The following is a 106,030-nucleotide window of genomic DNA, read 5'->3' as shown; positions in this document are numbered from 1 at the left end:
TACAGCTTCTTCAGCCTCTACAGCTTCTTCAGCCTCTACAGCTTCTTCAGCCTCTACAGCTTCTTCAGCCTCTACAGCTTCTTCAGACTCTACAGCTTCTACAGCTTCTTCAGCCTCTACAGCTTCTTCAGCCTCTACAGCTTCTTCAGCCTCTACAGCTTCTTCAGACTCTACTGCTGCAGGAACACTCTCCATACCTGACAAATCAACGATTTCATCTTCGCCTGACTCATCATTGGATTCATCGGCATGAACTGTGGATGGCCCCTCTTGATCCAAAGAGGCTTCATCATCAGCCCATTCAAAACGAGGCTTAGGCTCCCCTTGACCATGGGTGCTCGGTTTAGGCGTGGCACGCAAGGGTTGTAACCCCTGCTGATCATCTTCTGCTTCATCTAGAATTTCTTCCAGAGAAGCTAGAATTTCCTCCATTGATGGACCTTTTTTTTCAGACACCACGCCACCCTTTCATCCCAACTTGAACGCAACAGTCACCTAGAAGCAACCTGTTCAAAAACCGAAAAACCACGACAATAAAGCTCTAAGCCAGTGCATCCAAAACCTTCTGAGCGTGCTCTTTTACCCGAACTTTTTTATAGACTTCCGTTACGACACCTTTGGCATCGACAACAAAGGTACTGCGTACAATACCCATGTAGGTTTTTCCGTAGTTTTTCTTCTCTTGCCAAACCCCAAAACCTTCACACGCCTTGAGCTCAACATCAGCTAAAAGGGTAAAGGCCAACTCATGCTTGGTGATAAAGTTGGTATGTGATTTGACGGAATCTTTTGAAATACCGACAACGGTATAGCCTTTGGCACCAAATTCCTCTTGTAAACTCTGGAAATCTTTGGCCTCAGTCGTACAACCGGGGGTGTTGTCCTTGGGGTAGAAATAGATAATCGCCCCTTTGCTACCCAGTAGATCCAACATCGATTTTTCTTCACCGGTTTGATCGGGAAGGCTCAAGTTAGGGATGCTCTGTCCAACTTCCAACACCATTCATTCTCCATTATGGAAACAGATACCACGGCTTACCTTGCCTAGACTTGCAAAGGGTAACGCAAGTGACTATGCGTTTTAAGCAAAAAGCTCGCGTTCAAACCAATTTATGTACGCTCTACCAGCCCAACTGTAGACGCAAAGAGTCCAAAACCACCGCAACTAAGTTGCCTTCCTCGACCTCATCTTTGGCAACAACAGGCTGACGCATGACCTCTTCTTTACCAAGCTTCACAATCAAAGCCCCAAGCTCTTGACCTTGTCTAACCGGAGCAATAAGGGGTTCGCTATAGACAATACCAGCTTCCAAAGCACCACGTTGACGTTTGGGCACCGTAATACGGACTGGATCATAGATAACGCCATCCACTTCCTTCTTAACACCTTTCCAGACCCGCATGGTGCGCACAGTGGCACCGGCTTCAAACAGGTTTACAGTTTCAAAAGCTCGGTTCCCATAATGTAAGAGCCGCATAGACTCTTCTTCCCGAATACTGGTACTGCGGGTTCCCATCACGACAGAACAGAGGCGTTGTCCATCTTTTTCACGAATCGAAATCAAACAGTAACCGGCTGCACGTGTATGGCCAGTTTTAAGACCCGTTATATATTTATCTTTCCACAACAAACGGTTGCGGTTGACTTGGCGAATACCGTTAAAGGTGTACTCTTTTTGTTGGACGTAATGACCGTACTCAGGAAAATGCTTGAGTAAGGCTGAAGCCAAAACAAAAAAGTCACGCGCACTGGCATAATGACCTTCAGCAGGCAGTCCCGAAGCATTTTTAAACTGGCTACCTTCCATCCCTAAGGCTGCCGCCTTGGCGTTCATCATATCTGCAAAGCCTTTTTCAGACCCGCCCAGATACTCCGCAACCACCACACACGCATCATTACCACTTTGAACAGCAATACCCCGAATAAGGTCTTCAACCCTTACACTATCACCAACCTTTACAAAGGTTTTTGAGCCTCCCATCTTCCAGGCAGCACGGCTAACTGGCATGGGGGTTTCCAACGTAATTTCCCCTTTTTGCAACGCTTCATAAAGCAAATAGAGGGTCATAACTTTGGTAAGTGAAGCAGGAGGCAGCGGCATATCACTGTTTTGATCAAACAGGATCGCCCCACTATCGATATCCCCCATGATGGCAGCTTTGGCCCGAACACGGAAAGGCTGCCCTTCAGCCCAAGCCTCACTTCCCGTTAAGGCAAAGACCAATAGAACCAACAGCAGGGTACGAAACAACTTAAAAGACATGGTTTTCATCCATTCCATCTGATGAAAGGGTTGTATATTTGGTGACACCATAAACACGAATTAAGGCTCAACGATTCGACTACTTTTAAATCCTAAGGCCACCAGTTTTTCCAACATCTCTTGCAGTTTGGCATTGGCAGTCACAGGACCCAACCTGACACGATACAACGGAGGCTGCCGATTGGGAACCGGTTGTATTTCTGTTGGCCCAAGATGGTGGATACGCTTAAGCACCCGCTGCGCATTGCCCTGGTTAGAGAAAGCCCCAACCTGAACCAAGACCTGCTTGGGAGCCACCGCAGCTAGCCGAGGGCCTGCCTCCGGCCGACTTGCCAGGCCCGACTCAGTCGGTATCACAGGCAAATTAACCTCTAAAGATTTGGCTGGCTTCAGACTTGGCTGATGCAGCATATCCTCTGGACCATGGTGCATCTTTGGCTCAGCGGTCAGAGATTGAACCCTAACCTTTGTCGTACCCTGCACAGCAAACCCCAAACGCTTGGCAGCCTCATAAGAAAGATCGATGATACGGTTGCCAACAAAAGGCCCACGATCATTAATGCGTACCACCACCTTTTTACCATTTTGCAGGTTGGTGACTCGGGCAATGGTTGGGAGAGGGAGCGTTTTATGCGCCGCAGTCATGGTATGCATATCATAAATCTCACCATTGGCCGTCAGCTTGCCGTGAAACTTTGAACCATACCAAGAGGCCACACCCTCTTTATCATACCCCTTGGCTGTGGCCACAGGATGATAGGTAATCCCCTCGATACTATAGGGGTTACCAACCTTGACATGTGGTGTCGGTCCAGGCTTAGGCGGCTTAATAGGCTCTAACTCTGGCTCAGGCGGTGCAACACTACACCCAGCCAAGGCCAACAGAACAAGCGCCGAAATTATCTGCTTTAACATACCCTCTCGCTCTCTACCCTTTATCACTGGGTAAATCCTTCTGCCAGCTCTCCCACCACTTTGGCAAAGCGGGTAGAGCGGTTCCAATCCAAGATGACACGAAAGTTATTAAAAACGCCGTAATAACGCAGACCTTGCTTCTCTTCAAGCGCGATCAATGCCATAGTCCGGTTGGGTTCAGGCTCCACACCACGGGTACGAACCCCAAGTCTTTTCCACTCTGACCAAGGTTTCATGGCCTTGACCTTTTTGGATTTGATGGCGCTTAAGTCACTAACCCCATACACGGGCATGGTATAAGGCCCACCGACCTCCCACCCATGTTTACCAAGATAGTTGGCAATGGAGTGCGTGGCATCCACGGCATTATCAAAAATTTGAATTTTACCGTTCTGGTCACCATCCACAGCAAACCGGCGCATAGAGCTGGGTATCATTTGCACGTGCCCCATCGCCCCTGCATAGGAGCCATGTAGAGCATGAGGGTCCCACCCCTGTTCCCGGCATAGAATTAAAAAGTGACGCAACTCCGATCGAAAAAACTGAGCTCGGCGGGGGTAGTCCGCAGCCAAAGTAAACAGGGTACGCAAGACAGGGTGTTTACCTTGATAACTACCGAACCGGCTCTCCATCCCCCACAGCGCCACAATAAATGCTGGATCAACACCATAACGTGCCCCTGCTGACTCAAGGGTTGTACGGTATTTTTTCCAGTGTGCCCGCCCCTTTTTATAGAGCCAGGGGCTGGTTATGTGATCCCGATAGGCATGAAAAGGCTTGGATTCAGCCTGATGGTTCATCGCTCGGATGACTCTAGGGTATTTTTGTAACCCCTGAAACAGCTGCCTGAGCCAGGGTGCATCCAACCCATCTTTGCCAACCCACTGGGCCATCCATGCATAGCGTTTTAGCGGATCATCCATCGCCATGGCAGAGGGTATGAGGGATGGCAACAGCATGGCTGTCGCGGCCGCACCCAACAGCATCTCTCTTCGCTTCAAATTAGAAGACATCGCCCCCCCAAATTGGTAGCACAATTGGCATTCCTATCATCATGCAGGGTGGCAAGCCAGGATTCAACGGCTGGCGAAGCCCTATCCCCTCCTTTTTTTGGATCTATTTGCCTCACCTACAGCAAGCCCTTATACTTAGGAACCAGTTGTTCTTCGCAAGGTCATAATCTGTCATGAATAATCCAAATACGCCGCTGGCCAATTTTCAACACAGAATTCGCCACCTACTTCCCCATTATCAACGTCACAAACGTGCTTTTAAGGTGGGGTTTGCCCTCTTGATCGCCACCAATGCCAGTGCCGCAGTCATTCCCTACTTATTAAAACTGGGGACAGACGCCCTGCAAAATGGTCATCAGCAGGATGATGTGAAAACCTATGCCGCGATACTGGCGGTTATGGCGGTCATTACGGCATTAATGCGCATTTGGGCCCGGACCCACATTTTTCGTATTGGCCGACAGGTCGAACGGGACATGCGCAGCCAATACCATAAACAACTACAAACGTTAGAAGCCCCACTCTATGACCACGCCCGCACCGGAGATTTGGTCTCCCGTGGTACCGGGGACATTACAGCTCTGCGCATGTTTATGGGGCCAGGTTTTTTACAGTTAACCAATGCCACATTGGTCTACATATTGGTTCTGCCTGCCATGCTTTGGCTGAACCCTTGGTTGACATTAATGGCACTGCTCCCCCTTCCCATTGTCGTCACCATGGCTCGGCAGCTCACCAAACGACTTTACCGTTTCAGCCGGGTTGTGGCTGACCGCTTTGGGGGTTTAACCGCTTTTGTTCAGGAGTCTGTTGCCGGTATTGGCGTGATCCGAGCCTATGCTCGGGAAGAGGCGTGGAACAGCCGTTTTCATCGTGAAACAGAAACCCTCTATCGAGCCCACCGAGACCACGCTAAGCTACAAGGTATGTTTCAACCCCTTATGCTTTTTAGCGGTGGTTTAGGGGCCTGGATCATCTTAGCGGTTGGGGGGCCAGGGGTTATAGAAGGGCAACTGACCATTGGTGACTTTGTCGCTTTTACCGGCTACCTGACCTTAATGGTTCAACCCACCGTGGCTTTAGGGTGGATACTGACGGTCATGCAGCGGGGCCTGGCGGCCATTGACCGCATTAGTGAAGTGTTGGATGTCGTACCAAGTGATAAAGAACAGCCGCCTAATCATCTACACCCCACACCACAAACGCCCTATGCCATTGAGATTAACCACCTTAATTTCAGTTATCAGAAAGATCAACGCATTGCGCCCAGAAAAAAAGGCGCTGCGGTTAATGAGGAGATTGTTCCGCCCCCCCCTGCACCACCGATTCAAATTTTGCATGATATTGACCTTAAAGTGCCGCACGGTCATTTTATCGGTTTGGCGGGACGTATTGGCAGTGGAAAATCCACCTTATTACGCTGTTTAAGCCGCAGCTACCCCATCCCCCAAAACAAACTTTTTCTGGATGGGGTGGATCTGGCTACTGTGCCCGAAAATCAGCTCCGCCAACATCTCTCCATGACCCCTCAAGAGAGCCTGCTTTTTTCCCGGCCACTGGTTGAAAACCTCTTATATGGTCAACCGGATGGTGATGAAGAGAGTGCCTGGGATGCCGCTCGGGATGCTGCGTTTGACCAAGAGGTTGAAGGTATGCCAGAGGGTATGGCAACCCTTATTGGCGAACGGGGCATTACGCTTTCTGGTGGGCAACGTCAACGAGCAGCCTTAGCCAGAGCGTTGGTGGTTAACCCAAGAATTTTACTTCTAGATGATATCTTTAGCTCTGTGGATGCCCGTACAGAAGCGCATATTCTTAGTGCGCTCTTAGACCGTGAGCAGCGCGCAACCATGGTGATGGTCTGTCATCGTGTCGCTGCCTTGCACCGTGCTGATACCATCTACCTGCTTGATCAAGGTCGCATTATCGAACAGGGGGACCATCAAACCCTCATGCAAGAGAGTGCGCTTTATCAGGCTCTGCATATGGAGATGGAGCGTCAGGAACAGCTGGAAGAATTTCAAGGTCAGAAGGTGCCATCATGAGTCCTGCCGCCATTGAACATGTGACCGAAGAGACCCGCTACGGTGCGTTTTTGGATCTTAATCTTCTTCGTCGTTTTTTTCTCTATGCCAAACCCCACACACGCTGGGTGCTGCTCGCGCTCTCCATTTTGCCCATTCATACCCTGATCCAACTTGGCCAGCCCCTACTTTTAAAAATAGCGGTGGATGAGCATTTAATGCCTGGCCAGTTAGAGGGGTTTGATTGGATCTTGGTCAGTTTGGCCGCCTTGCTGATCCTCCAAGCTGCCGCGGGGTATAGCATGTCGGTGGTGAACGCCATGCTGGGGCAACGTGTGGTACGTGATCTGCGCCGAGATCTGTTTGGTCACCTGATCCATCTGGATGCCAGCTACTTTAATAACCATGCCTCAGGACGTACCACCAACCGCATCACCAATGATGTGGAAGCGGTCAGTCAAATGGTCTCTGCGGGATTGATCCACCTGATTGGTGACATTGTTCTCCTGGCGGGCATTGTCATCAGCATGGCGCTATTGGCCCCCTCCCTCTCCATGGCCTTGGTGGTTGCTTTGCCATTAATTGTGGGTGGCACTGTGTTGGCCGCCAAAAAAAGTCGCTTGGCACAGCGAGAAAATCGTTTGATGTTGGCACGTATGGCCAGCCGCTTTACTGAGGAGATTGAAGGACACCAAGAGGTCCGGCTTTTTCATCGGCAAGCCCGCAACCATGAAGAGTTTAAACAGCAGAACGATACCTATTACCGGAGCTCCCTGATCAGTAATAATTGGGAAGCCTTTCAGTTCAGCTTTATTGACGCACTCTCCACCGTGGTCATAGCTGCGCTTTTTTGGTTTGGAGCTTCGCTGGTTGATGGTGATGCGGTGACCATTGGGACCTTAGTCGCGTTTATCGACTATGTGCGTCGTGTTTTTCAGCCTGTTCGGGATCTGTCAGGCAAGTTTACGACCATGCAAGCGGCGATGACCGCCTTAGAACGTATTTTTGGCCTGCTGGATAGTGACCCAGAGATCACCGATAAACGGGCAAGCCAAGGAGTTACTTTGCCCCAGCACCCCAAACTAGAGATCTCAGGTGTTCACTTTGCCTATGGTGAAACACCGATTCTTAAAAATCTCTCTTTGACTGTCAATGCTGGAGAGCAGGTTGCTGTCGTTGGGCCAACAGGGGCAGGTAAAAGTACCCTGATCAAACTCCTAAACCGTACCCATGAACCGCAACAAGGGACCATCCGACTAGGGGAGGAAGATCTATACCGCCTACCCATGAGCACCCTACGCCGTACCGTGGGCGTTGTCCCCCAAGAGACCTTTCTCTTTACCGGAACCATTGCAGAGAACATTCACCTTCAGGACCCTTCCATCAGCCGTTCTGAAGTCGAGGATGCCGCACAACGAACCGGTGCCATGGGCTTTATTGGTGAATTACCGGATGGACTGGATACCGTACTAACCGAACGGGGGGGAAATTTATCCAGCGGGCAAAGGCAGCTTTTGGGCATAACCCGTGCCTTTGTCTTTAACCCATCCCTCTTGATCCTGGATGAAGCGACCAGCTCGGTTGACACCATCAGTGAGCGGATGATTCAAACCGCGCTAAAAGAGCTGATGGTGGGGCGTACCGCCATTGTTATTGCCCACCGGCTTAATACCATCATGGGCGCCGACCGTGTGATCGTCATGCGTGCTGGGGAGATTATTCAGGGCGGTAGCCACCAGGAGCTGGTGGCACAAGAAGGTCTATACCGCAAACTGTGTGAACTGCAGTTTGGGTTGGAGGGTGATGGGGCTGCTCTACCTCAGACCTCTTAAGAAGATCAGGCTAACCTTGCCCGCAAAGCATCAAGAATCGGCCCATATGCTTCTACCAGTTGCTGGTAAAAATCCAAAGCCTGCTCTTGGTCTTCTGCGCGAATGGCTTTATGCATGGTCAAGGCTAAACCAGCCAAGCTTGGGAACAGAACATTCACCATACTCCCTTTAAGAACGTGGGAGAGCTCTCTTGCCTGAGTAAAGTGCGCATGTTCGATGGCGTCGTGCAGGGGGTCGAGTAGTTCAGGAACCTGTTCCAAGATGACCTCAGCCACCTCATCGTAGCTTTCCGGTGGTAACCCCATTTGAGCCATGGCCCCTTCAACATCATCCCGATGAATGGCTGTGTCGCTTTGTAAAGGATCCGTAGCAATAGGGTCCTGCTCGGTTGCTGAAGCCACAAACCCCTCTCCCCATGTGTGGTTGGGTAAATGCTTCTGCAATTTTTCCAACATGGTCTGTAGCACCACAGGTTTGTGCAGAACATCATCCAGCTCAGACTTATCACAGGTACTTTGAGCTTGATCTTGAGCTTCAGCCGTTAAGGCAATGACGGGTACACGCCCCTTGCCTGATTGCTGTTCAGCAGCCCGAATACGGCGGGTTGCTTCCCCACCATCCACACCAGGCATGCGACAATCCATAAAAATCAGGTCATAAGGTTTTTGAACCGCTTTAGCAACCCCTTGCTCCCCCCCATCTGCCGTATCAATCTGCACCCCTTCACCGCAGATATTAGACAACAGGCCACGGGCAACCTTCAAATTTGAAGGCTGATCATCCACAATCAGAATATGCACAGAGCGAGGCATCACGTTACCTGTGTTCGTAGGGTATTAAAGTAGCCAAAACAGCACGGGGACCGTCACAAAACAGAATCCCATCCTATAAATATAAGACAGAGCCTGTTTGCGGGTCCACCGCTAACGTACGCTATGGGGCATAAACCCTACCCTTAAGGAACATTAAGGCAAAGTGGGCGATAGAATTTTGATCAAACGTTGAATTTCCGATTCTGTGAGCACAGTGTCCATTGAGAGCACCTTTATAGGCTCGTCATAGCCACTCTGATCATGATTATCCGTAAACCCTTTACCGCTGTTATGGGCAGGCGCACACTCAGCACCTTGCATCGGTGGAAGGTTTGGTTTTAGATCCATGGTTAAACTCCGTACGCAAAACAGGCCATGTCAGGTGGATCTGTCTTCTTTTTGAGACGGTTTAGTCACCGACAAAGCTTGCTATCGCACGGGCCTTTTTGCTCTCCGAACCAGAGCCCGCTCTGGTAGCCCCGTGCATAGGTTAAATAGCAAAGCATGGGCCAGAGCAAAGCATCATGGACATTCGTGTTCTGTTTTTTTATAAACCATTGATCTAAAATCTAAATACGACAATCTTGTGGTATTTAAGGAGTCAGCATCACGATGGGTTTTTGGCACCCTACCCCCTATATGCGTCAACGCTGGTTACGCTTTAAACAGCACCGTCGAGGATATTGGTCCCTGTGGATCTTTTTGATCCTCTTCTCGCTATCCCTGGGTGCTGAACTGATCTCCAATGACAAACCGTTGCTGGTCTATTATCAGGGGCAGTACTACTCCCCCGTTTTTGTCAGCTATGCTGAAACCACCTTTGGCGGTGACTTTGAGTCAGAAGCCGACTACAAAGACCCTTTTATTCTGGAAAAACTGACCACTGGGGATAACTGGGTTCTTTTTCCATTAAATCCACATAGCTACCAATCCATTAATCTAGAATTAAGCCATCCAGCCCCATCACCACCGGATGCCGTTAACTTACTGGGAACCGACGATCGTGCCAGGGATGTCTTGGCCCGTTTAATTTATGGCTTTAGAATATCCGTACTGTTTGCCTTGGCTTTGACGGTCGTGGGGGTCATTTTCGGTATTATTGCGGGTGCCATACAGGGCTATTTTGTCGGAAAAGTGGACCTTATTGCCCAACGGTTTATTGAAGTTTGGGGGGGCATGCCTGAGCTCTACTTGCTCATTATCTTTGCCAGTATTTTTGACCCAAGCATCCTGTTATTGCTCTTTTTACTCTCTTTATTCGGCTGGATTAGTCTATCGGATTATGTGCGTGCCGAGTTCCTGCGTGGACGCACCATGACCTATGTTAAAGCGGCCCGTGCCATGGGGGCAAAAAACCGAACCATTATGTTTCGGCATCTGCTACCCAATGCCATGACACCGGTCATCACCTTTTTACCTTTCCGTATTACCGCGGCCATTCTCTCTTTAACCAGTTTGGATTTTTTAGGGTTAGGGGTTCCACCCTCCACCCCCAGCCTTGGGGAGCTACTGCGCCAAGGCAAAGCCAATATTGAAGCATGGTGGTTATCTTTAACGACTTTTTTGGTCTTAGTTGTCATGCTTATGTTGCTTAACTTTGTCGGTGAGGCGTTGCGGGACGCCATGGATCCCCGTAAGGAGTAATGACCATGGAACAGCAAAGCCCTCTCTTGGATGTTAAAGCGCTGGAGATACACTTTCCCAACCACGGTTCCACTGCGGTTAAAGGGGTGGATTTTCATGTCAACCGCGGTGAAGTCGTCGCCCTTGTTGGGGAGTCTGGTAGTGGCAAAACCTTATCGGCGCTCTCCACCTTAGGCTTGTTACCCCCTGGTGCCCAACGCCGTGTCCAAGGTATTCATTTTGATGGTGACCTACTGACAAACTGGACTGAAAAAGAGCTGCGGACCATCCGTGGTCAACATATCGGCATGGTTTTTCAAGAGCCCATGACCTCGCTAAACCCTGTGCAAACAGTGGGCACCCAGCTTACAGAACCTTTACGTGTGCACAGTAAACTTAGCGGTAAGCAGCAACAGACACGGGCCTTGGAGCTACTGGACCTGTGTGGCCTGCCGGAACCTCAACGTATTATGGCTGGCTATCCACATCAACTATCAGGGGGGCAGCGGCAACGGGTCATGATCGCCATGGCTTTAATGTGTGATCCCAAACTGTTGGTGGCAGATGAACCCACCACAGCACTGGATGTGACCATTCAAGCACAAATACTGGATCTACTTAGGCAGCTACAAAAAGATCTGGGCATGGCACTGTTAATGATCTCGCACGACCTACCCATGGTTGAGCGTATGGCAAACCGTATTTACGTTATGCGCTATGGTGAAGTGGTCGAACAGGGTGAGACTGAGCAGATATTCAACTACCCTAAGCACCCTTATACCCGTATGCTTATTGATAGCTTACCCAGCCAAGAGGCCCCAGCTCTACCCACCCCTCGACAAGATCCCCTCTATGAAGCCAAGCAGGTTTATTGCCATTTTCCCATTAAGAGAGGACTCTTTAAACGTACGGTAGGGCATGTAAAAGCGGTGGATGGCATTCAACTCTGCTTACGTCCGGGTGAGACCATTGGCGTGGTTGGCGAGTCTGGTAGTGGTAAAACCACCTTGGGAGAGACTCTGCTACGGCTCAACCGAGGGGGGGGAGAGTTGATTTTTGATCAACATCCCTTGAATGACCGTAAACTGGGGGCGTTTAGACGGCGTGTACAGGTGGTCTTTCAGGACCCCTACTCTTCCTTATCCCCCCGGATGACCATTGGGGAGATTCTGATCGAAGGCTTGGCGCTGCATGCCCCTGATATGGATATAGATGAGCAGAGCCGGCAAGCAGAAATAGCGCTGGAAGAAGTTGGGCTGGAAGCCGCCGTGATGAGCCGCTACCCCCATCAGTTCTCAGGGGGACAACGACAGCGTATTGCCATTGCCCGTGCCATGGTGTTAAAGCCTGAAGTATTGATCTTAGATGAACCGACCAGTGCGCTGGATTTATCCGTACAAGCTCAGGTGCTGGATCTACTGATCAAGCTCCAACAAGATCACCAACTGGCCTATCTGTTCATCTCGCATGATCTACGGGTGGTGCGTATGATTGCCCATGAGGTGATGGTCATGCATCAAGGGATTTGTGTGGAGCGTGGGGAGACCGAATCTCTGTTCAACCACCCCCAACACGCCTATACCAAGGAACTGCTTCGTGCTGCTCTTGAGATGACACGTGGGGAAACGGCAGCCTAATCTTCCCCTATTTCCTATCCTGAACCTATTCCGACGTACTGCGATAATCGTCTCATGGGATCTTCTATGGCCAATCTTGAGCAAAAAGTACGTAGCTGGGCCTCACTGGGTCTGTTGGAGGATCAACAGGTTGAACAAATCCTCCGCCATGAACAGACCCTACACAGCCAAACCACCCACCCGATCATTCAGGGATTTATGGGGTTGGGGGCACTGGCTATCGGTATTGGTTTGATCTCGCTGGTGGCGGCGAATTGGTGGCAAATTTCCGACAGCATAAAACTGGGAGGAGACTTTCTTCTTCTTGTCGTTCTGGCTGTATCCATCTTTTTTACACGGAACCGCACAGGGTTGCTTTATGAGACCCTACTGATTCTTTTTTCACTGGCCTGTATGGCCAGCATTGGTCTGATTGCGCAAATTTTTCATAGTCACGGCAAACTGGAACACAGCATTCTTTTTTGGGGAGCCATCACTTTAGGGGTCACTCTGCTTGCTAACCGGGGGTTACTGGCAGGGGTGTGGGTAACCTTAGTCACGGGTGCCGCCACCTATACCTTCGTGGAGAGCCATACCCTATTTCAAACATGGACAGGCACCCAGCACGTGCTCTTTTTTTGGATTCTTATCACCGCTGTTTGTGCACTTTTTACACACCTGCTTAAACCTTGGTATCCAGCACGTTTTATCCGAGAAGCTTTTCAATTCTGGTTGGTGTTCAGCTGGATGACAGGCATTATTTATGTGGACATGGTCTCGACCATAGGTGATACCACCCTTTCCAGCTATCAGACCCCACTTATATATGGCGCCATAGCCCTGCTTCCCAGCCTACTGCTTATGCTGGTTCAGAAAGATCTAACCGGGCTGCGCAAAGGTTTATTAGTGGCGATGGGGCTGGGTTATTTGGTGGCCTACCCCTTAACCCAAATATGGATTCCTTGGGCCCCTTTAGGGGGGATCTTTTCTTTATGTATGGGAAGCCTAGCTGCACTTTATACCGGGCTTCATCATCAATGGCGGGTGGTGTTTAACTTACTGCTCCTGCTCATTGGTTTACGGCTTATCCTCATCTACTTCGTTGCCTTTGGTGGTCTGGCCTATACGGGATTTGGGTTGATTTTGGGGGGTGTCATCTTAATGCTGCTTCTCATGGCTTGGCGGCGCTGGAGTACACAATTGCACCATTGGATTGGGGGCCTGGAAGCATGAGGTACCCTAAGTTTTGGACCATTCTGGCTGTGTCACTGCCCATCCTTGCCTTATCTGGGTTGGTCGGTGTGAAAAGCCATATCCTGCAAAATGGTCAGACCATCATTCTGCCCATTACCGGGCTTGATCCAAGAGACCTGCTTTCTGGCCACTATTTAACCTATCAGGTCCACTATGGTGTCCAAGGTCTCTGCTCTGATCAACCCCAGGTAAACGCACCTTCGCCTCTTACCCAAAAAACCCACCGCAGCCCTCATGGATCAGGCCCGACATCAGCTTTTCTCTGCCTTGACCCTAAACAGTTTTTTTACAACAAACCGGCTAAGAAAACCTGCCAAACGGTTCTTGCTGGCAGGTGCCATAATGGTCAGTTTACAGCTGGGATTGAGAAATTTTATATTCCTCAAAAATTTGCCCCGCTGTTAGAGCGTGCCGTGCAAAATCAACAGGGTCAAGTTTCGATCAAAGTGACTGCGGATGGCAAGGCCCAGGTCGATAATCTGTTTATCCAAAAACAACCCTGGAAGAGCTATCTAAACAGACACCATCCAACCCAGAAAAACCCTTAAATCAAAGCGCATCCTGTTGAAACAGCAAGCTGATCACTTGATCGGGCGATAGATTGTTTTGGTCAGCAACCTGTTCTAGAGTTTGGGTATCACCGCTTACTTGAACACCGGATTTTTCCAGTTTGCTCATGGCACTTTCACCCAACAGAGGGGTTAAGGAGGATAGAGCGGCTTTTTCAACATGGTGAAAAAGAGCCACATGGGCAGGCGCACCGGAACGCAGGGCTGACTGTGCAACCAAACCACCCGCCACCACCAGGGAGAACACCATGACGCCCCGTGCAACGGGTTGCGTAAAATAGCGTTTAAACCCAGACCAGTGTGTTAAAACGTGAAAGATTGTCGCAACAGCCATCCCCAAGCCGATCCACTCATGGGCCATACGGGTCACACCGGCCAGATGAAAAAACATTAAAACACCTGTTATGGTCACAAAGAGCCCTGCCCCGATCAGGACAGGTGTGGACCAACGGCGTGAATTCCAAAAAGACATCTCTATACCCCTTTATCTCGTGTGAATTTAAAGCTGTGCCGCAGCTTGATTGAGGGGTTTAACGCCGAGAGTGATTTAAATCCTTCGTGTCGACTTGAATTAACGAAACCATCAACCAGGCCATTGGTGCTGATGTTGAATTTGTTTTACACTGGCCGCACCATTCACCATGCCGTTTAGGATCGTTAATGAAATCCATTACCCAACGTATTGCGCAACACTTACAGGTTCGTGAAAATCAGGTTATTGCCGCAATCGACCTACTGGATGAAGGATCAACCGTTCCTTTTATTGCCCGCTACCGTAAAGAGGTGACTGGTGGTTTAAGCGATGTTCACCTGCGGGATCTGCAAGCTCTGCTTACACAGTTACGAGAGCTTGAAAGCAGACGTGAGGTGATCTTAAAGGCTGTTGAGGAACAGGGAAAATTAACACCTGAACTCAAAAAATCTCTGCTAGACGCCCCGACAAAGACAGCACTGGAAGATCTCTACCTTCCCTACCGTCCCAAGCGACGAACCAAAGCACAGATTGCCCGCGAAGCGGGGTTAGAACCGCTCGCCATGGCATTACTGAAAAACCCCAACCAAAACCCTAAACAGTTGGCCGTTGACTACCTAAACCCGACCTTGGAAATCCATGATACAGAGGCCGCATTAGCGGGTGCTCAGCAGATATTAATGGAGCATTTTACCGAAGATGCCGCCTTAGTAGGCTATGCCCGAGAGAGCACATGGAACCATGGAATTATCCATGCCAAAGTGGTCAAAGGTAAAGAGCTGGACGGGGAGAAATTTGCAGACTATTTTGAGTTTGAACAAAGGGTGAACACACTTCCATCTCACCGCACCCTCGCCATGCTCCGCGGTAAAGAAGCCGGTATTTTGCGCTTAAGCCTTACCCATAAAGAGGATGCAGAAGCCAAAAAAGGGGCCATGCCTTTTGGGGCTTTACTGATCATCCGTCATTTTAAACTGGAAAATCGCCAACGAGCAGCGGATAGCTGGTTACAAAGCAGTGCCGGTGAGGCATGGAAAAAGAAACTCAAACCCCACCTAGATACTGATTTAATGAAACGTCTAACGGAACAGGCCCAAACAGAGGCCGTTCGGGTTTTTTCCGCCAACTTAAAAGACCTTCTTCTCTCTGCCCCTGCAGGCATGAAACCCGTCATGGGTTTAGACCCTGGCCTGCGTACAGGCGTTAAGGTTGCCGTTGTGGATCACACAGGGCAGGTCAAGCAAACCGCTACCATCTTCCCTCACCAACCTCGCAATGATTGGAACGGTGCCCTGCAAACCCTGGCCAAGCTGGCCAAAAGCCATGGTGTGGAGCTGATTGCCATCGGTAACGGCACAGCTTCACGTGAGACCGATAAACTGGTAACAGCGCTTAAAAAACTTAGCCCTGAACATAAGCTGACTGGCGTAGTGGTTAGTGAAGCAGGTGCCTCGGTCTATTCCGCTTCGGCCTATGCCTCACAAGAGTTACCGGATATGGATGTCTCATTACGCGGCGCGGTCTCCATTGCCCGTCGCTTGCAGGACCCCTTAGCTGAGCTGGTTAAAATTGATCCTAAATCCATTGGTGTGGGCCAATATCAACATGATGTCGATGCCAAACAGCTCGATTTTGCCTTGGATGGGGTGGTTGAAGATGCCGTCAACCGTGTGGGAGTCGATGTAAATACGGCATCAGCCCCTCTTTTACAACGGGTCTCTGGGCTCAACGCTACTTTGGCTCAAAATATTGTATCGTTTCGCGATACAAACGGACCTTTTAAGAATCGGAAAAAACTCAACAAGGTTCCGCGCTTTGGGGCCAAGACCTTTGAGTTAGCAGCAGGCTTTTTACGCATCCAAAATGGGGATACCCCTCTGGACGGCTCTGCAGTTCACCCAGAGGCCTACCCCCTGGTCGAACGTATTGTTCAGCGCACCCAAACGACCCTGCCCCAGTTAATGGGCCACCCAGAAAACTTAAAAAGCTTAAATATCCAAGATTTTGTAGATCATAAATTTGGGGAACCAACCATTCAAGACATTCTTAAAGAGCTGGAAAAACCAGGCCGTGATCCACGTCCTTCGTTTAAAACAGCAGCCTTTCAAGAGGGTATTGAAGATATTAAAGATCTAAAACAAGGTATGGTCTTGGAGGGAGTGGTCAGTAATGTCACCAACTTTGGGGCATTTGTGGATATTGGTGTTCATCAGGATGGGTTGGTACACATTTCTGCCATGGCCAACCACTTTGTCAAAGACCCCCATGAAGTCACCCAAGCTGGGGCTGTCGTGCAAGTTCGCGTGATGGAGGTTGATGTTCAACGACGCCGCATCGCCCTGAGCATGCGGCTGGATGATCAACCCAATACGCCGCAAACCCAACCAACAACGTCAGAAGCCAAGCCGCACCATAAAAAGCCAAAAAAAGCGGCACACCGTACCGCTAAAAGCCAACCTGCAGCCACAGACAGCGCCATGGCTGCCGCATTTGCCAAACTCAATAAAGGACGATAGGTACCCCGTATGGACATTCCTTACGACCAGATCAGTCCCGAAGCTCTACAAGGGCTTATTGAAGCTTTTGTGACCTTAGAAGGTACCGAGTATGGGGAGCATGACGTGCCTTTGGATAAAAAAGTGGAACAGGTACACCAGCAACTTCGCAAGGGGGATGTGGTGATCCGTTTTGATGAAGAGCAGCAAACCTGTGGACTTTTTTTAAAGGCGTAAGGGCGCTCATTCATTTCTACTAATTAGGATAGATTTAGCGCTTCACGTGACGGTGTTGGGCCCCTTAAACGGGTCCCCCAACACCGCGGGTTTCTCAACCCTTTATTTACCGTAATAGTCTTTTGTGCCCCGTGCATCCATGGCCGTACTGATCCGTGTTAGGGCATGGACATAAGCTGCGGTACGGAAGGAGAGGCCCCGTTCTTGAACAATGGACCATATATTTTCAGTCTCTTTAACCATTCGCACTTCCAGCTTACTGTTGACCTCTTCTTCACTCCAATACAGACCATTACGGTTTTGCACCCACTCGAAATAACTCACCGTAACCCCCCCTGCATTGGTAAGAATATCTGGAATAACCGCAACTTTCCGCTGTTCTAAGATCTCATCACCGGCAAAATCAATCGGACCATTGGCCACCTCAAAAATCACTCTGGCTTGAATATTGGCGGCGTTGTCCGCTGTTATTTGATTTTCCAGCGCGGCTGGGACCAGCACATCCACATCCAGCTCCAACAGTTCCGCATTGGTCACACTTTGATGTTCATGGATCTCACAGACAGAGCCCTGGCAATAGACCGCTTGCAGTTTACGAGCATGTTCTTTCTGCTGCTTAACACTGGGAATATCCAACCCTTCAGGTGCATAAATTCCACCTTGGGAATCACTCACCGCCACCACCCGATACCCTGCTTCATGGAGCAACAGAGCTAAAATAGAACCTGCATTACCAAACCCCTGCACGGCAATGGTAACCTGGGAAGGATCGGTATACCCCAGCTTAGGCAGCAAGGTCTGCATGGTAAAAAAAGCCCCGCGACTGGTCGCTTCATTGCGCCCTTGGCTCCCTCCCATGGCCAAAGGCTTACCGGTAATGACCGCTGGTTGTACTTTACGGGTAATAATATTGTACTGATCCAGCATCCACCCCATCACCATAGCGTTGGTATAGACATCCGGCGCCGGCACATCGATATCCGGGCCGATAAAATCTGCCATAGCATTAATATATCCCCGAGATAGCCGCTCCAACTCCATTTTGGAGAGCTCTTTCGGATTAACCGCCACCCCCCCTTTACCACCACCATAGGGAAGATCCAGAACGGCGCATTTAAAGGTCATCCAAAAAGCCAAGGATTGAACTTCATCCAAGGTCACATTGGGGTGAAAACGAATGCCCCCTTTGGTCGGGCCCCGCGTATCATCAAAGTGCACACGAAAGCCTTGAAAAACCTTTAGCTCACCACTATCCATACGGACAGGAATACGAGCAACCAAACTGGATTTTGGCATAGAGAGACGCTGCTGGGCATCATCAGATATCGTAATGTATTCCAGCGCCTTATTAAGTTGCTTCTCCGCATCATCCAGCAGTGTTTTAGACATGGTCAGGCCTCTCTATGGTTTTGAATAAATCGTTTTATTAAAAAAACAGACCAACCATAGGTGGCACACCCCTGCGGGAAGATCCATAAAAAAACGGATGGGCTAATGCCCATCCGTTTATATTCTTCTTTGATAACAGGTGCATTTTTACATGCCACTAACCTGACGTACCATCCCCATATTTCCATAGGTCTGCAGGGCACTGATAGGGCGTCCCAGTCGACCTTTAGGCTCCAGCGCCACCACGTTATCAGAGAGCTCATCAATAATGGCCTGGACATCTTCACGAGTTAAACGACGATCTCGATGCAGCTTAGTGCTACGGGTCACCAAAGGCTCAATGAATTTGATCCGGCGCATGGCTGTGGTTTCATTCACACCAAACCAGCTGCCAATGAGTTGATAGGTCACACGAGCACGGAAATAGAGCATTAAGGCCAAAACATGGTTTTCTAAGTCTGGCAGGCAGTAAGGGCGCCCGGATACTTTTTTCCGGTTCATACTACGGTCCCAGCTTGGACGTAGAGTTTCAATTTCAAGCTGCATCTCTTCGACGGTTAACCCCAAGAGCCGTTCAAAGAGCTGGGGGTTACGCTTGAGAATTTGATAATTAAAGACGGTAGAAGGGCGCACTGCATACATGTTTTATCTCCCAGTTTCGTCGCCCATATTTTAAGACTTGGGGGGGCGTCGATGTGTATCGCTAACTCAGAAATTTCTGAGGAAATCCCGTGTTTCATTAGGGATATACAGGGCAGAAACCGGGCCAAATTATCACATTTTCTAACATTCTAACTTTTCCATATACTTAAACTCATGATCCTGCATATCACAGAACATATGGACCCCTGTTAGGAGTTGAGCAACTTTTCTTTCCTGCATTATTATATATATATTTTACATAGCCTTAATGCTGTTTCGTATGCTAATCACTATGCGTTTTCTTACACCCCTTTAAAGGTCCCAACATTTCATATTTTTAAGTCGCCTACCTGCTCAGACTTCAACCTGCTGTCTGGGTCAATTTTGATCATTAAATGATGATTTATCTTTGAAGAAAGGGAAATCTCTTGATGGGGTGTAACGAGCCCGTTATCATCTATAGGTATGAAGATGAAAATATGTAGAAATACGCTTTATCCAGCAAAACGCTCCGCAGGTGGCTGCCCATGACTGGCGATCGTATGCACCAGACTTATGCGCCCATGTTCTCCGAACAATCGGAGCCACGATTGCACCCATTTTTCCAAAAAGCACTAAAACACGGGTATCACGCTCCCACCAATTTTGCGATTGGATGGGCGTTTGGTATGCACACTTTTAGCCTTTTTGTTACCAAAGACAGTAAGCCAAGTCGTTCATGCTTTACCTTAACCCCTAGGCTGTCTGAAATGTGGCACGTGTTAGAAAAAACCCGCAGACCTATGTGCAACTGCGGGGCAAACGGTGGCAACGGCATGTTCCGTTACCACACCAGAACCCATCTTTTTTAGTGTCGATCCCCTTCAAACAGGATCGATAACACTTGTAACCGGGAGGTTCCCATGTTTGAAGATCAGTTGCAGGCTGTTAACGAGTTAATTTCAAGCAATAGCGAGTTCAAAGCCCTGCACGACAGACATCATGAGCTGGACGAAAAAATCTCTGAGCTGTCTTCCGGCCCCATTGATGACTTCACCCTGGAAAAGATGAAAAAAGAAAAATTGATGTTGAAGGATCAAATGGCCTCGCTGCTGGCTGAGCACACCCAATAATTGGTCCCATAAAAAAGGGAGCGCCATGCGCTCCCTTTTTTTCCTCAATCACTGGAACTTGCCCCCCACTATAAAGGGTCAAATTTCTTGTATCCATAAAAACAAACTATCGGTTTATTGATTTTTTTCATCATAAACCGTATGTTTTTCCTGTTTTTCTGGGAAATGATTTCAAATTCCCCTATGTTGGATTGTACAAAATAAAAAAATAACATAACCATCAAAATTGGTATTGGTCAGGAGGAAGATCCCATGTCCAAAGGTAACGCTTCCCTTTTTAATCCAGAAACCTGGGTCGAAAGTTCGGTTCTGCCTGAGCTGGCAAAATCCGACCACACTCTGGCCAAGAATTTTTTGGTGCAAGTACTGGATGACCTTTTGGCCAATCAGTCACTTAACCGTGCAGCATGGTGCGATGTCACAGCCATGGGTCATCTATTTGGGCTGTTTCAAGCCCATTTACTGGCTAAATCAGATGCCGTCAAACTTCACGTTAGCCAACAACAACTCCACGACAGTGATCTGGAAGATGTCGTTTCTGTTCAAGAAGGCACCCGGATTTTCATCCATCTTCACGATACCCCGTTTATTCTCGATACCGTCCGAAACTATCTAAAACAGAGCAAGCTGACCATCTACGCCCAGGCGCACACAACGGTACACGTTAAACGTAACCGTGCGGGAGAACCCTCTGCTCTAACAGCGCGGGACAGCCGTGGGTTCCGTCGTGAGATGGTGATCCTTATTTTAACGGAAATGGTTGATGATGAGCATCTGGCCAAAATTCAGGAAGAGCTGCAGGCTGTTCTGACCTCCGTCAAGCGTTCTGTCGATGATTTTGAACAGATGCAAAAACAGGTATTGGAGCAAGCGCAACATCTGGATGCCGATCAGTTAACAGAAGAGGCTGGCTTCTTCCGTTGGATGGCCGATGAGAACTTTGTCTTCATGGGCACCCGTTCGATCATTGCCACAGCTGATAAATTAAAAATTGATCAATCGATCCCTTCTCAAGGGGTCTTACGTGGGCGGGACTCTAAAGATCTTTTAGATCGCATTATGCCCGGTATGCGGGAGGAGATTGAACAGATCCTCAACTTACTGGTGGAGCGTCATGGTCAAGACAAGACCCCCAAACTGGCCGTTGAGTATTGTGAACACGGAAAATCGATTATCTATGCCTCGGAAGGTGTCGACTTTGTTGTTCTACTCCGCCCCCCCTGCAAAGACCAACCAGACCCTGTGCTTACCCTTATTTTAGGCCGTTTCTCACGAACAGGCTTGGCCAGTCGAGCCTCCGGTATCCCCATCTTATCCAAACGTCTTGAAGAGACACTGGCACTATCAGGGTATTCAGAGGGCAGCTATTTACACCATGAGTTCCGCAGTCTTTTTGACCGTATGCCCCTGCGTGAGCTGTTCTACTCCAATAGCGAAGTGATCACCGACCAGATCAAACAGGTTCTGGTCATGGAAGGGGATAACGATGTGCGGGTTTTGGCTCGACTGGGCCACTATGGAAACTATGTCTCCGTACTCACAGCCATGGCCCGTAGTCGCTACCATCCCCGTTTGGAAAAACAGATTGCTGCACTCTACTCCAAGCAGTTGGATTTCCCCATCTCATCAGTAAACAGTACCGCCAGCGGTTCGGTACATACCGTGGTCTGTTATGCCAACCATGAACCGGGTAAGCCTTTTGGGTTTAACCGCACCGCCATTGAAGCCCAAGTACGCCGCTTGGTCATGACATGGGAAGACCACCTGCGTGAAGAGCTCTTGGCAGACTATGCCCCGCGGATGGCTTTTCAACGGTATAACCGTTACAGCAGTGCCTTTACCGTACTCTACAAGGAAGCCACACCGCCCAGTCAGGCGGTTATGGATATTGAAATGCTCGATAAGCTGGTGGAAGGCGCTCCCTTTACCAGCCGCGTTGCCCACTACCCTAGCGGTCAGGTATTTATCAAACTCTACGCCCGCACACCGGCTATGCTGACCCGCATTGTGCAGACCTTTGATAATTTTGGGATCAGCTGCCTTCATGAATTTTCTTCCGCTGCAACACTGGAAGATGGCAGCAGCCTGACCATTCAACGTTTTGAAGTCGGCGGTAGCAGCGCCCAGCTCAATAGCCTTCTTAACCGGGCTGATCTGTTCTGTGAAGCGCTGGATGCGGTTCAGGATGATGCGATCCTGGATGATAAATTAAACAAACTTGCTTTGATTCAGGGTTTTCACCCTAAAGAAGTGATGTTGATGGTGGCACTGCGTCAGTATCTCTTACAGATACGCCCTGAGCTTTCGACCAAAAAGCTCAATCGCGTGCTACTTGAGCACCACGCCTTAGCCAAGAACATTCTCGCTCTGTTTATTGCACGCTTTGACCCGCTACTGGAGCGGGGACGTAAAAAACGCATCAAGGAAGTCCTGGACGGCTTGGAAGAAGGATTGCAAAAAGTTAGTAATCTTCAAGATGATCAGGTTCTGCGCGCCCTTGCCAATGTGGTTGAGAGTATTTTACGTACCAACTTCTACCAAGTTGGTGGCAGTAACGGCATCTCTTTGAAGATAGACTGTTCTGCCATTGACCAGATGCCTTCACCACGCCCTTGGCGAGAGATTTTTGTACTCAGCCCCCATATGGAAGGGGTGCATCTGCGTGGTGGTCGGGTGGCTCGTGGGGGGTTACGCTTCTCGGACCGACTGGAAGATTTCCGCACTGAAATCCTTGGGTTAATGAAAACCCAGATGGTCAAAAACAGTATTATTGTCCCCATTGGCGCTAAAGGTGGGTTTATTGTTCCCCGTATTGGTGAAATTGCCCCTAATAAGCGCAAGGGCTGGGTTGAAGAGCAGTACAAGAGCTTTATCCGTGGCCTGTTGGATATTACAGATAACCGCGTGGATGGTACCATTGTACATCCAGATGACGTCATTCGTTATGATGAGGCTGACCCCTACTTGGTGGTGGCCGCTGACAAAGGAACCGCAACCTTCTCCGACATCGCCAATGGTGTTGCAGAGGATGAGTATGGTTCCTGGCTGGGCGATGCTTTTGCATCCGGTGGATCCTATGGATATGACCATAAAAAAGTAGGCATTACCGCACGGGGTGCATGGGAGTGTATCCGTCTGCACTTTGCTGAACAGGGACATGATATTGATCACGACCCCTTCACCGTTGTCGGCATTGGTGACATGAGTGGTGATGTGTTTGGTAACGGGTTGTTGGCGACCCGCCAGATCAAACTGGTCGGTGCGTTCAACCATATGCATATCTTCCTGGACCCTGATCCAGATACCGAAAGCAGCTATGAAGAGCGAGACCGGCTGTTTAAGATGGGGCGCTCCACCTGGGAAGATTACAATCAGACTCTGATCTCTGAAGGCGGTGGGGTCTTTAACCGCTCGGCAAAAGCGATCACCCTAAATAAAACCCTGAAAACACTGCTGGACACCAAGGCGGAATCTCTGTCTGGTGAGCAGGTCATCCAGAAGCTGCTCACCTCTCGTGTGGATCTTGTTTATAACGGTGGTATCGGCACCTATGTGAAGGCCCGTTCAGAGACCCACATTGATGTCTCTGATAAAGCCAATGATACCGTGCGGGTGGATGCCCACCAGATGCGGTGCCGTATTATTGGTGAAGGGGGCAACTTGGGGGCCACCCAGAAAGCACGCCTTGAGTTTGCCATGGCCAAGGGTCGGGTCAATACCGATGCTGTGGATAACTCTGGCGGTGTGGACATGAGCGACCATGAGGTGAACCTAAAAATCCTCTTCGCGCACCTGGAGCAAATTGGTGAACTCCCCTCCCGTCAGGCTCGCAACGACCTTCTAGCCCACCTCACAGAGATTGTTGCAGAACAGGTATTGGAAGATAACCGCCTGCAACATATGGCCATTAGCCGTGATGAACTGCTCAGTAGCCGCACGCCAGAAGTGTATCTAGAAGGACTGGATATTTTGGAGGCGGTGGCTGGGCTTAATTTTGAAGAGGAAGATGTACCAGTACGTGAAGTGTTGACAGAGCACATGGAAAACCAGCCCATGCCCAGACCCCTGCTGGCCATTATGCTCGGTTATACCAAGCTGTTTGCCTATAGTGAACTGTTAAAAAGTGATGTCGTTGATCTGTTCTTCTTCGAACGCTATTTGGTGGATTACTTCCCACACCAGGTCGCCAGAGACTATGGCCAGGAACTGACCAAACACTTCCTTAAACGTGAAGTTGTTGCCACCAGCATCACCAACCGGGTGGTCAACCAGACAGGTGTTGGTCCTTTATTGGCAACCTACAACAAGGTTCGCCGTGCGCGCACAGATGTTCCACCACTGCCCATTTTGTTCAAAGCTTACGTTATTGCTGAGAATATGGTCGATGCCCCAGCCTTCCGTGCTCAAGTTCATGGGCTTGATAACAAGGTCTCCGCCGCGGTCAAGTATCAGGTCTTGGCAGATATGGAGGCTGTTCTGCTCCATTTGGCAGCCTGGATGCTTACCCATCTTTCCAGTGACCGCATTACCGTTGATGTGATCAACCTCTACGGAAAGGTAATTGGCGCCTTCCAAGAGCGGTTGTGGGACTCCCTGCCCGATCTACTTTCACCAGACCGTGTGAATGAGCATGGTAAACGCCGTAAACAGCTGGTTAAGATGGGGCTTTCTGAAGAGCTGGCAACAGATACAGTGCTTCTACCTTATATGAAAGATGCCATGACGATCTTACATATTAAGGAGGCCCTGCATGTACCCTTTGAACCGGTTGGGCATCTCTATATTCGCGTGGATGACTACTTTGGGATCTCGTGGATTGAGGAGAATTTACAGCAGATCCGCCACCGAGATATCTGGGGCCGCATGAACTTGGAAAATGTGCGTAAAGAGCTGTGGGAAACCCGCACCCGACTGGTGAAAAAAATCATCTCCTTCAAACGTCAGAACGAATCGGTTGGAGATGCCTTCCAGAGCTATATTAACGAGGTAACTGGGGCCAAAGATGAGTATATGGCGCTCTATTCTGAGTTAAAAGCACAGACCAAGCATGATCTTCTCCCCCTATCTGTTCTGGTCCGTAAGCTCAGAGAGCTACTGCTGCATGAACAAGTAGAAGAGTATTAAGAGAACAAGGCTGGGGGTCGGTGTGCACACAACTGGCCCCCAGCAGTTATCTATCCAGCGTGACACTTCCAAACCCCATTAAAAAGCCAGCTGCTGAACCCTCAACCGTGCTTTCCTGGGTATGAGCCCCATCACCATCTGTAACTATGGGGTGGGTTTGACCACCTGCCACAGAATATCCATCTCTTTAATCACATTCACATGACGCTCAGCCTCTTGCTGAATTTCTTGCGAGGTCATCTCTCCGGCACGTAATTTGGCATCCCATTCTGGGCTGTAATAATAAACCACCCGTTTGATCTCAAAATCCACATCCAGTATATGTGCAAGAGGGGTATTACCAAACCCTTGGGCAAGCCATGAATCGATCTGTTTTTTAGAGAAAAGAGCCAGCCCTTCAGGCAGTATCGGCCTAACATGAGTAGGATCCCCAAGATAATCCTTGTGCCAAGGGTGCGGCACACGAATCTCAATTTGCGCACCGTCACGACATACCCGGTAGAGCTCCTGAATAATACGAAAGAAGGTCTGACTCTCCCGCCCCAAATGTTCCATAACATGGGACAGAGAAACAGCATCAGCACAACTCTCCGGCCACGGCCAGGGGAAGGTTTCTAAATCATGACGAAGATCGGGAGATCCGTACAGATCGACATTGATATAACCGGGGAGCTTTCGTGCCCCACACCCCAGGTTTAGTTTGATTGGCTGATCCATCTCTACACACCCTTATTCGTGCTACACATGCAGCGGTTTATCTGTGGCCGCCAATAATGCTTCATGCAGAGCCTCCCCAAAGGATGGGTGTGGCATAACCATCTGGTGAAGAAGCTTCAAACCATCTTCAGCCATCATAGCTGTCATGGCAGGAAGAAGATGTTCAGCCCCTGCGCCACCAACCACATGGGCCCCTAAGAGTTGATGACTCTCAGCATCGGTCACCAATTTAATGAGACCATCCGTCTGCCCTTGTGCTTTAGCGCGCCCACTGGCCATAAATGGAAACTGACCACACTTAACCTGATGACCTGCTTGCTTGGCCTGTTGTTCGGTCAACCCCACCATTGCCAACTCCGGGTCGGTATAAACCACAGCAGGCATCGGCCCCATGGGGGATAAGGGCTGGCCAGCCAAAAACTCAGCAACGCGCACACCTTCTGCAGTTGCCCGGTGGGCCAACTGCGGGCCGGGAATCAGATCACCCACGGCATAGAGACCCGGCAAGGAGGTGGCATAATTCTCATCCACAGACAACCGCCCCCCCTCTTGTTTAACCGCTAAGGCCTCAATACCGGCCACACGGGGTTCTGCTTGACGTCCAACCGCAACTAAAACGCGGTCACCATCCAACATCAAGGTCTCCCCTTTCGCATTTTCACAGGTCACCGCGGCACGATCTCCACCGCGAACCACCTTTATCACGTTATGATTCACCAAAAACTCAATACCATGCTGCCGCAAACCTCGTTTGGCGGTACGGGCGATGGTGGCATCCCACCCTGGAAGAATCTCCTTCTGCGCTTCAATGACCGTAACCTGCGCCCCAAGCCTTACCCAAATAGAGGCTAACTCCAACCCTACAGCGCCCGAGCCAATGACAATTAAATGCTCAGGGACACGGGTTAAGGCAATGGCCTGTTGAGATGTAATAACCACCTCACCATCAACGGGCATGGCGGATGGTACCACCGGTCTACCCCCTGTTGCCAAAAGTACCGATGTGGCTTTTAGCTGTTGCGATAGCCCCTCTTGAGTCAGGGTAACTTCTCCCGCCCCTGTGAGGGTTGCTGTGCCCTGCTGATAGTGGACCCCATATTTTTTAAAGAGACTCAAAATGCCTTTGCGCAAATGCTCAACAACCGCCTCTTTGCGCCCTTGCATGCGGGCAAGGTTGACACGCATCTCCCCAACTTCAATACCATGTTGATCCGCTTGATCACGAATTTGAGTGTATAAGTGGGTTGAAGCCAACAAAGCTTTAGTTGGTATACACCCAGCGTTTAGGCATGTTCCACCTGGATGTGGTGCTTTTTCTACACATAAGACAGAGAGCCCCAGTTGTGCCGCACGAATGGCAGCAGGATATCCACCCGGACCAGCCCCAATCACAATCAGATCCCATTGCTCAGACACACGCTTTCTCCCCGATTAAATCCAGACCTCTGTCGATCAACAGGCGGGCAATCCTTTAAAGCCATGGACGACATATTGACCCCATTATCCCCATCATGCAGTATGAAAGGTAGGGAACATGATTTTAAAACCTATTTTTCACTTTTTTCGAAAAACTGACTAAAGATTTTCGTACAACAACCGATACTATTCGATGAAGGACACTCTTTTACGCAGATTATTCGTTGCAAACTTTCTGTGTTCTGCGTACATTCATGGAAGAAGTAACCCTTAATACCGATGAAAAGGTGTCATCATGAGCGTTCAAGGCACAGGACAGATCCTGGATAACGCCGTCAATCGTGGCGAACAAAAGATTACAGATGCTTCAAAAGAGGCCTCTGCTGAGGTTCAGGGTGAGCGTATTCGCTCAACAGGTCAGCAGGAAGGACAACGGGTTGCTCAAGAAGCCCAATCAGACTCAGGGTCCTACCGACTGACCATCTCGGAACAGGGACGTGCTATGCAAAAAGGGGAGATGTTACACCCCACTCCACGCATGCTCCGCTGAACACTTTTGCCACACAAGCTGTTTCAACGGTTGCTGCATACAGATCGCCACACCAATTTGGGGTGGCGATCTCTTGTATTTAAGGGGTTGAATGTAGGGGCAACCTATGAAATAACAACGGGGTAACTTAGCATAGCTTTGAGGCCTGCATAGACAGACCTGACAGGTATTTAGCCACGCATTGATCACCTATTTTTATGTGCCTTAACATATCCATAGAGCCATGGCACACCATATGGGTATAAATCAAACGATCGTACCTGAAAGCGCCCCAGCCCTTCACTATGCTGACGTGTTTAGAAAATAATGATCTGAAAGGCCATCCTTTCATTGACTGGAATTGACGTATGCGACGTTTTGGGATTTTTTCTTCCAAGCTGAAAACACCCTATCTTTGGGCTTTTTTTCTCGTAGGTGTGTTCTGTATAGGTACTCTACAACCACTGCAAGCCTCCATGCGCTTGGAACCATCGCACTTAGCGGAAATTCTGGAACAAGCGCGAACAGATGTGGCCAACCAACGCCTCTCCACGCCGGTTGGGAACAACGCCCTTTATAAAATCCGTCGCATCCTTGCCCATCAGTCGGATCATCCAGAAGCCTTAGAGCTACTGCGTCAAGCGGCTCACATCTATGTTGATCTCTCTACAGCCCTGATTAATCAAGGCAATCCTGATGGTGCCGTCAATTATGCTTTTCTGGCACTTTCTCTATTTCCAGAAGATGCCAAAGTACGCCAGCTTGAGCGAGATTTATCCCCCTCCTACCGAGAGATGGTCAAACAGTTTCGAAGCAGTTGGATCGCAGAAACACTCTCCAATGGGGACATCAACCTGACGGAAGACCGTTTGACCCGTCCCGCTGAGCGAAATGCACTCTACCGTTACCGTCAGGTGCTGGAAATTGAGCCTGAAAACAGCCGTGCTTTAAAAGGCATGAGACGGGTTGCAGACCGTTTACAGCTTTTAAGCCAAGAGCCCGGCTTGAACAAACAAACCGCTCGCTCTTTAGCCGAAAAAGCGCAATGGATTGAACAAAACCATGCTGCGTTACCTCAATCTGCTCACCCTAAATTGAGGAGCAAAGAGGTTGCGCCACGACCACGTCAGGAAGCCCCACAACCAGCTGAGGCCGTGTCAGTAAAAAAACCAGCACCCAATAAAACCCAACCTTTAAAGCGCACGACTGACCAAGCACCGGCCCAAGAGGCGAAAGCTGTGGTCAACAACACCACAGCAACCACGCCTCAATCAGCCAAACCAATCAAGGTCGACCCTTTAAAGAAAGAGCAGATCTCTAAACTTTTACAAAAAGCGGAAAAGTCCATGCAACGGGAACGTATGACCGTTCCTTACCATTTAAGCGCGCTTTTCCATTTTCGTCAGACCCTGGAACTTGATAAAGATAACCGTCAAGCTAAAGAGGGCATGCAGCGAATTGTTTTACATCTCATAAAACTGGCCAAACAGAGCCCGGATAAACACACGGCTGAGATCTATATACGCCGCGCGCACAGTATTTTGCCTCAACATCCCGCAGTGGTGCAGGCCTTATTCCCAACAAAAGCCAAACCTAAAGATGTTGTAAGCGAGCCTGTTAAACAGCCAGAACCAGTGGTCGACCCTCCGCAAAAAGCCAATAACTGGGTACCCAAACTGCTGAACGAAGCCGAAAGATATTTGGCCAATGATCGCCTAACCCGGCCTAAAGGTAAAAATGCGTTGTTTCGTTTTAGGCAGGTATTGGAGGTTGAGCCGAACAACCTTGTGGCACAAACCGGGATTAAACGTGTTGCAGCCCGTTTACTCAAACTGGCCGAGCAAGAGGTCCTGACCACCCCCAAACGGGCTTTAAAGTACCTGCGTAAAGCTCATCTGTTGGATGGTGGCAACTCGGATATTATCGATTTTTACAACCGGATCTCTCAACTCCCGGAGCTGGCGGGCTCCCCGCCCCTGGCAGGTATGGCATCACCGGTTGCTGCACAGAAACAGATCCCCATAAAAGCAGAACCTCTGGATGAAATGGGGCTGTTCCTTAATAAAGGTCGTGACGCGCTGTTTAATGACCGCTTAACCATGCCCCCCCGTAGAAATGCACAATTTTACTTTGCGCGCATCCTACAACTGGACCCAACCAACCCAGATGCTGTAGATGGCTTAAGGGGTGTATCAGACCGCTTGGTTGAACTGGCACAACGCGCAGGCACCAGCATGGTTAAAAAACGTATGATGCTCGAAAAATCACGGGCCATATTAAGTATGATTGGGGATAGTGAAGTCACACCGATCACTACCACTACGCCCCCCCCACCCCCCGAGCAAACAGCTCAAACCGCAGCGCCCAACACACCGGCCACGCCCGTAATCGCGCCCAGTCAAACAAGTGCACCTGTGCAAAAGCTGGAAAGCTGGACGGAAGAAAAAACAGGGATGCGCTTTATTCACCTTCCCGCAGGCTGTTTTAATATGGGTAGCGATCAAGGTGAGGATGATGAAAAACCCATTCACCGAGCCTGTATTGAGAGTTTCTGGATGGGCCAGTTTGAAGTCACCCACAAACAGTGGCGTATTATTATGGGGGTTAGCAGCAACCCTTCCAAAAAAGCCATCAGTGGGGATCACCCCGTCAATGACATATCCTGGATCGAAACCGGCGAGTTTATTGAAAGACTAAACCTCGTTTCAGGCCACACTTTCCGCCTGCCGACCGAAGCAGAGTGGGAGTATGCATGCCGAAGTGGTGGTAAAGATGAAATTTGGTCTGGCAGCAACATGCCACACCAGGTTGCTTGGATTAATCTTCCCGGTGAACAGCTATCCACGACACAACCTGTGGGACGGAAGACACCCAACGGCTTTGGCCTTTTTGATATGTCAGGTAATGTTTATGAATGGGCTGAAGATTGGTACAACACCAACTTCTACGCCAACGCCCCTGAGCGCAACCCCATCAACCGTAAAGAAGCCAGACACCGTATTCTGCGTGGTGGCGCTTGGATTACCAAAGCTAAGCAGTCCCGCTGTACAGACCGTGAATGGCTAGATCCCAATGGGCGTTTTGATGTAACGGGCTTCCGTCTGGTCTGGGTCCAATAGAGTAATTACTCAGGTTTGGGGAACCGTTAGCATGAATCGGCAATCATAGGGTATACAACATCACTAACAGAATAGGGCTCGGCAACCTTCTGACTGGTCAACAGAAAGAGGGAAGAACACCTATCTGATTGGATTAAAGATCATGAAATTAAATCATCTCCTGATGATCTTAGCAGCCATATTTGTCATCTCCCCTCTCCTACATAGTGTTGAGGGCAACGGCATACTGCACCTGCTGTTTATGGGGTTTCTTTTCTGGGTTGGGTGGCAGCTGATAAAAAACAACCCTTTCACCCCCAAACAAGGTGACGATGACCCTAACAACCCCTTCCGTTTTGGAGCTGACGAGCAGGATGCCCGTCAGGATCAAGAGGAACCGACGCCACATTTGCAACGTCATGCCGAGCCTGAAAAACCACACCAGGATCTCTTTGATGATGAAGCTGCCCATGACGAACCTGAGACAGAAGATGTCCGCAGCCGTGTGCTCGCTCAGCTACAGATGGATAAGCTTAAAGGTCAGCAATCCACCATCTGGCATGTAACCCCTAACTTTGTCAGTAAAATGGGGCAACAGGTGGGGCGTTTTAAAGAGACCCCCATTCCCGAATGGATTGAAACCTCGGATGGTAAAATGGCTGAATTTACCGGCATTACCGATATCCGCTTACCCAAAGAGTGTGCATGCCTAGAGCTTATCGATCGTAAAGAGCTTATTATTCCTCCTGGCTTGGTCTACACCGTCACGTAACCACCTTCAGTTTCTCTTTCCTAGCCAATCGAACAAAAGTACCCCACGGGGTGCTGCGTGCTAGAGGCTTGAGATCAAATAGGCTATGATGGGGTTTTTTCATGACCTTACGATCTGAGACCAATTTGCGCACCTTATGAGCACCCCAAAACATACCCCCATGATTGCCCAGTACCTTAAGATCAAGGCCGCCTACTCGGAGACCTTACTGTTCTTTCGTATGGGTGATTTTTATGAGCTATTCTTTGAGGATGCCAAACAAGCTGCGGAAGCGCTCAATATTGCCTTAACCACCCGAGGCAAATCAGCGGGTGACCCTATTCCCATGGCAGGGATACCTGTGCATGCACTGGATAACTATCTGCACAAATTAGTCACATCTGGTTTTAAAGTGGCCATTTGTGAACAGATGGAACCCCCGGGAAAGAATAAGGGACCTGTGCGGCGTGAGGTTGTCCGTACCGTTACGCCGGGCACCTTAACAGAAGAGAACCTTCTAAGCGCGTGCGAGAACAACTATCTGGTCAGCTATCAACCTGCGTCCAAAAAACAGCCCCACGCCCTCGCGGCTCTCGATCTATCCACCGGTGAGTTTTTTACCCTTACGTTGGAGAATCACGATCATGTCGCCGCAGAGATTTCCCGTCTGGAACCCGCAGAGTTATTAATCCCAGATACGTTGGACGATATTGAAGGGCTCAAAAGCTGGCAAAAATGCCTAACACGTCGGGGTAGCTGGTCTTACGATGCTCACGAGGGTAGCCGAGTTCTGCTTGAACATTTTTCAGTTAAAAATCTAGAGAGTTTTGGGGTTGAGGATAGCCCAGCTTGCCAAGCAGCATGCGGTGCACTCATTCACTACTGCCGAGAAACTCAAAAAGAGGCCCTACCTCACATCACCGGACTTGCCCGCCTGCATCAGCAGGAAGGGATGGTGCTGGATGAAACCTGCCGGCGCAACCTGGAACTCAATTTCAGCCTTAAGGATGGCAGCCGCAAGATCAGTCTACTTGGCATTATGGATCGTTGTGTCACCTCTATGGGGAGTCGGCTGCTGGCACAGTGGATCAACCGCCCCTTGCAGTCGGTAGCGGCCATTGCGACTCGACAGGAGAGTGTCTCCTGGCTACGGGAGAATCTGGCAACCTACCAATCTATGCGTGATCAGCTTAGGCAGGTTCACGATCTGGAGCGTTTTTTAAGTCGGATTGCCCTTCGCCGTGCTGGCCCCAGAGATCTTGGTGGGCTTCGCCAAACCTTACATCGCCTGCCTGAACTGTACGATGCACTGACCCCTGCTCAAGGGCAAACGCTGGCGGTCCCTAGCCTATTAAGGGTACTGGCCGATCACTTCACTGGCCATGAGACCTTAGCCAAACAGTTGGCAGAGCAACTGGCAGAGGAGCTGCCCTTACAGCTTAAGGACGGCAATGTCATCCGCCCTGGCTATGATGAGGAGCTGGATAAACTCCGCAGCTTGGGCAAAGATGGTAAAGGCTTTTTAGCGCAACTTGAGGCTGATGAACGGGAAAAGACAGGAATCCCCAGCCTAAAAGTCAAATATCATCGGAGTTTTGGTTATACCCTAGAGGTCACCAAAACCCACTTGGATAAAGTGCCTGAACGCTACATACAGCGTCAAACCATGACCAACGCAGTGCGTTATGTCACAGAAGATCTAAAAACCTACGAAGAGCAGGTACTGACTGCTGAAGAGAAGATGCTTCAGCGCGAGCAGAGCCTGTTTGAAGCCATTGCAGAGCAGGTTGCTGGCCATGCAGAGGCTCTGCAAGCCACGGCTAAGGCAGTCGCGACACTGGATGTCCTGGTAAACTTTGCTCACCTGGCCGAACAGAATAATTACTGCCGACCGTTGGTTCAGGAAGGCACCATCATTGAGATCAACCAGGGCCGCCACCCAGTGGTTGAGCAGTTTTCGGAAGAGCCCTTTGTTCCCAATGATATCCGCTTGGATACTAAACAGCGTACAGGCCTGATCACAGGCCCCAACATGGCCGGTAAATCAACCATTATGCGCCAAGTTGCGCTGATTGTTTTAATGGCCCATACCGGTGCATGTGTCCCGGCAGAATCCGCCAAGATAAGCCGTGTCGATCGTATCTTTACCCGCGTTGGTGCCTCCGATGATCTGGCTGGTGGACGCTCGACCTTTATGGTGGAGATGACCGAAACGGCCCATATTTTACACCATGCCACCGATGCTTCTTTGGTTATTTTGGATGAAATTGGGCGAGGGACCTCGACCTATGATGGACTATCCATCGCGTGGGCTGTTGCCGAACATATTCATGTACGCTGTAAAGCCAAAACCCTGTTTGCCACCCATTACCATGAACTGACAGCATTAGAGTCCCAACTGGATGGGGTGTTTAATTTGACGGTTGAAGTAAAGGAGTGGCAGGATCAAATTCTGTTCCTGCACACCATCACCCGGGGTGCCGCAGACCGTAGTTATGGCATCCATGTCGCGCAATTGGCAGGACTGCCCAAATCGGTTACCCGGCGTGCACGGGAAGTCCTGGCTGATCTTGAGGAAAATGCGGTACAACATCCCGGTCACCCTGGCCAACCGGATCAGGAAGAACCGGTGTTTCAACCGTATCAACTTACGCTTTTTGGGGATCCTCCGCCCTCTCCTGCTCTCAAAGAGCTGAAGGGGATTGATCCCGATGAACTGACGCCCAAAGAGGCGTTAGAGGCACTCTACAGGCTTAAGGAGTTACTCTGAATCATGTTTACTCTGAGGTTTGTTAAATGGTTTTTAACAGTCATCCCCCTCTTTTTATTGGTGGGATGCTCCAGCACTCCGGCACCTCCTGTCGTCGTGGAGCAAGTGACCTCTCCGCCACCCAACCGTGTCGTTTTAAACTGGCGTACAAGAGAAGATGCCAACCGCAACCGCGCGGCACATGTTCAGGTATGGCTTCATCAGTCCCAACCTCAAGGGCAACAATGGCAAACCTTTTGGCAAAAGGCTATTGACCAACGCCTACCCGAGCAGGCTGCCACCGTAGCCAACCAGGTTGTCCGCTATCATTTAACCAGCATGCTTAACCAGGATGGTTCTCTTCTGACAATGGTATTGCGTCAAGCTGGTAAGGATAAAACCGTTTGGGTGGGTAACATGCCTGCTACCCCCCACAATGGCACCCAAGTAACGACCCAAGCCTTGGGTTGGATTGAGCGTTTTCTGACTGAGCAAGAACACCCAGTCACCCATTTTACATGGCAAGACACGCCGTTAAGCCAAGGGGTTGAGGTTATTCAGGCCTCGCTCAACCCCAGCACCTCAGGCATGGGTACACCACGCAATTTAGAAGAAAAAGCCGATGCCGAAATGGGTAAACGGACCCATCGCCATAAAGATCCTGATTCACATAAAGCAATCCCGTCTGAAACAAAACGGCAGCCTGCTACTAAGCCGAGTGTTATCACTGAGCAAACGGCAACGTCACAACGTGTTGAAAAACGCCGTTATGCCATTCAAGTGGAGTCTGACCGTAGCCCTTCCCTCGCTGAAAACAGCCGTGTTGCCCTGGAAAATCTAGGGTTACCAGCTTATGTTACCCCCACGAAGAGTGGCGATTGGTACCTTGTGCGGGTCGGCCCTTTTTTTGAAACACCTAAAGCACAAGCCGCATACGACACACTAAAACGTCATAAGATGTGGCAGAAAAAAAGCCTATACCCCGTGATTAATGGCCGCACGCGCTTTGAACCCAAAGCCGACGCCCTGTGGCACTAACCAAAGGGAAATCTTATGCCTATCTATCCTTTTGAAGGACGTTGGCCAAAAATTGACCCAACCGCTTTTGTTCACCCTGATGCCGTCATCATTGGTGATGTTGAGATTGGTCCTGAGAGCTCCATTTGGCCAGGCGTGGTTGTACGGGGGGATGTTAACTATATCCGTATCGGCGCCCGAACCAATGTGCAAGATGGAAGTGTCTTACATGTAACCCGCCCTAAACCCCACAAACCTGAGGGACTACCCCTGATACTTGGGGATGATATTACCATTGGGCACCGGGTGACCCTTCATGCATGCACCTTAAATAATGGGTGCATGGTGGGGATGGATGCCACGGTCATGGATGGTGCCACCATAGAAAGTGGAGCCATGGTCGCAGCGGGAACCATGGTGACCCCTGGAAAACAGGTTCAAACAGGGGACTTATGGATGGGCAGTCCGGCCAAACGGTTACGTGAGCTACGAGATAGTGAGGGGGAAGAGATAACCTCAACCACCACGAACTATGTCAGGTTGGGCCAACAGTACCGTAAAGAGCTGGCGGAGCTGGATAAGAAATAGTGTTAGAGTCCCCACTGATGGGGACTTTTTTTATTTGGGGGGAGAATTGCCATGATTGATGGGTTTGCCTTATTTAGCCTTATTTTGTTGGCTGTTATTATTCTATTGATTTTTATGGGGGTTAAAACCGTACCCCAGGGCAACCAATACACCGTTGAACGCTTTGGTAAATTCACCAAAACCTTACGTCCAGGTCTCAACCTGATCATTCCTTTTATTGATATGGTTACGTATAAGATCAATATGCGTGAACAGGTTTTGGATATTGAGGCGCAAAGCGTCATCTCCAGCGATAATGCCGTGGTACAAGCAGATGGTGTGGTCTTTTATCAAATTGTGGATGCCGCCCGCTCCAGTTATGAGGTCAATGACCTTAAGCTGGCCATGCGTAACCTCTGCATGACCAACATCCGATCTGTACTGGGTGCGATGTCCCTTGATCAAATGCTCTCTAACCGGGAAGAGATCAATGGCAAGCTGTTAGGGGTTATTGATCAGGCTACTGACCCTTGGGGAGTAAAGGTGACCCGTGTGGAGATTAAGGATCTTGATCCACCACTGGATTTGGTGGAAGCCATGAGCCTGCAGATGAAGGCCGAACGAACCAAACGAGCCCAAATTTTAGAAGCTGAAGGTACCCGCCAAGCAGAGATTTTAAAGGCTGAAGGGGAAAAACAGGGGGCTATTTTAAAAGCAGAAGGTGCCCGTGAGGCTGCGTTTCGTGAAGCAGAAGCCCGGGAACGCTTGGCAGAGGCTGAAGCCAACGCCACAAAAATGGTCTCCGAAGCCGTTAGAAATGGTGATGTTCAGGCGCTCAACTACTTTGTGGCAACCAAATATACAGATGCCCTTCAAAGCATCGCCAGCTCTGAGAATGATAAAGTGATCATGTTACCCCTGGAAGCTTCCTCCCTTCTGGGTTCATTAGGTGGGATTGCAGAGCTGGCCAAATCGGTCAAAGGGGATTAAGCATGAGTCTCATTGCAGATATCGCCCCCCACTGGGCTTGGATGATTGTAGGGCTGGTACTCATTGGCTTGGAGCTCTTTGTCTGGAGTACCTTTTTATTGTGGATGGGCATCTCTGCTTTTTTGGTGGGTAGCCTTGTTTACTTTATTCCGGAGTTTCCCTGGCAATGGTCTGTACTGCTCTATGGGATCCTCTCACTGATCTCCACCTATGTTGGCCGCAAGCTGTTTAAACCAGCAGAAGCAGGGGACCACAATGGCCTGAATGAACGGGGTCATCGTATGCTTGGTCAGGTTTACCTGGTCGAAGAGGCCATCACCCATGGACGGGGAAAAGTACGTATTGGTGATAGTTTATGGCTGGCCCAAGGTCCTGATTGTGAGGTCGGTACCCCCGTAAAAGTCATGGATGTACAAAGCACAACATTAATGGTCGAACGGGCTGAATAGAGCCGTGCATTTTATAGTTGGGAGGGTACCCGCCCCTCCCAAATTCCCTACCTAAAACCACGTTTAGGCACCACATATTCCATAATTGGGCAGAATGTTCTGTAACAGATGAAAGCGATGGGCTTTCATCGCATCGTGAAAAAGCTTCCAGTTACTGGTCAAAAAGCCATCAGGATAATCGTAAGATGGCTTGGTGGTATCCCCCCCTACCCCCAAAATGTCATATTTCCAGCCTCCAGGGTTCTCACCGATCACATATACAGGGCGCTCTCCCTTCATCTCGCCTGATACTTCTCCGGCCTCAATACTCTCTAGCCACTTTTCATGGCGAACGTCCCCATCAATATCCTGAAACGACTTAAAATTGTGCCGCATGTTTGCCAATATCGAGTCTGCAATACCATTTATCTGCGCTTCAGGTAGCCCTCTAAAGCGCTGCATGGCTTTACACATGTGATCCGCCGCCTCACAGAAATCTTGCGTATTATCCCGATCAATCACCTCATCCCGTCCATTAATATAGCGCCATTTTAGAAACGGCATATCTGGATAGAACCCTGCCTGGCCATGCCCCAATGTGGGCACCGCACTCAATATCACTTTTTCTTTTAACTCCTTAATGGGGCCACTAAAGACATCTGTTTCAAACTCATCCAGGTCTTTTACATCATTAATGTCATCTAAAATACCCGCGAAGCCTTGGTGTGCCCAGGTATCCGCATAAACATGCATGGTAATGCCTAACCAATGCAGTCGATAAGAGAGATCACCCTGCTGTTTAATAAGGTTATCCACCATATCCTGAGCGATATAACTGTTTGGTCGACAGACAATTTTTTGCAAAAAACTCATCTCTTGAGCATCACCAGCCTTTAGCCCTTGGTTCCCAGGTAAAAAATGAAAGGGCAACCAGACCTTACAATTTTTAGCGTCATCCATGTTGTTAAAGTCTAGCATTTCATGGGCAGAAACCTCCTGCATATACACCGCTTGGTTAGTAAATGTGATCGCCTCATCATGGGTGGCGTTGTCCACATATTGAGCCGCATAGGCGATGATGGATGCATCCTCTGCTGCAAAGCCAGCCAAACGGGCACACACATAGGTAACTGCGTGGTGAAAATCCTTTTGCATAGAACACCTCTCTCATTTGAGATTTTGCATAAAATAACAACATGCCTATGCTAAAGGTGCGCTTAATTATTTATGTTTTCAATATAAAACGTCTTTGTGCTTCATATACTCTTTAGGAATTTCTATGGGTTATTTTCCATCGTGTTCTGCGAGGATTGTCATCACATCACCGGCATACAGTTCCATTTTATGGGTACCAATACCTGGCATTTCATGGAGCTGACTGGAGGTTCGAGGACGGTTTTCCACGATGGCTTCTAAGGTAGCGTTACCAAAAATAATGTACGGGGGAACCCCCTGACTACAGGCAATCTCTTTTCGCCAAGCGACCAGAGCATCCCACAGTTGCTGATCACCATGGCTGGTAAAGGCGGTTTCATAGCGGCGTTTAAATACTTTTTTCGGCTTACGGGTTTTTGCTCGAAAGCGGATATCAAGCTCGCCACGTAAGACCGGACGGCAGGACTGCGCCAACTTAAGCGTCCGATACTCCCCTTCTACCCGAAGATATCCTTTAAATATAAGCTGCTTATAAATATCCATCCACTCTTTTTTTGAGTGCTTCTTACCGATACCAAAGGTACTGATACGGTGGTGGCCATTGCGTTCAATGCGCTCATCGTCATCCCCCACCAGGATCTGACTTAAATAGCTCATGGCAAAATCCTGCCCGGTACGAAACACACAAGAGAGCGCCATCTGTGCGGCCTCTTTACCATCCCAGGTTTTGGCAGGTTCTAAGCAGCTATCGCAGTTACCACACGGCTCTTCTCTTTGCTCACCAAAATAGTTAAGCAGCGCTTTGCGTCGACACTCTGTGGTTTCACAAAAGGCCAATAGACTATCGAGCTTCTGACGTTCAATCTCTTTAAATTCTAGTCCAGCGTCAGATTGATCCATAAACCAATGGAGCTTAGCGACATCTTCATAGCCAAACACCAAAAAAGCATTGGAAGGCAAGCCATCACGCCCGGCCCGCCCTGTCTCTTGATAGTAAGATTCAATGCTTTTAGGTAGATCTAAATGGGCGACAAAACGCACATCGGGTTTATCAATCCCCATACCAAAAGCAATGGTGGCACAGATGATCAACCCCTCTTCTTGTAAAAAACGCTGCTGATTACGCTCTCGTTCTCCATGAAGCAGCCCAGCATGGTACGGCAGTGCAGGAAACCCCTCTTGACTTAGCCACGCGGCAACCTCTTCGGTACGCTTACGGGACATGCAGTAGATAATACCGCTATCCCCTTTATGCTCCTGCTCTAAAAAACGTTTAATCTGCTGCTTGCCATTATCTTTAGGCAAAATCCGGTAACGAATATTTGGACGGTCAAAACTGGCCACAAACTGCTGGGCATTTTCCAATTGCAGGCGGTGAACCATCTCCTCCCGGGTTCGTTGATCGGCTGTTGCCGTTAAAGCAATGCGAGGTACTGATGGAAAACGTTCAGCTAAGGCAGAAAGGCCAAGGTAGTGGGGTCTAAAATCATGTCCCCATTGAGAAACACAGTGGGCTTCATCAATGGCAAATAGGGCAACGGGCATTTTCTCCAGCATTGCCAATGTACCCGGAAGCAACAACCGCTCCGGGGCCATATAGAGCATATCTAATTCGCCATGATGAATTTGCCGAAAAATCTCTGATGCTTCAGGTGCTTCAACCGTGGAGTTTAGGTAGGCCGCCTTTACACCCACCAACTTTAACGCCTCAACCTGATCCTGCATTAAGGCAATAAGTGGCGAAATAACGATACCAATGCCCTGTCTGAGCATCGCCGGAATTTGAAAAGTTAGTGATTTGCCCCCCCCAGTTGGCATGAGCACCAGGGCATCTTGACCGGCTATAACCTGTTCAATGACCTCACGTTGGAAACCACGAAACGCGGGATAACCAAAGGTTTCCTGAAGAATAATCAGCGCAGGGTCTGAACTGGTTGCATGGGGGGACATGGAGGGATAATCGCCTGGCTAGTCGGTCTAAGTTCCTTCTAAACGACCGAACAACGACACTCAGCATCCTGCCGAGAAACTCAAACACCACCCAGTCAAAAAAACGCAGGGCGGGGATGATTCAAAATGGGGAAAATCATACGCCGCGGGTGTGTTGCAACAGTATTGGGGGATGAATCACCCCTCCCATCCACAACACCCTACCGCTTGAACACACAAAGTCGGGCCTGTTGTTGCTAAAACCACAGTCGCAACATCAATGCTCAAAAGCATCCAGCTTAAAGCAGCTATGAGCCCTAGCCTTGAGACACCGAGGAAGGGAAACCTCACACACGGGGCAAAACAGGTGATCTACCCGTAGAGCCTTATAAAGGCCAACGGTTGTTCTCAAACCGACATAAAAACTGAACCATAAAAGCCACGCCCGGTTAACGGGCCCTAACCATCAACCTCATCACCCAGATAATAGAGCAAACAAGGCCCTGCGTTTAAACACGCAGGGCCTCATTATTATTGGGTCCAGCGATGATCTTACTTCTCTGCGACCACCAAACAGCTTACATCGGCAACTTCACGGAACAGGCCCAAGACCGAAGCGAGCAAACGAAGACGGTTTTCACGGACGGCCTGGTCTTTGTCCATAACCATCACGTCATCAAAGAAGGAATCAATCACACTTCGTAAAGAGGCCAAAGCCGTCAAAGCATCGGCATAACGACCTGCTCGGCTATGATCCCGAACCGTTCCTGCCACATCAGCCACAGCGTGAGCTAAACCTTGCTCGGCAGACTCTTTAAGGACAGTACCATCCACAGCAACGGTGAGGTCAACACTGTCCTCTTCCAACTTGGAAAGGATATTAGCCATACGTTTATTGGCCGCCACCAGCGCTTCATAGGCGGCATCCTGCTTGAAGCTGACCAGAGCATTGACCCGATTAACGGCATCCCACAAATCATCCAGGTTTAAAGCCTGCACCGCTTCAATCAGATCATAGTCAATGCCTTCTGATTTCAAATGTGCTTGCAGACGCCCATAGAAGAAATCAAGCACAGCATCCACCGTCTGAGATTCACCAATCTCTAGACCAATTTCCCCATACTGGCGGTAGGCTTCTTCACACAGCTTACGCAACGGCAAGCGCAAACCATTTTCCTGAAGGATCAAGCGTATGACACCCAGCGCTGCGCGCCGAAGGCCAAAAGGATCTTTGGTTCCCGTCGGGGTAATCCCCATACCAAAGCAGCCCACCAGTGTGTCCAATTTGTCGGATAGCGAGACAATGCGCCCACACAGACTTTCTGGTAGATCATCCCCAGCACCCGCAGGCATATAGTGCTCTCGAATCGCCAGCGCGGCAACTTCATCGGTGTCCGATTCACGGGGTAGGTAGTACCCTCCCATAATGCCCTGGAGCTCTGGGAACTCGCCAACCATGCCCGTGACCAGATCACATTTACTATAGAGACCGGCTTTTTCAGCAATGGCTGCTTTCTCAGGTGCCACATAGGCTGAGATGGCACTGCATAGATGGGCCATACGCTGAGATTTTTGGAACAATGATCCCAACTTAGCCTGCCAAACAACCTTCTCCAGGCTAGGCAAACGGTCGGTTAAACGTGTTTTACGATCTTCAGCCCAATAGAAGGCAGCATCTTCCAAACGTGCTTTCAAAACCCGTTGGTAACCTTTAACCAGAACGGTTTGATCTGGCGTTACCATATTGGAGATGGCCACAAAGTTGGGTTTTAGCTGGCCGTTGGCATCCACCACAGGAAAATATTTTTGGTGGTAGCGCATGGAGGTTGTTAATACCTCTGGTGGAATTTCCAGGTAGGATTCATCATAGCTACCCAAAACCGCCACAGGCCACTCGGTCAATGAAGCATTTTCAGAAACCAGAGCTTCGTCAGGGGCCACAACCCCATCCACACTCGCGGCTTGCTCGGCCATACCCGTACGGATAGCAGCCATGCGATCTTCCAGTTTAAGCATCACTTTGCCATCAGCCATCGCCTGCTGATAACTGGCAAAGTCTTGAACAGCAACAGAACCTTGCCCCATAAAGCGGTGGCCGGTCACCTCGGTGGTATAGCGAACATTATCTGCCAACTCCACCTCAATTTGCTGCCCACCCAGTAGGGCTGTAATGGTCTGTACAGGGCGAACAAAACGGGTCTCACCATCGCTCCAACGCATGGTCTTTGGCCAGGGCAACCCTTTGAAGACAGTGTGCAAAACACCCGGCAGAACATCTGCGGCTGTTTGGCCAGGCTGCTTAATGGTATAGGCCAGATATTCACCTTTAGGGGTCTCAATTCGCCCTAACTGGTCAACATCAACCCCACACCCACGGGCAAAACCTTGCGCAGCCTTGGTGGGGTTGCCTTCCGCATCAAACGCGGCTTTTACAGCGGGTCCCCGCCGTTCTTCTTCAAGATCTGCCGTTTTGTCATCCAGATCTTGAATAACCACCACCAGACGACGCGGCGTACCCTCACTCTGTATGCGATCAAAACCAAGCCCAGCCTCTTTCAAGGCTGCACTGGTTAACTCTTTGATGGCTTTAATTGCCCCAGGCAACATGCGTGCAGGGATCTCCTCGGTACCGATTTCCCACATAAACTCTGCCATGATCAGCCCTCCTGCCCCTTCAACAGCGGGAAGCCAAGCTTCTCACGCTGTAATACATATGCCTCAGCCACATTTTTTGCCAAATTCCGCACCCGCCCAATATAACGGGCACGCTCTGTCACACTAATAGCCCCACGAGCATCCAGCAGATTGAAGTAGTGGGAACTTTTAATCACATGATCATAAGCGGGGACCGGTAATTCAGCCTGGGCCAGACGCAGCGCTTCCTGCTCATGCGTGGTGAACAGAGTAAACAGCATCTGTGTATCAGCTTCAGAGAAGTTATAGGTGCTGTAATCTACCTCATTCTGCTGGTAGACATCGCCATAGCTTAACTGACCGTTGTAGTCCAGATCATAGACATTCTCAACGCCCTGAATATACATACAGAGACGCTCCAGCCCGTAGGTCAGCTCTCCAGAAACCGGCTTAAGGTCAATGCCCCCTACTTGCTGGAAGTAGGTAAACTGGGTCACTTCCATCCCATCCAACCACACTTCCCAACCCAATCCCCATGCCCCCAGGGTGGGAGACTCCCAATCATCTTCAACAAAGCGAATGTCATGCTTGTTGGCATCAATCCCAATTTGCGTCAGAGAGTCTAAATAGAGCTGCTGGATCTCAGGTGGAGAGGGTTTAAGAATGACCTGAAACTGGAAATAGTGCTGGAGACGGTTGGGGTTTTCCCCATAACGACCATCTGTCGGACGCCGAGAAGGCTGCACATAGGCTGTTTTCCACGGCTCAGGGCCCAACACCCTCAAGAAGGTAGCGGGGTGGAACGTACCGGCACCCATCTCCATATCATAGGGCTGGTGCAAGACACAGCCTTTATTGGCCCAGTAGTTCTGTAATGAGAGGATGAGGTCCTGGAAAGTCACGGACGCCTCCGATGGCAGTGAATTCTATAGCGTCTTCCACGCTGGGATGAAACATGGAAAGGTACCATATTGCCTGAGTTTCAAAAAGGTGAAATAGAGATCAATACCGCTTTGTAAGCACGGATAGCCCCAAAAAAACGATCGATACTTTATCTTGCGTGGTTCAGGCTCTTATTTGCGGAAATCGATAGATGCAAACACCAGGCAGCAGGTAAATAAACGTACACATTCAAGACACACGACGCCCCCTTATCCAGAGTGTGACCGCCGCCAACGCCCCCACTGTACCGCCAGGATGGATAACATCAGCAGCCCCGACCAAAACCATAATTCCCACGCCCCCCAACGGCGATAAAAGCTCCCCCCTTTAGGCGCATGGTTTACCGTGTGTATGGCCATAGCAGGTTGGTTTGAGGGTAAGGTTCCAACGGTACGTCCATAGGCATCAAAAGAGGCACTGATACCTGTATTGGCCACCCGCACCAAGGGAAGACGGTTTTCAATGGCCCTTAGACGTGCCATCTGTAAATGCTGAGTCTTGGCAGAGTGACCAAACCAGGCATCATTGGTGGCATTAATCAGCAGCTCGACCCCCTGGTTGGCCAGCTGCCGAACCTCTGCTGGAAAAATCACTTCATAGCAGACCAAAGGCCCCAACACCCCTAAAGAGGTCGGAATGGCTTGGGGACCAACCCCCATGGAAAAGTCCTCTTTACCCGCCGTCAGTTTAGCGATGCTATCGGGCAACCACCCGCGTAACGGTACATATTCTCCAAAGGGTACAAGATGGTGCTTATGGTAGGTCTTTATCCAGTCACCTTTTTGGTTAAACAGAGCCAAAGCGTTGTAATAGCGATAACGGTGACTCTTGCCCTTCACCGCATGGGGAACCCCAAACAACAAGGGCACCTCTAGGGTGCGGAGCACATTGGCCATACGATCCCAACGTGCAGGGTAGGATTGTAAAAAATAGGCCAGCGCAGTCTCAGGCCACACCACCAGATCCACAGCTTGACCAGCCGCTTCCATGGTTAAATCTAGATAGCGCTCCAGATGCTCCTCATGCCGCGCCTTATCCCACTTATTCAGTTGAGGTACGCCTCCCTGAACTAAGGCAATGCGGTACTGTTTTTCATCAGCCGATATTTGGAGTTGAGCCTCCCCATAAAGGTGCCCCGCCGTAAGCACCACGCTCATAACAACCAACCAGCGGGTGCGTAGACGTGCACTAAGGGTAGGATCAAACACCACCCGGATAACACCCGCCATCAACAGCGCCAAAAATGAGAGCAGGTAGATGCCCCCCAGATCCGCTACTTGAATGAGGCTTGCCCAGTTCATCCAGATCATACCGCTCTGGTTCCAGGGAAATCCGGTAAATAGATAACCCCGCAGCCACTCAGCACACACCCACAGTGTTGCCACCACAATGGGCAGCATAACCGCCCTTGGACGCAACCAAGCCAAGGCACCAGCCACCAACATGGGATAAATGGCAACAACCGCAGCCAACCCCACCACCCCAAGTACACCGGCGATCCAGGGTGCACCACTGTTGGTGGAGAGCGACTCAATCAGCCAAGTAAAGCTTAAGGAAAAGTGGAACAGACCAAACAGATAGCCCAGCCATAAAGCCCGTTTCACCGTGCAACGGTGCAAGACAGCCAACCACAAGGCAAACCCTGCCATTGAGGCCCAAAACCAACCTTGTGGTTGAAAACCTAGACGGGACAAACCGGCCGCCCCGATGACCAACAAGGCATCTGGATGTAAAAACAGCGCCTGCAGTTTTGCTGCAAGACGCTGTATCCATAAATCTTTTTTAGGGTCAAGCATAGGGATTGGCAAGACCTAACTGGGCTAAAATGGTCACTTCCCGTGCTTCCTGTTGATCGGCTTCAGCATCAGAACGTTCATGATCATAACCGATCAGATGTAACGTTCCATGAACCAACAGGTGCGCCAGATGTTGGGCAAATGCTTTATCCTGCTCTTCAGCTTCACGGGCAACCGTTTCGTAAGCCAAAATAAGATCCCCCAACGCACGAGGCTCCCCCTCCATCAAAGGAAAAGGCTCTTCCTCATCCTCTTCCATGGCAAAAGAGAGAATATTGGTGGGCTTATCCTTCCCCCGATATTCAGCGTTTAAGGCTTGCACTTCGGCATCGTCCGTGAGCAGGACACTCACCTCCAGATCATCCATCTGCCAGCCATAGGCAGGGGAATCCGCCAAGAGAGACTCGGCCTCCAGGGTGGCCTCAACCACCTGCTGGATCCGTTCATCCAGACTTGGCCATGCTGGATGCGGCGACTGCACCAAGACTTGGCACATTAGCGGCCCCCTCTCTGGGTGGTTTGCGTATTTCAGGGTAAGCAATACGACGATGGTAAAAGCCTAAGGTCAACACCCTTAAGAAGGCCTCTTCAATCACAGCCAGTTCACGCATGGTCAACTTACAATCATCCAACTGACCATCACGAATTTTATTATTAATAATACGCCGGACCATGGCTTGGATCTGAGCTGGCGCAGGATCCTTCAAAGAACGGGTGGCCGCTTCGACCGAATCGGCCAACATCAGAATACCCGCCTCTCGGGTTTGAGGTATGGGCCCAGGGTAGCGGTAATCGGCATCATCCACCGTTTCACCACGCTTGGCAGCCTCATTCAAGGCTTTGTTGTAGAAGAACTGCAACAAAGAGGTTCCTTGATGGGTACGAATGGCCTCCTCAATGGGCTCACCCAGCTTAAACTGACGGGCCATGGCAATGCCGGCCTTAACGTGAGACATAATAATTTTGGCCGACATGCTTGGAGAGAGCTGATCATGCCGGTTGGCTCCGGACTGGTTCTCAACAAAATAGGCTGGCTTGGCCATTTTACCGATATCATGATAGAGGGCCATAACCCGAGCCAACAGCGGATTGGCACCAATTTTCTCAGCGGCTTCCTCCGCAAGGTTCCCCATCATAACGGAGTGATGATAGGTACCCGGAGAACGCATGGAGAGTTCTCTGAGCAAGGGGTGATCCCCCGCAGCCAACTCCATAAGGCGAGAATCGGTGGTGATGTTGAATAGAGACTCCATCAACGGGATCAACGCCAAAGCGAACAACCCGGAGAGCAGGCCACTGACCAACGCCATGACCATATAAACAGTCCAGTCTACCGAGGGTGCATTCCCCATAAGTAGCTCAACAGCAGGTACCACCAAAATTTGAGCAATCCCAACGGCTAAGCCGCTGCGTAACACATCAAAACGTTGGCGGCAGGTTCTTAATGACAAGCCCCCGACCAGAGAACCAATCATGTAATAGACAAAGAGTGGCAAACCACCACCTGCCAACTGTGAGGTCAGGAAAGAGAGCACCGTACCAACAACCATGGTACCACCGGGTAGAGAGACCCGAGCCCCAATGATCAAGGAGGCCAAAGCAGAGCCCATCGCGACAGGCGGCAGATAAAACACACTCTGGGCAGGCCACTGGAACACCCCAGCCATGCCTTTACCCAATGCAAAGGTAAAGGCGCTAAGCGACGCGCTGACCACCAGCAAGGTTCCCAAAATTTCCAAGGTCAAACGATCTCTTGGAAAAGCTGCTGCTGTACGCAGTAGAAACAGACGACCGATGTAGAGGAACAGAGCCACCGTCATGCACAGCCCTGCAATACGAATCCACTTCACCTCATTCAGGTCCCCTTTATTAAGGGCCGTGAGCTTTAGCTGGGTATTTTCACTAACAACTTCCCCTTCCCGAACCACCATCTGACCTCGGCGTACCCGTAAAAAGACCTGGTCAACATCCTCTTCAGCTTGCAGTTGACGCTGTCGGGTTTCCGCACTGTTGTAGGTTAAATTGGGGCGCAGGTACTCTTGAATCTGCTCCACAATCCACATGCGTAAAGCGGGGTCCAGATCAGAAAGATGGCGGGTTGAACTGTCCCGAATGAGCACAGCCAGCTGTTCCAGGGTCACAACCCGGTCTGGAATGGTCAGTCGGAACTCTTTGGGGTTTTCCAGCGGGTGTAAGGTAATGGGTTTACGCTGTACACGCGTTTGGGTCGACGCATCCGCAACCACCCAGTGATGGGTGTGGGATTTCAGCCAAGTCTGTATGCGGGCTTGGAGATGCTCAAACCCAGGGTTTAAACCTTTAGGCTGAGCAAACAGAGCCATGGGGGAAGTTTTGGTTGCTTGTACCAAAGCATGGGCGGCACGCTCACCTTCATCCACCTGATCCGGCGTCTCAATTGTCGGGGGTAGCGGCGGCTTGTCCGCCTGGGTACGTGCCACCAGCAGGGCCTGTGTCAAACCACTAATTCTGAGAAGCTCTTGCAGGATGGGTGTGGGCAAGGTATAGCGCTCAGCCCATTGATACTCAAGCTCTTTTTGGTTAGGCAAGGCACCAGAACGTGCCAGTTCGTGCATGGCACCATGCAGCTCTACCAGACGATCTGTAATGCCACCACTCAGGCTGAGCACCATGTTGGCATCCCAGTCAAAAACCGGGGGTACCGCTGAGACCGCCTTTAAACGACGCTGTTCGGTTGCTGAGCGATCTTCAACCAAGATATCCCGTTCAGCTTTGATATTACGGGTGGCGACCTCCCCAACCTCTAACACATGGGGCATATGCCACGCGTTGGGAGAGTAGATGGTTGCCAAAAGCCCTACCAAAAGCGCAAAGCCCCCCCAACTCCAGGCCCAACTCTCCCGTAGACCGATTAAAGCCCGTTTATAGAAGGGTTTTTGCTCCTTCTGTTCTGGGCGCAGACTCAAAGAGATACTCAGCCGATCATCAACTGCCTGATCCTGAGGACTAGGTTTGTGTGTATCTTCAGCCATAAGGCTCAATATGTCCCTGCTCCCAACCGCGATCTTATGAGATCTCGTGTGGGAATCGGTAGCCGTTTTAGCAAGTACTTATGTACTGCCATGGAAAGGGGCGCATAACTCACTGTTTACTCCCATTCCCCACCTTGGGCAAGCGAATTCTTAAATTGCAGCCCTCACCTTACCTTATTCAACAGGTCGTGGTGCGTGCTCATCATAAGCCCGCACAATACGTTCAACCAGTTCATTCCTTACTACATCTCGGGCGGTAAAGCGTGCAAAATGAACCCCTTCCACACCTTTAACTACCTTCAAAGCCTGCACCAACCCTGAACTCTGCCCGCGGGGTAAATCAATTTGGGTAATATCCCCTGCCACCACCATACGGGCACTTTCGCCCAGGCGGGTTAAAAACATTTTCATCTGCTCATTCGTCGTGTTCTGCGCTTCATCCAAAATAATAAAGGCTTCACTGAGTGTTCGCCCCCGCATGTACGCCAGTGGGGCAATTTCCAACTCACCACCCGCAATCATTTTTTCAACTTTTTCTGATCCGATCATGGCATACAGCGCATCGTAGAGAGGTCGCAGATAAGGATCAATTTTGGCTTGCAGATCACCCGGTAAAAAACCCAGGTTCTCGCCAGCCTCTACCGCGGGGCGGGTCAGGATAATGCGTTTAACCAACTGCTCTTGCCAAGCTTCAACCGCAGCAGCCACAGCCAAAAAGGTTTTACCCGTTCCTGCAGGGCCCACGGCAAAGGTCATATCATGCGCCCGCATGGCATCCACATAACGCGCTTGGCGGTTGGTCCGGGGGTAGATGCTGACACGAGGCGTTTTAATGGCACGATCACCATCATACAATGGCTCAATATGCTCATCTTCCAAGACAGCACGAATGCCATCTTCCACCCGTGTCATATCAACCTCTTCACCAGCCAACAGTTTTTCATAAAGCGCCTTAAGCAAGCCAACAGCCTGCTTTAAAGAGCGTTTACGCCCTTTAAGCAGCAGCTCATTGCCCCTGGGCAGGATGGTAATTTCCAACCTCTGCTCAATAAGCCGAAGGTGTGTATCGCCATCCCCAAACAGAGCCATAGCATGCTCATTATCAGGAAAAGAGAGATGATCCACATGGGTGGTTTTGGACATGAACACCTCGTACTAGGCTTAAACCAAAGGAAAACAGAGCTACACCAACCGCCCTTTTAGACTGTTGGGCAGACCCTCTTCAATCTCAACATCAACAAACTGGCCGATCAACTCGGTGGAGCCCGGAAAATTAACCTTACGCAACGTACCGGAACGACCAGAGAGAACACCATCGCCCTTTTTGGCCAGACCTTCGACCAACACCGATTCAACTTCACCAATACGCGCCTGATTACGCTTAAGCTGCTGCGCATTCAGGAGACTTTGCAGACGCTCCAGGCGATGACTCTTTTCGGCTTCCTCAATTTGATCCGGCAAATCCGCCGCAGGTGTACCCGGACGGGAGGAGTATTTAAACGAGTAGGCATGATCAAAACCCAGGCGGGTGATCAGATCCAGCGTGGCTTGAAAATCCTCTTCTGTTTCACCGGGAAAACCGACAATAAAATCAGAAGCCAACGCGACATCTGGGCGAACAGCACGGATTTTATCGACCCATGCACAGTACTCTTCAACGTTATGACCACGATCCATGGCCTCTAAGATCGCATCTGAGCCACTTTGAATCGGCAAATGTAGATAAGGGGCCAATTCATCAATCTCACCAAACACCTCAACCAGATCGTCATTCATGTCCACCGGATGTGAGGTCACAAAACGGATACGCTCGATCCCCTCAACTTCAGCCACCCGGCGAATTAACAAGGCCAAGTCATGCTCAACCCCGTCACGGTCAGAGCCCGCATAGGCATTGACATTTTGCCCCAACAACATGACCTCTCGCACCCCCTGACGGGCCAGAGATTCGGTCTCTTCAAGAATAGCCTCTACAGGGCGGCTCCACTCCCGTCCTCGGGTATAGGGCACCACACAGAAGGCACAAAACTTGTCGCACCCCTCCTGCACTGTTACCTGCCCCATCACACCTTCAGAACGTACCTCAGGAAGATTATCAAACTTATCGACTGAGGGAATATCGTCGGCAATAACCCGTGTCTCCCCATCCAGAGCGCGCTGCATCATCTGGGGGAGTTTATGATAATTCTGCGGCCCAAAAATCATGCGAACATAAGGAGCCCGGCTAAAGATGGTTCGACCTTCCGCCTGCCCCACACAGCCCCCAACAGCCAGGATGGTACCCTTTTCGGCCAATGGCCGTAAACGTCCCAGCTCAGAGAAGAGCTTATCCTCTGCCTTCTCCCGGATATGGCAGGTGTTTAGAATGATTAAATCCGCTTTTTCAGGATCATCCGTACTTTTAAAGGCATGACTTTCAGCCAGCAAATCCGCCATACGGCCAGAGTCATAGCTGTTCATTTGACAGCCAAAGGTTTTAATGTAGAGATGCTTCAACAGTTGTCCTCAGTTTTTCCAAAGAAGGCCTAAGCCTTTATTCTAATGCCGTTTAAGCGCCTCACGCAGAGGCTGCATAACCACGGAGGGTACAAAAGGGGTCACATCCCCCCCCATAATGGCCACCTCTTTGACCATACTGGAAGAGAGGAAGGTATTCACATCATCGGCCATTAATAAAACCGTTTCGATGTCTGGAGCCAATTTACGATTCATCGTGCCCATTTGAAACTCATAATCAAAATCCGTCACCACACGCAAGCCCCGTACGATCGCACAAGCCCCGACTTCACGCGCTGAGCGTACCAATAGACCATCCATAGGCAACACCGACACATTAGGGAACTCTTGCAGCGTCTGTTCAAGCAGAGAGACCCGCTCACTGACATCAAACATGGGACGTTTACGAATATTAACAGCTACACCAACAACCAACTGGTCAAACAACTTACTGGCCCGTCGGATAATATCAACATGCCCCAGGGTAACCGGATCAAATGTACCTGGATAAATGGCTGTACGAGACTGGCTCATCAGATTGCCTTCAATCACTAAATGTTAGCTACCCAGAAAGGTGAGCATAGATTGGCCATAGCGGCGTTGTTGCCGGATATGCCAAGGGCCCTGATCCAACTTAATTTCGGCTTCAGGCTCATGTTCAGCGATAATTAACAATCTGTCATGGTCCAGAATACCCCAGTGGCTCAACACGCCCAAGGTGCGTGAAACCAAATCTTTACCATAAGGTGGGTCCATAAAGATCATATCGGGACGCCACGCTGCTTGAAAGCGTTTCTGTACTTTTTTATCCAACGTCTCAAAACTACTGGCCCGATCTGCCTCCCCCCTATGGAGAAAGGTTTGATGATCGGCGCTAACCTTTTGGATATTACGGCGGATCAAATCCACCGAGGCAGGTGCTTTTTCGACCAACACCGCAGACTCTGCCCCCCGTGATAACGCCTCAAGAGCCATGACCCCACTACCGGCATAGAGATCCAACCAGTGACAGCCCACCACATCCTGCTGAAGAATGTTAAAGAGCGCTTCGCGGGCCATCACAGCTGTAGGACGTACTTTACGATCTTTGGGGGTTTCCAAAGACCGTCCACGCCACTGTCCACCTGTCAGTTTTAACATCCTGCTTTCCGATCATCATGCATGAAAGCCTCCTGCAGGTTTAGACACAAGAAAAGGCTGTATTACGCCAAAAAAAACGCGCCGAAGATACCATCCTTCAGCGCGTTTTCCAATCATGAAGCGTTCGTTCTCTCTGTTACAGTTCCTCATTTTCCACAAAGGTGTGCATATCTTTAGCATCAGAGATGGAGATGGCGTTGCCAGAACAGACACGTACACACTCCTGATCCAAGCTGCAGTGATCAACCTTATCACGGTTAATGCTCACACTCCGGGTATGGCTTACGGGGGCCTCCCAAATACCATAAGGGCATATATTGACACAGTTTCCACATGCCACGCACCTTGCAGCATCCAGCGTAATAATGCCTTTACCAGCCACAGACTCTTCCGTGATTTGCGCAACACCCTCTTCAAAATTACGGGTATCGTGAACAAGCTCTACACGGATGGAACTTGATGTACTGTGGTTAACCAGCTGGCCACCACCTCTTACCACAACAATCTTTTCCCCCACCTGTAGCATACTGTTTTCACGCATCCACTGCACCACCTCAACTTCAATATCTTCCCGCTCTTCAATGGTGTAGTTAAACAGTCGGGGTGTAATACCCCAATAGAGACTCATCCGACGCACGCCCCCCATGGTCCGGGCTGCCCCTAAGACAGGGATATCAGGGCGGAAGCGTGCCAAAGCCAGTGCCGAACTACCCGTCACCGTCATGGCAATGATCCATCGTGCCTCAACTTGCTCAGCAACCCGAGCAGCCGCCATCATCGATGCACTGTTAATACTGTGAGACTCCGCCTCAATCCGCGCACCCCGGGGGTTCCGTTCAGCCTCTTCAACAATCCGACCCATGGTATTGATGGCATTGACAGGATCACTACCCACCGAGGTCTCACCCGATAACATCACCGCATCGGTACCATCCCAAATGGCATTGGCTACATCAGAAGCCTCTGCGCGTGTTGGGGAGGGGTTTTGGATCATGGACTCCAGCATTTGTGTGGCTGTAATCACTGGCTTGCCTTTAACCCGGCATTTGTGAATGATCTGCCGTTGCACAGAGGGGACCCGGTGGTTACCAATTTCCACCGCCATATCTCCACGGGCAATCATAATACCGTCTACAACCTCAATAATTTCATCGATGTTACGGATCGCTTCTGGCCGTTCTATTTTGGCAATAATCGGCTTATAGATCTTGCGCCGATGGAGCATATATTTAACGTTTAAAATACACTTGGCACTGCGCACAAAGGACAAAGCGATATAGTCGACATCATGCTTAACACCAAAGAAGAGATCTTGTTGATCTTTGGTGGTTAAACTTGGTGCTGAAACGCTGGCATCTGGAAGGTTAATGCCTTTATTGGATTTCAGCAGACCGCCATGCTCGACATTAACGATCAAAGCCCCCTCTTCCGTACCCACAGCACGTGCTTGTAGGTAGCCATCATCAAACAACACCCGACAGCCTGGCACGGCATCCTTGGCCAAGCCTGCATAGGTACACGGAATAACACCATCATACTCAACGCTTGGTGGCTCGCTACCTTCGGGAATAATGGCCCACTGCTGCCCTTTTTCCAATTTCAGGGGTTCATCCAACTTACCCACACGAATTTTTGGACCTTGGAGGTCACATAGCAGAGCCACTTCACGACCTACAAGACGGGAGGCCTCCCGTACATTTTTGATCAATTGCAAATGGGCCTTGTGATCACCATGGCTCATATTTAAACGGGCCATATCCAGACCAGACTCAATCAAACGTGAGATCTGCTCTACCTCAGAACAGGCCGGGCCCAGGGTTGCTACAATTTTTGCGCGACGTGCCACAGTGACCGCCTCCCTTAATTCGCTTCATAATGATCGATCAGATACCTGATCTAGTTTAGCCAGCATGCCACCTTAACCGCCTTGTGTGAAAGAGATTTAGCAATCAAGTAACAATCCGTCTTCATGCCGCGTAAAAAAAAGCTCAAACAGCCTACACCTTAAGACTTTCACCAGGCGGCAGGTATTCATTTATCGGATACATAAACCACCTTATATCAGTTTTTTTTCAACAAACTCGCTTCATTCACGCTACGCACTTGTATGCACCCCTACCCGTCCCGTAAAGTACATGGTTGGGTATCTTTTAAGAGTTAATGATTTAAGGGTGGCGTCTCCATGCTGCATTTTGCGCGTCTGTTCTCCGTCTTGCTGTTATTGGGCCTTTTTTCCACAGCCCAAGCCGCTATAACGTTGGAACAGCTTTATGAAAAAGGCTATGCCTATCAAAAAGGCCGTGGGGTGGATAGAGACCCCCTTACTGCCCGAGACTATTATATGGATGCCGCTAAGCAAGGGCATTGGAAGTCTCAATATGCCCTTGGATGGATGTACTTAAAAGGGGATGGCATTACCCAAGACAGCGCCAAAGCCAAACAGTGGCTTAGCCTTGCCGCCAAACAGGGGGATGGTCGCGCCCAATATGCTTTGGGACAACTCCTTATTATGGCCCCAGAACCATTAGGGGATCGTACCAAGGGGCAAGCTTGGATAAGACGGGCTGCGAAAACGGGCCACGCCCAAGCCCAGTTCCGACTGGGTATGATGTATCTACAGGGTGATGGTGTCGATGTGGATAGTGCCCTAGCCTGGAAATGGCTCAGTAAAGCTGAGCAAAGTGGCATGCATAAAGCCACTAAACTGCTTAGCAACTTTAACCGTTTTACCATTGCTCGAGCCAAAGGCCAGCTTAAACGCAGAAATCAAACCAGCGTACCGGTTGAACAACAGATCAAGGCACCAACAGCCAACCCGGTCACAACCCCGCTACAAGAACAGAAAACCACACAGAACATCACCTATATGGTTACACCTGGCCCAGGTGGAGACAGCACCCGCAGTGTACGCTTAATATATGATGCGACCACGGGAGAGCCCCTGACCATCTATGCACGCCCCAAAGCCAGTGACCAAGGCCCCATCATTCCCTGGAACCGCCGTTTATCCCATCTACAACGTTCCTATGATACGGTCTTGGAAGATCCCGCAGCCGACCCCCGGCCAGCACAGAACATACGCCGTATTCACCAATCTCTTCTGTATAGCAATGATGAAAAAGCGACCATAGAAGCGGTTGAGCTGGCTATTTTAACCCTGGAAAGTGGGGGTGTTTTTGATCCAGGTTGGTTGGCAACACTGACCCCAGAAATGCGGCCAGATCTAGAACGGGTCGATATTGACCACGCGCTTCGTGAACTGACGGAGCTGGAAAGCCCAGCAGCCCATTATGTCTACGGCATGCGGCTTCTTGCACGGCATGAACAACAGCAGGCAATCTACCATCTTGAGCAGTCTGCTGAACTGGGTTTTGTGCATGCGCAACATGCACTTTTTGAATTTTACTCCAACCCAGCGCCCAATCAAGGGGATCCCCAACAAGCCCGTTACTGGGGAGAGCAATCAGCCAGTCTTGGTTTGGTTAAAACCCAAATTATGCTCGGCTTCTCCCTGTTAAGCGGCTCTCAACTGACACAAGATACTGAAGCTGGTTTACATTGGCTGCATCAAGCGACCAAGCCTTTCCAAAAAACAACGGTATGGAGCTGGACACTAAACCCAGCTGGGCATACGTTTTTAGAGTCAGAGCCTCTTTTAAAACAAACCATTAATTGGCTCCGCAAAAACCGCTATGGAAAAGTCAAAGCCGCCAATTTGCTTTTGGCACAGTTCATCAACCGTGCCTATACCAAAAACCTGGAAGATACCCTGTCTGAAATTGTAGATCAGGCTGCTGGTCAACCGGGCATCATAACCTCCCGCTTTACCTTTGTGCGCAAACTGGATGATTTTATCAATGCCGTCTGGCGTGCCCACCATGATGATCCTGTGGCAAAGAATGAGGCGATGCGCCTTTATAAACAGGTCACCACCTACGCTTTCCCTGAAGCCTTTCTTGCCGAGCTGCTCGATAATGCCATTAACGATGAGAGTGAAGCCCAGACCCGTTTGGCCTTTATGCACCTCATGGGATTAGGGGTTGAGCTCAACCGCCCCAAAGCCACCTATTGGTTTTATCGTTCCGCACGTCAGGGTCATACTGTGGAACACGCCACAGCTCAGGCTTACCTCTCCTTCCTGGCGCTACAGCAGACAAAAAATGAGGCTCAATGGTTTCGTGCCCTACAGTGGATGAACCGTGCCAAGGATTGGGACTATATCGCAGCGATACAGCACCTGGCCCGTTTTGGTTTTGGTAAGCAAGTGCGTGCCCTGAAGCTTCCAACCCCATCCCGCAAAGAGCTTTCAGGACCCTTTACCAACCGAACCCAAACCTTCCGCGCAGGACTTTTGCACCTTCCGCCCTTCAATCTTAATCAAGACCCTTTGAAGGGGGTTAATCTGATCCAACTGGCGGCTTCGGCCCAAGAGCCTGCTGCCCTCTTTTTTCTTGGGCAACTCCATCTTGAAGGTGCTCATGTTCCTCAGAATTTAGAAAAAGCCACAGAGTTACAACTTCAAGCCGTCGAGTTGGGTTACAGTGCTGCCCCAATTTCCTATACAGGCCTCTCCATTGAACTCTTAGGGAGTCCATTGTAATGCGGTTTTCTTTTCTAAAAAAACGCCCTCTTCCCCTGGTATTGGTTCTGTTATCTCTTTGGCTGCCCCCGTTGCCTCTGGAAGGCCAGGAGCTCTCTGCTAAAGATCTTTACCGTAAGGGTTATCACTATTTCTATGGGCGTGGTGGCGTTGAAAAAGATCGTATTAAAGCGTTTCAATACTATCAACACGCCGGTAACCTTGGCCATACAACCGCCCAGTATGCGACGGGTTGGATGTTAATGACCGGTCGTGGGGTCGCAAAAAACCATACAGAAGCTCTTGGTTGGCTTGAAAAAGCCGCCAGCGTAGGGGACAAAAAAGCGCAATATTTTATGGGGGTTTTACTGCTACAAGGTGAGGGGGTCACCCCTAATCCCCAACAGGCCATCCACTGGATAACCCAAGCGGCCCAACAGGACTACCCCGCAGCCCAGCGGCGACTTGGAAAAATGTACCAAGAGGGTACCCACCTACCTATGGATGAGCAAACAGGCCGCGCTTGGCTGAAGAAAGCCGCCAAGCAAGGGGATATGGCTGCCAAAAAACTGCTCCATAAAGTCAGGGTAGCCACCTACCAGCCCAAACCGTCACCCGCTCAAAAAACAGAAGCGGTTAAAGCCAAGGTTCAACAACCTACTCAGCCTGTTCAAGTTGAGAAACAGCCCCAAGTGGCACCCGTTCAACACGCGGATAAAGCGGCACCTGCTCAAGTTACTCAACAGAAAGCGCCTCCCGCTAAAACAGCTAAACCGAGCTTGAATTTTGCAGAGCAACGCTACTCTGGCTTACCGGTTAAGCCTGCAGTCACCGCAGCAGTTAAAGCGCCCACGCCCCTCTCTGAAGAGGTTGTACAAAAACCTGTGGAGATGCCAACTTCAAAGGCCGCGGCGATAAACCCGGCTGAACAGGTAAAGGCCTCACCAAAGGCCGTAACCCGCGCCCCCATAGAACAGAAGCGCCAAAGCCCCTTAACCGCTTTTAAGGCACCCCAAGCCCTCCCCCTCCAACCCCCTCTGTTGGAAAACATCTCTCCCAGCTGGCTCCAACGGCGTCAGATGCTGCGCTATAAATACCGCCAGTGGATACCTGAAGAGACCGAGTACCCGGCCTCCTTCCACTACTTTTTGGCCGCAAAACAGTTTTTGGCCAGGGCCAACCAGCAAGCCGCACTATTGAACGATGCCGTTGCACTGACCCTACTCTATACCGAACAGGGCGGGCACCAGCCGGCAGACTGGCTCTTCACCCTGCCCCCCAGATTATTCAATGCCGAAAAAACAGAGCAGGTTTTGAATGAGCTGCAGATGCGCGCAGAAGAGGGTAGCCCAGCAGCCAACTACTTTTTAGGTATGCGCAAACTTCATCATGAAGGGGATTTAACACAAGGGGTTACCCGTATTAAGCAGAGTGCGGAAAGTGGTTTTCCGCTGGCACAACACCGTATGTTCTTATTGCATTTACAAGGACCTGACCAGTTCCGTGATATGGAAAAAGCGACCAAATGGGGCGAACAGGCATCTGCCCGCAACCTGTTGGTTACCCAAGCCCGGTTGGGCTTGGAACAGTTAACAGGCAACTGGTTACCCAAAGATATTCCCGCCGGACTTCAGCAGTTAATGCGGGTTGCTCAACATGAAGACCAACGGGCCATCCAAGCACTTAAACAGGCCTTAACCCAGAAAAATTTTGATCATCCTGATGCACCAGCATTGTTACGTAACACGCTGCAATGGTTACGCAGTTACCCCCAACATCAAGGCCGTCAGTCCGACTTGGTAATGCAACTGTTTCTGCAAGGTCAACCTCCTATGACGTTGACCCAACGCATGACACAAGCGATGCAATCAAGCGGGGAGGATCGGACAACACCCAACATTCGGGTCAGTGATGCCTTTTTTGAGGGGGTCAGTGATGTTCTGGACCTTCTGTGGCGTCGCCACTATGGAGATCAGCAGGCTCAACACCCTTTGCTGACGAAACTGGCGTCCCTAAAAAACACCATTCTTCCGCCCGAGCAACATCAAACCCTGCAAGAGGCAGCGCACAACAACATCGCCCTTGCCCAGCAGCGGTTAGCTTATCTCTACTTAACAGGGTTAGGGGTCAACCAAGATCTATTGAAGGCCAGATATTGGCTCTTTCGCCATGCCCGCAGCGGCCAGGAACGTGAGCACGCACGTAGCCAAGGACTGTTAGCTCTATTACTGGATGCTCACCATGGCCTACGCACCCCCTTGGCAACAGCTTGGATGACCCGTGCCCAGAAATGGAATTTTTTGGCGCTGCTGGACGCTGTTGTCATGCACCAACCAGAAGGGTCTTCTTTCTCTCCTCAAGAAGAGGGAGAGGTGTCCGACCAAACCTTCCTCATGGGGATTAAAACACTCTATAACCTGAAAAAAGGCCAAGAACCCAAACAGGCCATTCAGTTGATTCATCAAGCGGCTCAACACGGGTATGGCCCAGCACAATACACCATGGGCTTACTCTATTTGGACGGTTTGGGGGTTAAACGCTCACCTGCCAAGGCCACCATTTGGCATCAAAAAGCGCTGGCTCAGGGTTATATCAAAACCCCTCTCAATTTGGCGGCATACTTCCGCCAACTGCAAACCCATTAAAAAAAAGGGCTCCCAAAGAGGAGCCCTTTTTTATGCATAACCTAATTGAATCACCTATTCAAAGTCAGGATAGACCTCATACCCGCCCTCTTGAACCAACAGGTCACGTTTGGCCAGTTTAAGATCCTCTTCGACCATCTCTTCGACCAACTCTTGGAAGGTGATCCGAGGCTTCCACCCCAGCTCATTTTTCGCCCGTGTGGGATCACCCAGCAGAGTTTCGACCTCTGTTGGACGGAAGTAACGTGGATCAACCCGTACAATGGTTTGACCACTGACTTCATCAATCCCCACTTCATCAATCCCCTCACCTTCCCAGCGAATCGACATATCCAACTCTTTACCAACCGCCTCAACAAAAGCCCGTACAGAGTACTGTTCCCCCGTCGCGATCACATAATCTTCTGGCTTTTCCTGCTGCAGCATCAGCCATTGCATCTCTACATAATCTTTGGCATGGCCCCAGTCACGCTTGGCATTCATATTACCCAGGTAGAGGCAGTCCTGCATTTTCAGCTTAATACGGCTCATGGCCCGGGTGATCTTGCGGGTTACGAACGTCCCACCACGCTTGGGGGATTCATGATTAAACAGAATACCGTTGCACCCATAAATACCATAAGCTTCCCGGTAGTTAATGGTAATCCAGTAGGCATACAGTTTAGCCACAGCATAAGGTGAGCGGGGATAAAAAGGCGTGCTCTCTTTTTGTGGGATCTCTTGCACCTTACCAAACAGCTCTGAAGTAGAGGCTTGATAAAAGCGGGTCTTCTTTTCCAACCCCAACACACGGATCGCTTCTAGAATACGCAACGTACCCAGGGCATCCACGTTGGCCGTATATTCAGGGGTGTCAAACGAAACCGCCACATGGCTCTGTGCTGCCAAGTTGTAGATCTCGTCTGGCTGCACGGATTGGATAATACGAATAAGGTTTGTGGAGTCTGACAAGTCCCCATAATGCAGGACAAAATCCCGTGTTTCTACATGGGGATCCTGATAGATGTGATCAACCCGTTCGGTATTATACAGAGAAGAGCGGCGTTTGATCCCATGCACTTCATACCCTTTTTGCAAGAGAAATTCAGCCAGATAGGCCCCATCCTGCCCAGTTACTCCGGTGATTAACGCACGTTTTTTCAAAACTGAATACTCCTACCTGCATGCTTTTCCAAGCACTTTAAATGGATCACAAATGTATGCTTAGCCGATGATGACCATACCGCTAGAAAAGATCAATGGCTGGTCTGTGCTTTGGCGCGCTTCCTTTTTTAAACATCAAGCGGGCTTTTCTCACCTCTACCCCCGTGGTGACACCATACTTAGGTTTATAGACCAATCTATTTCGTATAGAAATAACAGTCTGATCACCCGATAGCGTTGGTGGTCTGAGTGATGAAAATGTGCAACAATAATACCAACCAAACCGTCACAACCCGCACAACCAACACCATTTTGGCTTTCTGACCACACCACCGGTGAGCACATTTTGGATATTCTCTGTATAGCAATCGCACTGCTGTTGGATAAAGGACTGCAAGAACCACCTCGGTTTCATCCGTTAGTGGGTTTTGGTCATTTGGCCCAACACCTTGAGCAGGCCTTAAACAAGAACAATAAAAGATGGCTTAAAGGCACCCTTGCCACCCTTTTATTAATCCTACCCCTGCCTCTATTCTTTACGGCCCTGCCGAGCATGCCGGCCTGGGCCACTTTGCTCTATACAGCCCCCCTACTCTATTTAACCATTGGCTACCAAAGCCTTAAAGATCACGCCAATGCCATTAAAAACCCGTTAACAGCTGGAGATTTACCTGCAGCCCGACATGCTGTGGGTCGTATTGTGAGCCGACAAACTGAGAAGATGGATGAACCTCAAGTGGCCAGAGCCACCATTGAATCCATTTTCGAAAATGGTAATGATGCCCTGTTTGCGACACTGTTTTGGTTCAGCATCTTAGGGTTGCCTGGTGCACTACTGTTCCGGTTGGTCAACACGTTAGATGCCATGTGGGGGTACCGAACGGTACGTTATGAATGGTTTGGTAAAACCGCCGCTCGGCTGGATGATTTCATGGGCTATGTACCAGCCCGGCTCACAGCACTCTGTTATATGCTGGCTGGCCATACGCGACCAGCTTGGCAGGCCATAACAACCCAAGCCAAGCATTGGAATGGTGTAAACCCAGGTGTTGTTATGGCGGCAGGTGCAGGTGCCATCGGCGTAATCTTAGGCGGTACAGCACAGTACCATGGCCATACCAAAGAGCGACCACAGTTGGGTTTTGGGCAATCCGCCAGCGGCAAGGCCATTGATGAAGCACAACATCTTGTTCAAAAAGCACTCTGGATTTGGTTAACCTTTTCCGTACTGTTGGATCTACTGTTCTCTAATGTTGGAAGCAACCCCTACATGTTTTTCTTATTCTACGAGGGGTGAGAAGCAATTTACCTAGAATGAGTCGTTGTGTTAACATGCGCTTGAAATGAATTTCACCCTTTTTATGGCACGCTTAGAGCCGATTATGCATAGAACTGAAGTAGACCTTGCAAGCATGGGCTCTTTCAACGCTGTAGACAGTTATTGGTCTCCATTAAGCGAACCCACTGGATCGTGGCACGCATGAAGCTTCTTTTAACAGGTGCAGGTGGCTTTATTGGCTCAAAGTTGGCCATTTACTTGGCTCAGCAAGGGTTTGATGTTCATGCTATTAGCCGTCGCCCTCTTCATTTTTCTGCGGCCATTACATGGCACCAACAAGATCTCAGCACACCCATCAAGCTTCAGAACGTCCCAAAATTTGATGCCATCATTCATACGGCAGCGCGCTCACCTGCCCCCAGCGTGAACGATGATGATTTTCAACGGGATAATGTTGTTGCCACTGAGAACTTACGCCAATACGCGCTGGAAAATGGGGTCGCGCACTTTATTTTCCTCTCATCTGTCTCGGTCTATGGACATATCAGCCAACCCCGTGTTGATGCACAAACACCGATACAGGATGCCTCACCCTACGGTCGATCCAAACGCCAAGGGGAGGTTCTTCTTGAGCAGTGCCAGGATCACATGCACAGCTCTATCCTGCGGTTACCCGGTGTCTTAGGCCCCCAAGCGGTCACCCCCTGGCTCTGCAATGTTTATGGGCGTGTCCTGCAGAACATGACCATTCCGATCCATAACGCCGATGCAGCCTTTAATAACACGGTACATCTGGACGCTCTCAGTGAACTTATTCGGCAGCTGCTGCTTGACCCCACCCACGGGGTTGAAATTCTCCCCTTTGCCGCCAGTGAGCCATGTTCCATACGCGAAACTGTACAATTTTTAATTGATCAAACCGGCAGTCATGCCACCATAACCGTTGGTCCTTCCAATAGCCAACCGTTCACCATTGATCCTGAAGTAACCATTCAAAGAAGCGGTGTCCAGCCACTGACTGTACGAGAAACCCTCTCTCGCTATTTGGCCAACCCAGGAGAAGGGGATTGGCAGCAGGCGATCCACGCGTTTCATAAACATGGCTGTTAGGAGTTTGCTGTGCGTTTTCTGATCACAGGCAACATGGGTTACATCGGCCCTGTTCTTATCTCGCACCTCCGTCAAGCTTACCCCGGTGCCCAATTGATTGGGCTGGATCGAGGGTACTTTGCGCATGCTCTGACCACCCCTTTTGCCCTACCGGAGATTCAACTGGACCAGCAGTGGTATGGGGATGTTCGTAACTGCAGCCACACCATGTTCCAAGGTATTGACGGGGTTATTCATCTCGCCGCAATCTCTAACGACCCTATGGGCAAGGCCTTTGAGCAGGTCACGGATCTTATTAACCGTGCAGGCACCCTGCGTATTGCCCGTTTGGCACGGGAGGCCGGGGTTAAACACTTTGTCTTTGCTTCCAGCTGCAGCATGTATGGCGCTTCGGATCAGGATCTCCGGGATGAAACATCATCACTGGACCCCTTAACCGCCTATGCTCGTTCCAAAGTCGCTTCTGAACAAGATTTACAAACCCTGGCCAGTGATGACTTTTGTGTCACCGCCCTGCGCTTTGGAACCGCTTGTGGCTGGAGTGATCGTTTGCGTCTGGACCTGGTGCTAAATGATTTTGTGGCAACCGCACACACCACAGGACGTATTGAGATCCTCAGCGATGGCACACCATGGCGCCCCTTGATACATGTAGAAGATATGTCCAGAGCCATGGCCTGGGCCTTACAACGTGAAACTGAGATGGGGCCCTTTGTGGCGGTCAATGTTGGTCGAGACGATTGGAACCACCAGGTCAAAGATTTGGCCAAAGCCGTTGCAGATGTGCTCCCTGGGACCGATGTAGAGATCAACACCCAAGCCGCGCCGGATAAACGCTCCTACCGAGTAAGTTTTGCCAAATATCGGCAACTGGCCCCCGATCATCAGCCCCAGGTCCATCTTGAACAGGCCATTGAGGGCTTAAAAGCGGGGTTGGATCAGATGAGTTTTGATCAGAAAAACTTCCGTGACGGCCCTTTTATGCGTTTGAACATGTTGAGAAACCATCAACAAACAGGCCGTTTGGATGCCCAACTTAACTGGAGCGAGCGCTAATGCTTCGCCAGCAGTGCCGGGTTTGTGGGGCCGATCTCAACCATACTATGATCGATCTGGGCAACATGCCCCCTGCCAATGACCTCTTGGAGAAGGTTGATCAAGCCGAACAGGACTATCCCCTTAAAGTTATGGTGTGCCAACACTGCCTGATGGCACAGTCCGTTTATGAGCCACCAGCAGACAGCCTGTTTCGGAATGATTATGTCTATTTTTCATCTTATTCGGATAGCTGGGTGGCCCACGCCAAAACCTATGCAGAGCAGATCATTGCGCAACAAGGGTTAACCCCTGATCACCAAGTTGTTGAAGTGGCCAGTAACGATGGCTACCTGCTCCGTCACTTTAAAGAGGCTGGGATCAAGGTATTAGGTGTTGAACCATGCGATAGCGTGGCGAACGCGGCCGAAGAGCTGGGGATACCCTGCCGCCGGGATTTTTTTGGGTTATCTCTGGCCCAGACGTTACAACAGGCGGGCTACGGTGCAGATCTGTTGGTAGGGAACAATGTTCTAGCCCATGTGCCCGATATCAACGACTTTGTTTCAGGCTTGGCACACCTGCTTAATCCAGATGGCCTGTTGACCATGGAGTTTCCCCACCTCCTGAACCTTATGCAGCAGGTACAGTTTGATACCATCTATCATGAACACTACGCCTACCTCTCATTAGCTGCCGTCGAGTATCTTTTTGCCACACATGGTTTGACCCTATTTCATGTAGAAGAGCTCTCCACACACGGTGGATCTTTACGTGTGTTTGCCAAAAAACGTCAAACCCGTATCAAACCAGAACCGTCGGTTCACAAACTGTTGAGCAAAGAGCGCCAAGCTGGCCTGTTTGATCCAGAGTGGTATGCCACCTTGGGAGAAAAAGCCACCCAAGCCAAAGAGAGTCTAATCCGTTTTTTGGCGATGGCGCATGCCCAAGGTAAAAGTGTGGTTGGCTATGGTGCTGCGGCCAAAGGCAACACACTGCTTAACTACTGCGGCATATACGGAGTACACCTCTCCTACGTGGTAGACCGCAACCCCCACAAACAGAACCGCTGGCTACCCGGATCACGTATTCCCGTAAAAGATCCGGAAGAAATACGCCGTACCAAGCCCGACTATCTACTTATTCTGCCATGGAATTTAAAAGATGAGATCATGCAGCAGATGAGATATATCGAGGAATGGGGAGGCGAATTTGTTATCCCCATCCCCCACACACAGGTGGTTTCACCTAACCATGAACTTTGAACCGTTAGCCCTAGAGGGGGCGTATCGCATCCCCCTTAAACGCCTGGAAGATTCACGGGGTTACTTTGCCCGCAGTTACTGTGAGGCACACTTTAAAGAAGCTGGGCTTAACACCCACTGGCCCCAAAGCAACCTCTCCTTGAATCACCACCGTGGCACCCTAAGGGGCATGCACTTTCAACACCCCCCCCATGGGGAGATCAAACTGGTCAGCTGCCTACAAGGGAGCCTGTTTGATGTACTGGTTGATTTACGCCCAAATGCCCCCAGTTATGGACAGTGGCTCGGTATAACCCTGGAAGCCAGCAACCCCTGCACGCTCTACATACCAAATGGCGTTGCCCATGGCTTTCAGACCCTGGAGGATGATACCTTGGTGCACTATCAGATGGGCAGTAACTATCATCCCCAGGCTCAAGCTGGTTTTTTGTGGAATGATCCCAAAGTGGGCATTCAATGGCCTCACCCTGACATCGCCATTCTCTCCGCCAAGGATGCTGAATTGCCTATGTTGGCCCAGGCCCTGTGACCATAAATTAGATAGGTAAGACGCCATGCAGTTGGTGATTCTATGCGGTGGTCTGGGTACCAGACTACGAGAAGAGACTGAATTTCGCCCCAAGCCCATGGTCCCCATTGGGGGGCGGCCGATCCTGTGGCATATCATGAAATATTATGCGCATTTTGGCATTAAGCATTTCATCTTAGCGCTGGGCTACAAAGGGGATATCATCAAAGATTATTTTCTCCATTATGACTTGATGAACAGCAATGTGACCGTTGCGTTGGGCAAACCAGGCCACTACCACGTGCATGACCAACATCATGATGAACGGGACTGGACGGTAACACTGGTGCATACGGGAGATAGCGCACGCAAGGGTGCCCGTTTAAAACGGGTGGAGCGCTTTGTAGAAGGGGATCAATTTATGGTGACCTATGGTGACGGTCTCTCCAATGTGGATCTGCATGCGCTTCAAAAATTTCATAACAGCCATGGCAAAATGGCTACAGTAACTGGCGTTAACCCCATAGCCCGCTTTGGGAAATTAGAGATCGAACCTGATAATCGAGTCTCTGCCTTCTTTGAAAAACCACAAGGTGAAGGGGATTTGGTCAATGGTGGTTTTTTTGTCTTCAACCGTGATTTTTTTAAGCATCTGCAGGATGAAGAAAACTGTGACCTGGAATATGGCCCTCTAGAAGCGTTGGCAAGCCAAGAAGAGCTCATGGTACACCGTCATCACGGCTTCTGGGCATGCATGGACACCCTCCGTGACAACGATTATCTAAATGGCTTGTGGGACCGTAATGAAGCCCCATGGCGCTGTTGGTAATTACCGGTTCTCATACCGCTGGCGAATCATCCGCTCCACCCGCTTAGCCATTTCACTGTAGCGGGCAGAGTCAGCAACTTTTGTTGGTTCAACCGTGGGCACCTGCCCAAACAGCTGGGCCATTTGCGCTTCGGTTTGGTAGAACAGGCAACCCTGCTCTTGCTCTGGACGCTCTGCAACCGACCCTGCATCATATACAATAGGAATGGCCCCACAGGCCGAGAGCTCAGCCAAACGCTGTGAGCGTATGGCACCATTTAATGCAGACAAGGCATAGCGAGCCTCATTGTAGACCTCAGCCAGTGCCTCTCCATGAGGTAACTCCCCTTTAAAGAAAGGGGCAACTTCCGGGTGCATATCCCAATCCCGCCCATAGACTTCCACCTCATACCCGGCAGCCTGAGCATGCTGGCAAAACCAAGCCACACTCATATCCCGTACGACATAGTTGGGGATTTTATTTAGAGCGGCCAATAGATCTAGATTATCGCGTTCCTTATAGCTCATACAGAAATCATGATCCAACGGCAAACCTGCCTTAAACCTCTCTACACAGGCTTCAATCATGGGCGTATATTCAGGTTCATCAACCACCGACCTGGCATAAGATGATCCGATAAATATGGCCTTTTTACGTGTTTCCAGCGGCTTCTCACAGTAGAACGCGCTTTCATCAAAGCAAAAATCTTGGCGCTGTATATTAGGCGCTTGAAGCTTCTCTAGTAGCCCATCCATCTGAGGATAAGGGGAGAGATTAATATCATTCTCCCGCCACTCAACTTGTTCATTGTTATCAAAAATGGGCATACGATCCTGCCACCAAATGATATTGACACTATCATCATGCATATGGCTACTTTGGAGCTGGTTAATATAGATGGAAGCGTGCGGGTTAAATTCTTGATATATTGGAACATATGGCGGATAACAAATGGAGTGAACATCATAAGCATCTTGCTCATGATACAGTTGCACAACATGCCCGAGATCCTGAAGCGCCTTAGCCAGATTTTTTGAACTGTACTGCATCACCTCGGTATAAATTGATGTGCGCATAAAAATACGCAACGGCTGGTTGGCATCATAGGCTGGCACCTGCTCTTTGGCGTATTGACAAAGCGCGGTAAGGATCTGTTTACGTGCAACATACCCGCTGGTAATAAAATGCCCAATATTAAGGGCTTGCAACAACTGCCCACGGTCACTGTAGTCAAACCAAACATGATCAGGTTGTGCTACCCGCCCATTTTGATAGAAGTCCACATTCTCTGTAATCTCTTTAGAGAGCAAGATCAAATTGGGGGGATCATCCGGCTGAGGTTGGCCATAGGCATAGCAGATTCTAGGCATACTGGCTGAGCGGCTAAGCTCCACCATTTCATGCTTTTCTGCCGCATCTCTTGCAGCCTGCTCCGTCAGAAAAAACCGCCCGGAAAAGCGGGATAAGTCAATCGTCTGACCCGTTAGCTGGCCATACGTTTGATGACACGCCCGCATCATAACCTTATAATTTAAGCGCTCAAAGATAAGCCCCATAAGGCCAACCACTTTGACATAGAGCGCCTCTTCAACCTCTTCAACCAATGATGATAAAAGCTTAAGTGCCAGATTTTCCTGCTGCATATTGGAAAGCACCAAAGCCGTTTGATAGCGCGTATATACGCTATCTTCCCCCAATGAACGCAAATGGCTTAGGGCTTTTAGGGCCTGTGGATAGGCTTTTTGGTTGATCGAAGACTCGGTGTAATCCTGCCAAGCCTGTACATTATTGGGCTCCAGCTTGACCAAGGAGTCAAAAAATACGGTGGCGCGATCCCACATAGCTAAAGCTGCAGCACTTTTCCCAACGACCTCTAAAACATTCGGAATATGCCCATAATCTTGATAGAGCTGTTCCATAAGTACCCGAGCTTCATCCAGCCTAGCAGCCTGAACATGCATGGAAAGCTGAGTGAGCAGTTCCATAAGCTGTTGTTTGACCCCTTCGGATACACCGGACATGATAACCTCTAATGGTTTGAGCTAAGAAAATTCCACCTTTTCTTCCAAGCAAAAGATACGCCACCGCCCAAAAAAAGGGGGGCTAAAGAGCCCCCCTTTGCTTCCAACAGATCCGGATAATTGAACAGGTTTAATAACGGATCAACTTCACCTCTTGCACGTTGGGCGTATCATGTAGGGTTTGGATAAGATCTTGTGAGACATCCGAATCCACATTGATGAAGGCAATGGCGCGCCCCCCCTCTTTTTCACGTCCCAGATGGAAGCTGGATATGTTAACCCCAGCATCCCCTAAGCAGGTACCAACTCGGCCGATCAAACCTGGGGCATCATCATTAGCAATGAAAAGAAGCTGACCATCAGGCTGAGCTTCAATAGGAATTTCATCCATTGAGATCAGGCGGGGCTCACTCCCATTAAACAACGTACCCGTCACACAGCGACTACGGCGCTCCGTGGTGACCACCACCCGGATCAGTGAGGTAAAAGCACCGGTACCACTGGCGCTGGACTCCACAATCTGAATTCCCCGCTGTTCAGCTACTAGGTTGGCATTCACCATGTTCACCACCCCATCCATCATTGGGGTGAGAAAACTCTTTAACAGTGCGGTGGTAATGGGTGCACGCTTGAGCTTAGAGACCTCGCCTTGGTAGATGACCTCCACCTTAAGCACCCCGGTCTCAACAATTTGCCCAAGGGTCGTCCCCAATTTTTCAACCAGGGTGAGATAGGGGCGTAACGTAGGTAGCTCCGCTTCAGATACCGAAGGAATGTTCAGGGCATTTTTAACAACCCCACCCACTAAATAGTCACTGATCTGCTCAGCCACCTGAATGGCCACACGGGTTTGAGCTTCCTTGGTAGAACCCCCTAAATGCGGGGTCGCGACCACATTATCCAGTTCAAACAGTTTATGCTCACGGGCAGGCTCATTGGCATAAACATCCAAACCCGCCGCATAAACTTTGCCTGATTTCAGTCCATCATACAGCGCATCTTCATTATAGATGCCACCACGGGCACAGTTAACGAGAATGACCCCATCTTTCATCTGTGCAATCACATCTGCATTGACCATATTGCGGGTGTGATCATTCAACGGGGTATGAACGGTTAGCAGATCGACCCTGGGCCATAAATCTTCGGGGGTCTCGACAAGCTCCAAGCCTAAAGAGATGGCCCGATCTTTATTAATAAAAGGATCATAGGCCAGTACTTTCATATCCAACCCGGCCAAACGTTGGGCCACCAAACGCCCGACATTACCCAAACCAACGACACCTGCGGTTTTACCGGACAACTCCCGACCCATAAAACGGCTTTTTTCCCACTTGCCCGCCTTGGTAGAAGCTGTAGCGGCCGGAATATGCCGGGCTGCTGCCATGGCTAAAGTCACACCAAGCTCAGCCGTGGTGATAGCATTTCCAAAAGGGGTGTTCATCACGATGATGCCCTTTTGGGATGCCGAAGGAATATCCACATTATCCACACCAATGCCCGCACGCCCCACGACCTTCAGCTTGGTGGCGGCTTGAATAGCTTCTGGCGGTAAGCGGGTGGCAGAACGAATGGCGATACCATCATATTGATCGATACAGGTCAGCAGCTCTTCGGGGCTCATGCCCACCTTAACATCTACCTCCAGACCACGGGCACGAAAGACCTCTTCTGCCATGGGTGACATTTTATCGGCGATCAACACTTTGGCCATCTGCACTTCCCCTAAATCGATTGATTTCCACTCCAAAAAACAACAAAGGGGGAGACCTCTGCAGCGTCTCCCCCCTTAAAAAAAGCTATGCACCTGTACGAACGAGCATGGGCTTAACCGTTACGCTTGGCAAAGTCAGCCATAAAGCCAACCAAAGCCTCAACACCCTCCATGGGCATGGCGTTATAGATAGAAGCACGCATGCCACCCACTGAACGGTGCCCTTTTAGCGTCACCAACCCAGCCTCTTTGGCTTCACTGAGGAAAGTTGCGTTCAGTCCATCATCCGCCAGTGTAAAGGGCACATTCATGCGTGATCGGCTGGCAACATCGGTTGGGCAGTTATAAAAGGCGATATCATCAATCGCACTGTAGAGCATTTCAGCCTTGGCCACATTGTTCTGCTCAACCCCCTTAACCCCACCTTGGGCTTTGACCCATTTAAGTACCAAGCCCAAAATATAAATGGCATAGGTAGGTGGAGTATTAAGCATGGACTCTTTTTCAGCTTGCGCTTTGTAGTCAAGCATCAAAGGCAACCCGCTGTTACGGCCCAGCAGATCATCCCGTACAATCACCAACGTCACCCCAGAAGGGCCTAGATTCTTTTGAGCACCGGCATAGATAATGCCGTACTTAGAGACATCCAGCGAACGAGAGAGAATGTTGGAGGACATATCCCCAATCAGCGGTATATCTCCGACATCTGGGGTCCAGTGGTATTCGGTTCCATAGATGGTATTGTTGTTGGTGATATGCAAATAGGCCGCATCTGAAATATCTTCCCAATCACTTTGTTTGGGAATGAAATTAAAGTTGGTGGCCTCACTGCTGGCAACAACAGCGACATTATCACACTGTTTTTTCGCTTCAGAGATCGCTTTTTTAGACCATGCACCTGTATGAACATACGCAGCTTTTTGGCTGCGGTCTGTTAATAAGTTCATAGGGATGGTCGTAAACTGACCCGTTGCACCACCTTGCTGAAAGAGCACCTTATAGCCCTCAGGCACCCCCATCAGCTCACGGACCAGAGCCTCCGCTTCTTCAATAATGGCCATGTAGGCCGGAGAGCGATGGCTCATTTCCATGACCGACATACCGGTCCCCTGGTAGTCTACCATCTCGGCCTGGGCCTGCTCCAACACCGACAACGGTAAGACGGCGGGGCCAGCACTAAAATTAAAGACTCGAGACATGATTTGCTCCTTTAAACCAGGAAATGTAAAAGATCACCTTACGGGGTTTACGACTTGGATTTCAAGGCACCTTTAACGGCCGAAACCAGCTCTTTGCGCATCCGGCCCATCGTCGGGTTGGTTTTGGCATCAAATGGTATAGGGCGACAGTAACGCATGGTGTGGATCCCCACCCGCGCGGTAAACACGCCACCTAACAAGCCTTGACCAGCACGTGCGGCAAAAACCGATGCTAAAGAGTCACCCATGGCATCACTGGCACCATCCACCATCAACTCAGAGGTACCAGCCCCGACCAACCCTTGGGCAACATAGCTCATCAACGACATGGTGCCCCCAAAGCCTGGACGAAAACCATAACACTGGGCCACTTCACGCATCATTTTGGTATTACGCCAAATAAAGATCGCAGCATCCAAAATAGCAATGGGGCTAATGGCCGTCATTAAGGAAGAGGTAGCGGCATGGCGTACCACAATGCTGCAAGCCTGACTATCCAGTGCTGACATCGCCTCATGTGAGTAGGCGGTAAGCATTTCACCATCAGTCAAACAGGTTGTACTGGTCTCCTGATACCGTACCAAGCCATAACGCATTTCAGGGCGGTTGGCGTAGAGGCGGGAGATTTTATCCAGCAGAGGTTGGGCTTCACCCGAGCTACTACGCTGCATGAGATCCAAGGATTTTTCCCGATAACGGGTTACATCCTTTTGCTTGGCATAGAGCCGCCATTCACGAAAAGCCCACCAGCTAACAGAGGTGACCATCAACCCAGCCAGGATGGAGAAAAACACCCCCAGAACCATAGAGTATTGGTACTGTTCATCAAGGAACAACACCGCATTTTCCACCATCAATGCCGCAAAAAAGAGTAATAAGGCCAAGGCAAAACTGCGCCAGGAGAGTAAGCCCCCACGTGGTGCCCGAACTGCAGCGGCATACTGCATCATCTTTTTGGTGATCTCGACAGGTTTGGTCGCAGCTTCGCGCATGCGTTCTGGCAAGGTATCATCCCAACTCCCCTGCACCACATTTTGCACCACGTTGGAGTGCCAACTGCTCTCTTCCTGCGGGGTTGTCTGAGGTTCAGCAGGTTGCGCTGCGTGGGCAGGCATGGACGCTTCCGTTTTGACCGTATTGGTCTCCGGTGTTGTTTGCGCCATTGAAGGGCTCTGCACAGCAGACGTGTCTTGTTTTAGAGCTTCCGCTTCCTGCTCGGATAACTCCACCATCACGGGTCTTGCCCAGGTATCTGTAGCCATTATGAGAACTTGTCCCCCACAAGGAATTGCAGTGTTTGATCCAACCGCATATGGGGCAAAACGCCCCCTTGTACACCACCAAGGCGTGGCGGTTCAAACGCCATAAACTGGAATCGATCCCCGGGCCAATCATCTGCCGTAGGGATGGAGGTGGGTACGGCACCAGGATAAAGAAGCACGTCCCGTGCCTGATCTTTTAGCCGACCTTGAACAAAGGCCAACTGACATCCCTCATGTTCCCGCATCACCGTACGTGTACAGACAACGGATGAGAGGGCGATGGTTTTAATATCGACACCAAGAAAAGCGGCTTCATTGGCTGGTCTTGCCACCATTTTACCAATCAAACGGGCCAGGTTTTCATGCTGATCTGCAGCGACTTGATCCACTTTGGTCGCCGCAAAAAGCAATTTATCAATGCTGGGGTTTAACATACGCCCCAGAGGACCGGACCTTCCATATTGAAAGGTATCTAAAATGGATAACAGGGCCTGTTGCATATCTGAAAAACGGGAAGGACCCCGACTTAGCGCCTCTAGCAGGTCAACCAGCACGATTTGCCGGTCAAAACGGGCGAAATGTTCCTGCTGAAAGCCCACCACCATATGGACTTTATACGCTTCATAATGGGCTTCCATCGCCTGCCACAAGGCTGTTCCCTGAAATTTCGCAGGCAAAGGGCAAAAGAGCATCCAAGGCGCATCGCGCCATTTACCAGGAACCAGAAAGCCACCGGGCTGTAAAAGACTTAAGCCACCCTCGCGGGATTTACCACGAACAAGAAAATCCCGGTAAGCATGGTGTAACTGTGCCAGGGTGTTGGTATCCGCTGAATGATGCGGGTCAAGTTCCCCAAGCATCTGTAGCCACGCCTTGGCCAATGTCAGACGTGGTTCATCCAGACATAGCCTGTGGATCTGTGCAGACCACTGTTCAAAGCTCTGCTCCAAAAGAGGCAAATCCAAAAGCCACTCGCCAGGGTAGTCCACCAGATCCAGCTGCAAAACAGCATCTTTATTCAGGCGACGTTTGAACATACCTGAGGGCTGATAACGGATGGCCAGACGCACTTCGCTCAAACCATCCGTGGCACGGGGCCATAAAGGCTGGTCGGCGGTTAACTGTTGAATTTGGTCTTCATAGGGAAAACGAGGGGCATCCCCCGGGCCGGTGGGCAGTGTGATAGAACCTTTAAAGCGACCTTGGGTGAGCACATCCAAGTGAGCTGCACCAGCCCCATGAAAGCCGTGTAAGATTTGATGGGTCAACGCATTGATAAAGACCGTCTTGCCGCTCTGGCTTAAGCCGGTAACAGCCAGACGAACGGAGCGGTCCATAGCAGCATTGACCAGCTCATCGAGCTGGGCACGTTTTTGGGTAATCCATCGATTCAAAGCAAGATCCGTCACGTTCAACCATAAAAGATATCAAACTGTGCATGAAGAAAGAACGATCATAGCCTAATTGGCACGCAGAAACAGTAGAAACCCGCACCATTTTGGAATTGAATACCCCCCACTAAATTTGGTGATCGAGCCATGCCGAAACAGTGATATTTCTACCTATCGACTTTCCATATTTGACCGAATAGTGGCACTTTTAAAAGGTAAACAGAATCGTTGGCTTGTCGATCAAATGTAGGCGAAAGTACACTTAGATTAAGAGATCTATCGGAGCATGGCATACACCATAAAGGCCATCGACTTAACAGCGCCCCATATTAGACCTAGATCAAGTACAGGCTGACGCGACTACTGAAACACCATTTTTTTGCGTGGTAAGCGTGCAGGAAAAAACCAAAGAGAGGAAAAGCGGATCCCCATTTAGCTCAGAATAAGATCTGTGAAGGAGAAGCTACCTACACTAAAGCCGGAGAGATCTCATGGAATGGGGATAGGAGACACAGAGATGGCATACCAGTAATAAGACACCTCTATTACTCAACCAAAACCGGTACTCAGTTAGGCTGAAAGTTCTGTAAAAAACGGCTCCAATCTTCGGGGGTATCCACATCCCACTGCGGTTCACTTTCCCACAGCGTCAGCCCCTGCTTAACAATAGCCTGTCGGGTTTGCTGAGCCACAGCCTCCCCACCCCAGGTAATCTGCTGAAACAGGCTGGGCACACACTGTTTAACCCCCAGCAGAATATAGCCCCCATCCTCAGCAGGGGCCATCACAACATCATGGGTAAGCAATGCTTGGGCGGCCTGTAGCAACAATGCCGGTGTAACAGAAGCGGCATCCGCCCCTAACAACACGACACCATCAGCTTGTTGCAAGCCGCTATCCACCGCATGCATCAGACGCTCACCCAAATCCCCCTGGGGCTGAAGAGATCGTTGAGCCGTAGGGAATAGTTGTTCAAACAGGGGATGTTCAGCGGAAGGGGTTGCCCATAAGGTCAATGAGCCGGGCCAAGCATGAAGCTGTTTGGCCACATGTTTCAATAACGTACAGTGGGCATGCAATGCGGTCTGATCACCCAGTGTAGCCGCCAGCCTGGTTTTAACCTTACCAAGCTGGGGTACACGGGCCATCAGTGCCAAATTTAATCTCAACAGCAGCCCCCACCAGGGGTGCAGCTTCCACCACTGCTGCTGGAGCCACCTCGAATCATCTCAACAGGACGGATGGTACCGGGACCTTGGGTAAAGGGTGTTGGCAACATACTCCGTGCCGGTGCCATGCGAATAAAATGTTCGACATAAGGCTCACGCCCCAGCAGCTCATAGGTCTGCTTATTGACCGCAATACGTTGCCCACAGGGGTAGATATTTTCCCACTCATCGGTGACATGGGTAAAGGGGCCTTTATAAATAACAGCATGGCCTTGATCGGATGGATCAACCACGGGCGGCTTATGAGCTACGATGGTGACAGAGCGGAACTCAATGCCCCCCTCTACCCGCCACGGTTTTTCATCCCACTTATCGTAAGCAACCCCCACAAAGCCAGCCGCACGGAAAGCATCCCCAAACCCTGCCTCTTCAAAAGCACCAGAAATACAACCAGACCAGAGTTCAGGATCATTTTTCATTGCATCAGGAATGGGTGCATCACTGACAATATCGGAGATTGCTGCTCGGCCTCCAGGCTTAAGAACTCTAAAAATTTCTGACATTAACTGCTGCTTATGGGCATCATCCACCAAGTTCAGCACGCAGTTGGAAACCACCAGATCCACAGAGTTGGATGGAATCATTGGGCTTTCTGAGCGCTGAGCCTGCTTCCAAGCCTCAAAGGCTTGCATCTGCTCCACGCTCTGCACGGGGTGTTCAGCTAAATAGGCCGAGACCGCATCCAAACTCAACGCCAAATCCTGAATTTGCCCCTTATGGAACGCAACCCGATCCTCACCCAACTTCTCGGCCATCTCAGACTGAAACTGGCGGGCTAAAGCCAGCATATCATCGGTCATATCCACACCGATCACACGCCCGCCCTCTCCCACCAATTGAGCTGCCATGTAGCAGATTTTACCGCCACCAGAGCCTAAATCCAAAACGGTATCACCCGCTTTGACATAGCGGGAGGGATCCCCACATCCATAATCCCGATCAACAATCTCTTTAGGCAACAGTTTCAAAAGATCTTGATCATAGTCCACCGGGCAGCACAGCTCTGGCTCAACGGCCTGGGCACCTGCGGCATAGCGGTTTTGCACATGGCTGGTCATGTTCATGGGGTATTCTCCATCTTTTTCATAAATGCCTTCACCTGCTTCATAAAGGCAGGAAGTTTCTTTAAAGTACTAATCTGCAGCATATTTTCCCTGTGCGGCTGCCCCCACCAACCGGTCCAGGTTTCACCCTCAGGCACTTTACCGGAGGCCAGCCCTGTACTGGCACCAATGCGCGCCCCCGAGCCCACCTCAACATGGGGCGCCAAGCCCGCTTGACCAGCAAGAATGGCATAATCACCAATGATACACGATCCCGCAATACCCACCTGAGAAACAATAATGCAGCTCTTGCCAATTTGAACATTATGTCCAATTTGAACCTGGTTATCGATACGGGTTCCGGCACCGATACGTGTTTCACCAAAGCGGGCACGGTCAATGGTGGTATTGGCACCAATTTCCACCCCTTCTTCAATGACGACATTACCAAAGTGTGGAATACGCTGGTGCTGACCCTGGACAAATTCATAGCCAAAGCCATCGGAGCCCACAACGGTACCACTATGGATGATGGTACCTGCCCCAACTTCACAGCGTTGATGGATCACCACCCCCGGATGCAAAACCACATCATCATCTAGGATCACATCATCTTCCACCACAACATGGGGGCCAATACTAACCCGTTGCCCCACCGTGGCTTTAGAGCTGACAACCGCACTTGGGTGAATGCCATGGTGGTTTGCACCAAACCCAGACATACCCAGCAAAAGACCAGCTCGCCCCGCATCCAGTGCCGGTGCTGAACTCACTAAATGTGGTCGCTTGACCTGCCCTGTCTCTGCAACTTTTTGACTGATGATCAAAGCGGAGGCTGAGCCCATTTTTTCAAGATAGCCCGGTTCTAACACAAACGAGAGCGCACCTGATGATGCGGACTCCACCGGAGAAACGGTTGTAATCTCAACATCTTCGCCATGCAAAGTCAGCTGCAACTGACTGGCCAATTGCGATAATTTCATTATTCACTCCCGGCTACACAGTCCGGCTCATGGATTTTGAATGGATACTCACATGGGCCAACAGCCCCATGGCCACCATTGTTGTTAATAGTGAGCTACCGCCGTAGCTTACCAGAGGAAGGGGTATCCCCACCACAGGCAGAATGCCGACAACCATGCCAATGTTAATGACAACTTGCAGTCCTAACATGGTTAACAGGCCAACAGCTAATAGCATTCCAAAGCGGTTTCGCGCTGTCATACAGATAAACAAACCACGTGCAACGACAATGGCATAAAGCCCAAGCAGAACAATGGCACCAACAAAGCCCCACTCTTCAGCAAGCACTGAAAAAATAAAATCGGTATGCCGTTCAGGTAGAAAATTCAACAGGTTCTGACTGCCAGAAAGATACCCTTTTCCCAACACACCACCAGATCCCACTGCAATTTTAGACTGAATAATGTGATAACCAGCCCCCAATGGATCACTCTCTGGGGAGAGGAGCGTCTCAACCCGGCGCCGCTGATAGTCATGCAAACTATTCCATACCAAGGGCATGGCGGCACCAAGCATAACAAAACCACCAAGAAGAATTTTCCATGACAATCCAGCCACAAACACGACGGTAATCCCAATGGCCGCTACCGCAATGGCCGTACCCAGATCTGGCTGCTTTAAGATTAAAACCATGGGCAGGCCGATCAAAAAAGCGGGGCCGATCAGATCTTTTAAGCCAATACCTTTGGCCACATTTCGATCATGAAACCAACGCGCCAGAGCAATCGCCAGAGCCACCTTCATCAGCTCTGAAGGCTGCAAGCGCATAATCCCCAGATCAATCCACCGCCGAGCCCCCATACCGATATGGCCCATGGCAAATACCGCCACCAATAGTAATAACACCAAGAGGTAGATTAAATAGGCGTTGTGCCGAAAAACTTTTTCTCCCGCCAAGGCCAACATAAAAAACAGCATCAGCATGGCGACAATCCGTACCCCCTGCTTGATGAGAATATTACTGTCCCCACCCGTAGCTGAATACAGAACCCCTAACCCAATACCTAAAATGGCAAGAACCGCCAAAAACAGGCCCCAGGGAAAGCGATAAACCCGCTCTTCCATGGTTAAACGTTGCGATGAAGGCGTTAAAATACCTTTTCGTTTTTGTCGTTTATCGCTGTTCATACCGCTCGGCGTTCCCAACGCAGTTGTCGACGGGTAAAGTGTGCATCAATAATCGCCTGAGCAACCGGTGCGGCAGTACTACCCCCATGTCCACCATGTTCAACAATCACCGCAATAGCCAACTCTGGGTCTGTTGAGGGGGCATAACTGACAAACAGCGCATGGTCCTTAAACCGTTCTTGCTCTTCAGGAATCGGCTTGCCTCCCTCGGTTTTACGTCGATGCCGTACCACCTGTGAGGTACCCGTTTTGCCGGCAGCTCTGACCGTTTCTGGTTTGGCATTGCGGGCCGTGCCTGAGCGACCGTAGTAGACATACTCCATCGATTTTTGCACCAACTGAAGATGTTCAGGATCCAGCCGGGCATGATTGAGCACTCGGGGCTCGTAACCACCACGAGGGCGCACCAAAGAAGGCTGGTAAAGTGTCCCCCCGTTGGCGATGGTTGCTGTCATATTGACCAACTGTAGTGGTGTGGCGGAGAGATACCCCTGACCAATGGCGGTAATCAATGTCTCACCGGGAAACCATATTTTCCGATGACGCATGCGTTTCCAGTTACGGGATGGGTTAAGCCCTCGGCTCTCACCGCCCAGCTCAATCCCCGTTGTCTGACCAAAACCAAAACGACCCGCCATCGCATGAATCTGGTCAATACCCAATTTATCGGCAATACGATAAAAATAGACATCACAGGATTGAGACATGGCCTTGTTCAGGTCTACCCAGCCATGCCCCCCCCGGTGCCAACAGTGGAACCGATGACCTTTGTACGACCAATACCCTGGACAATGGAGCTTTTGGGTCGGGGTGATAACCCCTTCCCCTAAAGCTGAAAGGGCCACAACCATCTTGAAGGTTGAGCCAGGCGGATATTGACCTTGCAGAACTTTGTTGGAGAGAGGACGCTTGGGATCATTAATCAGGGTATTCCAGGCGTTACTGGTAAAACCTTGAATGAATTGATTGGGATTATAGGACGGAGAACTAACCAAGGCCAAGATCTCACCACTGCGGGGATCCATCACCACCACCGCACCGGCACGATTCCCCAAGGCCTTTTCGGCATCCTGCTGCAAGGCCATATCAATGGTAAGGACCAGATCTTCACCAGTCTTTGGCTGGCTGGCCCGCAGCTGCCGCACCTGACGCCCAACGGCATTAACCTCAATTTCGGAGATGCCTTCATCCCCCCGCAATTTTTTTTCGAAGGCACGTTCCATGCCCGTTTTACCCACCAGATCACCTGATCGGAAAGCTACCCGGCTAAATCGTTCTCGATCCCGCCCGACAACCTCCCCCAAGTACCCAAGCAAGTGGGCTGCACTATTACCATGGGGGTAGTTCCGCCGACTTTGCGCCTGTATCATCATACCTGGGAAGGCGTGCTGCCTAGCCTCAAGCCGGCTCACCTCTTCCCATTTTAGATTGTCTTTAACCTGAACAGGGAGAAAAGAGCGCTGACGCTTAACCTGTTTAAGTAACCCTTCCACCTCATCATCGGTCAGATCCACCAACTTACGCAGACGGGCCACCAGTGGCATAAGGGGCCCTGCCCGCTCGGGAACAATTAACAGACGGTAGTCTGGAACATTGTCCACCATCACCTGACCAAAGCGGTCTAAAATACGCCCCCTGGGGGCCGGGATAGGGTTCCAGCTAATCCGGTTATCTTCTGCCAGATCTTTATAATCGCCCCCTTTCAGCACCTGTAGCTGAAAGAGCCGCCCAGCAAGCAGTAAAAACAGCCCACCTTGCAGCCCACCCAGCAGCAATACCCGTTTACGGGCATCGATTCGGAAGCGTTCGTACTCATCTTCCAGCACGGGGGGTTTCTCCCAACCAGATACGGTGAATATGGATCAGCAGGGCCACGATTAAAGGGGCGATCAAAGCTGTGGCTGCAATACGGCCAAACAGAAGCGGCCAGCGCACGCCCCACCCTTGCAACAAGGTAGACAAGCCAAGCTGAATGAACTGATCCAGCATGGACAATAGCGCCAAAATGGGCAATAGAAAGATGGCATCCGTCGCCCGCAACCGACGACCAAACCGACGAATCAACAGGGTAATGAGTGTTTTACTCAGTGCATTCATACCCAGCGGTCCCCCACTGAGCACATCAACCGTCAAACCTGCACTAAAGGCAGAACCTGGCCCACAGCGGTCCGGGCGGTAGAGTCGCCAGTAAAACAGGGCAACCAACAACAGATCTGGGCGCCAAACCGACCATGCCTCATAGGGCAGCGCAACCTCCTGCACCGCCACCGCCAGCAACAGACTTAAAAAGGGCAACCAAGGTGCCAGTAAGGTACCCGCTAAGGTCATGGCGATGGTGATGCTTCAGGCATCAGACCCAGGGGCCGCAAATCGGTGGAATCGGTTATCGTAGCCTCATCCCGCTCCCGTAGTGGTACGGTTTCTACCACAGGAAGCATTAAACGCAGCTCTTCTAAGCGATCCAAATCAACCAAAGAACGGGCTTTTGCCTGGATAAACAGACCATCGACATTAAGATTTAATGCGGTCACACGGGCAACGCCAATACCCCTGGGAAACACCCCCCCCGTACCAGAGGTAATGAGTAGATCACCCACATGAATATCCCCCCCTTTGACCACAAAACGAAGATCCAGGGTTTGATCATTACGCCCCGCCACCACCGCCCGTAAACGGGAGCGCTGGACCTGGACCGGCACACGGGAGTTGATATCCTGAAGGGTCAACACAGTACTGCGCCGGGTCCCAACGGCCACCACACGACCCACCACACCCGCAGGACTTACAGCAGGGGTATCCGGTCGTACTTTTTCCTCAGCACCGGCGTTGACCAGCAGAACACGGGAAAAGGCAGAAGAGCTATCCCCGACCACACGGGCCACGGTATAGGTATAAGAAGGCTCAACCGGCATACGCAAAATCTGCCGCAGACGCCTGTTCTCCTTAAGGGTCTCATCCAGCTGCAAACGCATGGGCCCCAGGTTAGAGACCTGCCGCTTCAGGCGTCTGTTCTCCTCATCAAGCCGCCCTAGCTCCTGCAACCGTTGATTCGCTGCACGGGTAGCCTCGACAGGGGAGAGCAACAAACGTTGCACCCCCCCCATCAGGTTAGCAACACTCCCCTTAAAGGTCTGCATACCTGGCGAGTCTGCCCGGAGTACAAATAATAGAAAAACGGCCAGCAACAGAAAGGTTGCGGCCGTTAATCTTTGTCGGTGCAGACGTATGAAGCTCCACAAGGGCAGCATTTCATCCTACCAAGTTTTTACTGGTCAGTAAGGATGTCAGACATGGCATCCAGTTCATCCAACGCTTTACCGGATCCCATCACCACACAGGAGAGTGGATCTTCGGCCACAATGACAGGTAAACCCGTCTCTTCTGAGAGCAGACGATCGAGCCCACGCAGCAAGCCACCGCCACCGGTGAGGACAATACCCCGATCCACGATATCCGCCGCCAACTCAGGCGGGCAACGTTCCAGGGCAGTACGCACCCCTTCGGTTATGGCATTGATGGGCTCTTGCAGGGCTTCAAGAATTTCAGGATCAGAGATGATCTGATGCTTAGGCACACCATTAATCAAGTCACGCCCCTTAACCTCTACCTCAATACGTTCTTCCTGAGGATAGGCCGAGCCAACCTGAATTTTAATCATTTCCGCCGTGCTCTCGCCGATCAGCAGGGAGTATTTACGCCGGACGTGGGCCATAATGGCCTCATCCATTTTATCCCCACCCACACGAATGGAACGAGAAAAAACGATGCCAGCCAGGGATATAATGGCAACTTCACTGGTTCCGCCACCAATATCTACCACCATGGATCCTGAGGCATCGGTAACCGGCAACCCGGCCCCAATGGCCGCAGCCATGGGTTCTTCAATCAAGAACACCTCTCGGGCACCCGCTGTCTCAGCAGATTCCCGAATGGCTTTACGCTCCACAGGTGTCGCACCGTTGGGCACGCAGACAATAATGCGTGGAGAATGAAAAAAGCGGCGCTTATGAACCCGGCGAATAAAATGCTTCAGCATCGCCTCCGTCACCGTAAAGTCAGCGATCACCCCATCGCGCATGGGACGGGTGGCCACAATATTACCGGGGGTACGGCCCAACATACGTTTGGCTTCATTACCCACCGCCAAGACTTTACGACCATTCCGTGGGCTTTCATGGATAGCCACCACCGAAGGTTCAGAAAGTACGATGCCTTTTCCTCGCACATAGACCAAAGTGTTGGCTGTGCCAAGGTCAATGGCCATATCGGTGGAGAAAAGCCCCAAAAGTTTACTCAACATTACCGTGGAACCTCAGGTACAAGGGTCTACTCTATAGATAGGGTTTGTACGTCACTGAAACCATAGTGGCGTAACCCTGCCAATATCCAGCCTTTCCGACACCAAAAGTGTATGCAATAAACGGTGCATCCTTGGCGACGGAGGCATTTGGACTTAAGCTATAGGAATGTACACGTTACCTACCAGCGCTTCAAGCACCCATTACAGGGCAGCAGCGCATTACCTTCATTAATGGCTTTATCATGCATCGAGATGCCAAACGCCCTCTGGTCAATATTGCTGAATTGGACGCCGCCATTGCAGATTCTCTGCGACGACATGGTGCCAATATCCTAGAAACAAAAGGACGGCAAGAGCTTGTTCAACTCTTTAAGAATGCCCTGCAAATGGGCCGGGAGGCCCTACGTCTCGAACATGAAAGTGGGGCCTCGGGACGGCGCATTGTTAAAGGACACACCTTTGTGGTGGATCTACTGCTCAACCGCCTGCACGCGCTCATTCATGGGATCTCTGATCAATTGAGTGAACATGAAGCCTCGACGTTTCAGGAGAGTCCAGAAGAGCGGTATGCCATGGTCGCCACGGGGGGTTATGGCCGGGGGGAACTGGCCCCCTACTCCGATATTGACCTTTTATTTATTATTCCGGATGGTGCCAAAGCTGACATTACCGGCAAAATTGAGAAGGTTCTCTACTTCCTTTGGGATCTGGGTTTGGATGTTGGCCAAGCAGTTCGCACCTTAGATGAATGCATGGCGCAGGCTAATGAAGAGATCGAAAACCGCACCAGCATGCTGGAATCCCGCTTTTTAGCCGGGAACCGCAAACTTTTTAAGACTTTTCGAGATCAGTTTCAGGACCGTGTACTTTCTGATCCTGCCGGTTTTCTTAAAGAAAAACTGGAAGAGCAGACCAAACGCCATGAACGCTTTGGCAACTCCTTGTTCTATTTAGAACCTAATATTAAAGAGAACCCAGGCGGTTTAAGAGACATCCACACCCTCTTCTGGGCCGCCAAATATCGCTATAAGGTTCAGCGTGTTAAAGATCTCATTCCTCAACAGTTAATTACCGAGGAGGAGTACAACACCTTCACCCGAGCTCGGGAGTTTCTTTGGCGTATTCGTAACGCTCTGCACTACACAGCAGACCGACGGGATGACCGTTTGACTTTTGGTCACCAGGTCACCATTGCTCAAGATTTTAGCTATAAAGATCGTGAAGGCATGTTGGGCGTTGAGCAGTTCATGCGCCGCTACTACCAAACGGCCAAGCAGATTCATAATCTCTGCCAAGTCTTTCTTCACCAATATGCGGAAGAACATAAAGATACTGAACTTCAATCAGTACCGCTGGAAGACTGCTTTGTGCTGGATGGGGACATGCTCACGGTGAGCTGCCCCAACGCCTTTGAGGAAGATCCATCCCGGCTGATGACACTGTTTGAAACGGCGCAGCGGTATGATAAGAGCATCCATCCCAACGCGCTTCGTCAGATCACCGGCAACTTAGCCTTGGCAGACCGTAACTTTAGGCACAACGAGAAGGTGATCGAATCCTTCCGTAAAATCTTAACCGCCAATAGAGGGGTAGCCTGGGCGCTACGCCGGATGAACAACTGCGGTTTGCTGGGCCGTTTTATTCCAGAATTTGGGCGGATTATTGGCCAAACACAACACGATCTCTTTCATGTGTATACCGTGGATGAACACTCCATTTTGGCTGTGGAAGCCCTGCGTGCCATCCGTGCAGGCAAGCTCACCAACGAACTTCCACTGGCGACTGAGCTGATCAATCGAGTGCGCAACCCATTGGTTTTACTGGTGGCTGTGCTCTTTCATGATATTGCTAAAGGGCGTGGCGGTAACCATGAGATCAAAGGGGCCATTATTGCCCGCGAAGTGTGCCCACGCCTAGGCTTGGACCGTCAAGAGACCGAACAGGTGGCATGGCTGGTTCGTAACCATCTCATCTTCTCCCATACCGCCTTCCGGCGTGATGTCAACGACCCTGAAACCGTCTTCCAATTTGCCCGCCAGATGGGTGGGTTGGAAAATATGGATATGCTGTTACTGTTAACGGTTTCGGATATTCGTGCCGTCGGCCCCAATGTTTGGAATGAGTGGAAAGCCTCTCTGTTGCGTCGCCTATATGGTGTGACGTCACAAGTGATTGTTCGCGGTCTGTTTAAACCGGAAGATATGGCCGAACTGGCCCAAGAACAGCGTGAAGCAACCAGTGACATGTTGTGCGAAGATTACACAGAAGATGAGGTCCAAGCCTACTTGGATCGTTTTTATGATGACTATTTTGTGGGCTTTGAACCCGGTGCAGTTGCCGATCATTTCCGCAGTTTACATGGCAAACTTAATGATCCGCTGGCGGTCTGCTTCCGAACCAACCCAGCTTCAGATACAACAGACATGCTCATTTACTGCCAGGATCACCCTGGTCTGATTGAACGTATTTCTGGTGCTCTCGCGGTGGAATCTATTGGTATTCTCTCGGCCAACGGCAACACCACCAAAGATGGTATGGCCCTGGATATCTTTGTGATTCAGGACTGGCAAGGGCAGCCAGTGACAGACCCTGAGAAGCAAGAAAAGGTTAAAGTGACCTTAGCTAAAATACTCAGTGGCAGCATGGCCGCAAGTCTGGAACCAACCCACAAGCTTAAAATCCGTAAAGATGATCATTTTGAAGTCCCCACCTCGGTAAGCTGGGATCATCACGCTTCGGAGATCTACACCATTATGGAGATCACCACCCGTAACCGTTTTGGTCTGCTGCATGCCGTGACCCGTACCCTCGCTGAAGAGGGTGCCCAAATCAACACCTGTAAGATTGCAACCTATGGTGAAAAAGCCATTGATGTCTTTTATCTTAAAGATCTGTTTGGTCTAAGACTTAACCATAACCGTTGCCAGCGCATTGAAAAAGCACTGCACAAAACCTTGGAAGCCTTAGAGCCGGAACAGGCCGACAACTAAGCCACAATAGATCTGATGAATATCTTCCTTGGTTACGATGCGAACCATGGCAAGGCGACATTTCTGGGTAAAGCCCCCTTATTCCTAGGGGGTTTCAGTGGTTAGGGTTGCATTTTCCCTGGCATGCATGGCAAACTCCGCCACAACCTTTAGAACGTTGAGCTGCATTCATAAGAAGAATCCGGCTTTTATGTGACCCATTACTTGAGGATTACACCGTGTCTAACCCCTGGCAACCCGACTCCTGGCGCAAACTTACCGCTCTGCAACAACCCGAGTGGCCCGATCAGGCATCGCTTAAGCAGGCGTGTGACAACCTCGGCAGCTATCCGCCGCTGGTTTTTGCTGGTGAAGTACGCGCCCTCTCCGACCACTTGGCTCGTGTGGCCAATGGTCAAGCTTTTTTGCTGCAAGGTGGTGATTGTGCTGAGTCCTTTGGGGAGTTCAATGCGAACGCCATTCGTGACAAGCTGAAAATCTTACTGCAGATGGCGGTTATCCTCACCTATGGCGGTGGTCGCCCCGTGGTTAAAGTAGGACGGATTGCCGGTCAGTTTGCCAAGCCACGTTCTAGCCCGACGGAGACCAAAGGGGAGCAGACCTTACCCAGTTTCCGTGGTGAGATGGTCAACGACCCTTATTTTTCTGAAGCCTCTCGCAACCCTGATCCAAACCGCCTGGAGCGTGTTTATTTTCAGTCAGCCAGCACCCTTAACCTGCTGCGCGCCTTTACCAGTGGGGGGTATGCAGACCTGCATAGCCTGAATAATTGGACCCGTAGTTTTGTGGCTAACAGCCCCCAGGGACAACGCTATGCTGAGATAGCAGATAAGCTTAGTGATGCCCTGAAGTTTATGGACACCATTGGTATTTCCTCGAGCAACACCTCTGTGCTGCATGAGGTCGAGTACTTTACCAGCCATGAAGCCCTGATCCTGGACTATGAACAGGCGCTGACCCGTGAAGATTCACTGACCAACGAGCACTATTGTTGCTCAGCACATATGCTCTGGATTGGTGAGCGCACCCGTCAACTAGACGGTGCCCATGTAGAGTTTCTTCGTGGCGTTAAAAACCCCATCGGGGTTAAATTGGGGCCCACAGCGACAGCAGAAGATGCCTTAAGACTCTGTGATGCACTCAACCCAGATAACACACCAGGCCGGTTAACCTTCATTACCCGCTTTGGACACAATAAAGTGGAAGAGGGGCTACCTAAGCTCATTCAGGGCGTGCAACGTGAGGGGCGTTCCATTATTTGGAGCTGCGACCCCATGCATGGCAATACCTTTACAGCCAGCACCGGACACAAGACCCGTAATGTTGATCATGTCATGTCAGAGATCCGCTCTTTCTTTAATGTGCATAAAGCGGAAGGCACCTGCCCCGGCGGTGTACATTTTGAACTGACCGGCGATAAGGTAACGGAGTGTGTTGGTGGATCTCACGACCTAACAGAGGACCAGCTGCCTGAACGGTATGAAACCACTTGCGATCCACGTTTGAATGCCACCCAAAGTCTGGACATTGCTTTCTTGATTGCTGAGACACTACAAGATCTAAAAAAGTAGTCACTCCTCTCTTGTAAGTACCTAATAAAAAGGGCGGCCCTATCCCATGGGCCGCCCTTTTTATTATTGAGAGTAGATGGGTTGGAATATCTGATCACGCACCCTATTTATCTCTGCTCAGAGTAACCCATCGCAGGTTGACCCTTTACCAGTTAAAATCCTTCTCATAACCCCAACCGATTAACGCATGCCCACACATCTGTTTGGTTATCTGCTTTAAACTGTCATCAAAATGATTTTTCCAATCGCCCGGTGCCCCTTTTCTCTTAAAACCATGAACCTGCCCCGTTGCTTCCATGGTTTTAGAGCGCCCTTCAAATGTGGTTTGTTTAACTATTTGTAGGACAGCATCAGGCAGCATGGGTACCTGTAAAAAATCTGCCAGCTGCTCAACCGCTTGCGCTTTATTCATCACCAGATCTTCATAACGACTAAAAAAAAGAGGCAGCCCACTCTCCTGCCACTGACGAACCCATGAAATCAGTTTTTTATACTGTGACCCATGGTTCAGATCATCCAACTGCAGGCCCAGCATTAAGGTGGTAAGCGCTGATTTTTTATCTAAATTTTTTAGATAATTGGTCATGCATCGATTCTCTCTACCCAATATCTTGCTGTAGTAGTAATAAAATGAGACCAGCTGATCTCGGGGATCACGAAGCTGCACAATGACACGGTAGTTATTCTCTCGTAGGTATTGCACAAAATCAGGCGTTGCCTCCCAGTGCCCCACCAAGAATTGATCTTCTCCCATGTTATGCTGCATATGCCTACTCAACTGGTTCTGAGTTGCACTGGGCCAGTCGTGGGTTTGGCCTGTCATGGCCTGTAAAATGTCAGACATTAAATAGGTCCCACACTTTTGGAAAGAACAGAGTATAAACTTTTCTGGTTTTTCTGACGGTAAGGCCTGCGAAACCACATTCATGGTCCGCGGTAAGGTGTGCCGACAAGATGAAGGGTCCAACGCCATGGCTTGATGCAGAAATGGCGCCGCTTCTTTATAGTAACCGTAACGGCTGTACGCACGACCCACGGTATAGTGCAAACTGGCGTTATCAGGATCCAGCGCCAACTCGGCCATTAAGTAGGAGATCGCTTGATCTAGGGAATCCATATCCAGACAGATCTGACCCAGTTTAAGATTAATACCTTTGGTCTCCGGGGCCAGCATGAGCACCTGACCTAAATGGTGTATCCCTTGAGCGGTACTCTCTTTTGATGCAACAAGCAGCATACCCAAACGAACCAAGGTTGGAACATGGTCAGGTTTTTGGGATAAGACCCGCTCCATCATATCTTTAGCCTGATCGTGATCCCCAGCTTCCTGTAAGATACGAGAGAACATGCACAGCACGTCAACATGGTCAGGATTGGTTTTTAAAATATGACGATATCCTTCAGCGGCCTGCTGGATCCTACCTGCTTTATGTGCCGACAAGGCATCCCTAAAGAGCGCTAACTGCTCAATTTCTGACAATCCCTCATCATCCGCCGCCAATGGTGTTATACACATAGAAATTTCCCGATGATTAATGGCCTGGAAAACATACCCACACCGTATCGAAAGCAAACTTTAAACCAGCCCGAAATCGCGTAATATTTTTCCCACGACCAAGGGCTGATCGGTGCAGTCCATACCAACACCAAGCCTGTGCGATCTACCCCCCCTCTCTTGACCAACCCAAGAGATGCGCCAACCGACCATTGAGCAGTCCGTTGGCGCATGCGATGGAATTGGGGCTTTGGTACGATGAAGAAGATGAACCCCGACTCTTTGCAGCCCAAAATAGCGTAATATTTTTCCCACGACCAAGGACTGATCGGTGCAGTCCATACCAACACCAAGCCTGTGCGATCTAACCCCCCTCTCTTGACCACCCCAAGAGATGCGCCAACCGACCATTGAGCAGTCCGTTGGCGCACACCATGGTTACTCAGACGATGTGATTAGGGCTTTTGTACGATGAAGAAGATGTACCCGTACTCTTTATGGTGCTGTTCAAAAAGCGCTTGCTCACGATAGCTTTCCGCAATGACTTCCGCCAGTACTGCGTTTGAATCTGCTTGTTCAGAGAGCTGATCTAACCTTTTCTTCAGTGGATCATAATAGCTCGTCCACCATGTCTGAGAAGGCAGCTTCTCGGCGGAACAAAATCGGTACCCCAACGCTTCTGCCCGAGTAATACTCTCACCAACCGAACACATATCGGGATAGTTTTCCTGCCAAAACGCTGTGGCAGGAGCCGATGGCTCCGTGGTCAACCAGCAGCAATCGGAGTAGACCACAAACCCGCCTGGCTTTAATAACTCAAACCAGTTTTGTAGAGCCTGTTCCACACCAACGCTATAAGCTGCACCTTCAGACCAGATCAGATCACAACTGTTTGCTGCTAAACCTGATGCCAACATATCACCAACCTGTGGTGTGATATGGTTTTGGAGTGCATGCTCAGCCAGCCAGACCTGTAGCTCTTGGATAAAAGGAGGGGCAAAATCGATGGCGGTAACATGACCCTTGAGCATACCCGCCAACATACGGGCTGCATGGCCATTACCACACCCCATATCTGCCATTTCAGGATGCGTCGGCAAAAGGGGCATAAGATGCTGGATCATACGACGAACCAACTCATCACTACCGGGCCCTTTGCGGGGTAGGTCTTGATGGATGGAAATAAGTGCTTCAATAATGGGATCGAACATGGTTCGAACTCTCCACAGATGTGCAAGCCCAGGTGATTTGGGCAATGGGATATTGCATCACTGATATTCTATCAGTAATGGGCACATTGTGTGACTCTGTTCAGCGCATGCTACAGCTAAAACAGAATCAGATGAGAACCGACTCTAAAAACATCAAAACTCCATTGGTAGATAACCTGCTACACTATACTAGCCATCGTAAGACCATAGCAAGCCATTAGAACGGGAACATCCATGGTACGGCTATAAGGGTGATCATCATCACTAAAAGCTGTAAGGGCACACCAATCTTTACAAAATCATTAAAGCGATAGTTACCTGGTCCTAGTACCAAGGTATTGACAGGGGATGCCACAGGGGTTGCAAAAGCGGTAGAGGCCGCAATAGCTACAGCCATAAGTAGAGGATAAGCAGAGACATCCAACCCCTGTGCCGTACCTATGGCAATGGGGGCAATCAACACGGTTGTGGCTGTATTGGAGATAAACTGACTAAAGAGCGTGGTCAGGAAAAAAAGCCCTGCCATCAATGCCAATGGACCATATCCGCCAACACCATTCAACAACCCCTGTACCATAAGATCTGCCCCACCACTTTTTTGTAGAGCGGTTGCCATAGGCAGCATGCCCGCAATAAGAACCAAGGACTCCCAACGAACAGCATGATAGGCCTCCTCCATACTCAAACATTGAGACAACACCATAATCAAAGCAGCCAATAATACCGCAACAACAGTGGGCAAAAGCTTAAAGGTTAGAACAACCATCATCACGGCCACAATACTTAAAGCCAGCCACGCACGATCACGACTTGGGGCGACCTCCTCAATCTCTTTAGGCAGGCTCATAAGCATAAAATCCTGCCCTCTGGCATGCAGTAACTGAATCTGCTTCCAGCTCCCCCCTACCAACATGGCATCACCCGCCTTTAAGCGCGTCTCACTGTCTGGAGCGGGGAGCGGCGCACCTAAACGTTTGACCCCTAAAACACTTAATCCATAACGCTTACGGAACCGTATATCGGCTAAAGATTGACCGTTAAGACGTGACCCTGGGGGTATCAATACCTCAGCAATGCCCAACTCACGGGCAATTTGCCCAATCAGTTTTTCATCTAAAGGAAGCGGTAAAAGCCCCTGTTCCGTTTGAACGCGTGCTAAATTGTTTGGATTATTACAGACAATAAAAAGGGTATCCCCTTCAAGTAACGGAGTGCAGGCCAGTGCCGGAATGATCTTTTTGTGGGAAAAACGCCCGGCCCGCTCAATCCCCATCAGTGTACAACGATAATGGGTCCGAAAATGAACTTCAGAGACCGATTGACCAATTAGGGCAGAACCAGGTTGTACCAATAACCGCTTCATACGACCCCGAACTTGGTAACCTTCTGCAAGTTCTCGGCGTGACTGACGTTGTGCTTCTTCTGACCCGCGCCCAACACGCCGGTCAGGTAAAAGCATTCCCCCCACCAAAACCATATAAAAGATGGCAACCAGCAAAACCGTTAAGCCAATCGGGGTAAATTCAAAAAAACCAAAAGGGTCCATACCAGCATCGATCAAGGCCTGGCTTACCACCATGTTGGGTGGGGTTCCAATCAGGGTTAACATACCTCCGATCAGTGCTCCAAACGCCATGGGGATCAATAATTTGGAAGGTGCCATATCAACTTGACGGGCCAACCCCAATGCCACAGGCATAAAAATGGCGACTGCACCGGTTGAGCTCATAAAAGCCGAAAGCAACGCCACCGCCACCATCAATAACAAGGTTAAACGAACGGGATGATGTCCTGCCGTTGCCATCAACGTATGACCCGCATCAAAGGCCACACCTGTTTTAAACAACCCCTCCCCGATCACAAACAGAGCCGCGATCAGTACAACCACCGGGTTGCCAAACCCAGCCAGAGCTTCTTGCGGGGTGACCAACCCTGTCATTGCCAAGGCCAACATCACACCAATGGCAACAAGGTCCAGGCGGATACGGTCAGAAGCAAAAAGCACCACGGTTACCCCCAGCAGCCCAAATACCATCACCATATCAAAATTCATAACACGAACCCCATAAACGCCTATAACATCGACACTTTTAAACCACACAACAGAATGAAGATGTATCTATTCATCCTATTTTTGCAACCACTTCTTGCACATTTCACTTGACTAGAACGAACGTTCGTTCTAATCCTTTAAACATGGAAACACTGATCGATACCAACGCCACCCAAGGGCGTGTTCTGCAAGCGGCCTTAACCCTTTTTAGTCAACAGGGTTATTTTGCTACGTCCATGCAACAGCTGCAGAAAGAGGCAGGGGTGAGCATCGGCTCTATTTATCACCACTTTGGCAGCAAAGAAGCCATTGCCCAAGCCCTTTACGATACCCTGTTAGCCAGAATGAATACCGCGGTCGATGAGCGCATTGCCCAGCACAAAGATCATCATGGCCGGTTTAGAGCCTTAATTGAAATGCTCTTTGAAATGACAGAGCAAGACCCCATGGCCATGGGCTTTATTCTGAACGCACGACATCGTGAGTTCCTTCCCACAAGCCCTCCCATCTGTTCATCCCGCCCTTTTCAACAGATGAAACAGCTGGTGGAACAGGCCATGGCAGAGGGGATGATTAAACCCATAGAACCGTGGGTGGCCGCTGCACAAATGTTTGGTGGGGCTCTACGCCTGATCCATCTTCATTTAGACGATGTATTAGGCCAGCCTCTCCCGACCCTGACCGATGAGACTTTTCGGGCTGCCTGGAACGGCTTAGCCTATAACCCCTTACAAAGAGAAAAGATATGTGGATAATCCGTACACTTGTCATGACATTAGCCCTGATTCTTATTGCGCCTCAAACCCATGCTGCCCCTGATGATGCCGATGCGCTATCTGGCATTAAACAGGGCCGGGTTGTATGGGATATCAATATGGGCAGTGCCAACAAGATGGCTCTTTATCTTAAAGTTATTCGCCAAACCTACGATGACTTGGTCCGCCAAGGGGTGGAACCTGAGATGATTTTTGCCTTTCGGGGTCTCTCTGTGAAGGTGCTCTCCACCACCCCAGATGCGCTGCCGATGGATCAGCAACTGGATCAAGAAGAGGTATGGGAAATCCTGAAAGAGATGATGAGCCGCAAAGGGGTACGTATGGAGGCATGCAATGTCGCCACATCTCTGTTCGGTGTGGACAACGGTAGCTTACTCAAAGGGGTAAAGGCCGTTGGTAATACCTTTGTTTCCCTTATTGGGTATCAGTCCAAAGGCTTTGCCGCCATCCCCATCTACTAATATCAGGTACGTGTGAGGCCACCATGGAGTTTTTTGCAACCGCACCCAGCCCTTGGGGTGCCGAAGAGATTCAAAAACAGATCACCCCAGATCGGTTGCCCGTTTTTTGTGAAGCCATCGCCGTGGTGATACGCAGCGATGGCCATGGTGGCCACTACCACACCGACTGGGGTGAGTTTGAAATCACATGGCAAGCCATACGAGGTGGATTACGCATGTCCATGCCAACATGCCCCAATGTATTCAGTTGGAGCATAACCACCGCTTTACCGCCAGATGAGCAACAGCTTGTGGTACATGCCACCATAAACCGAACGGAACATGATCCAGATTTTATTGAGTCCCTAGAAGAGTTTGTACAGGCCTGGGTGGTAGGTATTCAAACCCATTCGTCACGCTGTTAGCGCCCCAACAGCTTACGTTTTTCATGGTCAAACTCGGCTTTGTTTAAGGCGCCATCATCCAACAACGCTTTAAGCTTAGCCAGTTGATCCAGTTTATCCCCCTCTTGTTCATCCAAAGTAACCGTCTGAGCATACTTTTTTTGTTCCGTGGGTCTGGGCACATCACCGCCCACAAGAGGGGGTTCTTTGCCTGCACCAAACAGACGACCAATCCAGCGGAACACCTTTTTAATCGCCCCCCAAATTTTGGGCAGTAACCATGCGGCAAAGATCAGGAATACGATCAGCCCACCCAGGAACCAAATAGGATGATTGAGTGCGGCGTATAACCCCCCAATAACGGCGACATCCTCCCCGATGGATGCAGCCCAGTTGCTTACAGGTTCAGGCGACGTATTAATCACCACACGGCTGCCTGCCTTGGTGGCATGACTGACCGTAGCCATACCCCCACCTAAAATGGCTACTGCCAACTCCATAGGGGCTCCCACTTCACCCACCGCACCCGCAGCTAACATGGCACCTGCAGGAATACGGACAAAGGTATGGATGGTATCCCACCCCGTATCTACCCCTGGGGTTTTGTCGGCGATAAACTCAACACAGTACATCACAGCGGCTGCGACCATCACCATAGGATTAGAGAGAATATCCAAATCCGGGGGTAGATCAATCGAGCCATTCGCGGCGGCAAAGCCAAGCACCGCCATGGTGGCATAAAGGTTAATACCACTGGCCCATGAGGCGCCCATGGTCAGTGCCAAAACTTGGATAATATGCTGATACTGCTCCATGAGACACCTCAGTTAAGATCACACAACACAGAGGGTAAGAACACAGGCCCCCACCCCTGCACAATGAGAGAGCCTACGCCACGAACGGATAAAGGAAACCAAACTATGGGTGCCCAAAAAAGAACAGTGGTTACCTCTATCTTAATCAGGATCTTCACAAACCCTTAACAGATACTGCCCATAGCCATTTTTAATGTAGGGCTGCGCCAAGGCTCGCAGTTGCTCAACATCAACCCACCCCATACGGAAAGCCACCTCCTCCGGACAGGCGATCTTAACCCCTTGCCGCTTATCCAGCGTCTCCACAAAAGAGGCCGCACGCAAGAGTGAGTCATGCGTGCCTGTATCCAACCACGCATACCCCCGACCCAACCGCTCCACCGTCAACTGACCATCGGCCAAATAGCAATTGTTTAGATCGGTGATCTCTAGTTCACCTCGGGGAGAGGGCTTTAACGCCTTGGCATACTCAACCACACGACTGTCGTAACAATACAAGCCTGTCACAGCGTAGCGCGATTTGGGTTTTTCCGGCTTTTCTTCAATACCCAAGGCTTTGCCTTGATCATCAAAATGCACCACACCATAGCGCTCGGGATCACGCACAGCATAGGCAAAGACGGTTGCACCTTTGTCCTGCAGAGCAACCCTTTGCAGGGTTTGGGACAGATCATGACCAAAGAAAATATTATCCCCCAGGATCATGGTACAGGGTTGATTATCCAGGAACTCTTCTCCAATGATAAACGCCTGGGCCAAACCATCGGGCGAGGCCTGTACAGCATAGGAGAGCTTTAATCCCCAGGCGGACCCATCCCCCAGTAACTGTTCAAACCTGGGGGTATCTTGCGGGGTTGAGATAATAAGAATTTCTCGAATACCCGCCAACATCAGTGTCGTTAGGGGGTAGTAGATCATGGGCTTATCGTAAACAGGTAATAACTGTTTAGAAACAGGAATGGTAACCGGATGCAACCGCGTACCTGAACCGCCGGCTAGAATAATACCCTTCATCACACGACCCCTTCTTCTATAACACCCAAACGTTGCCCTTGGTAGGTACCCGCTTGCACATGATCAACCCACTGGGCGTTGTCTAAATACCACGCCACAGTCTGCTTCAACCCCTGTTCAAAGTTGACAGATGGGCTCCAACCTAGCTGCTGCTCCAGCTTAGAGGCATCAATAGCATAGCGGAAATCATGCCCAGGCCGATCTTTAACAAAGGCAATCTGCTCTGTATAGCTCACACCATCTTCACGGGGTTTTAGTTCATCCAAGATCTGACAGATGCTTTTTACCACGGTTAAATTATTACGCTCTGCACGGCCACCAATGTTGTAGGTCTCACCAGGCTTTCCACGCAACAGGACCTGTTGTAGCGCGGCAGCATGGTCACCGACATAGAGCCAATCTCGCACGTTCTGCCCGGTTCCATAAACCGGCAACGGCTTTCCTGATACCGCATTGAGAATCATGAGTGGAATGAGTTTTTCTGGAAACTGGCAAGGGCCGTAATTATTTGAACAGTTTGTAATCAATACAGGCATGCCATAGGTTGCCTGCCAAGCCCGCACCAGATGATCCGACGCCGCTTTAGAGGCCGAATAGGGTGAGCTCGGATCATAGGGCGTCTGCTCAGTAAACAAGCCCTCATCATCCAAAGAGCCATACACCTCATCGGTGGATACATGTAAAAACCGGAAAGCCTGCTGGGCTTGCTCGCTTAAGCCCATCCAATAACTGCGCGCAGACTCCAACAACACGGCGGTGCCCAAAACATTGGTCTCAATAAAGGTCAAAGGACCATCAATGGACCGGTCGACATGACTCTCTGCGGCCAAATGCATTACAGCATCCGGCTGCTCCTGTTTAAAGAGCAGATCCATCGCCTGACGATCACAGATATTGGCATGAACAAATTGGTAATGGGGGTGGTCAGCCACAGCGTGTAGAGATTCAGGATTACCTGAGTAGGTTAACGCATCGACATTAATGACCTGACAGGTTGATGTATCCACCAGTTGGCGGATCAGTTCTGAGCCGATAAAGCCAGCTCCACCTGTAACAATGATCTTACGCATCGGTGGTGACTCCTTATAGTTGCAGAGTTGAACCATACAGCGATGCAAAGGGTGTGCTGTTTTGAACGTTGTTCTTAAAAAAACTTAGATAAAAAGCCCCGTCGGGGTCATATCCTCTTCGGTATCCCCGTAACAGATACGGTTTTTACCACTCTGTTTGGCCCGGTACATACGTTTATCTGCCAACTCGATGAGCTCATCCAAACTCTTTGTTTGATCACTCACAAACTCAGCCAACCCCAGGCTGGCGGTCACAGGTGCGCCATCAGGGCGGATCCCCAACCCCACGTCGGCCAACCGATCTTGAACATACATCATCTCTTCTGCTTTGGTATTGGGCAGTACAGCAATAAACTCTTCGCCCCCCCAACGCACCAAAAAGTCCACCCGGCGCATGCTGGATTGAATAGAAGCTGCCGCCTGCTTCAATACATCATCCCCCCGGTCATGCCCATAGGCATCATTAATTGACTTAAAATTATCCAGATCGATAAACACCAAAGAGAGTGCAGACTGATTACGCTCAGCTAAGAGATAGTATTTTTCCAACAGCTCAAAGCCTGTACCGCGGGTATAGGCTTTGGTCAGAGCATCATGGGACGATTTATGAATAATCTCACTCAAAAAATGTAACTGACTCATGGCAGAGATCAGTGTAACGCCACCAATTAAACCCAACAGCCACACCAAGCCCATGTGGGCATCCACACTGACAGTGCCAAAATCATATGCACCAAAGAACATCTCGGCCCCAACGGTGGGCAACATAAAGAGAATGCCCTCCAGCGCAGTCAGCGGAAAAACAGCCAAACCAGCAACCATCACAAAAGGCAAAAAGGCATAGCCTGTCACCAGGGAACGGGCAATTTCTGAGAGCATTAAGGGATATTCAGAAAACAGCGCGTGGGAGTAGATAAAAAAGGACATAGGAATGGCCAACATCGCGGCCAAGCCCACATAGGCATCCCGCAACCGGTCTGAACTATGAAAAACCAGCGCCAGCGCCCCAAAAGAACCCGCCGCGATCAAACGTGCCACTGCCAGAGCAGGCCAAACCTCTTGAGGAAGAAACAGCAGATCCAAGATCACCCATAACGGGGTAAGAATAGCAAAGATAGCAGAGACCATACGAACGCGGGAGATCATTAAGACAGCCCGCTGAGAAGCAATCAATTCGGTATGATACCAGGGGGCCAACAAACCTCTTGGGTCTGTTTGAGTATCCCCCAACAGTCGGTTAAGCAGCTGTTGAATCATGCGCAGCTCCTCCTGCTCTTTTCTCTCCCACAACAACCACTAGAGAACACGGTGGTCTAAGCAGGGGATCTGGGTTCGACACCGCTGTAACCGCTTAGGGTCCAACGGAGCCAACGCATAACCTTCACCATCGGCAACCCGCCCGATGACGGTTCCCCAGGGCTCAATGATCATAGAGTGCCCATAGGTTTTGCGGTTAGCCGGATGGCGCCCCCACTGATTAGGGGCCAACACATGGCAAAAATTCTCAACAGCACGGGCTCGGAGCAGCAACTCCCAGTGGGCATGCCCGGTGGTCAAAGTAAAGGCGGAGGGTACGGTCAAAATTTCTGCTCCGGCCTCGGTCAAACGACGATAGAGCTCTGGAAAACGCAGATCATAACAAACCGATAGACCAATTTTTCCAAACGGGCTATCCACTACCATCGGAAGTTTACCGGCCTGAATGATATCGGACTCCCGATACCCTTCCCCACCGTTAAGGGTCACATCAAACAGGTGAATTTTATCATACCGGGCAACCACCTGCCCTTCGGCATTGACCACATAACTGCTGTTCCCTACACGGCCAGACTCGCCAACATCTGTCGGAATGGTCCCCGCCACAACCCAGGCACCATGACGTTGAGCAAAAGCCTGAATCATCTTTAAACTTGGGCCCTGCTCGGGATCTTCTCGTTGTGCCAGTTTTTCAGACTCACTGGCCCCAAAAAAAGAGAAATTCTCCGGCAAAACAAACAGACCCGCGCCAGAAGCAGCAGCCTGTTCTAATAGATCTTCTGCCCGCTGAAGATTATAAGCCCGGTCATTGCCACTATTGGTTTGAATAACAGCAGCGAGTACCGGGCGGGCATGGGAACGAAGGGGCATGGATCGTACCTTTACAGACCGAGCAACGGATCCAACTCACCATCCAGCTCCAACTCATAAAGATCATCACAGCCACCGACATGGCGTTCACCAATAAAGATTTGTGGGACTGTGCGGCGACCACCCGACTTTTCCAACATCTGATCACGCAAACTTGGCTGTTTATCTAAATTAATCTCATTAAACGCTACTCCTTTTTTCTTAAACAACTGCTTGGCCCGCACGCAGAAAGGGCAAATGGTGGTGGAGTAGATGGTAATTTCAGCCATGGTCATTCCTTAACGAACAGAAGTGAGGTCATTTGACCGTATTAACTCTAACGAATTATGCGCTAGATCAAACTTACGAACCTATACAGCCCCCCTCTGGACAGGCCAGCGGAAGCTTCTCAATGTCGATATATGTTTCAAATGTAAACGATGCCCTGCCCTAGCGGCAAGCGCATTTGCGCTTCAAGTCATGGAATTGTAAACGGTGTGCGTTGATGCAAGGCCATGCCATGGTTCATGGCTTTGGCCATAACCATGACGGTGACCTCTTGAACACCAGCCTGCTTCAGTGCTTTTGCAGCTTCACTCACTGTTGCACCTGTGGTCATGGTATCATCAACAAGCAAGAGATGTTGGGGTGGTGACGCATCAAACTGCGCTAAAAAACTGTTCATAACATTGGCCTGGCGCTGTTTACGGTCCAAACGCGTTTGTGGACGGGTCATCCTGTGCCGCGTTAGATTATCTGTCCACAAAGGTTTCTCTAACCGTTTGGCCAGCTGGCCTGCCAATAGCGCAGACTGGTTAAAGCGCCTTTGCCGCAATCGTTTGGCATGTAATGGGATCGGCACAACCCCTTCAATGTTTAGCTCTCGCAGCTGCTCATGGCAACGTAGCCAGCCCCAAGAGGCGATGATTGCAGCCCAGCGGTTCTTATCGGCAAACTTGGCGCCCAACAATAGAGAGGAAACCGGCGGTTCATAAGGAAAAGCACAAATGGTACGATCTTGGATCAAGAGACGTTCCCGGCAAAAACCACAGCCATTGGGTAGTGCCATGGTCACCTCCTCTCCACAGCGGTGACACAACTGCAAAGGCTGCAGGGGTAAACACTGCCAACAACTTTCACACAGGCTATATTTATCCGTAACCCTCACACCACACAGAGGACAGCGACTTGGCAGCAGTAGATTTAGCCATGGATGATCGAACATCCCTTGCACCTTTGTTAATGGATTTGCACCATACTCACACTTACTGCTGCCCATGATACTAGGAGTTTGCCATGCAGCCTATGGTTCAGATGCCCACCCCCGTGACCGCCAAAATAGACCCTAAACGGGTACGACGCATACTCCAGCGGGCGTTACCCAACGCCCCTCTGCAAGATGGGCCCGTGCCAGAAACGGCGGTGGTTATGGCTGAGCGTCTTTCAGAAATGCGTATTCAACCCAAACGGCTACTGTTGCTGGGGTGCCGCGATACGGTTTTAACACAGGCCATTGAAAAACAGTGGCCTAAAGCGCAGCTCATTACACAAACCCTAGAGCCAGGTTGGGCCGCCGCCTTACGCCCAGCCCCCACACGAAAACTGTTCAAAACGGTCCAAGCCCCTTTTCTTTGTAGCGGTTTAGAGGAGCTCCCTTATGCAGATGGCAGTTTTGATGGTGTCATATCCAACTTAACCCTGCACTGGAGCCCGGATATGAAAAAAACACTGGCTGAGATCCGCCGTGTTTTACGGGGCAACGGTTTTTTACTGGCTTCACAACCTGGGAGTGAGAATTTTCGTGAACTCAGAGCAGCCTTAGCCCAACTGGACCAACAAAACCATGGCAAGCCTTTACCCCGACTACCGCGTGCTGTCGATATTCAGGATGTCGGAGACCTTTTAGCCAGTAGTGGATACACCTTACCTTTTACCGACAAAGAGGGCGCCAGTTTCCCCTTCCCCAACCTAGAGAGCCTTTTAGAAGAGTTTCGTTTTATGGGTACGGGCAATCCTCACCTACCTAGAGCAACAGGCCTCGCTGGACGTAACTGGCTGCAACAACTTGAAGCGATCTATAGGAAGCAACAACAGGTCACTGAAAATGGGCCTATTCCTGTCTCTTTGGATATTATTTTTTCCCTGGGTTGGAAAGCTGAAGATCCCGGTGGTAACAATATGTATCTTCCAAAAACCGATTAAATAAGAGATTATTTTCACAAACCTGTCACTCATAATTAGACGGTGCATGACAATAACCACTTCAAAACAGAACGAAAAGCGTTCTTGTTTATAATTCTTCACCATTTTTTCATTTACTTCATAGGTGAAGGGCCTAGACTGGATGAAGGGGTTTTGCACCGGAACATAACAAATTCATAACTCATTTTATCTTTTTAATTTCCGGCGCATGGGTAGCCATGACAACTAATACTTCACCAACGGATACTGACCTATTAAAATCTCTAACCGTCCTTTATGCTGAGGATAATGAAGAGATTCGCGAACAGCTGTGCATTTTTCTTCGCCGCAGGGTTGGTACTTTACTTGTTGCTGAGAATGGTGAACAGGGGCTGGAAAAATACCGCCAGCAACAGCCTGATCTCATTATCACCGACATCCTTATGCCTAAAATGGACGGCCTATCCATGGCCAGAGCCATCCGTAGCGATGACACCCACACCCCCATCATCGTCACCACGGCCTATAATGACGAAAATTTTTTCATGCGTGCCATTGAGCTGAGTATTGACCAATATGTACTCAAGCCAACGGACCCCCATCAGCTTATCGGCGCGGTTTTGCGTTGTGCCCGTAATCTTTGGCGGCAACGCGAACGGGAAGAGGCCAATGCCTACGCCCGCTTTCTCTTAGACATCCAAACCAACCCTCTGGTGGTTATTCGTGAAGGCATTATTGAGCATTTAAACAAGGCTTTTATTAAATTTTTAGGGGTTGAAGATCTCCGGTCTTTCCAAGCGCAACAACAGCTTGGTTTGGATGTCCTGCTCAGCCTGGGTGATCGAAGCTTTTCCTTAACCAAGGATAGTTCACAGATCAGCCAAGCTTTGCTGGAAGAGGGCGAGAACCAATCCATTGTCTACCTTCGCTGTGTAGGTGGAGAAGTCGATTGTGAGTGTAAAACAAATAATGGCCAGAGCAGCTTGGAGTTGCGACCGTTTGCGGCATCGGTCAACCGTTTGGAAGATCAGAATAAATTAATCTTCACATTTGCAGATATCGCCAGCATTGAATCCCACATGAGAAAGCTCGAAGAGATCGCCTTTACCGACGGTCTTACTGGTGTGGCTAACCGCGCACGGTTACAACAAATTTTAAATGCTGAGATGCAACGAGGAAGGCGCCACGGCAGCCCCTTTTCCATCATCCTTTTTGATATTGATCACTTTAAACGGGTTAATGATCGTTTTGGCCATCAAATCGGTGATGATGTCCTACGTATTCTCTCCCACGCCGTTGCAGAGAACTTACGAGCTTCGGATACCCTGGCACGCTGGGGTGGTGAAGAGTTTATGGTGATCTGCCCTGAGATCCACCTGGAGGATGCCTACCAACTGGCGGATAAACTGCGTCAGCTCATCGAACAGACACCTTTTCCTGAAGTTGGGCAGATTACCAGCAGCTTTGGTGTCACTGAATTTGAGTTGGAAGATCAGGCACGCAGCATTACGGAACGGGCCGATCGGGCTCTATACCGCGCCAAAGAGGGGGGACGTAACCGTGTTGAATCCGAAAAACCAGTGCCATCAAGCAAAGCCGCAAGGCCTCAGCCACTGCCACCTGCCCAGGGTACAAACTTAACGGCTGAAGATCTCATATAGCCAGCCCAGTGTTAGATCATGTAAAGATCGGCATAAACCCTGGCAGGCTAAGGGTAGGATTGCTGATGTTCGGCAAAGAGCTGTGCCAGCAACGGCTGATCAGCAGGGGGGAATGTAAGTTCTTTTAAAGAGGGCAGATCAAACCATTTAACAGCTTCAACATCTAAGGCCTGAGGGGTGCCCGTAAAAGCCCCCACCCGAAAGACAGGCATAAGCAGATGAAAATCCTCATAAGCATGGGAGACAAAAGCCCAAGGGCTAAGATCTTGAATTTTTAATCCAACCTCTTCGTCAATTTCTCTGACCAGCGCCTCTTCAGGGCTTTCACCCGGATGCAACTTACCACCCGGAAACTCCCAGTGTAACGCCAAATGCCCACCCCGTTTACGTTGGGTTAACAATACCTGTTGCTGGTGCATAATCAGCGCAGCTGAAACCAATAAAAGAGGCTTGCTCTCTCTCTTGCTCATTTGGAGAATAGCCGAGTAATAAAGCCTTTTTTGGCCTCACCATTGGCGGGTAGCTCACAACTTTCACTCTTCTGCCATTGAGGTACCGGCTCCGGTTGAGCTTTTGAAAAAAGCCACCAGGGTGTAATGCCACTACTCCCCCCACAACCACACCCAGCCCGTTTGGGATGGTACACTTTGATTAACTGGGGATCTTCCTGGCTTTGCACATAGACCATGGTGCTCCATATCCCCTTCTCTGCGGCCAGGATCTCTTCCACCAAGGTGTGATAATGCTGACTGGCCGCCTCTGCACTCATAGGGTCCACAGGTTGATCAAGTGCATCAGGCTGCACCACATACCATGCTCCCATCTGGTTCAACTTCTCACCAAGGGTACGAGCATCTTCCAGTCGAAACAGGCCATCAAAAGTGCCTTTTAGGCGTTCAGTAAACATCAATGCTTCCATCCTCAAGCAACTCAGGTCAGAATAGACAGTTCAGTGACTATACCTGTTTTGTACCATTTTGACGAGGCGTTCCCATGGCTGTCGGCACCCCCCCTACCCCAGAACTTCCACCTATTGCTGGTTTTCGGGCATCTGCAACCGCATGTGGTATTAAAAAAGATGAGATTTTGGATCTCACCTTGGTTGAGATGCAGCCCGGTACCCATGTTGCGGGGGTGTTTACCAAAAACCGTATTGTTTCTCCTACGGTAACGCTATGCCGAGACCGACTTCAAGAGGGGGAAGCGCGTGCGCTACTGGTGAATTCCGGTAACGCCAATGTCAGCAATGGCCCCAAAGGAATGCTGGATGCGCTTTCAAACGGTAAAACGGTTGCCGATACCTTAGACCTGCAAGATAACCGTATTTTCATCTCCTCTACAGGTGTGATTGGGGAGGCTTTACCTGCTCATAAAATCAACGCGGCCATCCCCACACTGGTTGAAAACCTCCAACCAGGCAATTGGTGGGAGGCTGCCAAAGGTATTATGACAACAGATACCTTCCCAAAGGCAGGTGTCCGTCACTGCATGATTGATGGCAAGCCGGTAACCTTGGTGGGAATGGCCAAAGGGTCAGGCATGATCCACCCCGACATGGCCACCATGTTAGCCTACCTGTTTACCGATGCCGCTATTGAGAGCGAGCTGTTACAAAAACTCCTTAATCAAGCGGTTAATGTGAGCTTCAACAGCATCACAGTTGATGGAGACAGCTCCACCAACGACACCCTCATGCTGTTTGCCTCTGGGGCTGCAGGACATACACCCATTGACACAGAAGAGGATGAACGCCTAGCCCCTTTTGTCTCTATGCTCAATGATCTGGCCATTGAACTGGCCCAATGGATTGTACGGGATGGTGAAGGCGCCAGTAAATTTGTCACGGTAACTGTAGAAGGGGCTGTCGATGAATCAGCCGCACGGCAGGTAGCCATGGGCGTTGCCGCCAGCTCACTGGTTAAAACAGCATTCGCAGGCTCAGACCCCAACTGGGGTCGTATCAGCATGGCGGTTGGGGCGGCTGGTGTTGCTGTTGAAGAAGATCTGATTGATATCTTTCTCGGCGATGTACAAATTGTCCAACGGGGTCAGCGCCACAGCGACTATACCGAAGAGCAGGGGCAAACCGTGATGAATGAAGAAGAGATTTCGGTGACGATCCAATTAAACCAGGGACATGGTCATGCAACCATTTGGACATGCGATCTAACCCATGGCTATATCAGCATTAATGCTGACTATCGCAGTTAAGTTGGTGAAAGTGTGAGTTTGTTAAAAAAGCCGCCGGGTCACCCCAGCGGCTTTTTTTTAGGCTTCAGACACACATGTCTCTACAACAAATTCAGGGGGATCCTGAATCACCTGTTTAACCGCACATTGGTTGGCAACCCGCACCAAAGCATCCTGATACTTCTCAGGAAAAGTAGGGGGAACATGAATTTGAATACCGATCTCAGCCAACCTTGGTTTGCCATCTGGCCCTTCAGCAAACTTTTGAGTTTGGGTTAAATGGATCCCCTCCGCATCAATCTCCCGTTTTTGACAAAACCCCAACACAAAGATACCTGCACATGTCGCCAGTGACGCTAAAAACAGCATAAATGGCTGTGGGGCTGACGCTTCTCCACCATCCATAACGGCCTGATCGGTTGGGATAAGGAAGCTCCCGAAGGAAGCATCCACTTTTTTACCACCGGCAAAGCTAACAGAGATATCGGGCAGATCCAAACTGGGCATAATGGGCTCCTGGCTTAAAAGAGGATTTCCATGATGATGCATGAGTGAACATCTCAAAATTTTATTTTCCCCATCCGGCTCAACCCAAACAACTTTTTTTTATCA

Annotated in this window: 84 protein-coding genes and 1 pseudogene; 34 read left to right on the top strand and 51 right to left on the bottom strand. The window is 50.2% G+C overall.

Annotated elements, in window-relative coordinates:
- The 5 genes and pseudogenes from V5T57_RS13560 to V5T57_RS13540 form a co-directional block, all read right to left on the bottom strand.
- Positions 1-456 (bottom strand): annotated as a pseudogene (locus V5T57_RS13560) (hypothetical protein); the annotation flags it as partial.
- Between the two features lie 85 nt (positions 457-541).
- Positions 542-1,003 carry a thioredoxin-dependent thiol peroxidase gene (gene bcp / locus V5T57_RS13555; protein ID WP_332891769.1) on the bottom strand — a complete coding sequence of 154 codons (462 nt, stop codon included), beginning with the start codon at positions 1,001-1,003 and terminating at the stop codon, positions 542-544.
- A 118-nt stretch (positions 1,004-1,121) separates the two neighbouring features.
- Positions 1,122-2,264 carry a D-alanyl-D-alanine carboxypeptidase family protein gene (locus V5T57_RS13550; protein WP_332891768.1) on the bottom strand — a complete coding sequence of 381 codons (1,143 nt, stop codon included), beginning with the start codon at positions 2,262-2,264 and terminating at the stop codon, positions 1,122-1,124.
- 60 nt (positions 2,265-2,324) lie between these two features.
- The gene (locus tag V5T57_RS13545; RefSeq protein ID WP_332891767.1) at positions 2,325-3,179 is read right to left on the bottom strand and encodes a septal ring lytic transglycosylase RlpA family protein; all 855 of its coding nucleotides are present in this window, start codon (positions 3,177-3,179) and stop codon (positions 2,325-2,327) included.
- 23 nt (positions 3,180-3,202) lie between these two features.
- On the bottom strand, positions 3,203-4,192 hold the full coding sequence (locus V5T57_RS13540; protein ID WP_332891766.1) for a lytic murein transglycosylase: 990 nt from the start codon (positions 4,190-4,192) through the stop codon (positions 3,203-3,205).
- Positions 4,193-4,365: 173 nt separating this feature from the next.
- Between V5T57_RS13540 and V5T57_RS13535 the strand changes: the two genes are divergently transcribed.
- Both V5T57_RS13535 and V5T57_RS13530 read left to right on the top strand, forming a co-directional pair.
- Complete coding sequence (locus V5T57_RS13535) at positions 4,366-6,237, top strand: ABC transporter ATP-binding protein (RefSeq protein ID WP_332891765.1); 1,872 nt, start codon at positions 4,366-4,368, stop codon at positions 6,235-6,237.
- Positions 6,234-8,048, top strand: a complete 1,815-nt coding sequence (locus tag V5T57_RS13530) for an ABC transporter ATP-binding protein (protein WP_332891764.1) — start codon at positions 6,234-6,236, stop codon at positions 8,046-8,048. Before V5T57_RS13535 ends, V5T57_RS13530 begins: the two co-directional genes overlap by 4 nt.
- A 5-nt stretch (positions 8,049-8,053) precedes the next feature.
- On the opposite strand, the gene V5T57_RS13525 is transcribed toward V5T57_RS13530, so the two are convergent.
- Together V5T57_RS13525 and V5T57_RS13520 are read right to left on the bottom strand one after the other, a co-directional pair.
- Positions 8,054-8,860: a response regulator gene (locus V5T57_RS13525; protein WP_332891763.1), complete on the bottom strand. Its 807-nt coding sequence runs from the start codon at positions 8,858-8,860 to the stop codon at positions 8,054-8,056.
- Between the two features lie 153 nt (positions 8,861-9,013).
- Positions 9,014-9,208, bottom strand: coding sequence for a hypothetical protein (locus V5T57_RS13520; RefSeq protein ID WP_332891762.1), 195 nt, complete (start codon positions 9,206-9,208; stop codon positions 9,014-9,016).
- Between the two features lie 264 nt (positions 9,209-9,472).
- Here V5T57_RS13520 and V5T57_RS13515 point away from each other — a divergent pair, with 264 nt between their 5' ends.
- From V5T57_RS13515 to V5T57_RS13500, 4 genes are all read left to right on the top strand, one after another.
- The gene (locus tag V5T57_RS13515; RefSeq protein ID WP_332891761.1) at positions 9,473-10,504 is read left to right on the top strand and encodes an ABC transporter permease; all 1,032 of its coding nucleotides are present in this window, start codon (positions 9,473-9,475) and stop codon (positions 10,502-10,504) included.
- 5 nt (positions 10,505-10,509) lie between these two features.
- Positions 10,510-12,120: an ABC transporter ATP-binding protein gene (locus V5T57_RS13510; RefSeq protein ID WP_332891760.1), complete on the top strand. Its 1,611-nt coding sequence runs from the start codon at positions 10,510-10,512 to the stop codon at positions 12,118-12,120.
- Positions 12,121-12,186: 66 nt separating this feature from the next.
- Positions 12,187-13,332 carry a DUF2157 domain-containing protein gene (locus V5T57_RS13505; RefSeq protein ID WP_332891759.1) on the top strand — a complete coding sequence of 382 codons (1,146 nt, stop codon included), beginning with the start codon at positions 12,187-12,189 and terminating at the stop codon, positions 13,330-13,332.
- A complete protein-coding gene (locus V5T57_RS13500; protein ID WP_332891758.1) occupies positions 13,329-13,901 on the top strand; it encodes a GDYXXLXY domain-containing protein in 573 nt (190 codons plus the stop codon). The genes V5T57_RS13505 and V5T57_RS13500 overlap by 4 nt, the downstream gene beginning before the upstream one ends.
- Before the next feature lies 1 nt (position 13,902).
- Here V5T57_RS13500 and V5T57_RS13495 read toward each other — a convergent pair whose 3' ends face one another.
- Positions 13,903-14,394 carry a DUF4405 domain-containing protein gene (locus tag V5T57_RS13495; RefSeq protein ID WP_332891757.1) on the bottom strand — a complete coding sequence of 164 codons (492 nt, stop codon included), beginning with the start codon at positions 14,392-14,394 and terminating at the stop codon, positions 13,903-13,905.
- 188 nt (positions 14,395-14,582) lie between these two features.
- Between V5T57_RS13495 and V5T57_RS13490 the strand changes: the two genes are divergently transcribed.
- Both V5T57_RS13490 and V5T57_RS13485 read left to right on the top strand, forming a co-directional pair.
- Positions 14,583-16,910: a Tex family protein gene (locus V5T57_RS13490; RefSeq protein ID WP_332891756.1), complete on the top strand. Its 2,328-nt coding sequence runs from the start codon at positions 14,583-14,585 to the stop codon at positions 16,908-16,910.
- 9 nt (positions 16,911-16,919) lie between these two features.
- Positions 16,920-17,126, top strand: coding sequence for a YheU family protein (locus V5T57_RS13485; protein WP_332891755.1), 207 nt, complete (start codon positions 16,920-16,922; stop codon positions 17,124-17,126).
- Positions 17,127-17,228: 102 nt separating this feature from the next.
- Here the strand turns inward: V5T57_RS13485 and V5T57_RS13480 are convergent, their stop codons facing one another.
- Positions 17,229-18,515, bottom strand: coding sequence for a Glu/Leu/Phe/Val family dehydrogenase (locus V5T57_RS13480; RefSeq protein WP_332891754.1), 1,287 nt, complete (start codon positions 18,513-18,515; stop codon positions 17,229-17,231).
- Positions 18,516-18,662: 147 nt separating this feature from the next.
- Positions 18,663-19,157: a helix-turn-helix domain-containing protein gene (locus V5T57_RS13475; protein ID WP_332891753.1), complete on the bottom strand. Its 495-nt coding sequence runs from the start codon at positions 19,155-19,157 to the stop codon at positions 18,663-18,665.
- Positions 19,158-20,059: 902 nt separating this feature from the next.
- Here V5T57_RS13475 and V5T57_RS13470 point away from each other — a divergent pair.
- Positions 20,060-20,269: an HP1242/YdcH family protein gene (locus tag V5T57_RS13470; RefSeq protein WP_332891752.1), complete on the top strand. Its 210-nt coding sequence runs from the start codon at positions 20,060-20,062 to the stop codon at positions 20,267-20,269.
- 252 nt (positions 20,270-20,521) lie between these two features.
- Positions 20,522-25,393, top strand: coding sequence for an NAD-glutamate dehydrogenase domain-containing protein (locus V5T57_RS13465; protein WP_332891751.1), 4,872 nt, complete (start codon positions 20,522-20,524; stop codon positions 25,391-25,393).
- Positions 25,394-25,537: 144 nt separating this feature from the next.
- Here V5T57_RS13465 and V5T57_RS13460 read toward each other — a convergent pair whose 3' ends face one another.
- Both V5T57_RS13460 and lpdA read right to left on the bottom strand, forming a co-directional pair.
- Positions 25,538-26,110 carry a class I SAM-dependent methyltransferase gene (locus V5T57_RS13460; protein WP_332891750.1) on the bottom strand — a complete coding sequence of 191 codons (573 nt, stop codon included), beginning with the start codon at positions 26,108-26,110 and terminating at the stop codon, positions 25,538-25,540.
- Between the two features lie 21 nt (positions 26,111-26,131).
- On the bottom strand, positions 26,132-27,526 hold the full coding sequence (gene lpdA, locus V5T57_RS13455; RefSeq protein WP_332891749.1) for a dihydrolipoyl dehydrogenase: 1,395 nt from the start codon (positions 27,524-27,526) through the stop codon (positions 26,132-26,134).
- A gap of 295 nt (positions 27,527-27,821) precedes the next feature.
- On the opposite strand from lpdA, the gene V5T57_RS13450 reads away from it, so the two are divergent.
- From V5T57_RS13450 to V5T57_RS13415, 8 genes are all read left to right on the top strand, one after another.
- The gene (locus V5T57_RS13450; RefSeq protein ID WP_332891748.1) at positions 27,822-28,076 is read left to right on the top strand and encodes a hypothetical protein; all 255 of its coding nucleotides are present in this window, start codon (positions 27,822-27,824) and stop codon (positions 28,074-28,076) included.
- A gap of 455 nt (positions 28,077-28,531) precedes the next feature.
- Positions 28,532-31,174 carry an SUMF1/EgtB/PvdO family nonheme iron enzyme gene (locus V5T57_RS13445; RefSeq protein ID WP_332891747.1) on the top strand — a complete coding sequence of 881 codons (2,643 nt, stop codon included), beginning with the start codon at positions 28,532-28,534 and terminating at the stop codon, positions 31,172-31,174.
- Positions 31,175-31,316: 142 nt separating this feature from the next.
- Positions 31,317-31,925, top strand: coding sequence for a hypothetical protein (locus V5T57_RS13440; RefSeq protein WP_332891746.1), 609 nt, complete (start codon positions 31,317-31,319; stop codon positions 31,923-31,925).
- A gap of 136 nt (positions 31,926-32,061) precedes the next feature.
- Complete coding sequence (mutS, locus tag V5T57_RS13435) at positions 32,062-34,674, top strand: DNA mismatch repair protein MutS (protein WP_332891745.1); 2,613 nt, start codon at positions 32,062-32,064, stop codon at positions 34,672-34,674.
- Between the two features lie 105 nt (positions 34,675-34,779).
- Positions 34,780-35,691, top strand: a complete 912-nt coding sequence (locus V5T57_RS13430; protein ID WP_332891744.1) for an SPOR domain-containing protein — start codon at positions 34,780-34,782, stop codon at positions 35,689-35,691.
- A 15-nt stretch (positions 35,692-35,706) separates the two neighbouring features.
- Positions 35,707-36,258: a gamma carbonic anhydrase family protein gene (locus V5T57_RS13425; RefSeq protein WP_332891743.1), complete on the top strand. Its 552-nt coding sequence runs from the start codon at positions 35,707-35,709 to the stop codon at positions 36,256-36,258.
- A 51-nt stretch (positions 36,259-36,309) separates the two neighbouring features.
- A complete protein-coding gene (locus V5T57_RS13420) occupies positions 36,310-37,227 on the top strand; it encodes an SPFH domain-containing protein (protein ID WP_332891742.1) in 918 nt (305 codons plus the stop codon).
- Between the two features lie 2 nt (positions 37,228-37,229).
- A complete protein-coding gene (locus tag V5T57_RS13415) occupies positions 37,230-37,676 on the top strand; it encodes an NfeD family protein (protein WP_332891741.1) in 447 nt (148 codons plus the stop codon).
- A 63-nt stretch (positions 37,677-37,739) separates the two neighbouring features.
- Here the strand turns inward: V5T57_RS13415 and V5T57_RS13410 are convergent, their stop codons facing one another.
- The 12 genes from V5T57_RS13410 to pyk all read right to left on the bottom strand — a co-directional run bounded on the left by V5T57_RS13410 (position 37,740) and on the right by pyk (position 54,604).
- On the bottom strand, positions 37,740-38,810 hold the full coding sequence (locus V5T57_RS13410; RefSeq protein WP_332891740.1) for a DUF6765 family protein: 1,071 nt from the start codon (positions 38,808-38,810) through the stop codon (positions 37,740-37,742).
- A gap of 129 nt (positions 38,811-38,939) precedes the next feature.
- Complete coding sequence (gene recQ, locus V5T57_RS13405) at positions 38,940-40,760, bottom strand: DNA helicase RecQ (RefSeq protein WP_332891739.1); 1,821 nt, start codon at positions 40,758-40,760, stop codon at positions 38,940-38,942.
- 531 nt (positions 40,761-41,291) lie between these two features.
- On the bottom strand, positions 41,292-43,394 hold the full coding sequence (gene glyS / locus V5T57_RS13400; protein WP_332891738.1) for a glycine--tRNA ligase subunit beta: 2,103 nt from the start codon (positions 43,392-43,394) through the stop codon (positions 41,292-41,294).
- 2 nt (positions 43,395-43,396) lie between these two features.
- Positions 43,397-44,275: a glycine--tRNA ligase subunit alpha gene (locus V5T57_RS13395; RefSeq protein WP_332891737.1), complete on the bottom strand. Its 879-nt coding sequence runs from the start codon at positions 44,273-44,275 to the stop codon at positions 43,397-43,399.
- 249 nt (positions 44,276-44,524) lie between these two features.
- Positions 44,525-46,111, bottom strand: a complete 1,587-nt coding sequence (gene lnt / locus V5T57_RS13390; RefSeq protein WP_332891736.1) for an apolipoprotein N-acyltransferase — start codon at positions 46,109-46,111, stop codon at positions 44,525-44,527.
- Positions 46,104-46,607: an rRNA maturation RNase YbeY gene (ybeY, locus tag V5T57_RS13385; RefSeq protein WP_332891735.1), complete on the bottom strand. Its 504-nt coding sequence runs from the start codon at positions 46,605-46,607 to the stop codon at positions 46,104-46,106. The genes lnt and ybeY overlap by 8 nt, the downstream gene beginning before the upstream one ends.
- A complete protein-coding gene (locus V5T57_RS13380) occupies positions 46,555-49,122 on the bottom strand; it encodes an HD family phosphohydrolase (protein WP_332891734.1) in 2,568 nt (855 codons plus the stop codon). Before V5T57_RS13380 ends, ybeY begins: the two co-directional genes overlap by 53 nt.
- A 174-nt stretch (positions 49,123-49,296) precedes the next feature.
- Positions 49,297-50,265 carry a PhoH family protein gene (locus tag V5T57_RS13375; RefSeq protein WP_332891733.1) on the bottom strand — a complete coding sequence of 323 codons (969 nt, stop codon included), beginning with the start codon at positions 50,263-50,265 and terminating at the stop codon, positions 49,297-49,299.
- 39 nt (positions 50,266-50,304) lie between these two features.
- Positions 50,305-51,618 carry a tRNA (N6-isopentenyl adenosine(37)-C2)-methylthiotransferase MiaB gene (miaB, locus tag V5T57_RS13370; protein WP_332891732.1) on the bottom strand — a complete coding sequence of 438 codons (1,314 nt, stop codon included), beginning with the start codon at positions 51,616-51,618 and terminating at the stop codon, positions 50,305-50,307.
- Between the two features lie 42 nt (positions 51,619-51,660).
- Positions 51,661-52,152 (bottom strand): pantetheine-phosphate adenylyltransferase, encoded by a 492-nt coding sequence (gene coaD, locus V5T57_RS13365; protein ID WP_332891731.1) that lies wholly within the window; start codon positions 52,150-52,152, stop codon positions 51,661-51,663.
- 24 nt (positions 52,153-52,176) lie between these two features.
- Positions 52,177-52,758 carry a 16S rRNA (guanine(966)-N(2))-methyltransferase RsmD gene (gene rsmD, locus V5T57_RS13360; RefSeq protein WP_332891730.1) on the bottom strand — a complete coding sequence of 194 codons (582 nt, stop codon included), beginning with the start codon at positions 52,756-52,758 and terminating at the stop codon, positions 52,177-52,179.
- A gap of 136 nt (positions 52,759-52,894) precedes the next feature.
- Positions 52,895-54,604 (bottom strand): pyruvate kinase, encoded by a 1,710-nt coding sequence (pyk, locus tag V5T57_RS13355; RefSeq protein WP_332891729.1) that lies wholly within the window; start codon positions 54,602-54,604, stop codon positions 52,895-52,897.
- A gap of 336 nt (positions 54,605-54,940) precedes the next feature.
- On the opposite strand from pyk, the gene V5T57_RS13350 reads away from it, so the two are divergent.
- Entirely contained in the window at positions 54,941-57,358 is a 2,418-nt protein-coding gene (locus V5T57_RS13350) for a tetratricopeptide repeat protein (protein ID WP_332891728.1), read from the top strand.
- Positions 57,358-59,982: a tetratricopeptide repeat protein gene (locus V5T57_RS13345; protein ID WP_332891727.1), complete on the top strand. Its 2,625-nt coding sequence runs from the start codon at positions 57,358-57,360 to the stop codon at positions 59,980-59,982. The genes V5T57_RS13350 and V5T57_RS13345 overlap by 1 nt, the downstream gene beginning before the upstream one ends.
- Positions 59,983-60,036: 54 nt before the next feature.
- Here the strand turns inward: V5T57_RS13345 and gmd are convergent, their stop codons facing one another.
- Entirely contained in the window at positions 60,037-61,125 is a 1,089-nt protein-coding gene (gmd, locus tag V5T57_RS13340; protein WP_332891726.1) for a GDP-mannose 4,6-dehydratase, read from the bottom strand.
- A gap of 346 nt (positions 61,126-61,471) precedes the next feature.
- Between gmd and cbiB the strand changes: the two genes are divergently transcribed.
- From cbiB to rfbF, 6 genes are all read left to right on the top strand, one after another.
- Positions 61,472-62,422 carry an adenosylcobinamide-phosphate synthase CbiB gene (gene cbiB / locus V5T57_RS13335; protein WP_332891725.1) on the top strand — a complete coding sequence of 317 codons (951 nt, stop codon included), beginning with the start codon at positions 61,472-61,474 and terminating at the stop codon, positions 62,420-62,422.
- 183 nt (positions 62,423-62,605) lie between these two features.
- Positions 62,606-63,514 carry an NAD-dependent epimerase/dehydratase family protein gene (locus V5T57_RS13330; RefSeq protein ID WP_332891724.1) on the top strand — a complete coding sequence of 303 codons (909 nt, stop codon included), beginning with the start codon at positions 62,606-62,608 and terminating at the stop codon, positions 63,512-63,514.
- Between the two features lie 9 nt (positions 63,515-63,523).
- Positions 63,524-64,570, top strand: coding sequence for an NAD-dependent epimerase/dehydratase family protein (locus V5T57_RS13325; RefSeq protein WP_332891723.1), 1,047 nt, complete (start codon positions 63,524-63,526; stop codon positions 64,568-64,570).
- Complete coding sequence (locus V5T57_RS13320) at positions 64,570-65,814, top strand: methyltransferase domain-containing protein (protein WP_332891722.1); 1,245 nt, start codon at positions 64,570-64,572, stop codon at positions 65,812-65,814. Before V5T57_RS13325 ends, V5T57_RS13320 begins: the two co-directional genes overlap by 1 nt.
- A complete protein-coding gene (rfbC, locus tag V5T57_RS13315) occupies positions 65,804-66,343 on the top strand; it encodes a dTDP-4-dehydrorhamnose 3,5-epimerase (RefSeq protein WP_332891721.1) in 540 nt (179 codons plus the stop codon). Before V5T57_RS13320 ends, rfbC begins: the two co-directional genes overlap by 11 nt.
- A 25-nt stretch (positions 66,344-66,368) precedes the next feature.
- The gene (gene rfbF / locus V5T57_RS13310) at positions 66,369-67,151 is read left to right on the top strand and encodes a glucose-1-phosphate cytidylyltransferase (RefSeq protein ID WP_332891720.1); all 783 of its coding nucleotides are present in this window, start codon (positions 66,369-66,371) and stop codon (positions 67,149-67,151) included.
- On the opposite strand, the gene V5T57_RS13305 is transcribed toward rfbF, so the two are convergent.
- From V5T57_RS13305 to V5T57_RS13245, 13 genes are all read right to left on the bottom strand, one after another.
- A complete protein-coding gene (locus tag V5T57_RS13305; protein WP_332891719.1) occupies positions 67,152-69,152 on the bottom strand; it encodes a glycosyltransferase family protein in 2,001 nt (666 codons plus the stop codon).
- Positions 69,153-69,282: 130 nt separating this feature from the next.
- Complete coding sequence (gene serA / locus V5T57_RS13300; RefSeq protein WP_332891718.1) at positions 69,283-70,866, bottom strand: phosphoglycerate dehydrogenase; 1,584 nt, start codon at positions 70,864-70,866, stop codon at positions 69,283-69,285.
- Between the two features lie 113 nt (positions 70,867-70,979).
- Entirely contained in the window at positions 70,980-72,065 is a 1,086-nt protein-coding gene (serC, locus tag V5T57_RS13295) for a 3-phosphoserine/phosphohydroxythreonine transaminase (RefSeq protein ID WP_332891717.1), read from the bottom strand.
- A gap of 47 nt (positions 72,066-72,112) precedes the next feature.
- Positions 72,113-73,327: a YcjF family protein gene (locus tag V5T57_RS13290; protein WP_332891716.1), complete on the bottom strand. Its 1,215-nt coding sequence runs from the start codon at positions 73,325-73,327 to the stop codon at positions 72,113-72,115.
- Positions 73,327-74,721, bottom strand: a complete 1,395-nt coding sequence (locus V5T57_RS13285; protein WP_332891715.1) for a YcjX family GTP-binding protein — start codon at positions 74,719-74,721, stop codon at positions 73,327-73,329. Before V5T57_RS13285 ends, V5T57_RS13290 begins: the two co-directional genes overlap by 1 nt.
- Positions 74,722-75,284: 563 nt before the next feature.
- On the bottom strand, positions 75,285-75,887 hold the full coding sequence (locus V5T57_RS13280; protein WP_332891714.1) for a TIGR04282 family arsenosugar biosynthesis glycosyltransferase: 603 nt from the start codon (positions 75,885-75,887) through the stop codon (positions 75,285-75,287).
- Positions 75,884-77,011, bottom strand: a complete 1,128-nt coding sequence (locus V5T57_RS13275; protein WP_332891713.1) for a methyltransferase domain-containing protein — start codon at positions 77,009-77,011, stop codon at positions 75,884-75,886. Before V5T57_RS13275 ends, V5T57_RS13280 begins: the two co-directional genes overlap by 4 nt.
- The gene (gene lpxD, locus V5T57_RS13270) at positions 77,008-77,973 is read right to left on the bottom strand and encodes a UDP-3-O-(3-hydroxymyristoyl)glucosamine N-acyltransferase (RefSeq protein ID WP_332891712.1); all 966 of its coding nucleotides are present in this window, start codon (positions 77,971-77,973) and stop codon (positions 77,008-77,010) included. Before lpxD ends, V5T57_RS13275 begins: the two co-directional genes overlap by 4 nt.
- A gap of 13 nt (positions 77,974-77,986) precedes the next feature.
- The gene (rodA, locus tag V5T57_RS13265) at positions 77,987-79,141 is read right to left on the bottom strand and encodes a rod shape-determining protein RodA (RefSeq protein WP_332891711.1); all 1,155 of its coding nucleotides are present in this window, start codon (positions 79,139-79,141) and stop codon (positions 77,987-77,989) included.
- Entirely contained in the window at positions 79,138-80,967 is a 1,830-nt protein-coding gene (gene mrdA / locus V5T57_RS13260; protein ID WP_332891710.1) for a penicillin-binding protein 2, read from the bottom strand. The genes rodA and mrdA overlap by 4 nt, the downstream gene beginning before the upstream one ends.
- Positions 80,954-81,469, bottom strand: a complete 516-nt coding sequence (gene mreD / locus V5T57_RS13255; protein ID WP_332891709.1) for a rod shape-determining protein MreD — start codon at positions 81,467-81,469, stop codon at positions 80,954-80,956. The genes mrdA and mreD overlap by 14 nt, the downstream gene beginning before the upstream one ends.
- Complete coding sequence (gene mreC / locus V5T57_RS13250) at positions 81,466-82,389, bottom strand: rod shape-determining protein MreC (RefSeq protein WP_332891708.1); 924 nt, start codon at positions 82,387-82,389, stop codon at positions 81,466-81,468. Before mreC ends, mreD begins: the two co-directional genes overlap by 4 nt.
- 17 nt (positions 82,390-82,406) lie before the next feature.
- Positions 82,407-83,441: a rod shape-determining protein gene (locus V5T57_RS13245; RefSeq protein WP_332891707.1), complete on the bottom strand. Its 1,035-nt coding sequence runs from the start codon at positions 83,439-83,441 to the stop codon at positions 82,407-82,409.
- 242 nt (positions 83,442-83,683) lie between these two features.
- On the opposite strand from V5T57_RS13245, the gene glnD reads away from it, so the two are divergent.
- Together glnD and V5T57_RS13235 are read left to right on the top strand one after the other, a co-directional pair.
- A complete protein-coding gene (gene glnD / locus V5T57_RS13240) occupies positions 83,684-86,431 on the top strand; it encodes a [protein-PII] uridylyltransferase (RefSeq protein WP_332891706.1) in 2,748 nt (915 codons plus the stop codon).
- 218 nt (positions 86,432-86,649) lie between these two features.
- Positions 86,650-88,002, top strand: coding sequence for a class II 3-deoxy-7-phosphoheptulonate synthase (locus V5T57_RS13235; RefSeq protein ID WP_332891705.1), 1,353 nt, complete (start codon positions 86,650-86,652; stop codon positions 88,000-88,002).
- 145 nt (positions 88,003-88,147) lie between these two features.
- Here V5T57_RS13235 and V5T57_RS13230 read toward each other — a convergent pair whose 3' ends face one another.
- From V5T57_RS13230 to V5T57_RS13220, 3 genes are all read right to left on the bottom strand, one after another.
- Positions 88,148-89,518, bottom strand: coding sequence for a sulfotransferase domain-containing protein (locus V5T57_RS13230; RefSeq protein WP_332891704.1), 1,371 nt, complete (start codon positions 89,516-89,518; stop codon positions 88,148-88,150).
- A gap of 434 nt (positions 89,519-89,952) precedes the next feature.
- Positions 89,953-90,708: a class I SAM-dependent methyltransferase gene (locus V5T57_RS13225; protein ID WP_332891703.1), complete on the bottom strand. Its 756-nt coding sequence runs from the start codon at positions 90,706-90,708 to the stop codon at positions 89,953-89,955.
- Between the two features lie 217 nt (positions 90,709-90,925).
- Positions 90,926-92,761 (bottom strand): SLC13 family permease, encoded by a 1,836-nt coding sequence (locus V5T57_RS13220; RefSeq protein ID WP_332891702.1) that lies wholly within the window; start codon positions 92,759-92,761, stop codon positions 90,926-90,928.
- A gap of 143 nt (positions 92,762-92,904) precedes the next feature.
- On the opposite strand from V5T57_RS13220, the gene V5T57_RS13215 reads away from it, so the two are divergent.
- The 3 genes from V5T57_RS13215 to V5T57_RS13205 are packed head-to-tail and all read left to right on the top strand — an operon-like array spanning position 92,905 to position 94,402.
- The gene (locus V5T57_RS13215; RefSeq protein ID WP_332891701.1) at positions 92,905-93,516 is read left to right on the top strand and encodes a TetR family transcriptional regulator; all 612 of its coding nucleotides are present in this window, start codon (positions 92,905-92,907) and stop codon (positions 93,514-93,516) included.
- Positions 93,507-93,998, top strand: a complete 492-nt coding sequence (locus V5T57_RS13210; protein ID WP_332891700.1) for a DsrE family protein — start codon at positions 93,507-93,509, stop codon at positions 93,996-93,998. The genes V5T57_RS13215 and V5T57_RS13210 overlap by 10 nt, the downstream gene beginning before the upstream one ends.
- Positions 93,999-94,021: 23 nt before the next feature.
- Positions 94,022-94,402 carry a hypothetical protein gene (locus V5T57_RS13205; RefSeq protein WP_332891699.1) on the top strand — a complete coding sequence of 127 codons (381 nt, stop codon included), beginning with the start codon at positions 94,022-94,024 and terminating at the stop codon, positions 94,400-94,402.
- Here the strand turns inward: V5T57_RS13205 and V5T57_RS13200 are convergent.
- From V5T57_RS13200 to V5T57_RS13170, 7 genes are all read right to left on the bottom strand, one after another.
- A complete protein-coding gene (locus tag V5T57_RS13200) occupies positions 94,399-95,196 on the bottom strand; it encodes a DUF4126 family protein (protein ID WP_332891698.1) in 798 nt (265 codons plus the stop codon). The genes V5T57_RS13205 and V5T57_RS13200 overlap by 4 nt on opposite strands.
- 141 nt (positions 95,197-95,337) lie before the next feature.
- Positions 95,338-96,210 carry a glucose-1-phosphate thymidylyltransferase RfbA gene (rfbA, locus tag V5T57_RS13195; RefSeq protein ID WP_332891697.1) on the bottom strand — a complete coding sequence of 291 codons (873 nt, stop codon included), beginning with the start codon at positions 96,208-96,210 and terminating at the stop codon, positions 95,338-95,340.
- Positions 96,210-97,280, bottom strand: coding sequence for a dTDP-glucose 4,6-dehydratase (gene rfbB / locus V5T57_RS13190; protein WP_332891696.1), 1,071 nt, complete (start codon positions 97,278-97,280; stop codon positions 96,210-96,212). Before rfbB ends, rfbA begins: the two co-directional genes overlap by 1 nt.
- Before the next feature lie 84 nt (positions 97,281-97,364).
- Positions 97,365-98,537, bottom strand: coding sequence for a GGDEF domain-containing protein (locus V5T57_RS13185; RefSeq protein WP_332891695.1), 1,173 nt, complete (start codon positions 98,535-98,537; stop codon positions 97,365-97,367).
- Positions 98,538-98,576: 39 nt separating this feature from the next.
- Complete coding sequence (locus tag V5T57_RS13180; protein ID WP_332891694.1) at positions 98,577-99,407, bottom strand: carbon-nitrogen hydrolase family protein; 831 nt, start codon at positions 99,405-99,407, stop codon at positions 98,577-98,579.
- An 11-nt stretch (positions 99,408-99,418) separates the two neighbouring features.
- Entirely contained in the window at positions 99,419-99,676 is a 258-nt protein-coding gene (grxC, locus tag V5T57_RS13175; RefSeq protein ID WP_332891693.1) for a glutaredoxin 3, read from the bottom strand.
- A 188-nt stretch (positions 99,677-99,864) separates the two neighbouring features.
- Positions 99,865-100,611 carry a ComF family protein gene (locus V5T57_RS13170; RefSeq protein ID WP_332891692.1) on the bottom strand — a complete coding sequence of 249 codons (747 nt, stop codon included), beginning with the start codon at positions 100,609-100,611 and terminating at the stop codon, positions 99,865-99,867.
- 71 nt (positions 100,612-100,682) lie between these two features.
- Here V5T57_RS13170 and V5T57_RS13165 point away from each other — a divergent pair, with 71 nt between their 5' ends.
- Both V5T57_RS13165 and V5T57_RS13160 read left to right on the top strand, forming a co-directional pair.
- Positions 100,683-101,588 carry a methyltransferase domain-containing protein gene (locus V5T57_RS13165; protein ID WP_332891691.1) on the top strand — a complete coding sequence of 302 codons (906 nt, stop codon included), beginning with the start codon at positions 100,683-100,685 and terminating at the stop codon, positions 101,586-101,588.
- Positions 101,589-101,806: 218 nt separating this feature from the next.
- Complete coding sequence (locus tag V5T57_RS13160; RefSeq protein ID WP_332891690.1) at positions 101,807-103,228, top strand: GGDEF domain-containing response regulator; 1,422 nt, start codon at positions 101,807-101,809, stop codon at positions 103,226-103,228.
- Positions 103,229-103,275: 47 nt separating this feature from the next.
- Here V5T57_RS13160 and V5T57_RS13155 read toward each other — a convergent pair whose 3' ends face one another.
- Positions 103,276-103,698: a (deoxy)nucleoside triphosphate pyrophosphohydrolase gene (locus V5T57_RS13155; RefSeq protein WP_332891689.1), complete on the bottom strand. Its 423-nt coding sequence runs from the start codon at positions 103,696-103,698 to the stop codon at positions 103,276-103,278.
- Positions 103,695-104,135: a hypothetical protein gene (locus V5T57_RS13150; RefSeq protein WP_332891688.1), complete on the bottom strand. Its 441-nt coding sequence runs from the start codon at positions 104,133-104,135 to the stop codon at positions 103,695-103,697. Before V5T57_RS13150 ends, V5T57_RS13155 begins: the two co-directional genes overlap by 4 nt.
- An 86-nt stretch (positions 104,136-104,221) precedes the next feature.
- Between V5T57_RS13150 and argJ the strand changes: the two genes are divergently transcribed.
- On the top strand, positions 104,222-105,439 hold the full coding sequence (gene argJ, locus V5T57_RS13145; protein WP_332891687.1) for a bifunctional glutamate N-acetyltransferase/amino-acid acetyltransferase ArgJ: 1,218 nt from the start codon (positions 104,222-104,224) through the stop codon (positions 105,437-105,439).
- Between the two features lie 57 nt (positions 105,440-105,496).
- Here the strand turns inward: argJ and V5T57_RS13140 are convergent, their stop codons facing one another.
- Positions 105,497-105,925 carry an OsmC family protein gene (locus tag V5T57_RS13140; RefSeq protein ID WP_332891686.1) on the bottom strand — a complete coding sequence of 143 codons (429 nt, stop codon included), beginning with the start codon at positions 105,923-105,925 and terminating at the stop codon, positions 105,497-105,499.
- Between the last annotated feature and the right edge of the window lie 105 nt (positions 105,926-106,030).

Source organism: Magnetococcus sp. PR-3, assembly GCF_036689865.1.
Classification (GTDB): Bacteria; Pseudomonadota; Magnetococcia; order Magnetococcales; family Magnetococcaceae; genus Magnetococcus.
This window is presented reverse-complemented; position numbering and strand designations above follow the sequence as displayed.

Excerpts from the sequence above, each read along its gene's own strand:
- bcp (WP_332891769.1), bottom strand. The coding sequence starts at position 1,003 with ATGGTGTTGGAAGTTGGACAGAGCATCCCTAACTTGAGCCTTCCCGAT.
- V5T57_RS13550 (WP_332891768.1), bottom strand. The coding sequence starts at position 2,264 with ATGTCTTTTAAGTTGTTTCGTACCCTGCTGTTGGTTCTATTGGTCTTT.
- V5T57_RS13545 (WP_332891767.1), bottom strand. The coding sequence starts at position 3,179 with ATGTTAAAGCAGATAATTTCGGCGCTTGTTCTGTTGGCCTTGGCTGGG.
- V5T57_RS13540 (WP_332891766.1), bottom strand. The coding sequence starts at position 4,192 with ATGTCTTCTAATTTGAAGCGAAGAGAGATGCTGTTGGGTGCGGCCGCG.
- V5T57_RS13535 (WP_332891765.1), top strand. The coding sequence starts at position 4,366 with ATGAATAATCCAAATACGCCGCTGGCCAATTTTCAACACAGAATTCGC.
- V5T57_RS13530 (WP_332891764.1), top strand. The coding sequence starts at position 6,234 with ATGAGTCCTGCCGCCATTGAACATGTGACCGAAGAGACCCGCTACGGT.
- V5T57_RS13525 (WP_332891763.1), bottom strand. The coding sequence starts at position 8,860 with ATGCCTCGCTCTGTGCATATTCTGATTGTGGATGATCAGCCTTCAAAT.
- V5T57_RS13520 (WP_332891762.1), bottom strand. The coding sequence starts at position 9,208 with ATGGATCTAAAACCAAACCTTCCACCGATGCAAGGTGCTGAGTGTGCG.
- V5T57_RS13515 (WP_332891761.1), top strand. The coding sequence starts at position 9,473 with ATGGGTTTTTGGCACCCTACCCCCTATATGCGTCAACGCTGGTTACGC.
- V5T57_RS13510 (WP_332891760.1), top strand. The coding sequence starts at position 10,510 with ATGGAACAGCAAAGCCCTCTCTTGGATGTTAAAGCGCTGGAGATACAC.
- V5T57_RS13505 (WP_332891759.1), top strand. The coding sequence starts at position 12,187 with ATGGCCAATCTTGAGCAAAAAGTACGTAGCTGGGCCTCACTGGGTCTG.
- V5T57_RS13500 (WP_332891758.1), top strand. The coding sequence starts at position 13,329 with ATGAGGTACCCTAAGTTTTGGACCATTCTGGCTGTGTCACTGCCCATC.
- V5T57_RS13495 (WP_332891757.1), bottom strand. The coding sequence starts at position 14,394 with ATGTCTTTTTGGAATTCACGCCGTTGGTCCACACCTGTCCTGATCGGG.
- V5T57_RS13490 (WP_332891756.1), top strand. The coding sequence starts at position 14,583 with ATGAAATCCATTACCCAACGTATTGCGCAACACTTACAGGTTCGTGAA.
- V5T57_RS13485 (WP_332891755.1), top strand. The coding sequence starts at position 16,920 with ATGGACATTCCTTACGACCAGATCAGTCCCGAAGCTCTACAAGGGCTT.
- V5T57_RS13480 (WP_332891754.1), bottom strand. The coding sequence starts at position 18,515 with ATGTCTAAAACACTGCTGGATGATGCGGAGAAGCAACTTAATAAGGCG.
- V5T57_RS13475 (WP_332891753.1), bottom strand. The coding sequence starts at position 19,157 with ATGTATGCAGTGCGCCCTTCTACCGTCTTTAATTATCAAATTCTCAAG.
- V5T57_RS13470 (WP_332891752.1), top strand. The coding sequence starts at position 20,060 with ATGTTTGAAGATCAGTTGCAGGCTGTTAACGAGTTAATTTCAAGCAAT.
- V5T57_RS13465 (WP_332891751.1), top strand. The coding sequence starts at position 20,522 with ATGTCCAAAGGTAACGCTTCCCTTTTTAATCCAGAAACCTGGGTCGAA.
- V5T57_RS13460 (WP_332891750.1), bottom strand. The coding sequence starts at position 26,110 with ATGGATCAGCCAATCAAACTAAACCTGGGGTGTGGGGCACGAAAGCTC.
- V5T57_RS13450 (WP_332891748.1), top strand. The coding sequence starts at position 27,822 with ATGAGCGTTCAAGGCACAGGACAGATCCTGGATAACGCCGTCAATCGT.
- V5T57_RS13445 (WP_332891747.1), top strand. The coding sequence starts at position 28,532 with ATGCGCTTGGAACCATCGCACTTAGCGGAAATTCTGGAACAAGCGCGA.
- V5T57_RS13440 (WP_332891746.1), top strand. The coding sequence starts at position 31,317 with ATGAAATTAAATCATCTCCTGATGATCTTAGCAGCCATATTTGTCATC.
- mutS (WP_332891745.1), top strand. The coding sequence starts at position 32,062 with ATGAGCACCCCAAAACATACCCCCATGATTGCCCAGTACCTTAAGATC.
- V5T57_RS13425 (WP_332891743.1), top strand. The coding sequence starts at position 35,707 with ATGCCTATCTATCCTTTTGAAGGACGTTGGCCAAAAATTGACCCAACC.
- V5T57_RS13420 (WP_332891742.1), top strand. The coding sequence starts at position 36,310 with ATGATTGATGGGTTTGCCTTATTTAGCCTTATTTTGTTGGCTGTTATT.
- V5T57_RS13415 (WP_332891741.1), top strand. The coding sequence starts at position 37,230 with ATGAGTCTCATTGCAGATATCGCCCCCCACTGGGCTTGGATGATTGTA.
- V5T57_RS13410 (WP_332891740.1), bottom strand. The coding sequence starts at position 38,810 with ATGCAAAAGGATTTTCACCACGCAGTTACCTATGTGTGTGCCCGTTTG.
- recQ (WP_332891739.1), bottom strand. The coding sequence starts at position 40,760 with ATGTCCCCCCATGCAACCAGTTCAGACCCTGCGCTGATTATTCTTCAG.
- glyS (WP_332891738.1), bottom strand. The coding sequence starts at position 43,394 with ATGGCAGAGTTTATGTGGGAAATCGGTACCGAGGAGATCCCTGCACGC.
- lnt (WP_332891736.1), bottom strand. The coding sequence starts at position 46,111 with ATGCTTGACCCTAAAAAAGATTTATGGATACAGCGTCTTGCAGCAAAA.
- ybeY (WP_332891735.1), bottom strand. The coding sequence starts at position 46,607 with ATGTGCCAAGTCTTGGTGCAGTCGCCGCATCCAGCATGGCCAAGTCTG.
- V5T57_RS13380 (WP_332891734.1), bottom strand. The coding sequence starts at position 49,122 with ATGGCTGAAGATACACACAAACCTAGTCCTCAGGATCAGGCAGTTGAT.
- V5T57_RS13375 (WP_332891733.1), bottom strand. The coding sequence starts at position 50,265 with ATGTCCAAAACCACCCATGTGGATCATCTCTCTTTTCCTGATAATGAG.
- coaD (WP_332891731.1), bottom strand. The coding sequence starts at position 52,152 with ATGAGCCAGTCTCGTACAGCCATTTATCCAGGTACATTTGATCCGGTT.
- rsmD (WP_332891730.1), bottom strand. The coding sequence starts at position 52,758 with ATGTTAAAACTGACAGGTGGACAGTGGCGTGGACGGTCTTTGGAAACC.
- V5T57_RS13350 (WP_332891728.1), top strand. The coding sequence starts at position 54,941 with ATGCTGCATTTTGCGCGTCTGTTCTCCGTCTTGCTGTTATTGGGCCTT.
- V5T57_RS13345 (WP_332891727.1), top strand. The coding sequence starts at position 57,358 with ATGCGGTTTTCTTTTCTAAAAAAACGCCCTCTTCCCCTGGTATTGGTT.
- V5T57_RS13330 (WP_332891724.1), top strand. The coding sequence starts at position 62,606 with ATGAAGCTTCTTTTAACAGGTGCAGGTGGCTTTATTGGCTCAAAGTTG.
- V5T57_RS13320 (WP_332891722.1), top strand. The coding sequence starts at position 64,570 with ATGCTTCGCCAGCAGTGCCGGGTTTGTGGGGCCGATCTCAACCATACT.
- rfbC (WP_332891721.1), top strand. The coding sequence starts at position 65,804 with ATGAACTTTGAACCGTTAGCCCTAGAGGGGGCGTATCGCATCCCCCTT.
- rfbF (WP_332891720.1), top strand. The coding sequence starts at position 66,369 with ATGCAGTTGGTGATTCTATGCGGTGGTCTGGGTACCAGACTACGAGAA.
- V5T57_RS13305 (WP_332891719.1), bottom strand. The coding sequence starts at position 69,152 with ATGTCCGGTGTATCCGAAGGGGTCAAACAACAGCTTATGGAACTGCTC.
- serA (WP_332891718.1), bottom strand. The coding sequence starts at position 70,866 with ATGGCCAAAGTGTTGATCGCCGATAAAATGTCACCCATGGCAGAAGAG.
- serC (WP_332891717.1), bottom strand. The coding sequence starts at position 72,065 with ATGTCTCGAGTCTTTAATTTTAGTGCTGGCCCCGCCGTCTTACCGTTG.
- V5T57_RS13290 (WP_332891716.1), bottom strand. The coding sequence starts at position 73,327 with ATGGCTACAGATACCTGGGCAAGACCCGTGATGGTGGAGTTATCCGAG.
- V5T57_RS13275 (WP_332891713.1), bottom strand. The coding sequence starts at position 77,011 with ATGAACATGACCAGCCATGTGCAAAACCGCTATGCCGCAGGTGCCCAG.
- lpxD (WP_332891712.1), bottom strand. The coding sequence starts at position 77,973 with ATGAAATTATCGCAATTGGCCAGTCAGTTGCAGCTGACTTTGCATGGC.
- rodA (WP_332891711.1), bottom strand. The coding sequence starts at position 79,141 with ATGAACAGCGATAAACGACAAAAACGAAAAGGTATTTTAACGCCTTCA.
- mreD (WP_332891709.1), bottom strand. The coding sequence starts at position 81,469 with ATGACCTTAGCGGGTACCTTACTGGCACCTTGGTTGCCCTTTTTAAGT.
- mreC (WP_332891708.1), bottom strand. The coding sequence starts at position 82,389 with ATGCTGCCCTTGTGGAGCTTCATACGTCTGCACCGACAAAGATTAACG.
- V5T57_RS13245 (WP_332891707.1), bottom strand. The coding sequence starts at position 83,441 with ATGTTGAGTAAACTTTTGGGGCTTTTCTCCACCGATATGGCCATTGAC.
- glnD (WP_332891706.1), top strand. The coding sequence starts at position 83,684 with ATGCATCGAGATGCCAAACGCCCTCTGGTCAATATTGCTGAATTGGAC.
- V5T57_RS13230 (WP_332891704.1), bottom strand. The coding sequence starts at position 89,518 with ATGTGTATAACACCATTGGCGGCGGATGATGAGGGATTGTCAGAAATT.
- V5T57_RS13225 (WP_332891703.1), bottom strand. The coding sequence starts at position 90,708 with ATGTTCGATCCCATTATTGAAGCACTTATTTCCATCCATCAAGACCTA.
- V5T57_RS13220 (WP_332891702.1), bottom strand. The coding sequence starts at position 92,761 with ATGAATTTTGATATGGTGATGGTATTTGGGCTGCTGGGGGTAACCGTG.
- V5T57_RS13215 (WP_332891701.1), top strand. The coding sequence starts at position 92,905 with ATGGAAACACTGATCGATACCAACGCCACCCAAGGGCGTGTTCTGCAA.
- V5T57_RS13210 (WP_332891700.1), top strand. The coding sequence starts at position 93,507 with ATGTGGATAATCCGTACACTTGTCATGACATTAGCCCTGATTCTTATT.
- V5T57_RS13205 (WP_332891699.1), top strand. The coding sequence starts at position 94,022 with ATGGAGTTTTTTGCAACCGCACCCAGCCCTTGGGGTGCCGAAGAGATT.
- V5T57_RS13200 (WP_332891698.1), bottom strand. The coding sequence starts at position 95,196 with ATGGAGCAGTATCAGCATATTATCCAAGTTTTGGCACTGACCATGGGC.
- rfbA (WP_332891697.1), bottom strand. The coding sequence starts at position 96,210 with ATGAAGGGTATTATTCTAGCCGGCGGTTCAGGTACGCGGTTGCATCCG.
- rfbB (WP_332891696.1), bottom strand. The coding sequence starts at position 97,280 with ATGCGTAAGATCATTGTTACAGGTGGAGCTGGCTTTATCGGCTCAGAA.
- V5T57_RS13185 (WP_332891695.1), bottom strand. The coding sequence starts at position 98,537 with ATGATTCAACAGCTGCTTAACCGACTGTTGGGGGATACTCAAACAGAC.
- V5T57_RS13180 (WP_332891694.1), bottom strand. The coding sequence starts at position 99,407 with ATGCCCCTTCGTTCCCATGCCCGCCCGGTACTCGCTGCTGTTATTCAA.
- grxC (WP_332891693.1), bottom strand. The coding sequence starts at position 99,676 with ATGGCTGAAATTACCATCTACTCCACCACCATTTGCCCTTTCTGCGTG.
- V5T57_RS13170 (WP_332891692.1), bottom strand. The coding sequence starts at position 100,611 with ATGTTCGATCATCCATGGCTAAATCTACTGCTGCCAAGTCGCTGTCCT.
- V5T57_RS13165 (WP_332891691.1), top strand. The coding sequence starts at position 100,683 with ATGCAGCCTATGGTTCAGATGCCCACCCCCGTGACCGCCAAAATAGAC.
- V5T57_RS13160 (WP_332891690.1), top strand. The coding sequence starts at position 101,807 with ATGACAACTAATACTTCACCAACGGATACTGACCTATTAAAATCTCTA.
- V5T57_RS13155 (WP_332891689.1), bottom strand. The coding sequence starts at position 103,698 with ATGAGCAAGAGAGAGAGCAAGCCTCTTTTATTGGTTTCAGCTGCGCTG.
- V5T57_RS13150 (WP_332891688.1), bottom strand. The coding sequence starts at position 104,135 with ATGTTTACTGAACGCCTAAAAGGCACTTTTGATGGCCTGTTTCGACTG.
- argJ (WP_332891687.1), top strand. The coding sequence starts at position 104,222 with ATGGCTGTCGGCACCCCCCCTACCCCAGAACTTCCACCTATTGCTGGT.
- V5T57_RS13140 (WP_332891686.1), bottom strand. The coding sequence starts at position 105,925 with ATGCCCAGTTTGGATCTGCCCGATATCTCTGTTAGCTTTGCCGGTGGT.